This is a genomic window from Lonepinella sp. BR2357 (genome assembly GCF_051851525.1).
GTDB lineage: Bacteria > Pseudomonadota > Gammaproteobacteria > Enterobacterales > Pasteurellaceae > Lonepinella.
The window spans coordinates 1-115,343 of sequence record NZ_JBPDVG010000006.1 but is presented as its reverse complement, the minus strand read 5'-3'; the positions used below and the strand labels follow the sequence as shown (position 1 = coordinate 115,343).

The 115,343-nt window shown below is 39.2% G+C and carries 100 protein-coding genes, 1 pseudogene and 1 riboswitch; of the genes and pseudogenes, 52 read left to right on the top strand and 49 right to left on the bottom strand.

All coding sequences use genetic code 11. The annotated features are described in order from the left end of the window. Positions 1–301: 301 nt before the first annotated feature. Positions 302–2,155 (top strand): hypothetical protein, encoded by a 1,854-nt coding sequence (locus ACTG7L_RS05430; RefSeq protein WP_439327736.1) that lies wholly within the window; start codon positions 302–304, stop codon positions 2,153–2,155. Between the two features lie 39 nt (positions 2,156–2,194). Here the strand turns inward: ACTG7L_RS05430 and ACTG7L_RS05425 are convergent, their stop codons facing one another. After that, the gene (locus ACTG7L_RS05425) at positions 2,195–2,791 is read right to left on the bottom strand and encodes a hypothetical protein (RefSeq protein WP_439327735.1); all 597 of its coding nucleotides are present in this window, start codon (positions 2,789–2,791) and stop codon (positions 2,195–2,197) included. A 203-nt stretch (positions 2,792–2,994) separates the two neighbouring features. After that, positions 2,995–3,690 (bottom strand): hypothetical protein, encoded by a 696-nt coding sequence (locus tag ACTG7L_RS05420; RefSeq protein WP_439327734.1) that lies wholly within the window; start codon positions 3,688–3,690, stop codon positions 2,995–2,997. Between the two features lie 310 nt (positions 3,691–4,000). On the opposite strand from ACTG7L_RS05420, the gene ACTG7L_RS05415 reads away from it, so the two are divergent. The 9 genes from ACTG7L_RS05415 to cspE all read left to right on the top strand — a co-directional run bounded on the left by ACTG7L_RS05415 (position 4,001) and on the right by cspE (position 12,495). Next, complete coding sequence (locus ACTG7L_RS05415; RefSeq protein WP_439327733.1) at positions 4,001–4,978, top strand: polysaccharide pyruvyl transferase family protein; 978 nt, start codon at positions 4,001–4,003, stop codon at positions 4,976–4,978. After that, on the top strand, positions 4,968–6,182 hold the full coding sequence (locus tag ACTG7L_RS05410) for a lipopolysaccharide biosynthesis protein (protein ID WP_439327732.1): 1,215 nt from the start codon (positions 4,968–4,970) through the stop codon (positions 6,180–6,182). The genes ACTG7L_RS05415 and ACTG7L_RS05410 overlap by 11 nt, the downstream gene beginning before the upstream one ends. 1 nt (position 6,183) lies before the next feature. Then, positions 6,184–6,957, top strand: coding sequence for a glycosyltransferase family 25 protein (locus tag ACTG7L_RS05405; protein WP_439327731.1), 774 nt, complete (start codon positions 6,184–6,186; stop codon positions 6,955–6,957). After that, complete coding sequence (locus ACTG7L_RS05400; RefSeq protein ID WP_439327730.1) at positions 6,957–8,165, top strand: hypothetical protein; 1,209 nt, start codon at positions 6,957–6,959, stop codon at positions 8,163–8,165. Before ACTG7L_RS05405 ends, ACTG7L_RS05400 begins: the two co-directional genes overlap by 1 nt. Next, entirely contained in the window at positions 8,158–9,039 is an 882-nt protein-coding gene (locus tag ACTG7L_RS05395; protein WP_439327729.1) for a glycosyltransferase family 2 protein, read from the top strand. The genes ACTG7L_RS05400 and ACTG7L_RS05395 overlap by 8 nt, the downstream gene beginning before the upstream one ends. A 12-nt stretch (positions 9,040–9,051) precedes the next feature. Further along, positions 9,052–9,855, top strand: coding sequence for a glycosyltransferase family 2 protein (locus ACTG7L_RS05390; RefSeq protein ID WP_439327728.1), 804 nt, complete (start codon positions 9,052–9,054; stop codon positions 9,853–9,855). Positions 9,856–9,868: 13 nt separating this feature from the next. Next, positions 9,869–10,963, top strand: coding sequence for a lytic murein transglycosylase (locus ACTG7L_RS05385; RefSeq protein WP_439327727.1), 1,095 nt, complete (start codon positions 9,869–9,871; stop codon positions 10,961–10,963). Positions 10,964–11,007: 44 nt separating this feature from the next. Then, on the top strand, positions 11,008–11,913 hold the full coding sequence (locus tag ACTG7L_RS05380; RefSeq protein ID WP_439327726.1) for a mechanosensitive ion channel family protein: 906 nt from the start codon (positions 11,008–11,010) through the stop codon (positions 11,911–11,913). A gap of 369 nt (positions 11,914–12,282) precedes the next feature. Further along, complete coding sequence (cspE, locus tag ACTG7L_RS05375; RefSeq protein WP_386685963.1) at positions 12,283–12,495, top strand: transcription antiterminator/RNA stability regulator CspE; 213 nt, start codon at positions 12,283–12,285, stop codon at positions 12,493–12,495. 74 nt (positions 12,496–12,569) lie between these two features. Here the strand turns inward: cspE and purU are convergent, their stop codons facing one another. Both purU and ACTG7L_RS05365 read right to left on the bottom strand, forming a co-directional pair. Continuing rightward, entirely contained in the window at positions 12,570–13,409 is an 840-nt protein-coding gene (gene purU / locus ACTG7L_RS05370) for a formyltetrahydrofolate deformylase (RefSeq protein ID WP_439327725.1), read from the bottom strand. 71 nt (positions 13,410–13,480) lie between these two features. Beyond that, a complete protein-coding gene (locus tag ACTG7L_RS05365) occupies positions 13,481–13,879 on the bottom strand; it encodes an H-NS family histone-like protein (protein ID WP_439327724.1) in 399 nt (132 codons plus the stop codon). 159 nt (positions 13,880–14,038) lie between these two features. Next, positions 14,039–14,235: riboswitch (Lysine riboswitch) on the top strand. A 92-nt stretch (positions 14,236–14,327) separates the two neighbouring features. On the opposite strand from ACTG7L_RS05365, the gene ACTG7L_RS05360 reads away from it, so the two are divergent. From ACTG7L_RS05360 to ilvN, 3 genes are all read left to right on the top strand, one after another. Next, positions 14,328–15,866, top strand: a complete 1,539-nt coding sequence (locus ACTG7L_RS05360) for a Na+/H+ antiporter NhaC family protein (protein ID WP_439327723.1) — start codon at positions 14,328–14,330, stop codon at positions 15,864–15,866. Between the two features lie 291 nt (positions 15,867–16,157). Further along, a complete protein-coding gene (locus tag ACTG7L_RS05355) occupies positions 16,158–17,876 on the top strand; it encodes an acetolactate synthase 3 large subunit (RefSeq protein ID WP_439327722.1) in 1,719 nt (572 codons plus the stop codon). A gap of 11 nt (positions 17,877–17,887) precedes the next feature. Beyond that, positions 17,888–18,379: an acetolactate synthase small subunit gene (gene ilvN / locus ACTG7L_RS05350; RefSeq protein WP_439242524.1), complete on the top strand. Its 492-nt coding sequence runs from the start codon at positions 17,888–17,890 to the stop codon at positions 18,377–18,379. Positions 18,380–18,452: 73 nt separating this feature from the next. Here ilvN and dacB read toward each other — a convergent pair whose 3' ends face one another. Beyond that, on the bottom strand, positions 18,453–19,880 hold the full coding sequence (dacB, locus tag ACTG7L_RS05345; protein ID WP_439327721.1) for a serine-type D-Ala-D-Ala carboxypeptidase: 1,428 nt from the start codon (positions 19,878–19,880) through the stop codon (positions 18,453–18,455). A gap of 184 nt (positions 19,881–20,064) precedes the next feature. Between dacB and greA the strand changes: the two genes are divergently transcribed. Then, on the top strand, positions 20,065–20,544 hold the full coding sequence (gene greA / locus ACTG7L_RS05340; RefSeq protein WP_439242529.1) for a transcription elongation factor GreA: 480 nt from the start codon (positions 20,065–20,067) through the stop codon (positions 20,542–20,544). Between the two features lie 143 nt (positions 20,545–20,687). On the opposite strand, the gene yhbY is transcribed toward greA, so the two are convergent. Continuing rightward, positions 20,688–20,990 carry a ribosome assembly RNA-binding protein YhbY gene (yhbY, locus tag ACTG7L_RS05335; RefSeq protein WP_439242531.1) on the bottom strand — a complete coding sequence of 101 codons (303 nt, stop codon included), beginning with the start codon at positions 20,988–20,990 and terminating at the stop codon, positions 20,688–20,690. Between the two features lie 107 nt (positions 20,991–21,097). Between yhbY and rlmE the strand changes: the two genes are divergently transcribed. Next, positions 21,098–21,724: a 23S rRNA (uridine(2552)-2'-O)-methyltransferase RlmE gene (gene rlmE / locus ACTG7L_RS05330; protein ID WP_439242533.1), complete on the top strand. Its 627-nt coding sequence runs from the start codon at positions 21,098–21,100 to the stop codon at positions 21,722–21,724. Positions 21,725–21,815: 91 nt separating this feature from the next. Continuing rightward, on the top strand, positions 21,816–23,744 hold the full coding sequence (gene ftsH / locus ACTG7L_RS05325) for an ATP-dependent zinc metalloprotease FtsH (RefSeq protein WP_439327768.1): 1,929 nt from the start codon (positions 21,816–21,818) through the stop codon (positions 23,742–23,744). A gap of 167 nt (positions 23,745–23,911) precedes the next feature. On the opposite strand, the gene ACTG7L_RS05320 is transcribed toward ftsH, so the two are convergent. From ACTG7L_RS05320 to ACTG7L_RS05295, 6 genes are all read right to left on the bottom strand, one after another. Beyond that, positions 23,912–26,653: an insulinase family protein gene (locus tag ACTG7L_RS05320; protein ID WP_439327720.1), complete on the bottom strand. Its 2,742-nt coding sequence runs from the start codon at positions 26,651–26,653 to the stop codon at positions 23,912–23,914. 164 nt (positions 26,654–26,817) lie between these two features. Further along, on the bottom strand, positions 26,818–27,120 hold the full coding sequence (locus ACTG7L_RS05315; protein ID WP_439327719.1) for a nucleotidyltransferase family protein: 303 nt from the start codon (positions 27,118–27,120) through the stop codon (positions 26,818–26,820). 136 nt (positions 27,121–27,256) lie between these two features. Continuing rightward, positions 27,257–29,776: a TonB-dependent receptor plug domain-containing protein gene (locus ACTG7L_RS05310; RefSeq protein ID WP_439327718.1), complete on the bottom strand. Its 2,520-nt coding sequence runs from the start codon at positions 29,774–29,776 to the stop codon at positions 27,257–27,259. Between the two features lie 21 nt (positions 29,777–29,797). Further along, a complete protein-coding gene (locus tag ACTG7L_RS05305; protein WP_439327717.1) occupies positions 29,798–31,591 on the bottom strand; it encodes a hypothetical protein in 1,794 nt (597 codons plus the stop codon). A gap of 92 nt (positions 31,592–31,683) precedes the next feature. Next, a complete protein-coding gene (locus ACTG7L_RS05300; RefSeq protein ID WP_439327716.1) occupies positions 31,684–33,261 on the bottom strand; it encodes a hypothetical protein in 1,578 nt (525 codons plus the stop codon). 34 nt (positions 33,262–33,295) lie between these two features. Then, a complete protein-coding gene (locus ACTG7L_RS05295; protein ID WP_439327715.1) occupies positions 33,296–34,720 on the bottom strand; it encodes a surface lipoprotein assembly modifier in 1,425 nt (474 codons plus the stop codon). Positions 34,721–34,997: 277 nt separating this feature from the next. On the opposite strand from ACTG7L_RS05295, the gene folP reads away from it, so the two are divergent. Together folP and glmM are read left to right on the top strand one after the other, a co-directional pair. Continuing rightward, positions 34,998–35,825: a dihydropteroate synthase gene (gene folP / locus ACTG7L_RS05290; RefSeq protein WP_439327767.1), complete on the top strand. Its 828-nt coding sequence runs from the start codon at positions 34,998–35,000 to the stop codon at positions 35,823–35,825. A gap of 442 nt (positions 35,826–36,267) precedes the next feature. After that, a complete protein-coding gene (glmM, locus tag ACTG7L_RS05285) occupies positions 36,268–37,602 on the top strand; it encodes a phosphoglucosamine mutase (protein ID WP_439327714.1) in 1,335 nt (444 codons plus the stop codon). Positions 37,603–37,686: 84 nt separating this feature from the next. Here glmM and purR read toward each other — a convergent pair whose 3' ends face one another. The 6 genes from purR to ACTG7L_RS05255 form a co-directional block, all read right to left on the bottom strand. Further along, the gene (gene purR / locus ACTG7L_RS05280; RefSeq protein WP_439327713.1) at positions 37,687–38,697 is read right to left on the bottom strand and encodes an HTH-type transcriptional repressor PurR; all 1,011 of its coding nucleotides are present in this window, start codon (positions 38,695–38,697) and stop codon (positions 37,687–37,689) included. 268 nt (positions 38,698–38,965) lie between these two features. Continuing rightward, positions 38,966–40,687 carry a heme ABC transporter ATP-binding protein/permease CydC gene (gene cydC / locus ACTG7L_RS05275; protein ID WP_439327712.1) on the bottom strand — a complete coding sequence of 574 codons (1,722 nt, stop codon included), beginning with the start codon at positions 40,685–40,687 and terminating at the stop codon, positions 38,966–38,968. Between the two features lie 10 nt (positions 40,688–40,697). After that, positions 40,698–42,467 (bottom strand): heme ABC transporter permease/ATP-binding protein CydD, encoded by a 1,770-nt coding sequence (gene cydD / locus ACTG7L_RS05270; RefSeq protein ID WP_439327711.1) that lies wholly within the window; start codon positions 42,465–42,467, stop codon positions 40,698–40,700. Positions 42,468–42,560: 93 nt separating this feature from the next. Further along, positions 42,561–43,514: a thioredoxin-disulfide reductase gene (trxB, locus tag ACTG7L_RS05265; RefSeq protein ID WP_439327710.1), complete on the bottom strand. Its 954-nt coding sequence runs from the start codon at positions 43,512–43,514 to the stop codon at positions 42,561–42,563. Positions 43,515–43,563: 49 nt separating this feature from the next. Further along, positions 43,564–44,412, bottom strand: a complete 849-nt coding sequence (locus ACTG7L_RS05260) for a co-chaperone YbbN (RefSeq protein ID WP_439327709.1) — start codon at positions 44,410–44,412, stop codon at positions 43,564–43,566. Positions 44,413–44,433: 21 nt separating this feature from the next. After that, on the bottom strand, positions 44,434–45,213 hold the full coding sequence (locus tag ACTG7L_RS05255; RefSeq protein ID WP_439327708.1) for a Zn-ribbon-containing protein: 780 nt from the start codon (positions 45,211–45,213) through the stop codon (positions 44,434–44,436). Between the two features lie 137 nt (positions 45,214–45,350). Here ACTG7L_RS05255 and ACTG7L_RS05250 point away from each other — a divergent pair, with 137 nt between their 5' ends. The 5 genes from ACTG7L_RS05250 to grxB are packed head-to-tail and all read left to right on the top strand — an operon-like array spanning position 45,351 to position 47,670. Next, positions 45,351–45,689, top strand: a complete 339-nt coding sequence (locus ACTG7L_RS05250; RefSeq protein ID WP_439327707.1) for a type II toxin-antitoxin system HicB family antitoxin — start codon at positions 45,351–45,353, stop codon at positions 45,687–45,689. 34 nt (positions 45,690–45,723) lie between these two features. Next, on the top strand, positions 45,724–45,984 hold the full coding sequence (locus ACTG7L_RS05245; protein ID WP_439327706.1) for a BrnA antitoxin family protein: 261 nt from the start codon (positions 45,724–45,726) through the stop codon (positions 45,982–45,984). 2 nt (positions 45,985–45,986) lie between these two features. Next, complete coding sequence (locus ACTG7L_RS05240) at positions 45,987–46,301, top strand: YqcC family protein (RefSeq protein WP_439327705.1); 315 nt, start codon at positions 45,987–45,989, stop codon at positions 46,299–46,301. Next, complete coding sequence (gene truC, locus ACTG7L_RS05235; protein ID WP_439327704.1) at positions 46,295–47,005, top strand: tRNA pseudouridine(65) synthase TruC; 711 nt, start codon at positions 46,295–46,297, stop codon at positions 47,003–47,005. The genes ACTG7L_RS05240 and truC overlap by 7 nt, the downstream gene beginning before the upstream one ends. Positions 47,006–47,019: 14 nt before the next feature. Continuing rightward, on the top strand, positions 47,020–47,670 hold the full coding sequence (grxB, locus tag ACTG7L_RS05230; RefSeq protein WP_439327703.1) for a glutaredoxin 2: 651 nt from the start codon (positions 47,020–47,022) through the stop codon (positions 47,668–47,670). A 68-nt stretch (positions 47,671–47,738) separates the two neighbouring features. Here the strand turns inward: grxB and ACTG7L_RS05225 are convergent, their stop codons facing one another. After that, positions 47,739–48,596, bottom strand: a complete 858-nt coding sequence (locus ACTG7L_RS05225) for a fructosamine kinase family protein (protein ID WP_439327702.1) — start codon at positions 48,594–48,596, stop codon at positions 47,739–47,741. 264 nt (positions 48,597–48,860) lie between these two features. Here ACTG7L_RS05225 and thrS point away from each other — a divergent pair, with 264 nt between their 5' ends. After that, positions 48,861–50,792, top strand: a complete 1,932-nt coding sequence (gene thrS, locus ACTG7L_RS05220) for a threonine--tRNA ligase (RefSeq protein WP_439327701.1) — start codon at positions 48,861–48,863, stop codon at positions 50,790–50,792. A gap of 183 nt (positions 50,793–50,975) precedes the next feature. Here thrS and trpCF read toward each other — a convergent pair whose 3' ends face one another. From trpCF to ACTG7L_RS05165, 11 genes and pseudogenes are all read right to left on the bottom strand, one after another. Next, entirely contained in the window at positions 50,976–52,397 is a 1,422-nt protein-coding gene (gene trpCF / locus ACTG7L_RS05215; RefSeq protein WP_439327700.1) for a bifunctional indole-3-glycerol-phosphate synthase TrpC/phosphoribosylanthranilate isomerase TrpF, read from the bottom strand. A 154-nt stretch (positions 52,398–52,551) separates the two neighbouring features. Further along, positions 52,552–53,553: an anthranilate phosphoribosyltransferase gene (gene trpD, locus ACTG7L_RS05210; RefSeq protein WP_439327699.1), complete on the bottom strand. Its 1,002-nt coding sequence runs from the start codon at positions 53,551–53,553 to the stop codon at positions 52,552–52,554. A gap of 10 nt (positions 53,554–53,563) precedes the next feature. Further along, positions 53,564–53,950: a tautomerase family protein gene (locus ACTG7L_RS05205; protein WP_132302453.1), complete on the bottom strand. Its 387-nt coding sequence runs from the start codon at positions 53,948–53,950 to the stop codon at positions 53,564–53,566. A gap of 9 nt (positions 53,951–53,959) precedes the next feature. Further along, a complete protein-coding gene (locus ACTG7L_RS05200) occupies positions 53,960–54,538 on the bottom strand; it encodes an aminodeoxychorismate/anthranilate synthase component II (RefSeq protein WP_386696798.1) in 579 nt (192 codons plus the stop codon). A gap of 10 nt (positions 54,539–54,548) precedes the next feature. Then, positions 54,549–56,030: pseudogene (trpE, locus tag ACTG7L_RS05195) on the bottom strand (anthranilate synthase component I); the annotation flags it as partial. Between the two features lie 177 nt (positions 56,031–56,207). Further along, on the bottom strand, positions 56,208–56,612 hold the full coding sequence (vapC, locus tag ACTG7L_RS05190; protein ID WP_153985822.1) for a type II toxin-antitoxin system tRNA(fMet)-specific endonuclease VapC: 405 nt from the start codon (positions 56,610–56,612) through the stop codon (positions 56,208–56,210). Between the two features lie 12 nt (positions 56,613–56,624). Further along, positions 56,625–56,858: a type II toxin-antitoxin system VapB family antitoxin gene (gene vapB / locus ACTG7L_RS05185; protein WP_439258757.1), complete on the bottom strand. Its 234-nt coding sequence runs from the start codon at positions 56,856–56,858 to the stop codon at positions 56,625–56,627. 93 nt (positions 56,859–56,951) lie between these two features. Further along, complete coding sequence (locus tag ACTG7L_RS05180; RefSeq protein WP_439327698.1) at positions 56,952–58,568, bottom strand: AAA family ATPase; 1,617 nt, start codon at positions 58,566–58,568, stop codon at positions 56,952–56,954. Positions 58,569–58,631: 63 nt separating this feature from the next. Further along, entirely contained in the window at positions 58,632–61,160 is a 2,529-nt protein-coding gene (locus ACTG7L_RS05175; RefSeq protein WP_439327697.1) for an Hsp70 family protein, read from the bottom strand. 37 nt (positions 61,161–61,197) lie between these two features. Further along, on the bottom strand, positions 61,198–62,160 hold the full coding sequence (locus tag ACTG7L_RS05170; protein ID WP_439327696.1) for a hypothetical protein: 963 nt from the start codon (positions 62,158–62,160) through the stop codon (positions 61,198–61,200). A gap of 23 nt (positions 62,161–62,183) precedes the next feature. Next, positions 62,184–63,659: a hypothetical protein gene (locus ACTG7L_RS05165; RefSeq protein ID WP_439327695.1), complete on the bottom strand. Its 1,476-nt coding sequence runs from the start codon at positions 63,657–63,659 to the stop codon at positions 62,184–62,186. Between the two features lie 243 nt (positions 63,660–63,902). Here ACTG7L_RS05165 and ACTG7L_RS05160 point away from each other — a divergent pair, with 243 nt between their 5' ends. The 10 genes from ACTG7L_RS05160 to tyrA all read left to right on the top strand — a co-directional run bounded on the left by ACTG7L_RS05160 (position 63,903) and on the right by tyrA (position 73,822). Further along, positions 63,903–64,829, top strand: coding sequence for an ABC transporter ATP-binding protein (locus tag ACTG7L_RS05160; protein ID WP_439327694.1), 927 nt, complete (start codon positions 63,903–63,905; stop codon positions 64,827–64,829). 1 nt (position 64,830) lies between these two features. Then, positions 64,831–65,598 (top strand): ABC transporter permease, encoded by a 768-nt coding sequence (locus ACTG7L_RS05155; RefSeq protein ID WP_439327693.1) that lies wholly within the window; start codon positions 64,831–64,833, stop codon positions 65,596–65,598. 66 nt (positions 65,599–65,664) lie between these two features. Then, a complete protein-coding gene (gene sohB / locus ACTG7L_RS05150; RefSeq protein WP_439327692.1) occupies positions 65,665–66,729 on the top strand; it encodes a protease SohB in 1,065 nt (354 codons plus the stop codon). A gap of 203 nt (positions 66,730–66,932) precedes the next feature. After that, positions 66,933–67,778 carry an OmpA family protein gene (locus tag ACTG7L_RS05145; RefSeq protein ID WP_439327691.1) on the top strand — a complete coding sequence of 282 codons (846 nt, stop codon included), beginning with the start codon at positions 66,933–66,935 and terminating at the stop codon, positions 67,776–67,778. 107 nt (positions 67,779–67,885) lie between these two features. Further along, a complete protein-coding gene (modF, locus tag ACTG7L_RS05140; protein ID WP_439327690.1) occupies positions 67,886–69,337 on the top strand; it encodes a molybdate ABC transporter ATP-binding protein ModF in 1,452 nt (483 codons plus the stop codon). A 151-nt stretch (positions 69,338–69,488) separates the two neighbouring features. Continuing rightward, positions 69,489–70,409, top strand: coding sequence for an SPFH domain-containing protein (locus ACTG7L_RS05135; RefSeq protein ID WP_439241692.1), 921 nt, complete (start codon positions 69,489–69,491; stop codon positions 70,407–70,409). Between the two features lie 9 nt (positions 70,410–70,418). Continuing rightward, positions 70,419–70,880 carry an NfeD family protein gene (locus ACTG7L_RS05130; protein WP_439327689.1) on the top strand — a complete coding sequence of 154 codons (462 nt, stop codon included), beginning with the start codon at positions 70,419–70,421 and terminating at the stop codon, positions 70,878–70,880. Next, positions 70,877–71,470: an NAD(P)H-dependent oxidoreductase gene (locus ACTG7L_RS05125; RefSeq protein WP_439241688.1), complete on the top strand. Its 594-nt coding sequence runs from the start codon at positions 70,877–70,879 to the stop codon at positions 71,468–71,470. Before ACTG7L_RS05130 ends, ACTG7L_RS05125 begins: the two co-directional genes overlap by 4 nt. A gap of 136 nt (positions 71,471–71,606) precedes the next feature. Next, positions 71,607–72,665 (top strand): 3-deoxy-7-phosphoheptulonate synthase, encoded by a 1,059-nt coding sequence (locus ACTG7L_RS05120; protein WP_439327688.1) that lies wholly within the window; start codon positions 71,607–71,609, stop codon positions 72,663–72,665. Positions 72,666–72,694: 29 nt separating this feature from the next. Continuing rightward, positions 72,695–73,822 carry a bifunctional chorismate mutase/prephenate dehydrogenase gene (tyrA, locus tag ACTG7L_RS05115; protein WP_439327687.1) on the top strand — a complete coding sequence of 376 codons (1,128 nt, stop codon included), beginning with the start codon at positions 72,695–72,697 and terminating at the stop codon, positions 73,820–73,822. A gap of 121 nt (positions 73,823–73,943) precedes the next feature. Here tyrA and ACTG7L_RS05110 read toward each other — a convergent pair whose 3' ends face one another. From ACTG7L_RS05110 to ribA, 8 genes are all read right to left on the bottom strand, one after another. After that, positions 73,944–76,634 (bottom strand): autotransporter outer membrane beta-barrel domain-containing protein, encoded by a 2,691-nt coding sequence (locus ACTG7L_RS05110; protein WP_439327686.1) that lies wholly within the window; start codon positions 76,632–76,634, stop codon positions 73,944–73,946. A gap of 260 nt (positions 76,635–76,894) precedes the next feature. Next, entirely contained in the window at positions 76,895–77,605 is a 711-nt protein-coding gene (locus ACTG7L_RS05105) for a SanA/YdcF family protein (RefSeq protein ID WP_439327685.1), read from the bottom strand. A gap of 51 nt (positions 77,606–77,656) precedes the next feature. Beyond that, on the bottom strand, positions 77,657–78,955 hold the full coding sequence (locus ACTG7L_RS05100) for an adenylosuccinate synthase (RefSeq protein ID WP_439327684.1): 1,299 nt from the start codon (positions 78,953–78,955) through the stop codon (positions 77,657–77,659). Between the two features lie 105 nt (positions 78,956–79,060). Beyond that, entirely contained in the window at positions 79,061–79,948 is an 888-nt protein-coding gene (hflC, locus tag ACTG7L_RS05095) for a protease modulator HflC (RefSeq protein WP_439241801.1), read from the bottom strand. Beyond that, complete coding sequence (hflK, locus tag ACTG7L_RS05090; protein ID WP_439327683.1) at positions 79,948–81,180, bottom strand: FtsH protease activity modulator HflK; 1,233 nt, start codon at positions 81,178–81,180, stop codon at positions 79,948–79,950. The genes hflC and hflK overlap by 1 nt, the downstream gene beginning before the upstream one ends. Before the next feature lie 34 nt (positions 81,181–81,214). Next, the gene (gene smpB, locus ACTG7L_RS05085) at positions 81,215–81,697 is read right to left on the bottom strand and encodes an SsrA-binding protein SmpB (protein ID WP_439241796.1); all 483 of its coding nucleotides are present in this window, start codon (positions 81,695–81,697) and stop codon (positions 81,215–81,217) included. 142 nt (positions 81,698–81,839) lie between these two features. Continuing rightward, positions 81,840–82,544: a two-component system response regulator ArcA gene (gene arcA / locus ACTG7L_RS05080; protein WP_439257619.1), complete on the bottom strand. Its 705-nt coding sequence runs from the start codon at positions 82,542–82,544 to the stop codon at positions 81,840–81,842. A 137-nt stretch (positions 82,545–82,681) separates the two neighbouring features. Beyond that, positions 82,682–83,350 carry a GTP cyclohydrolase II gene (gene ribA, locus ACTG7L_RS05075; protein WP_439327682.1) on the bottom strand — a complete coding sequence of 223 codons (669 nt, stop codon included), beginning with the start codon at positions 83,348–83,350 and terminating at the stop codon, positions 82,682–82,684. 94 nt (positions 83,351–83,444) lie between these two features. On the opposite strand from ribA, the gene ACTG7L_RS05070 reads away from it, so the two are divergent. Together ACTG7L_RS05070 and nagK are read left to right on the top strand one after the other, a co-directional pair. Then, positions 83,445–84,188, top strand: a complete 744-nt coding sequence (locus ACTG7L_RS05070; RefSeq protein ID WP_439327681.1) for a phosphatase PAP2 family protein — start codon at positions 83,445–83,447, stop codon at positions 84,186–84,188. A 27-nt stretch (positions 84,189–84,215) separates the two neighbouring features. Then, positions 84,216–85,130, top strand: coding sequence for an N-acetylglucosamine kinase (gene nagK / locus ACTG7L_RS05065; protein WP_439327680.1), 915 nt, complete (start codon positions 84,216–84,218; stop codon positions 85,128–85,130). Positions 85,131–85,181: 51 nt separating this feature from the next. Here nagK and ACTG7L_RS05060 read toward each other — a convergent pair whose 3' ends face one another. The 4 genes from ACTG7L_RS05060 to ACTG7L_RS05045 form a co-directional block, all read right to left on the bottom strand. Beyond that, positions 85,182–85,535 (bottom strand): DUF4870 family protein, encoded by a 354-nt coding sequence (locus tag ACTG7L_RS05060; protein ID WP_439241784.1) that lies wholly within the window; start codon positions 85,533–85,535, stop codon positions 85,182–85,184. 283 nt (positions 85,536–85,818) lie between these two features. After that, the gene (locus tag ACTG7L_RS05055) at positions 85,819–86,463 is read right to left on the bottom strand and encodes a hypothetical protein (protein ID WP_439327679.1); all 645 of its coding nucleotides are present in this window, start codon (positions 86,461–86,463) and stop codon (positions 85,819–85,821) included. Positions 86,464–86,573: 110 nt separating this feature from the next. Continuing rightward, complete coding sequence (locus tag ACTG7L_RS05050) at positions 86,574–87,392, bottom strand: D-hexose-6-phosphate mutarotase (protein ID WP_439327678.1); 819 nt, start codon at positions 87,390–87,392, stop codon at positions 86,574–86,576. A gap of 176 nt (positions 87,393–87,568) precedes the next feature. Further along, the gene (locus ACTG7L_RS05045; protein ID WP_439327677.1) at positions 87,569–88,606 is read right to left on the bottom strand and encodes an extracellular solute-binding protein; all 1,038 of its coding nucleotides are present in this window, start codon (positions 88,604–88,606) and stop codon (positions 87,569–87,571) included. A 181-nt stretch (positions 88,607–88,787) separates the two neighbouring features. Between ACTG7L_RS05045 and ACTG7L_RS05040 the strand changes: the two genes are divergently transcribed. The 4 genes from ACTG7L_RS05040 (at position 88,788) to ACTG7L_RS05025 (ending at position 93,949) form a co-directional block, all read left to right on the top strand. Further along, positions 88,788–90,710, top strand: coding sequence for an ATP-dependent DNA helicase (locus tag ACTG7L_RS05040; protein WP_439327676.1), 1,923 nt, complete (start codon positions 88,788–88,790; stop codon positions 90,708–90,710). Between the two features lie 170 nt (positions 90,711–90,880). Then, positions 90,881–92,083: a hypothetical protein gene (locus ACTG7L_RS05035; RefSeq protein WP_439327675.1), complete on the top strand. Its 1,203-nt coding sequence runs from the start codon at positions 90,881–90,883 to the stop codon at positions 92,081–92,083. 37 nt (positions 92,084–92,120) lie between these two features. After that, positions 92,121–93,371, top strand: a complete 1,251-nt coding sequence (locus ACTG7L_RS05030) for a hypothetical protein (RefSeq protein ID WP_439327674.1) — start codon at positions 92,121–92,123, stop codon at positions 93,369–93,371. A gap of 56 nt (positions 93,372–93,427) precedes the next feature. Next, positions 93,428–93,949 (top strand): hypothetical protein, encoded by a 522-nt coding sequence (locus ACTG7L_RS05025; protein WP_439327673.1) that lies wholly within the window; start codon positions 93,428–93,430, stop codon positions 93,947–93,949. 116 nt (positions 93,950–94,065) lie between these two features. On the opposite strand, the gene ACTG7L_RS05020 is transcribed toward ACTG7L_RS05025, so the two are convergent. Then, complete coding sequence (locus ACTG7L_RS05020; RefSeq protein ID WP_439327766.1) at positions 94,066–95,085, bottom strand: branched-chain amino acid aminotransferase; 1,020 nt, start codon at positions 95,083–95,085, stop codon at positions 94,066–94,068. 345 nt (positions 95,086–95,430) lie between these two features. Here ACTG7L_RS05020 and ACTG7L_RS05015 point away from each other — a divergent pair, with 345 nt between their 5' ends. The 4 genes from ACTG7L_RS05015 to truA are packed head-to-tail and all read left to right on the top strand — an operon-like array spanning position 95,431 to position 98,657. After that, the gene (locus tag ACTG7L_RS05015; RefSeq protein WP_439327672.1) at positions 95,431–96,330 is read left to right on the top strand and encodes a transcriptional regulator GcvA; all 900 of its coding nucleotides are present in this window, start codon (positions 95,431–95,433) and stop codon (positions 96,328–96,330) included. Then, positions 96,330–96,737, top strand: coding sequence for a DUF423 domain-containing protein (locus ACTG7L_RS05010; RefSeq protein ID WP_439327671.1), 408 nt, complete (start codon positions 96,330–96,332; stop codon positions 96,735–96,737). Before ACTG7L_RS05015 ends, ACTG7L_RS05010 begins: the two co-directional genes overlap by 1 nt. 9 nt (positions 96,738–96,746) lie before the next feature. Continuing rightward, positions 96,747–97,844: a 23S rRNA (cytidine(2498)-2'-O)-methyltransferase RlmM gene (gene rlmM / locus ACTG7L_RS05005; protein WP_439327670.1), complete on the top strand. Its 1,098-nt coding sequence runs from the start codon at positions 96,747–96,749 to the stop codon at positions 97,842–97,844. Between the two features lie 15 nt (positions 97,845–97,859). Beyond that, positions 97,860–98,657: a tRNA pseudouridine(38-40) synthase TruA gene (gene truA / locus ACTG7L_RS05000; RefSeq protein WP_439327669.1), complete on the top strand. Its 798-nt coding sequence runs from the start codon at positions 97,860–97,862 to the stop codon at positions 98,655–98,657. Between the two features lie 80 nt (positions 98,658–98,737). Here truA and ACTG7L_RS04995 read toward each other — a convergent pair whose 3' ends face one another. Then, positions 98,738–99,403, bottom strand: coding sequence for a hypothetical protein (locus tag ACTG7L_RS04995; protein ID WP_439327668.1), 666 nt, complete (start codon positions 99,401–99,403; stop codon positions 98,738–98,740). 297 nt (positions 99,404–99,700) lie between these two features. Between ACTG7L_RS04995 and accD the strand changes: the two genes are divergently transcribed. Together accD and folC are read left to right on the top strand one after the other, a co-directional pair. Continuing rightward, positions 99,701–100,624 (top strand): acetyl-CoA carboxylase, carboxyltransferase subunit beta, encoded by a 924-nt coding sequence (gene accD, locus ACTG7L_RS04990; RefSeq protein ID WP_439327667.1) that lies wholly within the window; start codon positions 99,701–99,703, stop codon positions 100,622–100,624. Positions 100,625–100,637: 13 nt separating this feature from the next. After that, the gene (folC, locus tag ACTG7L_RS04985) at positions 100,638–101,969 is read left to right on the top strand and encodes a bifunctional tetrahydrofolate synthase/dihydrofolate synthase (protein ID WP_439327666.1); all 1,332 of its coding nucleotides are present in this window, start codon (positions 100,638–100,640) and stop codon (positions 101,967–101,969) included. Between the two features lie 91 nt (positions 101,970–102,060). Here the strand turns inward: folC and trhP are convergent, their stop codons facing one another. Further along, complete coding sequence (gene trhP / locus ACTG7L_RS04980) at positions 102,061–103,443, bottom strand: prephenate-dependent tRNA uridine(34) hydroxylase TrhP (RefSeq protein ID WP_439327665.1); 1,383 nt, start codon at positions 103,441–103,443, stop codon at positions 102,061–102,063. Between the two features lie 119 nt (positions 103,444–103,562). Here trhP and ACTG7L_RS04975 point away from each other — a divergent pair, with 119 nt between their 5' ends. The 3 genes from ACTG7L_RS04975 to ACTG7L_RS04965 all read left to right on the top strand — a co-directional run bounded on the left by ACTG7L_RS04975 (position 103,563) and on the right by ACTG7L_RS04965 (position 106,741). Continuing rightward, positions 103,563–104,105 (top strand): TorD/DmsD family molecular chaperone, encoded by a 543-nt coding sequence (locus ACTG7L_RS04975; RefSeq protein ID WP_439327664.1) that lies wholly within the window; start codon positions 103,563–103,565, stop codon positions 104,103–104,105. A gap of 351 nt (positions 104,106–104,456) precedes the next feature. Then, the gene (thiQ, locus tag ACTG7L_RS04970) at positions 104,457–105,092 is read left to right on the top strand and encodes a thiamine ABC transporter ATP-binding protein (RefSeq protein WP_439327663.1); all 636 of its coding nucleotides are present in this window, start codon (positions 104,457–104,459) and stop codon (positions 105,090–105,092) included. A gap of 389 nt (positions 105,093–105,481) precedes the next feature. Next, positions 105,482–106,741, top strand: coding sequence for a reverse transcriptase family protein (locus ACTG7L_RS04965; protein WP_439327662.1), 1,260 nt, complete (start codon positions 105,482–105,484; stop codon positions 106,739–106,741). Between the two features lie 11 nt (positions 106,742–106,752). Here the strand turns inward: ACTG7L_RS04965 and ACTG7L_RS04960 are convergent, their stop codons facing one another. Genes ACTG7L_RS04960 through ACTG7L_RS04950 form a run of 3 tightly spaced genes read right to left on the bottom strand, consistent with a single transcriptional unit; the run spans position 106,753 to position 111,461 of the window. Beyond that, entirely contained in the window at positions 106,753–108,720 is a 1,968-nt protein-coding gene (locus tag ACTG7L_RS04960; RefSeq protein ID WP_439327661.1) for a DUF7017 domain-containing protein, read from the bottom strand. Beyond that, positions 108,713–109,312 (bottom strand): hypothetical protein, encoded by a 600-nt coding sequence (locus ACTG7L_RS04955; protein WP_439327660.1) that lies wholly within the window; start codon positions 109,310–109,312, stop codon positions 108,713–108,715. The genes ACTG7L_RS04960 and ACTG7L_RS04955 overlap by 8 nt, the downstream gene beginning before the upstream one ends. Before the next feature lie 10 nt (positions 109,313–109,322). Then, positions 109,323–111,461 (bottom strand): AAA family ATPase, encoded by a 2,139-nt coding sequence (locus ACTG7L_RS04950; RefSeq protein ID WP_439327659.1) that lies wholly within the window; start codon positions 111,459–111,461, stop codon positions 109,323–109,325. Between the two features lie 297 nt (positions 111,462–111,758). On the opposite strand from ACTG7L_RS04950, the gene bioB reads away from it, so the two are divergent. Further along, positions 111,759–112,760, top strand: coding sequence for a biotin synthase BioB (bioB, locus tag ACTG7L_RS04945; RefSeq protein WP_439327658.1), 1,002 nt, complete (start codon positions 111,759–111,761; stop codon positions 112,758–112,760). 107 nt (positions 112,761–112,867) lie between these two features. Continuing rightward, on the top strand, positions 112,868–113,203 hold the full coding sequence (locus ACTG7L_RS04940) for a hypothetical protein (RefSeq protein ID WP_439240716.1): 336 nt from the start codon (positions 112,868–112,870) through the stop codon (positions 113,201–113,203). A gap of 56 nt (positions 113,204–113,259) precedes the next feature. On the opposite strand, the gene ACTG7L_RS04935 is transcribed toward ACTG7L_RS04940, so the two are convergent. Continuing rightward, positions 113,260–114,264, bottom strand: coding sequence for an ornithine carbamoyltransferase (locus tag ACTG7L_RS04935; protein WP_439327657.1), 1,005 nt, complete (start codon positions 114,262–114,264; stop codon positions 113,260–113,262). A gap of 238 nt (positions 114,265–114,502) precedes the next feature. On the opposite strand from ACTG7L_RS04935, the gene ACTG7L_RS04930 reads away from it, so the two are divergent. After that, positions 114,503–115,343: hypothetical protein (locus ACTG7L_RS04930; RefSeq protein WP_439327656.1), on the top strand; the 841-nt coding region annotated here is incomplete at its 3' end.

The window sequence follows — 115,343 nt, the reverse complement described above, 5'->3', positions numbered from 1 at the left end:
TTTTGGCGGAATATAGAAGAAAAGTAATTTAAACGCCACAATGGCATATCAAATTTGGAATCAAGATCACAAAAGTGGGGTGAAAGGGGTTCCCGACATGAGGTTTTTACGATAATAAATTTGGGTAGATGTTCCGTTTTTGTCTTTGAACAGTGGAGTGCGGTGGAAAAAATTAAACTTTTCCAATCATTGTATACCCTTTTCCCAATATGTTATAACTTAGTGTTGATGATTTTAGGATTTGTTTACAAAATATCCTAAAATAACAATAATCCAGCAAAACTAAGATAAAAAATAACCTATGAGCCAGAATTTTAATCTTCAGCAATTTATTGCCCAAATCCCTAAATTATCCAATGAAACTGATCTTGAACAGGTGTTTAATGTTATGAATGTGGTGGCCAATATGCCTTTGTCTATTGACCTGAAAAAACATTTATTAAGCCAAATGGAAACCAAGTTAAAAGACAATCCAAATTTTCAAAAAATAGCAGAAACTCACCAACTCCAATTAAAACAACTTCACCAAATATTGGCTGGAAATAATGTGCAAGTTACAGCAGAAAGAAAAGAAGAAAATAAAAAACAAAAGCAAGAAAATCAAGCCAGTCAGCAATTTAATTTGCAACAGTTGAATATGTTGAAAGGATTGGAAATGGTGAAATATGTATTGGATCATATTAAAACACAAGAAGATTTTAATCAACTTTCTGAAAAAAATAAACTGGATTTAGCCATTAACACATTTGGTGAAAATAGTGATAAATTGACTAAAGCAGAAAAAGCAGAAGTCACAGCTTATTATGTGAATGATCAAAAAAATGCTAATATTTTAAATAAGGGTTTACAGTCTAATCCAAAAGCATTACAAAATTTTAGTCATTCAATTTATGATCCTGAATATGTTGAATTAGTCAGAAAAAGACAAAGTTATTTATCTGGCAGAGAAGTTACCACAGAACAAGTGAAAATGACTTTGCAAACCATAGCAAGAAGTGCTGAAAAAGGAATATATGCTTTCTATGATCATCAAACTGGAAATTTAATAATTGAGCCAGACACCTATGAAAATAGAAAAAAATTAGCACAATCTATTGAGGAAGAAAAACAATATTTAACCAAAGCAAAAAATTATTCTTTTCTGGATTTAGTTTCTTTAGATAGGTTACAAGATGAAGTGGCTTATAATGAAATGAAAAGCCAAAATTTATTTAACCAAGAAATAAAAGGAATTACCAATAAATCACTTTATGAAAGTTTTTCTGCTTTTTCTCAAGAATTTGAAAAAGTGGGAAAAATTACAAAAGATTATAATGTAGATATAAGAATATTCACTTGCACAGTGATGAGAATAGAGCATAATACCCCAATGGGTCAACTTCTTCATGCTCAGGTGACCATGTATTTGGCTGGAGAAAATAAAGATATTCTCAATAATCCTATTTTTAGAGAAATTTTTGCAGAGTGTCAGAAAAAACAAGATAAGAATTTAATGCTTAATGCTCTTGAGGGAATGTGGTTTGATAGAGAGGCAGGAAAACAAATCTATAAGATGATGGAAAAAGATTTGGAAAACAATCCTAAAATTCAACCAGATCAAACCATTTTTGATGAAGATTATTATCAAAAAACACTTGAAGAAAGAAATAATTACTATCATGTGACAGTGGCAATTTCCCAGCATATTGATAAAAATATTAAAGGGACTGAAGTTTATGATATGTTTAGGAGAATTAATAATGGAGAGAGTTTAACAGATCAAGATGTGCATATATTAAATTTGCTTATAAAAGAAGAAAAAAATCCATATAGAAAATATGAACCATTAATTACAGGCACTAAAGTCACTGCTACAAACAGTGATATTTTGGAAAACTTTCAGCAAGCAACACATTTCACTCCAGAACAAATACTGGAAAAATATAATAAAGAACAAAATGCTAAAGTCAGTTATCATATAACTGAAGATGTTAATAAAATTTTATTAGTTGCAGATGTTGATAAATCTAAAAAAGTGTCTAATGAAATACAAAAACAGGAAAATATTTCATATTCACAATCTAATATAAAATATGAGAAAGATAATAAAGATGAAGAAGAACAAAATGATCTAAATTATGCAAGTAATACAAATGCTGGAAGTTTTAATGGTTAGATATATGAAAAAGGCAATAATAAATTATTGCCTTTTTAGTTATATCCCATATGGAGTAAGTTTAATATAATTATTCATAATTTCTAAGGTTCTATGTTTTTCTGCTGAACCTGTTTTAAATAAATTTTGATTTTCTTGGCTGACTTTGAATCTATCAAATAAAGAGATTATTTTTTTATCTATGTCAATTAAGTCATTTATTATGCTATTGTTATAGAATTTATTATTTAAAATTTGTTCTAAGTAATCACCCCTAACTTTCAGTAGTTCTTCAAGTTGAGAATAATTTTTTATAGCATGTAAATTATCTTCTAGTGCAAAATTAAAATTTTCAATTTTTTTTGTAAATTCCTTAATTCCAATTAATTTATTATAATCTAATGGCTGAATTAAATCCTTATAAGTATAAGTTTTACTTCTAAAACTGATTTTAATATTCTTCATTTCCTGAGTAACTTTACCATAGGTAAATAACTTAGTGCCATCAGGTGTGCAATAAAAATCAGAATAAGTTTGTTTAAGATAAGCAGTGCTGGCTTGGCAACCATATTTTTCATTATCTGAATTTGTTTTTGCAAAAGTTGATTGTATAAATAATAATGCAATTAATGCTAAACTTAATTTAATGAGTTTCATTTTTTTCTTTTCTCCAAATATTATTTATTGTTATGATTATTTAATATTTATTAAATTTGGATGTTATCGTAGATTAAAATAAATGGAAGATATTTTTTTAATTATTTACAAAAAAATTTGAAAATTAATTTAAAAATACATACCTTGTAAATATAATCAGGGAAAACACCCAAATCATCAACACTAAGTTATAACAATTTGGGCTACGCCGTTTGTGATGCCAGTTTGAGAGTTTGATACTTCTCGTAATTATCTGTAATTTTAGTATTAAATTCTTCTTTATTTGTTTTACGCAGAGCTTCTAGTTCCCTATACCAATTCAACACCCTATTATGAGCATCAATGATTTCCTGTATATTATTTACTCTCATAAGGTTTAAATTGTCTTTTCGAGCATATTCACCAAAAATCGCCCTTGATTTCCAAATTTCATATTTAAACATTTCCAAAAATTGTGCTTCTATTTTGGCTTGAATAATTTCATTTGGGAGTTTTTTGTTACTAACGTCGTTTATATATTTATTTTCAATATCATATATAAAATTATTAGACTGATATGCTTTTATATTCCACCAAAGTTTCCCTGCGGTATATAAAACAAATCCTTTGATGGGTTCACGAGTTTTTTGTAAAAAATCAGTAACGAGATCTTTCGTATAATTTTCATTATTAGCAACAATGGCGGGATCTACATTTAACTTCCTAGCAACATCCTCTAGCAAATCAATAGATGTTCCTAAGAAATCATATAACGTTTGAGTTTTCTTTTTTAATTCACCTAATCGGTCATTTGCTTTTTCAACTAGAGCTTTTCGTGTTTTGTTTTTTTTAATTAGTTTATTAAAACCTAAAGCAACTACTCCAAAAGTAACTGCATACAAAATTGGGCTTAAATCCATATAGATATCCTTTTAAAAGTGAATGGTGTCTTTTATCCTGAAATTCGCTGAATTCGCTCGCATTCTATCATTGTTTTTTTTTTGCACAAGTTGCGATTAAAATGTATGCAAAATGAATTAATGAAGTGATAAGTGGTCGAGGATAAATGCCCTGCACTCACGTGCAGGGTTAAGCATAGTAACGATGCTCCGCATCTTCTCCGATCTAGCCACAGGGAAATTCCCCACATTAAAACGCTGTCAAACAGTGTGAAAAATGCTATGATATGCGTTTGTGAACTGACTTTTCGCTGTGGAATCTGATTGACGAATGAATGAAATCTTACAATCCTTAAAACAAAAATTACAACAAATTAACAGCTTAATCGTAGATAAAAATGACGTGCTGTATTTTGATTATCCGTTACATTTAAATGTCGGGGATTTATTAATCTATGCTGGCACGGAACAATTTTTCAAAGATTATCATATTCATATTCGTTTAAGACGCTCATTGCAGGCTTTCGATATTCATGAAGTCAAAAAATATATTCAACCGAATACCACGATTTTGTGTCATGGCGGTGGAAATTTTGGGGATTTGTATCCGCTCATTCAACAAATGCGAGAAGATATTGTGCGAGAATTTCCGCATAATCGGATCATTTTATTGCCACAAACCGCTCATTTTTCCAATCAAAAAGCCATGTTGGCAGCCGCAGAATTATTTTCCTCCCATTCTGATCTGCATTTATTTGCACGTGATAGTAAAACCTTTCAATTAATGCAAAGCCATTTTTCGAAGAATAGTTATTTGTCGCCTGATATGGCTCATCAGCTTTACGGAAACTTGCCACAAAAAGACCGCAGTTTGCACCAAAGTGCGGTGCAAAAAACACTCTATTTTTTACGCAAAGATATTGAAAAAAGCCATATTGAAACAGAAATTCAAGCTCAATTAACTAACTTAGATAACGTGAAAGACTGGGAAGATATTTTATTACCAAGTGATTTGAAATTTGAATTATGGTGTAGTCGTTTTTCCAAAATCGCCAATAAATTTCATTTAGCGTTTGTGAAAAATAAAATTAACGATCTATGGTATCAACATGCGTTAAACGTGATCGAACGCTGTCAAAGGATTTTTTTAAGCTATGATAATGTGATCACCAGCCGATTACATGGACATATTTTTTCTTGTTTATTGGGTATTCCAAATCAAGTGTGTGATAATTCCTATGGTAAAAATTCAGGTTATTATCAGCAATGGACAAAAGACATAGATTACACAACGCTCTATGAAAAATAATCATTTTATTAAACTCATTGCAGTAACGGTATTCAGTATGGGGTTGACCTTGGTTAGCTCTTTTATCTTAGCTCGCCTATTATCGGTACAAGATCGCGGTTTACATCAGTTGTTTGTGACTTCGGTTTCTTATGTGACTACGTTTGCCACTGGGGGCGTCGGTTTTGCGTTTGCTTTGAGTATGCGGAATAACCAATATACACATTGGAAAGGTTATTTTCTGTTATTTTTAGCCTTAGCTGTATTGGTCGCCAATATCGCCGTATTTTTCTTTAATGTGACGGATTATTACGGCTTATTTATGCTGAATGTGCTATTAACCGCCGTGTTAACCATTACGCTAGAAAAAAGTAAAATTGATCCTAAGATGATCGTTTATCGTCGTTTAACCTTACAACAACCGATTTTATTGGTGTTGGTGTATGGCGTGACTTATCTGTTATTTCAGGAGCAACCACTCCAAATTGCCCTGTATTTATTAACCTTATACAGCACTATTCAGGCTATTTTTTGTCTTATTTATTTATATCAAATTGATAAAGATTTCACCCAACGTAATCGAGTAGTTTCCATTGAACGCAAATTTTTCTTCACCACTTGGTTTAAGCAAAATGTATTACAAACCTTTGGGGCGACCACTGCCAGTTTAGATAAATTTTTGGTGGTGTATTTTCTTGGCCATTATACGTTAGGTCTTTACACGGTGTGTATTGCCTTTGATAGTTTAATGACCAAATTTATTAATATGTTGGCGGATTATTATTATTCGGGCTTATTAAATAAATTAAATCGAATTAAATCCGTGTTAGTCGTGATTGCGTTAATTAGCGTTGGGGCATTAATTTTGGTGCCGTTGTTAGCCAAGCCAGTGATTGCGTTTTTCTTCAGTGCTAAATATATTGAAGTCGCACCGGTGTTAATTTGGTTTATTGTGAATGCGATTATTGCTGGTCTATCTTGGGTGTTATCACAAAATATGTTGCTATTTGGCAAACAGATTTTATTGTTTGTGCGACAATTAATTGCTATTGTGGTGTTTGTGGTTTTATTTTATTTATTACGTGATCTTCAATTATATGGTTTGGCTTATGCCCTTATTGGAGCCAGTTTAACTCGCTTATTGATTTCGTTAATTTATTATTTCAAATACCCGATCACCGATATGTCGGTGACTAGCACAACTGAACAAAAAAGTGCGGTGTAAAATGCGAAAATTTTTAATTTCTTTAGAAAAAGACATACAGCGTAGGGAATTATTTTTCTCTCAACCAGATACAGCAGATTTTAACGTATTTAATGCCATTAATACCATGAATTTGTCACCATCAGAATTAGAAAGCCGTTTTGATTTTAATGGGTTTAAACAAGCCTACGGACGAGCAGTGACTAAAGGTGAAATTGGTTGTACTTTAAGCCATTTAGCGATTTATCAAAAAATTGTAGATGATGAAACTGTTCAAGCAAATGACTATGCTTTAGTCTGTGAAGATGATACGTTGTTGGCAGAAAATTTTCAGCAAAATTTGACCGCACTTTTAACTGAAAATCTTACCGCCGATATTATTTTAGTCGGACAATCAAAAATCCCAACCTTTGATGATATTGAGTTGAAGATTAATTATCCAACCACATTGCGTTTTCTGCAAAAGAAGATAGCGACAACAGGTTATCGTTATGCTTATCCTTATAAAAATTATTTTGCAGGCACGGTGGCTTATTTAATAAAAAAATCGGCTTGTCAAAAGTTCTTAGATTACATTGAACAACAGCAAAAAATCTTTTGGTTGGCAGATGATTTTATTTGGTTTGAGAAACAATTAGGCTTAGATATTATCGTGATTCGTCCGTTAATGGTGATTGAAAACCCCAAATTAGCCAGTAATTTAGCCGATTTACGTGCCGCCTTAAAACATAGTTGGTGGCAAAAATGGCTGAAATTTCCAGCCAAAAAGCTGTTAGCGATTAAGAGAAATTTATAATGTCAGCATTATTTAATTTATTTTATCTTTATGATCCTTGGGCTTTTCATTTTATCCGAATGAGTCTAGTCGCTGGTGTTATTGCAGTGTTATGGTTGGCTTATAAATGGTATAAAAAACAAATTAATCAAGTGATTATTCCAGCAGACAGTTTATTCGTTTGTGCTGCTTTAGTGCTTGTTTCCGTGATCCCGATTTTGATTAATGGTACAGCAGAGTTTGGTGTACTGAGTATGTATATTAAACTGTTGGTGATATTTATATTGGGGATTGCAATTTATAATTTATTTTATCTGCAACAAGAAAAAAGCCTATTTATTCGAGATATTAAAATAGGAATAGTGGCTCAGTCTATTATGGGCGTTTTAGCACTAACGGGTATTCCGTTTTTAGTTAGCATTGCATTAGGTACAAATGCCAGTGCCATTTTACCGCAGTTTACAGGATCGGAGCAGGAATATCGTTTATACAACATAACATCATCCGCCTTTTTCCAATTAAGTGCCTTTTACTTAATGCTTTTGCATTTTTTATTAGCTTATGCCGAGAAGCAAGCTAAATTGCAAGGGATTTATGTGTTTTTAATGTTATGTATCGGATTGATTTCAGGCAGAACATTTTTATTACTTTCTGTTTTTAGCTTAGTCATTTATTTTAAACGAGATTATATTTTGCCGATAATATTGTTCGGCTTATTAATTTTTATTTTAGCCATAAATTATCAATCAAGCCTTTATATTGAACATGCTTTAGAACCCTTGATTAATTTGATTTATGGGACAGATCGTCCAGCGTCTAAATTTATTGGTATTTCTACTGGGTTATCTTCTTCCACGGATACCCTAATGCAAAAACATTTATTTATGCCAAGTTTAAAACAACTGATGATAGGTGACGGCTTATATTATAATCTGAACGGCAAAGGTTATTACGGCGGATCGGACTCTGGTTTTATTCGTCAGGCATTATATGGTGGTATCGGTTATATTGCGGTTTGTTTTGTGGTGACAGCTTATTTTGTGAAACGGATTGCGGATAACTGGTTTAATGGCAGTTGGAAATTTATTTTATCTAGCTTGTTATTGTTGAGTTTATTAAATGTCAAAGCCGATACCTACGCTTACCCTGGGATTATGTTTATCTTTTTAATGTTTATTTCGTTGTTTGGTGGGCAGGGTAAACAAATTGTGAGAAAAAATCATGTTTAGTATTATCATACCTTCCTATAATCGTAATCTGGAAGTTAATCGTTTATTGGTGAGTTTAGAACAACAAACCGCAAAGAATTTTGAGGTCATTGTGGTTGATGATTGTTCGCCAAATCCGTTAAAAATTGACCTCACTTTTAGCTTTGAGGTTAAACTTATTCGTAATGAACAAAATGCTGGACCCGCTCAAAGTCGTAATCATGGTGCCAAAATGGCAACAGGCGAGTGGTTATTATTTTTAGATGATGATGATCGTTTTGATGAGCGAAAATGTCAAATTATTGCCGAAACCATTGAGCAAAATTCAACGCTGAACTTTATTTATCATCCTGCCAAATGTGAAATGGTGAATGAAAAATTTAGTTATGTGACCAAGCCTATTAACGAACAAGAGATTTCATTAGAAAGAATTTTATTGGTCAATAAAATCGGTGGTATGCCAATGATTGCGATTAAAAAAGACTTCTTTTGGCAGTTAGGTGGATTATCCACGGCGTTAAAATCTTTAGAAGATTATGATTTTGTGTTAAAAGCAGTAAGTTGCCCTGATTTTCGCCCAAAATATATTGATGAGCCATTGAGTATCTGTGCTTTTCATACCAAAAGATCGAGTGTATCCACGAATACGGAAAACACCGAAAAAGCCATTGCGATGATCGGTCAACAATATGTCAAAACCGAACAGCAAGCGAAAAATTTTGCGATCAATTCGCTATATATGTTGTCTTATCCACATGCCATGAATTTATCCCGTAAAGCCGGTTATTATTATTTTAAAATCTTTGGTTTAAGCCATAACGTGAAACATTTGATGATTGCGATTATCAGTACAATATCGCCTCAATTAGCGATTAATTTAAAACGCTATATTTAAACGGAATAGCAAATGAAATTTTCAGTATTAATGTCCTTATATATTAAGGAAAAGCCCGAATATTTACGGGCATGTTTACAAAGTTTAGTGACACAAACACGTCCGGCGGATGAAATTCTGTTAGTGTTAGACGGTGCCATTACGCCAGCATTGCAAGCGGTGATTGATGAATTTACCGCCATTTTACCGCTTAAATTGCTCCCCTTAGCCCAAAATGTTGGGTTAGGTAAAGCCTTAAATCAAGGGATTCAAGCGGCCAGTCATGATTGGATTTTCCGCATGGATACGGATGATATTTGTTATCCCGACCGCTTTGAAAAACAAGTAGCTTTTATTGAACAACATCCTGAAGTGGTGATTTTAGGTGGTCAAATTGCTGAATTCGGTGCAAACATTGAAGATATTGTAAGCTATCGAAAAGTGCCGACCACAGCCTCCGATATTGTGACATTTACCCAAAAACGCTGCCCGTTTAACCACATGACCGTGGCTTACCAACGCCAAGCCGTATTAAAAGCAGGCGGCTATCAAGGATTGCAAGAAGATTATTATTTGTGGATCAATCTGGTAGCACAGAATCCTACGCAAGTGGCTAATTTATCTGATATTTTGGTTTATGCGCGTGTCGGCAATGGTATGGTTGGTCGTCGCCGTGGCTTGTCGCAAGCCAAATTTGAATGGCAACTTTACCGATTGAAATCGCAAGTAAAATTACAACATCCCATTACTGGATTTGGCGTATTTTTAACCAGAATGTTACCTCGTTTATTACCCAAAGCATTACTTGAAAAGTTATATCAATTTATTCGTAAATAGGAAAGTAAAATCCATGAAAACCTTATTAAAAATCACCGCACTTTGTGCTTGTTTAGCTGTCGCAAGCTGTTCCTCCAATAAGACGGGCAACATGTCGGTGTCTGCTTTAGGGAGTGACGCCACTTACAGCAAAGCACGTACATTAGATAATTTTAATGATTACGTGCAATTTCTCAAACAAAAAGCAGCAGGACAGGGCGTATCTGCGAAAACCTTAAATGCTCAAAATAACATTTCTTATATTGAAAGTGCGGTGCGTTTAGATCAAAAACAAGCAGGCAATGCGGCACGTCGTAAAAATCAGCCACCCGCTCCACCGAATCCAAATGGTGCGACAAATTATATTAACAAACACCTTACGCAAGCCAAAGTAAATAAAGCCGAAGATAATTATTGGGACGTGCGTACTTCCTTGCAAAAAGCCAGCCAAAAATATGGCGTACAGCAAGAATTTATTTTAGCCTTATGGGGTATGGAAAGCAGTTTTGGTTACTATCAAGGTAATTTTGATGTACTTTCCGTATTAGCGACCTTAGCGTTTGATGGCCGCCGTGAAAAATTATTTAGCCAAGAATTTATCAATGCGATGAAAATGCTCGATCAAGGCTATTTAAATCGGGTGCAAATGCTCGGTTCTTGGGCGGGGGCGATGGGACAGACGCAATTTATGCCGACCTCTTATTTAAACTATGCTGCAGACGGTGATAGCGATGGGCGTAAAGATATTTGGAAAAATGAATATGATGTGTTTGCCTCTATTGCCAACTATTTGCACACCGTAGGGTGGAATGACCGCTTACCTTGGGGCGTGGAAGTACAGCTTACTCAACCGGTTGATTTAGCCTTATCGGGAACAGAAAAAGGTAAAGCACGCTCGCTGAAAGATTGGCAAGCCCGAGGCATTATGTTAAAAAACAGTGCAGAGGCACAAAAACTCAACGCTTTATCTTCTGCGAATTTGTGGTTAGTGCAACCCGATAAACAAGTGGGACGTGCATTTTTAGTATCGAATAATTTCCGCACCATTTTAGATTGGAACCGATCTAATTATTATGCTTTGAGTGTGGGGATGTTTGCGGACAGAATTAAGGCTGCCGTGGGTTTGTAATGTAGGTTTGTCACAATTTATTTTAATCAAAAGAGGAAACAAAAATGGCTGCAGAAAATGCAACGGAAACCGCACAGTTAGATGTGATTGGTGAAACAGGAAAAATTCTGAAAGAAGTGTCGAATATGGATTTAGGCACTTTATTAAACGACTGGATTATTCCTTATGGTACCAAAATTTTATTGGCGATTGTCATCTTTTATGTGGGGAAAATCATCACTCGAGTGGTGAGTAATTTATTAGGACGAGCCGCCTTAGCCTCGACCAAAGATGAAATGTTACAAAGTTTTGTGCGTTCCATCAGTTATTTCTTATTGCTTTTAATCACGGTGATTGCCTCACTTTCCCAGTTAGGTATTAATACTAGCTCGCTAGTGGCATTAATTGGTGCGGCGGGTTTAGCCATTGGTTTATCCTTACAAAATTCCTTGCAGAATTTTGCAGCGGGCGTGATGTTGCTGATCTTCAAACCTTTTAATAAAGGTGATTTTATTGAAACGTCTGGCACCACGGGAACGGTTCATCAAATGGGTTTATTAATGTTGGAGCTTAGAACAGGTGACAATAAAACCGTATTAGTGCCAAATGGCAAAGTGTTTGCCGATAGCATTACTAACTATTCTTTGAATGAGACTCGCCGTGTGGATTTAACCTTTGATATTTCTTATGAGTCGAATATTAAACAAGCGAAAGACATTGTGGCTGCCATTTTTGCGAAAAATGATATGGTGTTAAAAACCCCTGAACCCGTGATTGCTGTGGGTTCCTTAGAGGCGAGTAGTGTACAATTAATAGCACGTGGTTGGGTGAAAAATTCAGATTATTGGAAAGTCTATTGGGCCATGTTAGAGGACGTGAAAGTGGCTTATGACGAGGCGGGCATTTCCATTCCTTATGATCAAATGGATTTGCATATTGTGAATAATAATACCAACGAAACTGAAAAATAAGAGGGAATAAATTAAATTGCCCCAATGAGTGATGTTGTGTAGCTAAGATAACTAAAAAGATGGTAAGTCAAATGGCTTGCCAGCTTTTTTGTGTATGAGCGTGAGGGGGAATGTGTATTTTTTCTAAATTTTTTAATAATTATTTTTATTTTAAAATAATAGGAAATATCACTTGCTTTAATGGGTGATTAATGTTCTAATCAGCGCCTGCTAGACGATAGTTTATAAAATGCGTTATTAGTTCTTCCGTATCACAAGTTTCAAATTTGTTCTTGGATCTTTATTAGTATCAGTTTCTATATTCTTTCTTAGCGTTATTGCTTGCATTTCCAAGCGCAAATTTAAATTTTAAAATATAAGGAAGACAACATGTCTAAATTAAACGGTTCTGTAAAATGGTTCAACTCTGATAAAGGTTTTGGTTTCATCACTCCAGCAAATGGCGGAAAAGATTTATTCGTTCATTTCTCTGGTATCGTGGGTGACAACTACAAAACCTTAAACGAAGGTGATAACGTAGAATATAATGTACAAGATTCTCAACGTGGTCCTGCGGCAATTGATGTTGTTGTGATTAAATAATAAATTATTTATTGCGAATTTTAATCCCCAGATAATTTCTGGGGATTTTTTTATATTGGGTGTTAAATATAGGTTTATAAAATAATGGTTTTATTTTGGAATACAAATAGCCGATCATGAATCGCCAAATCTAATGCACGACTTAATACGGTTTTTTCCACATCTCGTCCCGCTTTCATCATCATTTCTGCGGAATAAGTATGATCCACATTGATGACATTTTGCATAATAATTGGGCCTTCATCTAATTCATTATTAATAAAATGTGCGGTTGCCCCAATAATTTTTACCCCACGTTCATAAGCACGTTTATAGGGATTGGCACCAATAAAGGCAGGTAAAAAAGAATGGTGAATATTGATCACTCGATTTGGATAACGAGCGACAAATTCAGGATTTAATACACGCATATATTTGGCGAGCACAATAAAATCAGGCTGATATTCATCAATTTTGTCGGCCAATAATTTATCATGTTCTACACGTGTTAAATTTTCGTGGCTAATACAATGAAAAGGCACATCAAAGCGTTCAACAAGGGAACGTAAATGTTCATGATTGCCAACGACCGCCGCAATTTCAAGATCTAAGCCGCCATAATAGGTTTTCATTAATATATCACCTAAACAATGGGCCTCTTTGGTGACTAAAATTACAATACGTTTTTTTCGGCTACTATCAATTAAACGGCAGTTTGTCCCTTGTGGTAAACTAAAATTTAAATCCGCTAGCAAGGTTTCTTCATTAAAAATACCTTGTAATTCGGTGCGCATAAAGAAATGTTTGGTTTCAAAATCCACAAATTCGTTATTATGTATAATATTTAATTGGTGCTTATAACAAATATTCGTAATCTTTGCGATAAGTCCTTTATCATCAGGACAGTCGGTTAATAAAATTTTATTTTCAATCATATGCGTTTTCTTTGTATTGGAGATAAATAAAACCCATTAATTAATGGGTTTTATCGGAAAAGTGAGGCGAATTAGATTTTAAAATCGTCTAAGGATTTTCCCGCATCTAAGGCATTTTTAATGGCTTTTGGTGTACGACCTTGACCACTCCAAGTGCGTTGTTCACCATTGTCATCAATATATTGATATTTTGCAGGCAGTGAAGTGCGTTGTTTTTTGACTTTGTTTTCAACATGATTGTCAATTAATTCAGATAAGGAAATCCCTTTTTCTTTCAGTTCAGCTTGATATTTTTTTATCAGCTCTTGACGAGCTTTGATTTCCGCCACTTGCGCCTCGGCGGCTTTGCGTTTTTCATCAATAATCAGTTGTAATTTTTCGAGGATTTGTTCTGCTTTGGCTAAATCAATCGTATTAATTGCAGCACGTAAGCTACGTAAGTTAGTTAATACATTTACGAGGTTACTCATATTATATTCTCCAGTGATAAGTTAATTTAAAATCAGATACGAATAATCATATCCTTATTCTTGTTTTTTGTAAATATTTCGTTTTTTGCTGAGATAATGAAAAAATATTTTTCATACCTATTGGCATTTGTCCATTATTGAGGTAATCTTTGCACATCCTACAAATGTAGAGGTGCGGATATTATAAGTATTTTTTCCGAGTGGATAACGATGAAGAAAAAGGAAAGGAATATTCGCCGAAATCAATTAAAAGTCATTTTAATTGGTTGGTGACGTTATCGAAAGAAACGTTACTGTCATAGTCGAGGGTGTAATTTATTATGCCACTTTATTTACTATGGAGCGCTACTGTTAGGGGTGGTTTTTACTGCCTTTATTTCTAAATTATTTTCATTGGCTGTATGATGAAACTAATGTCAGTGGTTCTCCCTTACTTTAGGTAGAACATATGGATCTTATCGATTTTTCCTCCTCAATTTGGTCGGTTGTACCGCCATTATTAGCGCTCGGGTTGGCGATTATTACCCGTAAAGTCTTGTTGTCATTAAGTATTGGTATTATTGTGGGTGCTTTAATGCTCACCAATGCTCAGGTGGGATCAACACTGAGCTATCTTTTTGAACGTGTCTCTTCATTAATTTATGAAGTGGACGAACAAGGTCAGTTTGCTTTCAATGACAGCAATCTTCATATTATTCTTTTCTTATTATTACTGGGCATTTTAACCGCACTTTTGAGCGTGTCGGGCAGTAATCAAGCCTTTGCAAAATGGGCGCAAAAACGCATTAAAGGGCGTCGTGGTGCGAAATTAATGGCGGCCTGTTTGGTGTTTGTGACCTTTATTGATGATTATTTTCATAGTTTAGCGGTAGGCGCCATTGCACGTCCGGTGACCGATAAATTTCATGTGTCACGTGCAAAATTGGCTTATATTTTAGACTCCACCGCCGCACCAATGTGCGTGATGATGCCCGTTTCCAGTTGGGGTGCCTATATTATGACCCTGATTGCGGGCTTATTAGCAGAACATGCTATTACCGGTTATTCGCCATTTAGTGCCTTTATGACCATGAGTGCGATGAATTTCTATGCGATTTTTTCGATGATTATGGTTTTTGTGGTGGCTTATTTTTCTTTTGATATTGGTCCGATGGCTCGTCATGAACAATTAGCGTTAGAACAAGCGACAGAAGAAAGTGAAGAACAAGAGCAAAGCTCGGGGAAAGTGCGCAATTTGGTGTTGCCAATTATCACCTTGATTGTCGCCACGGTGGCAATGATGATGAAAACCGGTAATGATGTGTTAAGTGCAGATGGTAAACCGTTTAGCGTGTTGGGCGCCTTTGAGAATACCACCGTTGGGATTTCCTTAGTGGTGGGTGGTGTTTGTGCCTTAGTGGTATCGAGCTTATTAATTTTAGCTAACCGCAATGTGAGTTTAAACGAATACGGAAAATCTTGGTGGGTGGGTGTGAAATCCATGTTAGGCGCCATTGCCATTTTATTCTTCGCTTGGACGATTAATAAAATTGTGGGCGATATGCAAACGGGGAAATACTTGTCTACCTTAATTTCTGACAATTTAAATCCGGCCTTTTTACCGGCAATTCTCTTTGTTTTAGGCGCCGCCATGGCCTTTTCAACGGGCACCAGTTGGGGAACCTTTGGGATTATGTTACCGATTGCGGCTGCTATTGCGGTGAATGCCTCACCGGAATTATTGTTACCTTGCTTGTCTGCGGTCATGGCGGGCGCAGTTTGTGGTGACCATTGTTCACCTGTTTCAGATACCACGATTTTATCCTCAACGGGAGCGAAATGTAACCATATTGATCATGTGACCACACAGTTGCCTTATGCGTTATTAGTGGCATTAGCGACCACCATTGGCTATTTAGTGATCGGTTTCACTCAGTCTGGTTGGTTAGGTTTTATTACGACGGGTGCCGTGTTGTTTATGACGATATTGATCAGTAGAAAACGCTAAAATTGTGATCTGATGAAAATTTTTAAATAAAATTTTATTTTGTTTTGTTTTTATAAAATGCGGCTTTATGTCGCATTTTTTACTTTTTGAGTTATTTTTATTTATTAAATATTGTTATTTTAATAAATTTAGAATTTTATTCTGATTAATTTGGATTTTATGGCAAAAAAAAGAATAGACAATTAATCAAAATTTAGTACACTGACTTTACAGTGATACCGAACAAGGTACTTGAAGTGAAAAGTGCGGTTAAAATTCGGCAAGAATAATGAGTAAAAACGGAGTGATTTTATGAAGAAATTATCAGGCGCAGAAATGGTTGTGCAGTCGTTGCGTGATCAGGGAGTAAAATTTTTGTTTGGCTATCCAGGTGGATCGGTGTTGGATATTTATGACGCTATCCATACGTTAGGGGGCATTGAGCATGTGTTGGTTCGTCATGAACAAGCTGCGGTGCATATGGCTGATGGTTATGCGCGTTCTACGGGGGAAGTAGGCTGCGTGTTAGTGACTTCAGGCCCCGGTGCCACCAATGCGATTACGGGAATCGCCACCGCCTATGCGGATTCCGTGCCGTTAGTGGTTTTAACGGGACAAGTACCCTCTAATTTAATCGGCACCGACGCATTCCAAGAGTGTGATACGATAGGAATTACCCGCCCTGTGGTGAAACACAGCTTTATTATTCAACGTCCTGAACAGATTCCTGAAATCATTAAAAAGGCCTTTTATATTGCCTCTACGGGGCGACCAGGGCCTGTAGTGATTGATATTCCTAAAGATATGGTCAATCCGGCCAATAAATATCCTTATGAATATCCAAAAGAGGTGAGCTTACGTTCTTATAACCCAAATTCGCAAGGTCATAAAGGGCAAATTAAAAAAGCCTTGAAAGCCTTATTGGTGGCGAAAAAACCGGTGTTGTATGTAGGCGGCGGGGTGGTGATTAACAACAGCAGTGACAAAGTGCGTCAATTTGCCAAATTATTAAATTTACCGGTGACGTCGTCCTTAATGGGATTAGGAGCGTATCCCTCAACGGATCGCCAATTCTTAGGTATGCTTGGCATGCACGGGACTTATGAGGCCAACTGTGCCATGCACGATTCCGATTTGATTTTAGGGGTTGGGGTGCGCTTTGATGATCGCACCACCAATAATGTAAAAAAATATTGCCCACATGCCAAAATCATTCAAATTGATATTGACCCAACCTCAATTTCAAAAAATATTCCGGCCGCCATTCCGATTGTTGGCAGTGTGGATAATGTGTTTAGCGAATTTTTAGCCTTATTACAAGATGAAAATTTAGCCAAATCTCAATCGGATTTAACGGAATGGTGGCAACAAATCGATCAATGGAAAGCGAAAAAATGCCTTGAATTTGACCGCACTTCAAAAGAAATTAAGCCACAAGCGGTGATTGAAACCATTTATCGCTTAACCAAAGGCGACGCTTATATTGCCTCTGATGTGGGACAACATCAGATGTTCGTGGCGTTACATTATCCCTTTGATGAACCACGCCGTTGGATCAACTCAGGCGGTGCAGGCACCATGGGCTTTGGTTTGCCGGCAGCGATTGGGGTGAAATTCGCCCATCCAGACAGCACCGTGGTGTGTGTAACGGGGGACGGCAGTATTCAAATGAATATTCAAGAACTGTCCACCGTCAAACAATATGACACGCCCGTTGTGATTGTGAGTTTAAATAACCGTTTCTTAGGCATGGTCAAACAATGGCAAGATTTAATTTATTCAGGTCGCCATTCACAAGTGTATATGAATTCGTTGCCTGATTTTACGAAATTAGCCGAGGCCTACGGACATGTAGGGATTCAAATCAATCATGCCGATGAATTAGAAGAAAAGCTCACTCAAGCCTTTGCCATTAAAGACAAATTAGTCTTTGTGGATGTGTTGATCGATGCCACCGAAAATGTGTATCCAATGCAAATACGGGGTGGGGCGATGAATGAAATGTTGTTAGGTGCACCAGAAAAAGAATAAGGAGAAACAAAATGCGTAGAATTTTATCAGTATTATTAGAAAATGAATCTGGTGCCTTATCCCGTGTGGTCGCCTTATTTTCACAACGTGCGTTTAACATTGAAAGTCTAACCGTGGCGCCCACAGATGATCCGACACTTTCACGGATGACCATTGAAGCCTCGGGTGATGAACAAGTATTAGAACAAATTGAAAAGCAATTACATAAACTGGTTGATGTGTTTAAAGTGATCAGTTTAAGCGATTGCGATCATGTGGAACGTGAAGTGATGTTAGTTAAAGTACGTGCGACAGGCACGTCACGTGACGAGATCAAACGCTTAGCGGATATTTTCCGAGGCCAAATCGTGGATGTGACCACCAAATCTTATACTGTTCAGCTATCGGGTACCAAAGATAAATTGGATGCGTTTATTCATGCGTTAAAAGAAGAAACTAACGTGTTAGAGATTGTGCGTTCAGGCTTGATTAGCCTTTCTCGGGGCGAAAAAAATATGCTGTAATCAGCGTTTTATTTCATCTTATGATAAAAAAGGGTTCTCAATATGGAGAACCCTTATTTTTCTTAGCGCAAGGCTATTCCTGATAGATTTTATTATAAATCTGACTTTCAAATTGTACTAATGGCGCACGTTTGGTTTTATTTTCTAACTCACCTGTGGAATAACCATTAATAAACTGCACGAAAGCGATTTTCTCACCACGGGCATTGGTTATAAAACCCGCTAAATTATAAACGCCTTTCAGCGATCCTGTTTTGGCGATCACGTTTTTCACTAAAGGCGGTTGGATTAAACCACCACGCCCACTGATCGTACCGTCCACACCCGCAATCGGAAAGGTTTCTAATAGATGTAATGTACTTTCATTTTTCGCTATATATTCAAGCGCTTGTAACATGGTTTCTGGTGCGATGAGATTATGTCGTGATAACCCCGAGCCGTCAGCCACAATACTATTACCAAATTTGATACCTGCTTGTTTAGCCAAAATATTTTTTAATGCCATGGCGCCTAAATTAAAAGAGGCTGGACGTTGGTAATATCGATAAGCCACGGAACGGAAAAGGGCATCCGCAATTTGGTTATCGGATTTTTTCATCATTTTTTTCAATAAATCCGGCAGTGGTTTAGAGAAATGTTGAGCTAATAATGTACCTTTCTGTGGACGGTGTGGAATTTGCACATGACCGTTAAACTGAATACCTAAACGGCTTAATTGACGTTGTACGATTGCTGCTGCATAAGCATCGGGATCTTGCACGGCGAAACTTAGCCCAAAAGGTTTACTTTGTCTGGCCATACAACCTTTGATTTGATAGCGGTTGTTGTCATGAACCACAGCATCAAGTTGGCAATAATTGGATTCTTCATTACTTACTACTTGCACCTGACCAAAGATCTGAATGGGGAATTGCGAAGGTATGTTAAATTTAACATTTTCACCGACACTTTGATTGGCATCTAAATCTACATAAAAGCAGTTATTGTCAATATTAGCGGCGGCTGGCGGTGCATTAAAACACATGGTTAAATCATTCCAAATCCAACCTGAACCCCGATCATGACTAGCAAAAATTGACGTATCTAAAATGAGATTACCAGTGATTTTTTGAATATTTTGTTTTTTTAGTTGAGCTAATAAGGTATAAAGTTGGCCACTGGTTAAATCGGGATCGCCAGTAAATTTTACCACTAAATCACCGTTTAAGCTGTTATTTTGCACTTTGCCGTTGGTCAACAAACTCGTTTCAAATTGAAATTGATCGCCTAAGGTTAATTTCGCAGCCAGCGCAGTGAATACTTTTTGTGTACTGGCTGGCAGCATAAAGGTACTCGCATTATGTTGTGCCACAATTTGATTAGTTTGCAGATTTTTGGCCACAAAACCTAAACTTGTGCCTTGGGGAAGTTGTTGTGCAATGGTGGGAACATCCACCTGAGCAAAGAGTTGAGAAGAAAAGAGGAGGCTTGTAAATAGCCATTTTTTGCTTAAATTTTTCATTGTTGTGTTTTTGGGGTTGCTATTTTTTGTCAGACGAACAATAATAGCCCCTGAATAAGAGAGAGTAAATATTTTTCTCTATTAACCTGACATTTTTAATAGACTACGACATTGCCATTGCCTAAAAAGCAAATAAAAAACAATGCCGTGGTTTTGTTTTTACCTAAAAAAAGGAAATGGATTGATGTTAAAACAAATTCCAATGACCGTGCGTGGCGCAGCATTATTAAGAGAGGAACTTGATTTCTTAAAAAATACCCGCCGTCCAGAAATTATTAAAGCCATTGCCGAAGCGCGTGAACATGGTGATTTAAAAGAAAACGCAGAATATCATGCGGCCCGTGAGCAACAAGGCTTTTGCGAGGGGCGTATTCAAGAAATTGAGGGTAAACTGGCGAATTGTCAAATTATTGATGTCACCAAAATGCCAAATAATGGTAAGGTAATTTTTGGGGCAACGGTGGTGTTGCTGAATGTCGATACGGAAGAAGAAGTGAGTTATCAAATTGTCGGTGATGATGAGGCGGATATTAAGCAAGGCTTGATCTCGGTAAATTCTCCCATTGCTCGTGGATTGGTTGGCAAAGAGGTTGATGATACCGTGACAATTACCACGCCAGGCGGAAAAGTGGAATTTGATATTGTGGAAGTGGAATATAAATAATACCCTCACTTCCCGAAAATCCTAACGGATTTTCTCCGTCCTTTCCCAAAGGGAGAGGCTGTAAAATTTGCTCCCAATGTGAGGATTATTTTTCTTATCTCGGGAAAATTCCCTCTCCCTATGGGAGAGGGCTAGGGTGAGGGTTATTTCTTCGGCAACTGAATTTTTTTATCTTCGCTTTGACGATATAGCACCACAATGTGGCCAATGGTTTGTACTGCAACGGATTGCGTTTCACGTACAATGGCGTCAATAATCAGTTGTTTAGTGTCACGATCGGCTCCCGCCACTTTGACTTTAATCAGTTCGTGATGATTTAACGCATTGTCAATTTCAGCAAGTACCCCCTCGGTTAATCCGTTACCGCCGAGCATGACGACAGGATTTAAATGATGGGCGAGGCCTTTCAAAAATTGTTTTTGTTTGGTTGATAATGTCATTGACATAAATAATATCCTAATTGTAAAAAAGTGCGGTGAAAAATACCGCAGTTTGGTTGAATTCGGCAATTTTACCCTTATATTAAGGAAACTACCACAAAATTTAAGAAATTATGGGAAGAAAAAGATCGGCAAGTTCAAGCCGTTGGTTAAATGAACATTTTAAAGATCAATTTGTACAGAAAGCGCATAAGCAGAAATTGCGCTCTCGGGCTTACTTTAAACTCGACGAAATTCAGCAAACTGATCGCTTGTTTAAGCAAGGCATGACCGTCGTGGATCTTGGTGCTGCACCGGGGGGTTGGTCGCAATATGTGGTGACTCAAATCGGCGGCAAAGGTCGAGTGATTGCTTGTGATATTTTGGAAATGGATCCGATGGTGGGCGTGGATTTCTTGCAAGGGGATTTTCGTGATGAAAATGTGCTTGCAGCATTATTGGAACGCGTGGGCGAGGCTAAAGTAGATGTGGTCATGTCGGATATGGCCCCCAACTTTAGTGGCATGCCCTCAGTAGATATCCCACGGGCCATGTATTTGGTCGAATTGGCCTTGGATATGTGCAAACAGGTGTTAGCCAACAAAGGGAGTTTTGTGGTGAAAGTGTTCCAAGGCGAGGGATTTGATGACTATTTACGTGAAATTCGCGCATTATTTAGTGTCGTGAAAGTGCGTAAACCGGAAGCCTCAAGAGAACGTTCCCGTGAAGTGTATATTGTGGCGACGGGTTATAAACATTAATTGCATTGATTGTTTTGATTAATGGTCATTTTATAGTAAGCTAACAACAATTTTTTAACTTTAATAACAATGGGGTCAAACCTTGAACGATATGATTAAAAATCTGGTCCTTTGGGTGGTTATTGCCGTCGTGATGATGACAGCATACCAAGGATTTAATTCAACTGATTCGACGAGTCGTATTGATTACACAACATTTATGACAGATGTGGAAAATCAACAAATTTCCCAAACGAAATTTAATGAAGTCGGAGAAATTTTTGTTACTAAACGAGATGGTACCAAATATACCACCGTATTACCAACCCCATTAGAAGATCGTCAAATTCTCAACGACTTGTTAAAACAAAAAGTCAAAGTTGAGGGTGCATTGCCAGAACAACGTAGTTTGTTCTCGCAAATTTTAGTGTCTTGGTTCCCAATGCTATTTTTGGTCGGCGTGTGGGTGTTCTTTATGCGTCAAATGCAAGGCGGTGGCGGTAAGGCCATGAGCTTTGGTAAAAGCCGTGCTAAAATGCTGAATAAAGAGCAAATTAAAACCACCTTTGCGGATGTGGCGGGTTGTGATGAAGCTAAAGAAGAAGTGGGCGAAATCGTGGACTTCTTACGTGATCCAAGTAAATTCCAAAATCTTGGCGGTAAAATTCCGAAAGGCGTATTAATGGTGGGTCCTCCAGGTACTGGTAAAACCTTGATTGCTAAAGCCATTGCGGGTGAGGCAAAAGTGCCATTTTTCACGATTTCGGGATCGGACTTTGTGGAAATGTTTGTGGGCGTGGGCGCCTCTCGTGTTCGTGATATGTTTGAACAAGCGAAGAAAAATGCCCCTTGTTTAATTTTTATTGATGAAATTGATGCGGTTGGCCGTCAACGTGGTGCCGGCTTAGGCGGTGGTCATGATGAACGTGAACAAACGTTAAACCAAATGCTAGTGGAAATGGACGGTTTTGAGGGCAAAGAGGGGATTATCGTGATTGCGGCCACCAACCGCCCTGATGTACTGGATCCCGCCTTGGTTCGTCCCGGTCGTTTTGACCGTCAAGTGGTGGTAGGTTTGCCAGACGTTCGGGGTCGTGAGCAAATTCTTAAAGTACATATGCGTAAAGTACCGATTGAAAAAGATGTTGACGCAATGACCCTCGCTCGTGGCACACCGGGCTATTCAGGCGCCGACTTGGCTAACCTTGTGAACGAGGCCGCATTGTTTGCCGCCCGTAGTAACAAACGTGTGGTGACCATGTTAGATTTTGAAAAAGCCAAAGACAAAATCAATATGGGGCCTGAACGTCGCACCATGATTATGACCGACAAACAAAAAGAAAGCACGGCTTATCATGAGGCAGGGCATGCCATTGTGGGTTATTTGGTGCCAGAACATGATCCTGTGCATAAAGTAACCATTATTCCACGAGGCCGTGCCTTAGGGGTGACGTTCTTCTTACCAGAGGGCGATCAGGTGAGTATTAGCCAAAAACAATTAGAAAGTAAACTTTCTACTTTGTATGCAGGACGTTTAGCGGAAGACTTGATTTATGGCGAAGAAAATATTTCTACGGGCGCCTCTAACGATATTAAAGTGGCCACCAATATTGCGCGTAATATGGTGACCCAATGGGGATTCTCGGATAAACTTGGCCCGATTTTGTATACTGAAGATGATGGTGAAGTTTTCTTAGGACGTTCTATGGCAAAAGCCAAACATATGTCTGATGAAACGGCTCACGTGATTGATGAAGAAGTCCGTGCTATCGTGGCGAGAAACTACGAGCGTGCCAGACAAATTTTGGTCGATAATATGGATATTTTACATGCCATGAAAGATGCCTTAGTAAAATATGAAACCATTGAAGAAGAACAAATTAAACAACTGATGAACCGTGAACCTGTGACGGCACCGAGTGGTTGGGATGACAAGAAACAGGATGAACCGACTCAGCCAGAAGATAAGACTGAGGCGCCTCAATCTAATAATCCAACTTCGACAATAGAAAGTGCGGATAAAAATGGCAAAGATTTTTAAGGTACAACTTTAACTTATCTTCATGTAAAGGACTCGGGTAATCTGTTCCTAAATAATTAGGGCGCACTGAAATAAGCTCGCCCACAATAAAAATCCCAAAAGTGCGGTGTTTTTTTGGGATTTTTATTTTTGTTCCATCCCTGTAAAAAATTGCGCTGTCATTTCTCTTATTTTTCTGTTTTCTGCGTGATAACAAACACTTTGACATTGTTTGGTTGATAAATCTGTTTTGCCATTTCTTGAATGTTATCAAGGGTGATGTTTTCCGCCAATTGGTTCAATTCGGTGAGATATTGGGGCGAATTGAATTGATTGTCGCTTAACATTAAGCGATTTAACCAAATATAGGGGGATTTTTGGCGTTCTTTTTCGGCTTGTATAAATTGTTTTTTCGCCGATTGTACATCGCTTTCGGTAATTTGTTCTGCCAAATGCTGTAATACTTGTTGAGCTTGTTTGATAAGCTCATGGGTTTTGGCGGGATTGGCTGTGAAATGCAGTTCGCTTTCAATGCGTTGTGTTTCTGGGTTGAGCTGGCTTTCAAAGCGTAAGCTATATACGCCGAGATGTTTATCGCGTAAGGATAATTTGAGTTTTTGGCTAGCAATTTGGCGAAGTAAGGATACTAATACGGCATCTTTTCCTTGCCATTTGTGGGGTTGGAATGTCCAAAGTCGTACGTCATTTTTCGGGGCGATATTCATGGCAAAATCACGGCGGTCAACGCCCGTCAATGGCAGGGTTTGCTGGCTTGCAAGGGCTTGTTGGCGTGGAATCGTGCTTAAATATTGTTGAATAACCGTTTTTATTTGGTCGTATTCCATATTATTTAGCACATAATAAGTGGTCGGGGTAGCCCGCATTTGTTGCCATTGTTGTTGTAAATTTTGATAGTTAAGATCCTGCAATTCTGCCAAGGTTGGTAGCACATCCGTGCGTTCGACGCCGTAACGTAATTGCGTAAGTGCTTTAATTTGTTGATTTTCTAAGGTGTCTTTACGGGTTAAATCAAGGTGGCGGATCATTTGTTTTTTGACATCTTTTAAGCCTTGCGTAATCGTGGTTTCCTGTTGATAGGCATAATATAAACGCAACAAATCCGCCAAATGAGTATTTTTAACCACCGCACTAAAAGATAATTTTTGTTCACTTTGTTTGGCTAGTAAGTTGATATTATGCTGTTTTTTCCAATGTTGAATTTCTTCTTCCGTCCAATCTCGAGGGGCATTTTGCATAAGCAATTGGCTGGCAATTTGGCTTTGCCAATAACCTAGCCCTTCCCCCTGAAAACCTGCACTGCTTTGGGTTTGAAAATAAGTGCTGTCATTAGCCAGTTCGCTTTTTAACCAAACCACTTTATCGCCATTGGAGAGCGTAAAGTAGATCACATTCTGTTCGGGATAGGCTTTTTCCGCGATAATCGATCCTGTTTGTGTTATCTCAGGAAAGGTTTTTAAGGGAATAATTTTTTCTTGCACAGGTTCAGAAAAACGCATTTTTTCTGTTTTTTGTTGCAAATTCACCACCATTTCTTGTGTGATCGGTTCAATTTGGGTTAAACGAGGTGCTTGATATTGCACAATGCGATCTGGCTGTTGAAACCAACGCTGAATATGCCGATTCACCTCATCAAGGGTGATTTTTTGCAATAAGGGTTCGGTCAATTCGACGAGTTCCTGTTGGCTATAATAGGGTTTATCGGCGAGCAAGGTTTCTTGCATCACTTGTACCCATTTGGCAAAATCTCGCTCGTTATTGGCTTGGCGAGCTTTATCAATTTGTTGTTGAATCAGGGCTTTTTGTTTGGCTAAATCCTGTTGAGTAAAAGGGTGCTGTTTAAGGCGTTCAATTTCATTAAAAATTTGTTGTAAGCCTTGAGTATGGGATTGTTCATCCACCCCTGCAAAAATGCCCAATGCTACCGTATTTTTACCAATTTCTGATTTCCGCACCACAAGGCTGTTGACCCCTTGTGGAAGTTCGCTTTGTTGGTTGCGTAAACGTTGCGTAAGTAAATTTAAGGCAATGCGATCCAATAAACGTAGGTAACGCCCTTGTTCGCTTTGTTGGCGTAAATACTTTTCATCAAAGCGGACAATATAAGCTACTTGGCTCATGCCACTTTGCGGATCTTGCAATTGAATGGTGCGTAATGTATCGCTTAAGCGAGGTTCATAATAATCCCGTTGCGGCAATGTTTTGGCTGGAATCGGGGCAAAATACTGCTGAATGAAGCGTTCTGTTTGTTCCCCATCAATATCGCCCACAATCAGCAATTGCATATTGTTCGGTACATACCAAGTGCGGTAGAAATTTTGCAGGTTTTCGGCGGGCATGGTTAGAATGCTTTCTTGCGAGCCAATAACAGGGGAGCGAGTATAACGGGAATCGATTCGCACCGTATTGGTGCGTAAACGATTCATGCGCTCTGCCACACCTTGCCCTTGTCGCCATTCTTCGAGGATAATTTTACGTTCATCATCTAAATCTGTTGCAGTGATTTTAGCGTGAAACAGCATTTGAGATAGCACATCAAACAGTTGATTTAAATCGGGTTTGTGTGGGGGAGAGAACATGTAAGTGGTGCTGTCATTATTGGTCACCGCATTATAATGTTGTCCGCGTTGCCATTGTTGAGCATGTAAATAGGGCATAATGCCATGGGGATATTTTTCCGAAGCACGAAAGGTTAAATGTTCCACCATATGCGCAACACCCGTTTGATCATCGGTTTCATCCACTGCTCCTGCATTGACTTTCAGGCGAATTTCTACATGATTTTTTTCGCTATGCAAAGGTAGCAGAGCATAACGAAAACCGTTGTCGAGTTGTCCTTGAATGGGCTGGGGGATTTCAGCTTGAGCGAATAAAGTAAAAAAGAGAAAAAAAAGGGAAAATATAAGTTGCATTTCGGTGGCTCTATGGCGGATTTTATGAATGGAGTTGAGTTTGTAATGCGTTTATTTTGTCAAGAAACACAGGGATAATAACGAGTTGTTCAAAATCACTATCGCCTACAAATTCAATAATATCTTTGCAAGCCATAGCGATAATATTTAAGTAACGTGTCAGTTTAATTAGGGCGTTCATAAATTAATTGATTTTCTGTTGGATAAAAAGTCGTGGAATAGTGCCGAGCATTAATAAGATCAATTTTTAAATTGGGAAATAATTGTTCAATATCATCTTGTAAGCCTCCTAAAACAAATAAATTCATGCCTTTAGGGTAGTGTAGCATAATATCTAAATCACTCTTTTCTGTATCATCACCACGAGCTACCGAACCAAAAATATAAGCCTGCTGAATATCGGGATATTTTTGGAAAATATGTTGTAATTGTGGTCGGCATTGTTGCATTAATTCAGAGGGTTTCATATACCATTTTCTCCATAAACGAACTGCATCGTAGTCTATCAATATCGCGATATAAAGTCAATTTATCTGTTTTTATTTACAGGTTAACCCCCACAGGTTAGTGTGGGGGGGATTTACAAGGTAAACATTGACATTATTACCAATTATAACTTACCCCAAACCAGAAATTACGTCCCATTCGCCAAACGGGTTTCACATTGGAATTGGCACGGGTGCTAACAGGGACTTGTTTGTTAAGTACGTTGTTCACATCCAAGGTTAATTCAAGGTATTGTGTATTTTTGATTGGTTGAGTGTAAGTAAAACGCCAGTCAAGGTTAAAATGCCCTGCAATGGTTTCATCATAATAATTCACCACTTCGCCCACATAATCGCCACAAATACTGCGTAATGTTGCGGTGTTGCTGTTTGCACCGTTACAGTATGAGTTATTATTTTGTGTCGTCATTTGGGTTTTCTTGCCTTGATAGCTCAAGGTGTGATCCCACGCCAAATTAATGCTTGGGAATTTGGTGCTAATTGTCCCAATCACTTTCCAAGGGGCATTAAAGTCCGCTGGTGGCAGTTCGGAGGCATCATATAAGCGGTTGTTATAGATGGCTTTGGTATTCACATCCGAAGCGGTGGCATCATAATGGCGGTTGTTATTTTTGTAACGATAAATCGAACCTGCAACCGACCAGCCCATTTCCATAAAACCTAATTTATAGGCTTCAGGTGAAGAAAAGGTCACCGAGTAGGTATTATTGCTGGATGTACCATCATTGACTAACACATAATAGGCTTTACCATTTACAATGCGTTGTTGCGAGGTTAATTGATCGCGACCGTTACGATGTACCCATTTAAAGGTCAGATTATTGCCCCATAATTTTTGGTTAAAGCCAAGCACCACTTCATCGTTATAAGGGGTTTTTACTTTATTCATCAGGCGTGGCACGTTCACATCGCCTGAACTATAAAGCTGCCACTCGCTCAACGTGCCGTCTGCATTAACACCGTTGTAATTACGGCGATAGGTATCGCGTCCCATAATGCCCTCACGCAGTTTATAGCTTAAATTGGAGCGAGCATAATAGCGGTTTAACCCCGTAAAGACTTGAGTACTTTGATCGTCAAACACATCATAAGAAGCGGATAAACGATGCGCGAGAGAAGTATTGCCGTAGAATCGGTTGTAATCCACACGCAAACCAAGGTTCGCCTCTAAACGTCCCCAATTGATTTGATCTTGAATATACGCACCGTAATCATCATCGCTGGCTTTCACATTGCGTGCATAGAAATATTGGCTATTGCGGGCATATTGTTCGCCGTCAATACAATGTTCCGCGCCGTTACAGACCACGCCCGTGTTGGTAACATAATAATATTGTGTGGTGGGAACATCACGTTTGTATTGGGCTTTAGAGCGTTCTGCCGACCAACCAAAGCTGATTTTATGGCGAGTTGGGCCCCAATCGATTTCATTGACCGTGAAATCTTGTTTCGCGGTAAAACTTTCTTTTTGGGTATAAACGCGACCATAACCGCCGTAGGTTTGTTCGTTCAGATAATCCTCGCTAAATTCTTTGGCATAACGGACATAATCGGCACTGTCGTTTTCTACTTCATCGCCCGTTTTTTTATAGCCAATATGGGTTTTCATTTTGAGATTGGCAAACTCTTTTTCCCATTCAATACTACCTTGCACGCCACCGCCTGTATCGGTATAACGCCCGTTCACCACGTTATCACGTGGTTTTTCAGATTTATGTGGTGAATAAATCAAAGTAGCACGCCATAAATCGCCGTTGTCAGGCAAATACACGCCTCGCAATAAGAACGTTTCATTCACCCGTTTTTGATGACTTGGCACACGGCTACCATCGGCATGCACTAATTCCGTATGATAATAGTCAATATCAGAGGTGGTGCGATCATAAGCAAAGGTGAGAGCAGCCTTGTCGCTTAACGGTGTACTTGCCACAAAACCGTAGCTATGTTTCACATAATGTTCGTGAATATTTAAGTAGCGGTTATTGCTAGTATCGCCCGACGCATAATAATCTGCCCACGCACTCCGCGTAGTACGATAATAGACTCGTCCCTCTGGGCCTTCTAAATTCGGATCTTTTAATTCCGCATTGATCACACCGCCTGTGAAATTGCCGTATTTGGCGGAAATATTGCTGTCAAACACTTCCACAGTTTTGAGCAAAGACGGATCGATCCACAACGATTGCGAGTTACCGTCTGGCAGATCGTAAGGGTTGTTGGTATCAACAGAACGGGCATCTGCCCCTGGGTTTAAGTTATCATTATTGGACATGCCATCAATGATAAAGTTATTTTCCCAGTATTTTTCCCCGTGGAAAGACACTTCATTGGGCTTAATATCGCCTGCATTATCCGCACTGTCCGCTTTATTGGAAAATTGTACGTTCGGATTGGTGCGTAATAATTCCGTAATATGGCTATTACGAATCGGCGTATGTTTAATTTTTTCTGCCGTAATGATCTGTGTGCCCATTTGTTGGCTAAAGGAAGAACCGCTCACCACAATGGTTTCTAAACTTTCCGTATTGGCGGTTTCTGTATTTTCTTCCGCCATCACGGGCAAGGCTAAGCCTGCCCAAATACTGCTAGCAAGAAGAGAATAAGTAAATTTACGCATAATTTCGCTCCTTATTCGTGATTATTTTGCACCTGAGAATGCACCTTGCATATAAAGAGCATTGTCTTTATACCCCTCAAATGTGCCTGATACTTCTTGGGCTTGATCGCCTGCAAATGAGCCTTGGTAAGTGCCTGTGACGATTTCTTTGCCTGATGCAGGTTTTAATGAATCAACTGTCGCAGGCGGTGCATTTGTTCCATCATTCCAGCCTGATGTTAAAATATCCCCAGAGTCTAGCATATAAGCTGTTCCAGAAAAGCCAACGCCACCATTACTTACTGTCACTTCCGTATTATCAAATACAGCAATGGTACGCGTTCTGCCACGAGTGGTCTGTGTTTGGTATACCACGCCTGACACATTATCGTCATTCACATATAACTCAAACGGGCTAGTTTGGACTGCCGCACCTGTTCCACTATGGGATGCGTAACCTTTATAAGTGGCATTGGTTACTGCTGTTTTGTCGGTGGTTTTGTTTTGTGAATCCACTAAGCTCACATAGCTATGTACGGCGTTGGTCTTGGTATAATCGACATCACTGGTATTTTCTTCTCGCAAAACTGCATAGCCTGCGTAAGAACTTGCTCCATTCGGTGTGTAATGTACAACGATTGAGCCTGCTTCTGTTGCTTGAGGCACATTCACAAAACTATTGCTATCGGCATCATAACGGAAAGTATCTCTTGAGCTGTTGGCTTGACTGGATGTTCTCACTTCACCAGAAGAAGTCGTATATTGCTGATAATAGCCACAAGCGTTTGAGGCTTGGTTGGAACAGTTATAGTAATCGTAGTTATTTTGTTTGGCTGAAACACCAAAATTATTATCACGTCCTTTGATTTCCGTTAATAAACGATCACGCATTTCTTCGGTGGCATAGGCATGTACTACGGAGTCGGTTTTCTTGATTACATAGTCTGTGGTACTCGCCGCAAATTTTGCTTGAGCTTCAGCAGCTGCTAAATTAGCCGCTTCTTCTGCTGCTTTAGCTGCAGTTTCTGCGGCTTGAGCGGCTTTGCGTTCTTCCTCGGCAGCTTGTGCGGCTGCTAAGGCTTCAGCCGCAGCTTTTGCAGCCTCTTCGGCTTCCTTGGCAGCTTGGGCTGCGGCTGCGGCTTCTTCTGCTGTTTTGGCAGCTGCTGCTGCGGCTTCCGCTGCTTTTTTCGCTTCTTCTGCTTCTTTTGCTGCTTTCTCTGCATCCGCTAGAGCTTGAGCAGTAGCTGCTTCTTGTTCCGCCGCTTTTTTTGCTGCTTCGGCATCTTCAGCGGCTTTTTGAGCAGCCAGTGCGGCGGCTTCCGCCTCTTCTTTGGCTTTAATCGCCGCCGCTTCGGCTTCCTCTTGGGCAGTGGCTAATGCATTGATTTGGTTATATTGACTGGCAACTGTCTTTAACTCTGCTTGCGTTTTGCTGAGCGCAGCACGAGCCGCGTTTATATCATTCACAATCGTGCTGGAAGCCGCCGTTGACGAAGATAAATAATCGTTGGTATTGCTGTTTAATTGTTTATCTGCATTGGTTAGCGAGGTATTGGCTAAGGCAAGTAAACGTTCCGCTTCACTTAATGCCGCGTTTCTTTCCGCCACGGTGGTGGCAGCTTCCGCACGATTTAAGGCTTCTTGAGCCGCGGTTAGGCTGGCTTGAGCGGTGGCAAGTTCGGTGTTACCCTCGGCAAGATAACCTTGAACACGGTCGAGGTTATTTTCAGGAACAGACACACCTGGGACGTTATTCGAGCCTGATGAGCAAGCGGTTAAGGAAATTGCCCCGAGTGAAACCAAAAGGGTCATGGCAAGATTTGAGAATTTACGCATAAATTAAAAATGTTCCGTTAAGTTAAAATGTGTATAAAGTGCGGTGTAAAATTTATGAGTTTTACACCGCACTTTGGGTTAGATTCGCAAGATTATTCCTGACGTTGTCCAGCGAATGCACCTTGTACAGAAGTACTTTTTTCAGTACTGTCAGTGCTAAATACGCCAACGACTTCTTTGGCATCTGTACCTGCGAATTGACCAGAATAAGTACCTGAAATATTCGTTGCTGTATTTTCTAAACCAAGGTTAGTACCGTTAAATGTGGCATCACCAGAGAAGCCAACAATGCCATTTCCTGAATAAACAGTAGCTTCGTTAAGAGTAACTAAGTTACGTTTGGCTGCATTAGCAACAGTAGTCGATGTATCAATTTTACCTGTTACTACACCATCATTTACGATTAAAGTTAAGCCAGTTTCTGCTTCACGAGCAGAATCAGTAGTTAATGGTTGAACATGAATTGTATAGGCATTTTTGTTGGCGGTCGTGTAATGTGCTACACCACGATAAGTGGCATTTACCACTTGAGCTTTATCAGTCGTTGGGGTTTCTACATAGGTGACATAAGAGTTTACAGGTGTTGCTGTAGGATTATCTAAATTATGTGCTTCACGAATAATCGCAAAACCCGAATAGGCATTTTGTTGACTTCCCATTAGCGTATTGGTATCAGGACCTGTTACCACTGCTAATACTGAACCCGTTCCTGCACCTTTAGTTTCAGATGCTTGAGTAGTTACGCCGGTATTAGAAGTATATGGATATAGTCGTCCACATACCGTTCCACTATCTTGACAAAGTTTTGCTTCAAAGAAAGCTTTGTTTTTATCAGCAGAGTTTGCATATTGATTCGCATAAGCGCCTGTTGTTGAAACGGTTTTCACTTGTTCTGTCACAACATCAGCGACTTTTTGTTCTGCTTTGGCGACTTTAGCATCCGCTTCTGCCGCTTTCGTTTCCGCATCCGCTACTTTGGTTTCAGCTTCTGCTTGAGCTGTTTTGGCATCTTTGGCATCCTGTTCTGCATTCGCTTGAGCGGTTTTGGCATCTTTGGCGTCCTGTTCTGCATTCGCTTGAGCAGTTTTTGCATCAGCGGCTTCTTTTTCCGCAGCCTCTTGAGCTATTTTCGCTTTTTGAGCGGCTTTTTCTGCTTCTGTTTGTGCCGTTTGCGCATTGGTCAAGGCGAGTTTCGTAGACGTTAACTCTGTTTGAGCAGCAAGCAATTCTTTTTCTGCGGAAGCCAGTGCCTTTTGAGCGTTAACCAATTCTTCAGATGAGCTGTTTTGGTTAGCAAGAGCTTCTTCCGCTTTTTTCACATCTTCTAACGCAGCCTTTAAATCCGCATTGGCTTTATCTAAATCGCTTTGAGCAAGGCTAGCGGCTTTGCTGGCGGTATCCTGTGCCACAGCTAAGGCTTCCTCTGCCGTTTTGGCAGCCTTCAAGGCTTCCGTTAATGCAGCTTGAGCTGCGGCTGCATCAGCTTCCGCTTTGGCTTGAGCCACTTTAGCTGCCGCAATTGCGATATTCTCCTCGTCCGCAGTTGGGCTGACATTGGTGGTGGCAGGGGCACCTGAGCTACCGCCACTGCTTGAGCAAGCCCCTAAGCCAACGGCGATACCAAGAGATAACAAAAGTTTTACTGCAAGATTAAATGTGTTTTTACGCATTTAAAAAGTTCCTCATAAAAAGTGAAAATGAAAGTTAAAAGGTTTTTTCCAAGGACAGGGTGATGCCCTTGTCTGTGTAGGAATACAGGCTAGAAAAATTACTGCGTTGTTTTTTCCAGCGATAATTTAATTTCGGGGTAATGCCCCAAATGTGCCAATCGCGTTTCCAAAGTGCGGTGTTAATTTGGTAAATTTCATCTTCTCTGGTACGGTCAAAGTGGAAATTTGCCCCTAAAGAAAGATTGTCTTTGTATTCGCGTTTTGAAGCAGAAAAACTGACTCGGGAGGAAATGCCCCAATGCCATTCTTGTCCCCAACCGAGGCGAGCAGATTTTAAATCATAGCTGTAATGGCGAACTTGGGTGGTCTCGCGAATAAAATCCACGCCCCCATAAAAATATTGGCGAGGCGAACGACGCCATAATAGGGTAAGCGAGGCGATTTTGCTGTTGCCTTCTAAATTGTCATTTTGAGCATAACTGTTTTTACCATATTCCAACGCGGTAGACACTTGCCAATTCGGCGTAAGCCAATGAACTAATTCCCCTCGTCCGCCAATGGCACGTTTATAACGATGCCCGCCGTACCATTGTTGTTCATTAAAGGGCAAGAGCGACCATTGGGTTTTCTCGTTTTTGTAGCGGTAGCCAAGTAGGGTGCGGTTAATGATTTCATCATAATCATGTGCATCCCAATAATTGCGACCATACAGTGCATTTTCGACGTGTAAATAATGTCCGTTGACAATATTAAAATCCCGTTCTAAGCCAACTTGATAACCTATACCATGGGCTTTTTGTGGCAACATAGAATCGCCTTTGACAAAGGCGGTATTTTCTAAATAACGCTCAGAAGACGCATTGTTGACGTTGTCGGTGCGCAAATAGTTGGCTGAAAAACTCCATGACCAACTATCACGTTTATCCAAAGCGTCTTTATAGGCTTGCACCAATCCACGAATATCCGAAGGCAAGGCGGGATCCGCTAAGGCTTTTTCAAATTGATCTTGGGCGGCGCTATCTTGTTGGGTGTTAAACAAGGAAATCGCCAATTGAATCCGCACTGGCGTTAAATCTGAGCGTTCGGCGATAATTTGACGATAGCGATCAATGGCGAGGCGGTGATTGCCGGTGAGTTTAGCAATTTGTGCTTCGGCAAATAGCACCAAAATCGGATCTTGTTGCGGAAAAGTGCGGTAGATTTTGAGCAAGTTTTCAATATGCGCCAATTGCCCTGAATTGATGGCAAGGTTAAGCAATTGTTCGGTGGCAGAAAAATTCTGCGCTAATTGCTGTTCATCATACACATATTGGAACGCAGTGCGAGGAAAATCCGCCAGTTTTTTCGGTTGCTGTTTCGATTCAGCAATTGGAACAATTTTTTCAGGAATAGAGGCATCCGCAGGCAAAATCGGCTCATTAGCAGCTAATGAGGAATAACTTACAGTTATTCCTATCAATGCCTGAAGATAAAAAGAAAACGGTTTTTTTACGCTGAACATGATTTATACAAAATGAAAAAAAAAGTGGGCGGATTTTAACCTATTTTAGGTAGTGTGTAAATAATAATCGTTATTAATTTGATTATTTTTTGTGTTTTCTCGCGTTTATTAAATATGCGATAAAAATAAAGTGGGCAGATCTATTATTGTGTTCCTTTTATATTTTTGCTTTTTCTGTTTATTTCCAGAATATTTCGCTATAATGTTGCATATTTTAATTCATCACATCATCAACATGAAACTGCAAGCCAATAATAAAGTCTTAGATTTATCCCAACCGCAAATTATGGGCATTTTAAATTTCACCCCAGATTCTTTTTCCGATAGCGGTCAATTTTTTCAATTAGACAAAGCCTTATTTCAAGTAGAAAAAATGCTCAACGCGGGGGCAACTATCATTGACATTGGCGGTGAATCCACTCGCCCTCACGCCGAAGAAGTTTCCGAACAAGAAGAGTTGGCACGCGTTGTGCCATTGGTAGAGGCTGTACGAAAACGTTTTGATTGCTGGATTTCGGTCGATACCTCAAAAGCTGTTGTGATGCAAGAAAGTGCCAAGGTGGGGATGGATATGATTAATGATATTCGTGCTTTACAGGAACCGAATGCTTTAGATACGGCGATAACATTGGGTTTGCCCACTTGCCTTATGCACATGCAAGGCCAACCTCGCACCATGCAAGCTAATCCACATTATGAAAATGTGGTGGAAGATGTGCTAAAATTCCTACAAAATCGCACCGCAGTTTTTTTGCAACAAGGTGGAAAGCCAGAAAATGTGATTTGGGATCCCGGCTTTGGATTTGGTAAAACGGTGCAACATAATTTTAAATTATTGCAACAGTTGGCTATTTTTGCCGTACAAGGTTACCCCGTGTTGGCAGGGCTTTCAAGAAAATCTATGTTAGGGGCCGTGTTGGATAAACCCGTAGAAAAAAGATTAATCGGCAGTGTGACAGGGGCGTTATTAGCCGCCCAAAATGGTGCAACGATTTTGCGAGTGCATGATGTAGAAGAAACTGCTGATACATTAAAGATTTGGCGGGCTATGATGAATGGGTAAACCCTCACCCTAGCCCTCTCCCAGAGGGAGAGGGGACTGTTTTTTTGCGGTAATGACGACTGGGGCCCCGTCTTTGCCGCCTGAAAATAATTCAATTTTTAGGAAAATAGCAAATGGGTAAACCCTCACCCTAGCCCTCTCCCTGAGGGAGAGGGGATTGTTTTTTTTGCGGTAATGACGACTGGGGCCCCGTCTTTGCCGCCTGAAAATAGTTAAATTTGTAGGAAAAGTTGTACTGTTTGAGCGTAGCGAGTTTACAACTTTTCCGTTAAGCAAATTTAACTATTTTCAGGAAACAAGGCAAAATCGGGGTCGCCTTTCTTTTGCTTACTTTTCTTTGGCGAAGCAAAGAAAAGTAAGTCGCCAACGGCGAAACCCGATTTCGATTAAAAGAAAAATTTCAATTAAAACAGAAAAATAATTTAAACAAAAAGGAAACAAAATGTCAGAACGTAAATATTTCGGTACCGACGGTGTCCGTGGAAAAGTCGGCACTTTCCCCATCACCCCTGACTTCGCCCTAAAACTCGGTTGGGCCGCAGGAAAAGTACTTGCCACACAAGGCTCCAAAAAAGTCTTAATCGGAAAAGATACCCGAATTTCAGGCTATATGTTGGAATCCGCCTTAGAGGCTGGATTAACCGCAGCAGGTTTATCCGCTGTCTTTGTCGGTCCAATGCCAACGCCTGCTGTCGCTTACTTAACTCGCACTTTCCGTGCAGAGGCGGGCGTGGTAATTTCAGCCTCACATAATCCTTATGATGATAACGGCATTAAATTCTTCTCTGCCCAAGGGACAAAATTACCGGATGACGTAGAAGAATCCATTGAAAGCATGTTAGATCAACCCATGGACTGCGTGGCGTCCGCAGAATTAGGTAAGGCCAGTCGTATTAATGATGCGGCGGGACGTTATATTGAATTTTGTAAAGGCACCTTCCCGACAGAATTGAGTTTAGAGGGGTATAAAATTGTGGTGGATTGTGCCAATGGCGCCACTTATCATATTGCCCCAAGCGTTATGCGAGAGTTGGGAGCGGAGGTCATTGAAATCGGTACCGACCCAGATGGCCTGAATATTAATGAAAAATGTGGAGCCACTGATATTAAAGCCTTGCAAGCAAAAGTATTGGAAGTGGGGGCGGATGTCGGTTTGGCTTATGACGGCGACGGTGACCGCATTATGATGGTGGATCATTTGGGTAACAAAGTAGACGGTGACCAAATTCTCTATATTATTGCCCGTGAGGCTTTGCGTGCTGGCAACCTGAAAGGTGGCGTAGTGGGCACATTAATGAGCAATATGAGCTTAGAAATTGCCTTAAAACAATTAGGCGTGCCGTTCTTACGAGCCAATGTGGGCGACCGTTATGTGTTGGAAAAAATGCAAGAAAATAACTGGAAATTTGGCGGTGAAAATTCAGGGCATATTATTATTGCCGATAAAAATACGACTGGTGACGGTATTATTGCCTCATTGGCTGTATTAACCGCCATGGTACAACATAAATTGAGCCTAAATGAACTGGTCTCCGCTGTGCCATTGTTCCCACAAGTATTAATTAATGTACGTTTTGCAGGCGGTGCAAATCCATTAGAAAGTGACGCAGTCAAAGCGATTGCTGCAGACGTAGAAAAACGTTTAACCGGTAAAGGACGAATTTTATTGCGTAAATCAGGCACAGAGCCATTGATTCGTGTGATGGTAGAATGCCAAGACGGCACACTTGCTCAACAATGTGCGGAAGAAATTGCCAATGCGGTGAAAGCTGCATAATTCAACAGTGCGGTGAAAAAAGTCGGGATTTTCCCGACTTTTGTTTTTGAATGGCAACATAATAGATTATTTTATTCCATACGTTTAAGTCGCTAGGAGATTTTTCACCGATTTCCGCACCACCAATTCAGGATAAATTTCAATCACTTCTTTCTCATGATTCTTATGATGAATTCGTTCAAAGAGTAATTTTAATGCTTGCTCACCCAAACGAGCTTTGGATTGATGAATCGTCGTCAGTGGCGGGGCGTAAAAGCGAGAAGAATGAATATTATCATAACCGATAATCGAAATATCATCTGGCACACGTAAGCCTTTTTCGGTAATCGCAGAAATGGCACCTAAGGCCATGACATCATTACAACAGAACACGGCGGTGGGTAATTCCTGTTGGGCTAAGATTTTATTCATACATTCATAGCCATCTTCAGGTTCAAAAAAGCCCTCTTGAATCCAGTTCGGATGGGTCGTTAATCCCGCCTCATGGATGGCTTTTTCAAAACCTTGAAAACGAGTTTTTGCTGTGGTTTTACTGAGTTCACCAGAAATAATGCCGATTTTTTGATGGCCATTTTCGATTAAATATTGGGTGGCTAAATAACCTCCTTGAAAACTGTTATCCAAAATCATATCGCTGTGACTATGTTGAATACCCCATTCCATTACCACCATGGGTAATCCTTTGAAATTATTGAATAAATCAATACTTTCCTGATGATATTCTGCACACATGATTAACACGCCATCGACTCGTTTTTTGGCGAGCATGTCTAAATGATTTTTGATTTTTTCCGCATCATTTTGTGTATTACATAAAAATAATGAGTAACCTTGACGATAACAATGATTTTCGACAGCATGAATAATTTCCGCAAAATAAGGTGCCTCACTGGTCGTCACGATCATACCAATGGATTTCGTGGTATTGATTTTTAAGCTACGAGCCACGGCACTGGGGGAATAATGCAGTTGCTGAATAGCATCCAATACCGCCTTTTTGGTATCTTCTGCCACATGCCTTGTGTTATTGATGACATGTGAAACGGTCGTGGTGGAAACGCCCGCCATTTTCGCCACGTCTTTAATAGTTGCCATAGTTATCTCCTAATAATTTATCTTATTATAAAGTGAAAACCACAAAAAATGTATGAAAAAATAAATTAAACTGATAGAATGAAAAGCGGATTAGATAATTCATTTTAAATGACAATAACAGGAGAAAAACATGAGTGATTTTGGTTATGCAATGGTGATGGTTGTCCTTTCATTAGGTATTGTGGTGGGATTAAGCGCCGCTATTTTCTAAAATAACAGATGAAAAAATAACTCACGCACTGTTTTCAGTTCATGAGTTATTTTTTTATTAGAGGCGTTGAATTAACGCATGAAAATAACCTTGTTTTTGACTTAATTCCGCATAAGTGCCTTGTTCCACCAATTCTGCATTATCAACTACCACAATATTATCGAACTGCTCAATCGCTGTTAAACGGTGTGTCACCATAATTAAGGTCTTGTGTTGGCAATGTTGCAAAATCAAGGCTAACATTTGACGTTCGGTTTCTCGGTCTAAGCCCTCAGTGGGTTCATCTAACAATAAAATCGGTGCGTCATTGAGTAAAATCCGTGCTAAGCCCAAACGACGTTGTTCTCCGCCAGAAAGCGGACGTCCGCCGTCACCGAGCCATTGATCTAAGCCTTGCTCTGTCAACGTTTGCAAGCCGACTTGATTTAATACGGTCAGCATTTTTTCATCAGAAAGTGGGGTAGCCGTCGCAAATTGCAAATTGTTACGCAAACTGTCACTAAACACATGAACTCGTTGGGTTAAAAAGCCAATGTGTTGGCGTAAAGTGGTTTCAGTATAAGCAGAAATCCGTTTATTAGCGAACAGAATTTCCCCTAATATGGAATCATAATTGCGGACTAACAGTTGTAATAGTGTTGATTTTCCACTGCCAGTTTTGCCTAAAATGGCCACTTTTTGATTCGGTTTAATGTGTAAATTCACTTGTTTTAAGGCAATATCTTGCCGTTCAGGATAGCCAAAACTGACTTGTTTTATATCAAATAAAACGTCACCAAAGTTCACCGCAGTTTCTGTCCCATTAAATTCCACCAGCGGCGGTTGATCAATAATTTCACTGACACGTTCCGCAGAGGCGATCACCTGACCAATATGTAAAAAAGCAGACCCCAAAGGCATAAGAATTTCAAAAGACGCCAAGGCTGACAGCGTAAACAAACCAATAAATGCCAGACGATATTCTTCAATCGCAAATTCAATATTGGCGGAAATCCATAAGGTCAACACCACTAATAAGCCATTGGCAAACATTAAAACAGCGGTGGAAAATCCGGATAAATTACTTTCACGTTGTTGATAATTCTGCCATTGTTGTTCTGTTTGATTTAGTTTTTGTTGCAGATTATCTTGTGCATTAAACAGCAATAATTCTGCTTGAGCTTGGATAAATTCCACAAATTGCATACGATATAGCGAGCGAGATTGTGTCAGTTTTGCACCAAACGTTAAACCTAAAAAATAAAACACCGTTGGAATAATCAGTAATAAAATCAACAGGATTGCACCAATTAATAAGGCGAGTGGAAGATTAAATAAACTCAGTGCCAATGTCATCATGCCAATCACGGTAACGGCACTGATGAAAGGGGCAATTAAGCGTAAATACAGGCTATCAAGCGTATCCACATCTGCCACCAAACGGTTAAGCAAGTCGCTGTTGCGATAACGATTTAATACCGCAGGGGAGAGCGGAATAATCTTGCTGAATACCTGAACACGCAATTTCGCTAAAATACGAAAAGTGGCATCATGCGTGACAATTTTTTCCGCATAACGCATGGCGGTACGACCAATGGCCAATCCACGCACACTTGATGATGGATAAAAATAGTTAAATAATGCCCCTGCTCCGGCAATGGCGGTGGCAGATAAAAACCAGCCAGAGAGTGTCAGCAAGCCAATACTGCTGGCAAGTCCCCCAATCATTAATACCACGCCTAAAAACAGGGGGAATTTTGCTTGTTTAAATAAGGATAAAAAAGGAAGTAATGAACGCATATTTTCTCTCTTATTGTACGTCCTGATGACGTTGTGCCAAAAGTTCAGCAAAATAACCTTGCTGTTGCAACTGCTCAAAATGTCCTTGTTGCACAAGCTGCCCCTGTTGCATCACCAAAATTTGATCACATTGTTTTAAATCTTCAATGCGGTGGGTAATCATCAAGGTGGTCTGGTTTTGGCTAATTTGATATAACGCCGTCAGCACCTGATTTTCAGATTTCGCATCTAAGCTCGCAGTCGGTTCATCTAATAACAACAAATTACCTTGACGCAATAAGGCTCGAGCAATGGCCAAGCGTTGAGCTTGTCCTACGGATACGCCGACGCCACCGTCTTTGATTTCCGCATTCAAGCCAATGTGATCGGTAAATTCTTTGGCATTGGCTTGGCTTAATGCGAGATCAATTTGTTCGTCCGTGGCTTGAATATCACCGAGTAACAGATTTTGTTTAATCGTCCCTTGCAATAACAATGGATTTTGCCCCACCCATGCAATTTGTTTTCGCCATTGGGTAAGATCGGCTTGATTGAGTTCTATGCCATTAATTTTTAGGCTACCTTGATAAGGCAAGAAACCGAGTAATACATTGATTAATGAGGTTTTTCCTGCTCCGCTTTGTCCGACTAAAGCAGTATTAGATTGTTTAGCTAAATGAAAATTAAGCGGTTGAGTGAGTGCTTTGCCCTGCGGTGACAAGACCACCAAATTTTCTGCCACAATTTCCACCGCACTTTGGGCGGGAATTTGTTGATCGTGGTCAGATTGTACCGTTTGATAGTCGGTTTCAATAAATTCTGCAATCGCATCCGCAGCCCCAATAGCGGCAGCTCGGTCGTGATAATACACGCCAAGATCACGTAACGGTTGATAAAATTCAGGGGCGAGAATTAAACAGAAAAAGCCGGCAAATAGGGTAATGCCAGTGTTATCACTAAAACTGCCAAAATCAATTTGGCCAAGATAACTAAAACCAAAATAAACCGCGACAATGGCAATAGACACCGAGGTAAAAAATTCTAACACCGCAGACGATAAAAAGGCCATTTTTAATACGTCCATGGTGCTAATGCGATAATCTTCAGTAGAAGTTTCAATATGTGCCGTTTGTTCTTCGGCACGATTAAACAGACGTAGCGTTTCTAGCCCACGTAAACGGTCGAGGAATTGTCCGCTTAATTTCGCTAAAATAGCCATATTTTGCTGATTCTTATCCGACGCCGCCAAACCGACTAAAATCATAAAAACAGGAATAAGGGGAGCAGTGAATAATAAAATTAAACCAGCCACCCAGTTAAGCGGAAAAACAGCAATTAAAATAATCACCGGAACAATCGCCGACAGCATTTGTTGGGGCAGATAGCGTGAATAAAAATTATGCAGATTCTCCACCTGTTCCAACATTAAACTGGCCCAACTGCCTGCAGGTTTACCTTGAATGGTTGCCGGTCCAACCGCATGAATTTTATCTAAAATTTGTTGGCGGATAATATTGCGTAATTTTTGACCGCAGTTAAAGCCGATTTTTTCACGCAGATATAAAATCAATGCACGTAAAGCAAAACCGATAACTAAGCCGACAAAATAGGGAAGTAATTCACTGCGTGGTGTTTGTTGGATAATAAAATGATGTAAAAGACTTGCTAGCAACCAAGTTTGTCCGACCAAAATTAAAGAAGATAAAGTCGCTAAGCCAACATTTAGGCTTAATAATTTCTTTATCGGTTTCTGCTGTTCTCGCAACCATTTAAACAAATATTTTTGACGTTGTTTTTCCATTTTTTATAAAATTTTAGGGGCGAACCTTAACAAATACAGGTTCGCCCAAAATCACTCCAAAGATAAATATCCGCTAGATCCTAGCCGAAAAAATTAAGCTAACGCATCTAAAAAACGTTCTGCATCTAAGGCAGCCATACAACCTGTACCGGCCGACGTAATGGCTTGACGATAATTATGATCCATTACATCACCGGCCGCAAAAACACCTTCTACGCTTGTTGCGGTAGCATTGCCATCTAAGCCTGATTTCACCACAATATAGCCATTATTGAGTTCCAATTGTCCTTGGAAAATATCGGTATTGGGTGCATGCCCAATCGCCACAAAGACCCCATCAACTTTTAATTCTTCGGTGTTATCCGATTGCGTATCTTTCAAGCGTACGCTGGTTACGCCCATATTATCGCCTAACACTTCGTCTAAAGTGCGGTGCGTTTGGAGAATAATTTTACCTTCTTCTACTTTTTTGTATAAACGGTCGATTAAGATTTTTTCCGCACGGAAACTATCACGGCGGTGAATTAAATGCACTTCACTGGCAATATTGGCTAAATACAAGGCTTCTTCCACCGCCGTATTGCCCCCTCCAATCACGGCAACCGGTTTGTTACGATAGAAAAAACCGTCACAAGTGGCACAAGCGGACACACCACGGCCTTTGAAAGCGTCTTCTGATGGTAAGCCTAAATAACGAGCAGACGCCCCTGTCGCAATAATCAAGGCGTCACAAGAAAAGGTTTGCACATCGCCATACAGTTTAAATGGACGACTAGATAAATCTACTTTACCGATATGATCAAACACAATCTCAGTATCAAATTTTTCCGCATGTTGTAGCATGCGTTGCATTAATTCCGGCCCAGTAGTATCGCCAAAATCCCCCGGCCAGTTTTCAATTTCAGTGGTGGTGGTAAGTTGTCCACCTTGTTGTAAACCGGTCACTAAAACCGGTTTTAAATTTGCCCGAGCCGCATAAATGGCCGCGGTGTAACCGGCAGGTCCGGAGCCTAAAATTAATAATTTGCTGTGTTTAATGTCTGACATAAAAATTCCTTGTTAATCATAACTTTTGTTTATTATAACCAAATTTGTGCTAATACAATAGTGAATAAACCTGTCTGCGATATTTATTCGCCAGCGGATCTGTCCCAAGAGCCGCCACAATTTCCAAAAATTGTTTTTTCACTTCGCCATTTTCCGCATTGAGATCTTGACGTAAAATGCTAAACAGTAATTCTAACGCTTGTTCATCTCGGTTAGCTTGATGAAGTTGTACGGCTAACTTTAATGCAATATCAGGGCGTGGATTATTGGCGTAATCTGCTTGCAATTGCTGGATTTCTGGCGTGTCGGCGGCTTTGATTAATAGCTCAATTTGGGCGACTAACCCATGCCAACGACTATCTCGGTCTTGCAGTGGGATTTTATTTAAAATTTCCTGTGCCGGTTCGGTTTTTTTAATCGCAATATAGGTTTCCGCATAGAGTAGTGCAATATCGCTGTTTTTTTGCTCTGAAGCCAACCATGCATCTTTTAGTAATGGCAAGGCCGCATCATAGTTTTCCGCCTGTAAAAAATCCAAGGCTAAATTGAATTTAATTTCTTCTTCTTTGGGTAAAATCAAGGCTAAATGCTGTTCAAGTTGATCTTCTGGTAACGCCGTTTGAAAAGCATCTACCGCCTGAGCCTCTTTAAATAAATACGTGGTTGGCAAGGCTTGAATACCAAATTGCATCACGATTTGTTGTTGAGTTTCACAGTTGACTTTCGCCAGCAAAAATTGCCCTTGATATTTGTCCGCATAACGTTCCAAAACCGCGGTGAAATTAAGCGAAGTTTCGTGACTTGGGGCATAAAATACCACCACCAAGGGGGTTTGTTGTGAACGTTGCAATGTTTCCGTGAGATTTTGTTCATTAATTTCAATAATATAGTCTTGCATGTAATTTCTCTTCAAAAGGGGTTATAAAAAATGCCACGATAAATTGGACACTAAACGGCAAGCGTCACATTTAAAATAAAATACGTCAGCAACAGGTTTTGCCAACGCCCAATCGCCGCCACAACAAGGGCAATGGCGTTTTCGTTCCGTTTCCAAACTTTCACCGCCGATACGGTACAGATAATAATAGGTTGGCACACCTGATATTTGTTCTACTTCCTGACATAACGCTCGCCCATGTTTACTTAATGTGCTGTTAAAATCCGAAATTTCAGGGAGTGCAGATTTTTCCAACACCGACCCATTCATTTGCAACTGATCGCAAGCCTGCCAATCTTCTAGCCATTTGATTAAATCTAGGCTTAAGTGCGGTTGGTTTTGGGCCAGTTTATACAACGGAATAGGTGCAAGATTATCACCGTTCACCACTGGCGAACTGGAGCGTAAATAAGTGGTGTAAAGCACTTGCCATGTGGGATCACTTTGATTGGTTTGATCGGACATCAAATCATCCGCCACAATCTGAAAACTCTGCAAAAAAACACCGCACTTTTCCAAATTTTCAAGGCAACGATTGACTTCGCTGTTATTATGTTCGGGCAATAGGCTATGTTGTTCAGGGCAAATTACCTTGATGCCAAAGCCTTGTTGATTTTCTTGTTCCGCTTGAAACACAGGAATTTCTCGCCCAAGAATTTGGCCGTTATACCGCCATTCATCAATGAGTTCACCGAGCATAATAAATTGCTGTTGATGTCGTTCGGGCTGTTGGTTTTGTAAAAAGATGTCGATAAGGTACATGTTGGTTTCCTTTAATAATGAGGGTTATCTTACCTGAATAAGGGATTGAGATCAAAATAGTAGATAACATTTAAAATTCATTGCAAAGGTTGGATATGTAACTATAATTAATACCTAATAAAACAGGTAGGTATATTATGACATTGTTAAATTACAAAGGCTATGTCGGCACGATTGAGCCAGACTTAGAAAATAATGTGCTATTTGGTAAATTAGCTTATATTCGGGATTTGGTGACATACGAAGCAGAAACTTTGCCTGACTTAGAAAAAGAGTTCCGTGCATCTGTGGATTTATATTTAAGCGATTGTGCCAGTTTAGGCAAAACACCAGATAAGCCATTTAAAGGTGTGTTTAATGTGCGGATTAGTGAAGAATTACACCGTATGGCAGTAATCGCTGCGGGCGATATGTCGTTAAATGCGTTTGTTGGAACTGCAATTCAAGAAAAAGTTAATAGTGTTACCATGAGTTAGTTTAGTAAACCCAATAAACGGGAGAATGAAAAATATGAACAATACCGTCAATCCTGAGTTAATTACGGACGATAATCCTGAATGGACAGATGAAATGTTTGCGAGTGCTAAACAAGTAAATGAATTGCCGTTATCACTACAAAAAAAATTGATCGGCAGACCACGTTTAGTGAGCCCTAAAAAGTCAATCACGATTCGTCTTGATGAAAATATTCTGCAACATTTCAAGGCGACGGGGAATGGTTGGCAAACACGCATGAATAATGCTTTACAAGAATGGATTGCGAGCCATTAACTATGCACGAACAAACTAAACAACATCTACGAAATCTACAAAAAATCCTGCAAGAACTCGATCTATGGCAAACCGTGCCGCCGTCTGAACAAGCCTTTGCCAGTCAAGAACCTTTTGCCATTGATTATTTGCAAGCTCACGAATGGTTGCAGTGGATTTTTATTCCGAGAATGTGGGCGTTGTTAGACAGTGGGGCTGTGTTGCCGAGCAAAATAGCCATTTCGCCTTATGTGGAAGAGGCTTTAAAAGAACAAGAGCGGTTAGGCGAATTGTTAAGGCCGATCATTGAAATTGAAAAGCTGTTAAGCCAATGCTAGAAATCTTATATCAAGATCAATATCTTGTAGCAGTGAACAAACCTGCGGGAATGTTGGTACATCGCAGTTGGTTAGATAGACACGAAACGCAGTTTGTCATGCAGACGTTGCGAGATCAAATTGGTCAGCATGTTTTCCCAATTCATCGTTTGGATCGTCCTACGTCGGGCGTATTGCTGTTTGCCTTAAATAGCGAAATGGCGAATTTGATGTGTCAGCAGTTTGAAAGCAAAACCGTACAGAAAAGCTATTTAGCGGTGGTGCGTGGTTATTTAACTGGGGAAGAACGCATTGATTATCCATTAAAAATTCAATTAGATAAAATTGCAGATAAATTTGCTCAAGAGAATAAAGAGCCACAATCGGCAATCACCGATTATCAAGGTTTAAAAACGGTAGAAATGCCTTATGCAGTAGGGAAATATCAAACAGCACGTTATTCTTTGGTGCGCTTAACTCCACAAACAGGGCGAAAACATCAGTTACACCGTCATATGAAACATATTTTTCACCCGATTTTGGGCGATACCCAATATGGTGATTTACGTCAAAATCGAGCGTTGGCAGAACAAACAGGCGTAAATCGATTGATGTTACATGCGGAAATATTGCAATTTCGTCACCCTGTCACAAATGAAAAAATTCAGGTGACAGCAGGGTTAGATGAACAATGGATAAGATTATTTGAAATATTTAACTGGTAAATAGAGGAGAAAATATGAAACTTTATGTGTTTGATCACTGCCCTTATTGTGTGCGTGCGAGAATGATTTTCGGTTTGAAAAAGCAAGCGGTTGAATTGGTTTATATTCAAAATGATGATGAAACCACGCCAGTGGGGTTAATTGGCAAAAAAGCTGTGCCGATTTTGCAAAAAGAGGACGGTTCTGCCATGCCAGAAAGTTTAGATATTGTGCGTTATGTAGATGATAATTACGGCGAAAAATTGCTGTTTGATGTGGTTCGCCCTGAATCGGAGGCGGCAATCAAGCAAATTGGCAGTTATTATAATCACTTGCTATTACCTCGTTTTGTACAGTTGGGTTTACCTGAATATGAAACGAAAGGCGCATTAGATTATTTTATCAATAAAAAGACGGCTTTTATTGGTGATTTTGCCGAAAATCTTGCACAATCGGCGCAATATATTGCGAAGTTGCAACAAGATTTACTGGTTCTTGATGCGTTGATTTTGGCGGAAGATAAAGCCAATGGTCAGCAATTATCTATTGAAGATATTATGCTTTTCCCAATGTTGCGGAATTTAACGTGCGTGAAAGGGTTAGTGTTGCCTCAAGGTTTGAAAAATTATGTGCAAACTATGGCGAAATTAACGGGTATTGGACTTTATACGGATAAAGCCATTTAAAAAAACGAAAAAAACACCGCACTTTTTGATTTTTTTCATAAAGTGCGGTGTTTTTTTATCCAATTTTTTTACAAAATTAATTCCAAAAACCGTTTTGTCAATTCCACATAATGTCCTCTAAATCGGTGGCTAAAATTAAGTAAATAATAAAGCTGATAAATCGGTTTGCGTTCAATATAATCTTCCGCCAACGGATAAGTGCGGTGATAATTTTCATAAAATTCATCAGGGAATGGCTCAAACAGTTCAGTAAAGGCTAAATCGCATTCACGGTCGCCCCAATAGCAAGCAGGGTCATAGCTGTAAATTTTTCCGTTAAATGCACCGCAGTTTTCAATCCATAAGTTACCGTGTAACAAAGACGGTATAGGCTTGTGTTTGGCTAGTCGAGCTGCTACTGTGGCAACAATGTCTTCAATATTACCGAAATTGATTCCCTGTTCTTTACAGATTTGTAATTGCCACCCGATACGTTGGTCGGCAAAAAACGTCGCCCAATTAGTTCGCCATTCGTTCGGTTGATAGACCGAACCAAGCCAAGTGTCAAAATCCAAGCCGTAACTTTCTGAACCCTTGATTTTATGCAAATTCGCCAACGCTACGCCAAATTGGGCAAATTGTTCAGGCGTTGGCGTATCTAATTGCAAGGCCTCTAACAATAAAAAGCTATGATTTTGCGAACAACCTACGCCATAAACTTTCGGTAAATCAATGGTGCGAGTTTTGCTTAATAACTCAATTTGATCGGCCTCCGCTCGAAACATAGAACGATAGGTTTTATCGTTAGTTTTGGCAAAAACAGGTTGTATGCCATCATCAATTAACCAAGATTCGTGCATTTCGCCCGTGTGTACTTTGTCTTTTTCTTTGATGGAATAATAGGCACCAAATTGATCCGCCAATACTTGAGAAACTGATTTCCACATACGCTACCCCTTAAATGACCGCTATGATTGATATTATCATAAACTTATTTTTAGCAATAATCTGTGACGAATGTCAAATTTTTGAAAAATTATGCTAAAATGTACCGCACTTTTAGTCAATGACATTGTAGGGGTGGATCGATGTATCCGCCCGTTGATTGACGGAGCGTGATTTTCGGGCGGATACATCGATCCGCCCCTACGATTTATTTAAATTCAACAAGTCGCCTTTCGTATGGGCGACCACTGTAACAAGGATAGAAAATGCCAATTATTACTTTACCCGACGGTTCTCAACGTCAATTTGATCACCCTGTTTCTGTATTAGAAGTTGCACAAAGTATTGGTGCTGGTCTTGCCAAAGCGACCATTGCAGGGCGTGTTAATGGCGAGCGTAAAGACGCTTGCGATGTGATTTCAGAAGATAGCAAATTAGAAATTATTACCACCAAAGACGAAGATGGTTTGGAAATTATCCGCCATTCCACGGCTCACTTATTGGGGCATGCGATTAAACAATTATTCCCTGATGTCAAAATGGCAATTGGCCCGACGATTGAAAACGGCTTTTATTATGACGTGGATTTAGATCGTTCGCTTACCCAAGAAGATATTGATGCTCTCGAAAAACGCATGCTGGAATTAGCCAAAACCAATTATGACGTGGTGAAAAAGCCCGTTTCGTGGCAGGAAGCACGGGATACCTTTGAACGTCGTGGCGAGCCTTATAAAATGGCGATTTTAGATGAAAACATTGAACGCACGGCAACGCCTGCTTTGTATCATCACCAAGAATATATTGATATGTGCCGTGGGCCGCATGTGCCGAATATGCGTTTTTGCCAACATTTTAAATTGATGAAAGTAGCAGGGGCGTATTGGCGTGGCGACAGTAAAAATAAAATGTTGCAACGGATTTACGGCACGGCGTGGGCGGATAAAAAACAATTAACCGAGCATTTAACTCGCCTTGAAGAGGCTGCAAAACGGGATCACCGCCGTATTGGTAAAGCCTTAGATTTATACCATATGCAAGAAGAAGCCCCAGGTTTGGTGTTCTGGCATAATGACGGTTGGACGATTTTCCGTGAATTGGAAACCTTTGTGCGTACCAAATTAAAAGAGTATGATTATCAAGAGGTTAAAGGTCCTTTCATGATGGATCGCGTGCTTTGGGAGCGGACAGGTCACTGGCAAAACTACGGCGATTTAATGTTCACGACACAGTCCGAAAACCGTGAATATGCCATTAAACCCATGAACTGCCCGGGACATGTGCAGATTTTCAACCAAGGCTTGAAATCTTATCGTGATTTACCAATTCGTATGGCAGAATTTGGTTCATGCCACCGTAATGAGCCGTCTGGTTCGTTGCATGGTTTAATGCGTGTGCGTGGTTTCACCCAAGATGATGCCCATATTTTCTGTACGGAAGAGCAAATTGAAAGCGAGGTCACCAGCTGTATTAAAATGGTGTACGATATTTATAGCACATTCGGTTTTACCAATATCGCCGTGAAATTGTCCACCCGTCCAGAAAGCCGTATCGGTTCAGATGAAATGTGGGATCGTGCGGAAGAAGGATTAGCCAACGCCTTACGTCATAACGGCTTGGAATACGAAATTCAAGAAGGTGAGGGTGCATTCTACGGCCCGAAAATTGAATTTGCCTTGCGTGACTGTTTAGGTCGTGAATGGCAATGCGGCACGATTCAATTAGACTTCGCCTTACCAGGTCGCTTAAATGCCTCTTATGTGGCAGAAGACAACGACCGCCGCACGCCTGTAATGATCCACCGTGCGATCTTAGGTTCAATCGAACGCTTTATCGGTATTATCACCGAAGAATATGCCGGTTTCTTCCCTGCATGGTTAGCCCCAGTGCAAGCGGTGGTGATGAATATCACCGATAGCCAAGCGGATTATGTTCAAGCCGTCACCAAAAAATTATCGGATGCAGGTTTGCGTGTAAAATCCGATTTACGCAACGAAAAAGTTGGTTTCAAAATCCGTGAACATACCTTACGCCGTGTGCCTTATATGCTAGTTTGTGGCGATAAAGAAATTGCTGAAAATAAAATTGCCGTACGAACTCGCAAAGGGGCGGATTTAGGCACTTATGACGTGGACGAATTTGTGCAGATTTTGAAAGCACAGGTTCGTGGACGGGAATTGAAGTTGCTGAGTGAGGAGTAGATTTCTAATTGAAAAAACGGTCATAGTTGACCGTTTTTTTTGTTGAATAGATTTCTGTAGGCGTAAACAAATTTTTTACTTTTGTTTATAAATTTGTTACAAAAATATCAAGTTTTAATGTGATAATTAGGCATAATGGACTAGAAATTCACAATCATTTTGTTCATTATGCCCATTTTTAGCTTAATAGCGATGAATCTTAGCAAAAACTGCGGTCAATTTCACCGCACTTTTTATGCCATTGGCACTTTCTACGCCTGAATTTAAGTCTAGCCCTAAACAGCCTTGTTGTAAGGCAAGAGCGATATTTTCTGGACTAATCCCACCTGCCAGCATAATGCGATTTTTCAATTCCGCAGGAATTTTTGACCAGTCAAAGGGTTTGCCTGTACCGCCTTGTTGATTGCCTATTTGACTATCGAGAACATAGCGATTGACCGCTGAAATTTCATCAATTTGCACCGCAGTTTGGTTTTCAATATCCACCGAAACCGCTTGCCAGATTTGAATATTTTCAGGTAATTGTTGACGAAGTGCGGTGATAAATTCAGCATTTTCTGAGCCGTGTAATTGCACCGCAAAAAGTTGCAGTTGGCTGGCAATTTTTACGATAAAATCAATCTCCTGATTTTGGAAAACACCGACAAAACGCAATGGGGCAGTGGTGACTAATTCTTGTGCTTGTCTAAGACTGACTTGGCGTGGTGATTTTTCCGCAAAGATTAAACCGCCGTATAAGGCACCTTGGCTATAAACGGCTTGCACATCTTGCGGACGGGTTAAACCGCAGACTTTATTTTCGCCGAAAATCACCGAACGTACGGCGTTATTTAAATCGTGACTTCCCATTAAACTGCTGCCAATTAAAAAGCCGTGTGACACAGATTTTAGCTGTTGCACTTGAGCGTGCGTGTAAATTCCTGATTCACTGATAATGCGAGCATCGGCTGGAATCTGATGTTGATATTTTTCCACCAAGTATTTTACCCGATTTAAATCCACCGTGAGATCGTGCAAATTACGGTTATTTACCCCGATAATTTTTGCCCCTAAGGCTAAAGCTCGTTCAAATTCCGCTTCGTTACTGGTTTCGGTTAATACTCCCATGCCAAGCTGATGAGCAAGGTGAGATAATTTTTGGTAGGTTTCATCATCTACCACGGAAAGCATCAATAAAATCGCATCCGCTTGATGGAATCGGGCGAGATAAACTTGATATTCATCGACCATAAAATCTTTGCATAACACGGGCTGGCTGACGATATTTCGCACTTGCTGAATATAAGCAAAATCGCCTTGGAAATATTTTTCATCAGTCAGTACAGAAACAGCAGTCGCATAATGTTTATACACATTGGCAATCTCTGCCAAATTAAATTCGGCACGAATTAAGCCTTTAGACGGCGAGGCTTTTTTACATTCTAAAATAAAAGCAGGTTGTTGATGATTGCCTTGTGCTAATGCTTGATAAAAACTGCGGTCAGAATGGGTGATTTTTTGTTGAAATTCACTTAGCGGAAATTCGGTTTTTTTCTGTTTTACCCAGTCCAATTTATCGAGTACGATTTTTTGGAGAATGGTGGGGGCGTTTTTGTTGATTTTCATTTTGTTTACTCGTGGTTTTACCCTCACCCTAGCCCTCTCCCAAGGGGAGAGGGGATGTTCAGAGGGATAATTCAAAATTTAATTTATTTCATTTCAATACCCTATATTATTCCCTCTCCCTCTGGGAGAGGGCTAGGGTGAGGGTAAAATAATCTTAATATTTCGTCAATGTCAATAATGTTTCATAAGGTTTACCGCTAGTTATCACGCCAAGCACCTGTTCCGCATTGGCTTTTAAATCTTGATGACCAAACACTTTCATTAACATGGCTACGTTCATTGCCACGGCTTGAACGTGTTCGGCTTTGCCTTTGCCTTGTAAAAGTGCGGTGAGAAATTGTGCATTTTCTGCGGGTTCTCCCCCACGTAGGCTTTCTAGTGGTTGTGGTTCAAAACCGAAATCATAAGGGGTTACGCTGTAATAAGTAATCTCGCCGTGACGTATTTCTGCCACATCGGTTTTGCCGTGAATCGCCACTTCATCTAAACCAGAACCATGTACCACAATGGTATTTTTACCGCCTAAACGGACTACCGTTTCCGCATAGGGTTTAATTAAATCTGGCGAATACACCCCTAATAATTGATGCGTTGGGCGAGCAGGGTTACATAATGGACCAAGAATGTTAAACAATGTGCGAGTTTTCAAGGCTTGGCGAACTGGAGCGGCATATTTAAAACCTTGATGATATTGTTGCGCCCATAAAAAGCAGATATTGGTTTCATCTAACGCCTTGCGTGCGGTTTCAGCAGGCATTCCAATATTTACCCCTAACGCACTCAGTACATCACTCGCCCCAGTTTTGCTCGATACACTACGATTGCCGTGTTTGGCAACTTTAAAACCAAGACTGGCAGCCACAATGGCAGAGGCAGTGGAAATATTAATGGTGTTGGCACCATCTCCACCTGTTCCGACAATATCGGCAAAATCATAATGTGGGGTAGGGAAATGTTGAGCATTTGCCACCACAGCATTGACTGCACCACTGATTTCTTCTGGTGTTTCACCACGTAATTTTAAGGCAATTAATGCCCCTGCTAATTGTTCATTGGCTAATTCGCCGTGCATAACAGCGTTAAATAGTTGTTCTGCTTGTTTTTGGCTTAATGTTTGTTCTTCAAAGAGTTGGGATAATAGTTGTTCAGTTTGCATAATACTTTCCTTAACGATAAATACTATAAGCTAAGTCGTTGGCTTCATCGCCTGTCATACCACGGAAACCCCAACAATGTGGCGGTTGTTCTTTAATGGTGATTTCCACATCAATGGCATTAATATCCGCCCGTTGTTCCAATTCACAGAACAGCATTTTTATTAGCCGTTTTTTGGTATCTTCAGAACGCCCTTGCATCAGGTTAATTTCAACCACAATAAAATCGTCTGTTCGCCCCTCAGGACAGAAAAAATCTTCTCGTTCTAAGCCGATAAAACGTAAAGTATGTTTACGTGGGGGAATATCCAGTTGCATATTTAAGCAATCGTAAATTGCCTGCATAATCTGCTGTTTTCGTGGTGCAAGCGTGTGTTTTAAACCATAAACAATAATCATAATTTCCTCTTATCGGTTAACTAACCAATGAATTGAATTTTCTAATAATTTTCCACCTTGAACAGTTAAAATACTTTCAGGGTGAAATTGAAAGGCACAAATTGGCAAGGTGCGGTGACGAATTGCCATAATAATATGGTTATATTCTGCATTGACGATTAATTCATCGGGTAATTCGGTTCCCATGAGGGAATGATAGCGAGCCACGGGCATCGGATTAGGTAAATCCTTAAACATGGCTTGTTCATCATGGTTGATTTTTGACACTTTGCCATGTAACACTTCACCTGCATGAACCACCTTGCCACCGAAAGATTCAATTAAGGCTTGATGTCCTAAACAAATCCCAATAATCGGCACTTGATTTTTGACTTTCTCAATTAAGGCAAGCATATTACCTGCCTCAGCAGGGGTGCCAGGTCCAGGAGAGAGTGCCAAAATACTATCAGGTTCAAGGCAGATTTTGGTTAAAAAATCCAGCTCGCAGTCATTGCGATAGATTTTTACGTTATGCCCCAGCGTGCGGAATTGATCCACCAGATTGTAAGTAAAGGAATCAAAATTGTCTAAAAATACGATAGTTGCCATAATTTGTTCCTTATGCGAGTTGGTTAGTTTGAATAATGGTATTTAACACCGCACGAGCTTTATGACGAGTTTCGTCCGCTTCCATTTGTGGATCGGAATCCAACACTTCGCCACAGCCTGCTTGCACGTGTGCTATGCCATTTTGTACAAAGGCGGAACGAATCACAATGCAAGTGTCGAAATTACCGTCTGAACCTAAATAGCCCACTGCACCGCCGTAGCTATGGCGTTTTTCTTGCTCAAATTGATAAATCAACTGCATGGCTTTAATTTTCGGCGCACCTGTCAGCGTTCCCATATTCATACAGGCTTGATAAGCATGTAAGGCATCTAATTCAGGGCGAAGTTTACCCACTACACGAGAAACCAAGTGCATAATATGTGAATAGCGATCGACCTGCATTAAATCACACACTTGACGTGTACCACTTTCGCAGACTCGAGCAATATCGTTGCGAGCTAAATCTACCAACATCAAATGTTCGGCTAATTCTTTATGATCTAATCGCATTTCTAATTCTAAACGAGCATCAAGTTCAGGATCGATCTGACCATTGGCATCAAATCCCCGTGGGCGAGATCCTGCAATCGGGTAAATTTCCAACTGGCGATTTTCCGCTGAATATTTTAATGCACTTTCAGGTGATGCACCGAATAGGGTAAATTCATCATCTTGCATAAAGAACATATAGGGACTTGGATTGTTCAATTTTAACTGACGATAGGTTGCAAGCGTATTGGGACAAGGTAACGAAAAACGGCGAGATGGCACGATTTGGAATACATCACCGTCATAAATATGACGTTTAAGTGCGGTGATAATTTGTTTAAATTTGTCATCATCGTGATTAATTTGTACCTGCGTATCCGCTTTTTGAATGGCGGGTAACGGTTTCAAATTCTGTAAATCTTGCGAAATTTTCACCGCACTTTGTTGCAAATCCGCTAATGCTTTGGAATTAAAACAGAAAGTTTGCAATGTCGCCTGTTGGGTTGGGTGATCAAAACGCAGTAAATTTTCTGCTAGATAAAAGACATAATCGGGGCAGGTTAAACCATCATCTTGTAACTGAATACCGTCCATTGGAATAAAATTTGCCACTAAATCATAGGCAAATAATCCGCCTAAAAAAATGGGTGTTTGACTATGAGAATAAAGCGTAGCAATTTGACGAAGTCCGTCAAACACGGTGGCAGATTGTAATTTGCTGTCTTCATCAAGATTTTGATCGAGTGCTGCAAATTCTGCTTGTAGGGTAGTTTGATTAAGTTTTGTGAGTGTAGCTAAACCCTGTAACTTTTGTTCAAGGTGAATTAAAACGGTATTTCCGTTAGCTGTTAAGGCTTGAAATGTGACGTATTGCCCTTGGCAGGTAATTTTGACTGCGGCGTTGATTAATAATAAACTTTTTAAACTATTTTTGCTTGAAATCTCCGCACTTTCTAATAATAGGCTGTTAGATTTTTCTGGGCAGAGCGTATTAAAAACAGGCACGAGATCGTTATAATAGGCGACCTGTTGATGGAGAACTTGAATATAAGGTTGAAACATAAGCTATCCTTATGGTTTATGAAAATGAATTTTGTACTATTAAACTAGTACAAAAGAATTTTGTCAAGGGATTTTTGTGTTATTTCACGAGAGTGTTGAAATAGGCTTGTTATGCTTTTATTCTTTAATCCAATTTTGGGTGATTAATCCTGAAACTCGCTCAAATTCTCGCAGATTATTACTTACCAAAATCAATCCTTCACTACGAGCGTGAGCGGCAATATGCAGATCATTTTCACCGATAAGATTACCTTGTTTGCTTAATTCGGCTTTAATATTGCCATAATGGGCGGCATTTTTGGGCGTGTAATCTACGACTTTTAGGCGAGAAAGAAAGTCATCAATCACACTCAAATTACGCTCAGGATAAGCACTTTTTTCTGCACCATAATACAACTCGCCAACGGTAATGCTACTCACACACATTCGTCCAATGTTGAGATTAAACATATTCAACACTTCAAGTGGACGGCGTTTGATGACATAAATCACCATATTGGTATCTAGCATATATTTCAGCATTGTTTTTCCCAATTAAAAATTCTCACGCTCAGGTTGCACACCCTGATCACGCTCATTCATAAAATCATCACTGACTCTATTAGGTGACAGGAAAAAGCTCTCCCACATTTGATCTAATGGGGTCAAAATACGTTCTTGCCCAACCACTCGCACGGCGACTTTTTTTACACTTTCATCAAATCGCACTTCCGCAGGCAAACGCACAGCTTGCGTGCGATTAGTAATAAAAACAGAGGCTTCAACCATTTTATGCTCCTTTTGTTTTTGTATTTAGCAAGAGTATATACTTGATGGCAGGGTGTGTAAACCAAAATATCAACAATCCCTAAATTATTGGATTTAGAACCCAAATATTTTAGTCTCTTTATTTTGTGTTGATTTTGAGTTGAATTTTGCTTCAATATCTTGATATTTTTCAATTTCTGCCTGAGACAATGACGGCTGTACCGCTTCAATGGTGTTTAATAACAATTTCAAGTTGAGCATCGTGTCGGTTTTTAACGCCTGTCTAGCGGCTTCATCACAAATAAATTTAATATCGCTAGCCGTGTAATTGTCGGTTTTTTCTGCCAATAAGGCATAATCAATTTGTTTTTCAAGCGGTCGATTTTTTAAATAAATTTCAAAAAGATTAATTCTTGCTTCCCTATCTGGCAACGGTAAGAAAATATGTTTATCTAATCGCCCTGTTCGCAAAATCGCAGTATCAATGGCATCAGGGCGGTTGGTCGCACCAATAATAAAAATGTTGCGTTCACCGCAATTGTTCATCTGAGCTAAAAATTCATTGACGACCGCCGTATTCATATGGCTGATATTGTCCGAATCTCGGCTTGGTACAATGGCATCCAATTCATCAATAAACAAAATACTCGGGGCATTTTCTTCCGCTTCTTTAAATAAGGCTTTGACATTTTCTTGCGAAGCGTTCACCCATTTACTTTGAATATCCGAAGGCTTTAATTGATAGAATTTAAAACCGATTTCTTCTGCCATTTTTTCCGCAAAGAACGTTTTACCACAACCTGGTGGGCCATAAAGCAAAATACCGTTGGGAATAGATAAGCCATATTTTTCGTATTTTTCTTTATTATTTAACGCATCGATTACATCTAATTTGATCATTTCTTTTAATTTTGCCATACCTGCAATGGCTTCAAAACCGTATTTTTTATTTGGATTATTCGCTTTATTATTTGAAGTAATACTTGGCGTAAATTTAGGCTCATTTTTATAATCTTCATAATCAAAAAGATCGGCATTTAAAGCGAGAATAATTTCATCAATATTTTTAAATGGAGCAAGTTTGGATACGCCTAATAATCGTTCTAACACAATGATGAGTTTTCGATTAATAAAAGAGTTTCCCTGCAATTCACTGTATGTTGTGTAGTATTCTGCCGTCAGCATAAAATAGAAAAGTTTGCCTAATGAAATTGAAAGTGCGGTGAAATTATCGCTATTTTCTGTCAATATAAAATTTAATCGAATGAGTTTGGCGATTTCCGTGGTTTTGGTTTGCTGCACGAGAATATTTTCTGCATGTAGTTCATCAGGTAAAATAGATAATTGCTGTTTTGCCAGATATTTCAATCCATTTAAAATACCTAACATCAGATTAATCGCTCGCACCGATCCCAATGTTTTTTCTCGAGTGATTTTACTTTTTAAAGATTCACCCGCATAAAAATCCGTTAATAAAAAGGGATAAGCCTGATTTTCGTGGTAAATTTCACCCGATTGCGTGATTTTCTCTACATTGGGATGTTGAAGTAAAAACAGGCTTGGCGAAACATATTTCATCGCTTTTTCGTGGTTGAAAATCCGCAAAATTTGCGTTTTATGTTCGTTGGTTTGCACTCGGTAAGTTTGATAGTCTTCATGCAAAGATAGCGGAAACTTCACGAGATATTGTTGATTAATGAGATCGTTTTGTTTAAAAAAGTAGGTAGTCATCATCTTTATTTAAAATAAAAAAGGGTCTATAAACCTAAACGTCTATAGACCTTGTTATGTGAATTATCCAATTAAAATAGAACTATTATTTTGTGGACTATTTTCAATTTCATCTCTTGGCATTAAATTAATTAACTCAGCCACAGTTTGATGAAGTTGATTGATATCGTCATTATTATGAATTTGACGTAAACCAATATCCACCAAACGTCTTGCTTGCGTACGGTTGAACCAGTGAATTTCATCAAATGAATTATCTGCGTAACAAATAAATCCAACAATATATTCAACGAGATTAATTTGCATATCAAGGGATCGCATCGCTTCTAATAATTTATCCGCCAATTTGATATCTTGCGAACGATTAACGTCTTGAATTTGTTCTTCAAATTGTCGAAGCGATTGCTGAATACTAGCATCATTTACTTTCTGAGCCGAATGTTTAATTTTTTCAAATAGCTCATCAAGCTCTTGTTTTTTCATTTCCCAATCCGATTGATCTAAATGGGTATCCAATTCTTTTAACACTTTGCGTAAATCAGATAGCACTTTTTGTTTATTATCAATATCATTTGGGTTATTTTCCAAATCGTTTTCCACTTGATTGAGTTGATCATTCAAGCGATCAATGCGTGGGGAATGATTATTCATTCTCAAATTGAACAAATCACTTTTGGCTTCTTCAATTTTTTCTTCCAGCCATTCATTTTCAATAGATTGTTTACGTTCTGGAATATTAATTTCCGCTGTGTGATCTAAATAAGGAAAATAGGCTTGCACCACAATTTTTTGCGATCTATCCAAGCTAATGGTCAAATCTACATCAGAGTTTTCTGGCAAAAGTGCGGGTAAATCTAAGCCAGAAATGACCACATCATAAACGTGTTCATTATATTCCGCACGAGTTCGGTCAGCACTGTGTTCACCTTGATAAAGTGGAATGGTAATAAAATCTTGTTCCATACCGGGGCGAATGGCTTGTTGGGTTTTTAAGCCATTTCTCGTCCCCGTTACTGGCAAGGATTTATTACGTTCTAAGCCTTGAATTTGGGTAAATACACGTTTGCCAGTTATCCGATCTTGCACTTCAATCCCAAAGTTATAAGGCAACACTTGCATGCTATTAATGCCCGCCATGCCTTGAATAATATTAAAGTTTTTCGGCTCGCTGGCTAAAATATTGCCTTTGTTATCGTACAGAATCACTTCAAAGCCATTATTTTTTCCTGCGACTAACTGGGTTTCAATCACTTCGCCAGTGCGATGTAATTTCACTTTGCCACTTGACCAAGCATTGTCTTGACGAGTAATTTCAGCAAACACTTCATCAGGAATATCGCCATCGGTTTTGTCTTCCAAAATGCGAACGGTAACATATTCTTCCAATTCCACACTGGAGGTTTCGTGGCTGATGTCTAACTGAATTTTGAGACGATCTCGAGATTGTTCTTTGACGTTTTCTGAAATGTCCACCGTGGACGCATATAAGGCTGCTCCTTTAGACACCACGGTCATTGGGTCAACGCTGGTGTCTGGTTTGCAAATTTGTTTTTCTAACATGCTACGCAAAATCGGTGAAAAGGTTGGGCCACCCACTAAAATTAAGGTGGCTAAATCCGCCCCTGTCATGGAATTGCGTTTTAACAAGGTTTTGCAAATATCAATGGCTTTTTGGAAAATTGGGGCGAAGACCTTTTCAAGATCAGATTGCGTGACGGTAATATCTAATTCAAATTCTTCGCCATTATCATCTTCACCCGGAATATCGCCTAAATCGGACAAAATATTATGGGTCGCATTAAAAGATAGGGCAATTTTGGTTTCTTCCGCATAAAACTTCATGGCATTACGCAAAATTTGTTTTTTTTCGTCATCTGCCAAAATGGAATCAATGTCATAATGCTGTTGCAAATAAGGCAAAATAATCTCATCCACAATGGCGAAATCCAGGTTTTTACCGCCGAGATAATTATCCCCTTCGGTATCCGTCACTTTCATAATGCCATCTTCCACTTTTAATAAAGCCGCATCAAATGTGCCACCACCAAAGTCAAACACCAACCAAAAGCCATCTTTGTTATTATTTTCTAAACCATAGGCGGTCGCCGCTGCCACCGGTTCTTGCAATACTTCAATATGTTCAATGCCAGCTAATTTTGCTGCACGGCGAGTGGCATCAATTTGGTTATTTTTAAATGCAGCAGGAATAGTGATCACGGCGGCGTTAATATTTTCATCTTTAATAAAGGATTTTAACGCTTTCAATACTTCGGCAGATAATTCTTCCGAGCTGAACTCTTTGCCAAAGGCGGGACTATAATAGGTTTTATCCGTTCCCATAGTGCGTTTAAATTCAATAAACGCATTGGTTTCTTCGTCCCAATTTTTCATCGCACTGAGTTTGGTGCGTTTCAAACTATTAAATGCCGAATCGCCCGCTTCAATGGTCTTCTTTTTATTCACAAAGATACAGCTTGGCATGGTATCTTTTAAGCGGTCAGTTTTTTTAATGACAATTTCGCCATTTTCCATACGAGAAATCGCAGAGTTAGTCGTACCTAAGTCAATACCATAATCAATTTTAGTTCTCATGTTGTTATCCTTATTAATTTAAATTATTTGTTTATTTTTATTCGCCTACACTCACTTCAATTTGAGCCGATTGAATCATAATGCCATTGAAATTCACTTGCGGTTTAATAATACGAGTAATGATTTGTTTGCCGGTTTCAATGTCATCACTAGGAATAAATTCCGCAATGACTTTCATACCGTTGTTATATTCTTGCCCAAGCATATCCACTAATTCATAGCCGTTAGCTAAGAAATTGGCTTGAATACGTTTAATGGATGCGGTAAGTTGTTTTAATCCTTTGGTTCCCTGATCCATTTGGCTAATATTTTTCTGAATCCGCACAATTTCATCGGCAACTTTTAAGGCTAAAGAATGATCGGGTTCAGCGGCTTTAGTTTCAGGTTGATATTGCGAAACAGTGAATTTATTTTCGAGCAATTCAATTAATTTCGTATCTAATTGAATGGTTTCTTGTTCTAATTTTTTTCTTGTGTTTTCAATTAAGCTCACTGCATCTTGTTTATTGCGTTTAATACGAGCAATAAAATAGCCGGCTAATAAAATCAATAAAATGCCTGTTGTGCCAAAACCAATCAGGGTATAAAGCTGATTTTGGTTTAAATCTTGTTTTAAATCAGTGCCAAGTGTCGCCAAAGATTGATTGGAACTCGCCAACTGGGTTTCAATTTGTGCCACATCGGTTTGCACTTTTTGTTGGCTTTGTTGATGGGCTTGATATTGTTTTGCAGTATCTTGCTGGATAAGATTTAATTTATCTTGCAGTTGCAATAAGGCTTTTTCGGTACGTTCTTGTTTTGAGCGTAATTCCGTGTCGACTTTTTTCTGTTGATTTAATTTTACTGTAATATAAGTAATTTCTTTTTGCTGTTTATTTACTCTTGTTTGCAATTGTGTATTTTTTTGTGATAGCTCGTTTAATTTAAGGCTGTAGTTATCAGTATTCACATCAGCTAAAGCAATGCAAGGAATAGTGAATAATAGTAATAGTTTTTTCATGTTTTCTCCACATAATTTATTATTTAATGGCTAAATAAGTTAATAAGAATTATAGCTCCAATAATTATTTTCACTATCAAGCATATCGCATCCATTTCAATATCACCTGAATCACTTGATGAATTAGAATATGAAACACTATTTCTTCCAGCATTCATTTTCTTCAATTCTTCATAGTTCTTACGGAAATGTGCTCTTAACTCATAATCCATATAATCAGTTTGTGTATTTAAAGCATTAAAGATTTGAGTTGCTTGTCTAACATTTGAATTTGAACGATTGACAAGAACGATTGTTTTTCCCATTGCGACAGATGCAACAATATTAACCATAAGAGCATGTGTTTCAGTGCCTTTTAACTCTCTTAATAAAGGTAAAGTGTCATCTAAGTATTTATCTACATCAATAATATTGATATAAGGTTTATTTTTCAGTTGTTCAGTTTTTTCAATAATTCGTGGAACCGTATTATTTACTTTCTTATTTTGATGATAATTTTTTACACTCTCTTCAAACTGACTAATTTCATTATCTAAGCGTTGAATGGTTTGCGGATTTTTGGCAAAATCTCGTGCTAGGCTAAATAACTCTAAACATTCTTCATAAACATAAAGTTCAGGTTCATCTTGTTCATTAAAATAGGATACTGCACAGGATCGAATTTCATCAGCGAAATTATCCGATAACATATTAAAAGCAACATCTTTCTTGCCAAAAATACGAGCTAAATTTGCAACATCATTTCTCAATTCTATTAACGTATAAGCAAAATTATTCGCTTCACTCGGATTGTTTTTTCTTTTTTGTTCACAAATTTCAATTGCATGCTCAATTTTATGCACTTTATCTGCGGTCAATAGGTTTTTTACTTTTCTCTGAATCTCTTCAGGTGATTTTTTGAAAAAAGAAATAATTCGATAGGGTTCATGATTTTTTTGAAATTCACTGATTAATTTATCGGTAAATCGCTCAATGAGCTTTTGTTTTTGCGGTAAAACGGTTTTATCGGCAATGGCTAAAATAAAGTCATCAAAATAGCTAGAATTGAGTAACTCATATTTTAATCGCACGGCGGAAGCCACTTCTATGCCTTGTAATAATAGAACCGTTGAAGCATTGTTATAACGTGAAAAATTGTTTTGATTGATTTGCGTATGGTTGCACAAATTTTCTAAAGTACCCAAGGCATCTTGAATGAGTTCAGAATCTTGCGATTTTAATTTTTCGATGATCACATTATCAAAGGCATTAAGATTGACCAACCAAAACAACGCTTGAAACACTTTGTCTTCTGCCAATTCAATTTGTGAAAAGGCATGATCAATGCTTTCGGTGGTGCGAGAAATGGTTGGCAAAGGTGGAAAATCCAACTCAAAATCGGGAATTTTGCCCGTGCGAGCAAAGGCTTTGATTTTGTTCTTTTGTTTGAGTAATTCTTTTTCCGACACATTGGCCACCACGCCAATGATGCGATAGGGGTTTTGAGAAATTGACAGCATAAATAACAACCTTAGAAATTTATAGCAATATAGATAAATCCTGTTAATTGGATAGCTATTTTGAATGGATTACATACTAACATTGTTTTTTTTTGCACAACATGCAATAATCTTTTTCGCTTGAATCGAAAGTGATGAAAAAAGATTTCATTGCTTGAATAAGAAAAAAGTGCGGTGTTTTTTGCTTGAGTTTGGAAAAAACGGTATGATAGCTAGCTTATGTTAGAACAAGGGACGATGCGGATGTTTGCATTAGAAATAAAAGGCTTAACGAAGTCGTATAAAAATGGCGTGAAAGCGTTACAGGGGATTGACTTAACCGTAGAACGTGGTGATTTTTATGCGTTGCTTGGACATAATGGGGCTGGGAAATCGACGACTATCGGCATTATCAGCTCGTTGGTGAATAAAACCAGTGGCACGGTAAAAGTGTTTGGCTATGATTTAGATCAACAGCTGAATCAAGTGAAACAATGTATTGGGTTAGTGCCACAAGAATTTAATTTTAACCAGTTTGAGAACGTGATTGATATTTTAATTAATCAAGCGGGTTATTATGGCATTGTGCGAGCGGAGGCTTTGCAACGTGCTGAAACTTGGTTAAAGCGATTAGATTTATGGGATAAACGTCATCAGCAAGCGAGAAGATTATCAGGGGGGATGAAACGCCGTTTGATGATTGCTCGGGCTTTAATGCACCAACCTAAATTATTGATTTTAGATGAACCCACCGCAGGCGTGGATATTGAATTACGCCGTAGCCTGTGGACGTTTTTGGCGGAAATTAATCAGCAAGGCACCACCATTATTTTAACCACGCATTATTTAGAAGAAGCGGAAATGTTATGTCGCCATATTGGGATTATTCAGCAAGGGCGATTAGTGCAAAATATGGCAATGAAAGATTTGCTGGCGAAACTGGAAACCGAAACCTTTATTCTGGATTTGGATAAAAATGCGACGTTGTCACAAATTAAAGATTACAAAATAACCGCCTTAGAACAATGTTCTATTGAAGTCGAAGTTCACCGAGAACAGGGGCTAAATTCCCTGTTTATTCAACTGGCTGATCAACAAGTACAGGTACTCAGTATGCGAAATAAAGCCAACCGCTTGGAAGAATTATTTGTCCGAATGGCGTTAAATAAACCCGTGACAGAGGAGAAATAACATGCAATTAATGTGGGTCGCATTTTATACCATTCTACGCAAAGAAATTCGCCGTTTTATGCGAATTTGGGTGCAAACATTGGTGCCGCCGGTGATCACCATGACTTTATATTTTGTGATTTTTGGGCAGTTAATCGGTAGTCGAATTGGTGATATGGCAGGCTTTAGTTATATGCAATTTATTGTGCCTGGTTTGATTATGATGTCATCATTAACCAATTCTTTTGGTAATGTGGCATCTTCTTTTTATAGCACGAAATTTGCACATAACGTGGAAGAACTGCTGATTTCGCCAGTATCTCCCCATATTATTATTTTCGGCTATATGGCAGGTGGTATGGTGCGTGGGTTATTGGTCGGGATATTAGTCACCATGGTGTCATTATTTTTTGTATCTTTTGATATTCATTCTTGGGGTGTGATTGCCTTAACCTTGTTATTTACCACAGCGACTTTTTCTTTAGGGGGCTTGATAAATGCGGTTTTTGCCCAATCTTTTGATGATATCAGTATTATTCCGACCTTTGTGTTAACACCGTTAACCTATTTAGGTGGGGTATTTTATTCGATTTCCCTGTTACCGCCTTTTTGGCAAGGGGTATCGAAACTCAATCCGATTATGTATATGATTAATGGTTTTCGTTATGGTTTTTTAGGCATAAGTGATGTGCCTTTGGTTTATACATTTACGGTATTGATATTGTTTATTTCCGTGTTATACGGAATGGCTTATTATTTGATTAGCCGTGGTATTGGGTTGCGTAGTTAGGATTGAGTTTAGCTTCCCGAAAGTGCGGTGTATTTTAATGGATTTTTTATAGGAGAAACAACATAGATGTGGTCTGAAGTTGCAATTGGTTATGGGATTTTTATTTTAGAAATTTTAACCATTTTATTAGTGATTGCTGGGATCGTCGCCGTGATTATGGCGTTAAAAGAGAAATCTGCTCATTCCCATGGGGAATTAGAGATTACCGATTTATCGGAACAATATGAGGATAACAGCAAAAAATTGCGTGATTTTCATTTAACGGAAGATGAATTAAAAGAGCAAGAAAAAGCCGAGAAAAAGGCGGAAAAAGCTAAAGCGAAAGCCTTGAAAGCCAAACGTAAAAAAGGTGAAGTTGTCGAACAAGATGCGAAACCGACTTTGTATGTGTTGAAGTTTAAAGGCGATATTCAGGCATCTGAAACCACGGCATTACGTGAAGAAATTAGTGCCATTTTGCAAGTAGCCGATCCTGCAAAAGATGAAGTGTTATTACGTTTAGAAAGCCCAGGTGGCGTAGTGCATGGCTACGGTTTAGCGGCTTCACAGCTTGCTCGTTTAAAACAAAAAGGGATTAAACTCACGGTGGTGGTGGATAAAGTGGCAGCCAGTGGGGGGTATATGATGGCTTGTGTGGCAGATCGTATTATTTCTGCTCCCTTTGCGATTATTGGTTCTGTTGGGGTGGTAGCACAGATTCCGAATATTCATCGTTTATTGAAGAAACACGATGTCGATGTCGATGTGATGACGGCTGGTGAATATAAACGCACGGTGACTATTTTGGGTGAAAACACTGAAAAGGGCAAACAAAAATTCCAACAAGAATTGGAAGAAACCCATGAATTATTTAAACAATTTGTGGCACAACATCGACCGCAGTTAGATGTGGCGAAAATTGCCACGGGTGAACATTGGTTTGGTCAACAAGCTTTGGATTTACATTTGATCGATGAAATTGCTACCAGCGATGATGTGATTTTGCAAGCGATGGGTGAAAAATCTGTACTCGGCGTGCAATATAAACAGAAGAAATCTTTGTTACAAAAATTAGGTAAGCAAACGGAAGAAAGCACGCACAACTTTTTATTGGGTTGGTTAACACGTAATGAGAAGACATTTTTGTCATAAAATTTACTTTTCTTTACAAAAAGGCCAGTACAGAAAGTGAAATTTGGTTTACTTTCTGTCTATTTAATATTATCATGCTCCAGAATTATAGTTGAGCTCATGTATGGCTAATGTTGTTACTTTGTTTTCGGCATTTGAAATCATGTGGTTTTGACTATAACTATTCAATTAGGATTATAGAAACATTTATTAAGGTAAAACGAATGAAATTATCACATTTTTTATTATCAGCCGTTGCTGCAACCACATTAGCTGCTTGTGGAAACTCAAGCAATATCACTGATGAAGGTCAACCAGCTGGTGATACAGCAGAACAAGCCGTAGCAAATCTTGTATGGCCTGAAATTGACCAATCAAGATTTAACCACGACGGTTCTCAATTTGGTTCATGGCCAAACTGGGACAACGTTCGTATGGTTGAACGTGGCATGAATAAAGACCAATTATACAACTTGTTAGGTCGTCCACATTTTGCTGAAGGTTTATACGGTGTTCGTGAATGGGATTACGCATTTAACTATCGTGAAAACGGTGAACACAAAATTTGTCAATACAAAATCTTATTTGACAAAAACATGAATGCACAAAGTTTCTTCTGGTATCCAAATGGCTGTAATGGTAATTCATCATTCAACTTAAGCGGTGACTTCCTATTCGATTTCGATAAAGATGTATTAACTGTGAAAGGTAAAGAAGTCGTTGATAACGTAGCTGCACAATTAAATGCCTCCGGTGCAAAAGAGGTTTCTGTTGAGGGTTATACAGACCGTTTAGGTTCTGAATCTTATAACTTGAATTTATCTCAACGTCGTGCAGAGCGTGTTAAAGCTCGTTTAATTGAAAAAGGTGTTCATGCACAGTTTATCGCAGTCGGCTATGGTAAAAAATCCCAAGTTGTGGCTTGTGAAAATGAAAAAGGCCAAGCATTGCGTGATTGCTTACGTCCTAACCGTCGTGTAGAAATTAAAGCATCAGGTACTGTGTTAAAACAATCTGAATCCAGTAAAGTTGCCGGTCCTAAAGGCCCAACACCTTACTATCAAAAATAATTTTAGATTTTGATTGATTGCAAGGCTAAACTGAGGTTTAGCCTTTTCTTTTGCTTGTTTGTCAGATATATTATGGCTAAGGATTGTTACTCGCAAAAGGAAACGGAATGAAGCAAGTCAAGATTATTCAAGCTGAATTTTTATTACAACAAAAAAATCGTTTAAAAATACCGCACTTTCAAATTCGACAAGGGGATTTCTGGGTAGTTGTGGGGAGTAATGGCAGTGGTAAAACGGCATTTTCTCTGGCTATTGAGGGAAAAATACCGGTTTATAGTGGAGAATATGAAAATAGTTTTCAGCATATTCAGCAATTTTCTTTTGAAAAACAGCAAAAAATCTTAGAACAAACCTTTCGTGAACGCAATAATGACAGCGTCAGTCCGGATGATTTTGGTAAAACGGCCCGTGAAACCATTCTTAATGGGTCGAGAAATGAGGCATTATGTGATCAATATGCCGAATTATTGGGGATAACCTCATTATTAGATCGTCCTTTTATGCACCTTTCCACCGGCGAAAGCCGCAAAATCTTATTGGCACAAACCTTAGTGCAACAGCCAGATTTATTGATTTTAGATGAACCTTTTGAGGGATTAGATCAAAAATCCGTGCAAGATTGGCAACAATTACTGGAAAGATTAGCCCAACAAACCAGTTTGTTACTGATCGTCAATCGTTTTAATGATATTCCTACTGCCGCTAAACAGATTGCCTTATTGGATCATTGTGAAGTGATTTTACAGGGAAATCGGGCCGAAATAGAACAGCAGAGTATTTTCCAACAGCTACAATATGCCGAAAATGCGATGGATGTGCCACTCCCTGAATGTACCGAACCCACGCAAAAACTTGCTCCAAATACACCGCACTTTGAATTAGAAAAGGTGACTATTCAATATGCAGATAAAGTCATTTTAGATCAATTAACGTGGCGAGTATTACCCCAACAACATTGGTGGATCAAAGGGCCGAACGGTGCAGGAAAATCCACCTTGTTGTCTATTCTGACGGGCGACCATCCGCAATCTTACAGCAACATTGTTCGCCTCTTTGGACGTCAACGAGGTTCGGGAGAAACTATTTGGGAAATTAAATCTAAAATGGGTTATATTAGCAGTCAACTGCACATGGATTATCGGGTAAATTGCTCGGTATTAGATGTGATTATTTCTGGTTTTTTTGACAGCATTGGTGTGTATCAACGTGTTCCCGACGCATTACGCGTGAAAGCCATGCAGTGGTTGGAACGCATTAATTTAGCCCCATTGGCGAAAAAGCCATTTCGTTCGCTGTCTTGGGGACAACAACGCTTGTTGTTAATTACCCGTGCCATGGTGAAATATCCGCCAGTTTTAATTTTGGATGAACCTTTGCAAGGTCTGGATGGCTTAAATCGTCGCTTGGTGAAATCCTTTATTGATCAGCTCGTGAAACACAGTGGCACACAGTTATTATTTGTATCCCACCAAGATCAAGACGCCCCACAATGTATTACCCATATTTTTGAATTTGTGCCAAAAGAAAATGGCTATCAATATGTACAAACTGCGGTGTAAAATGGTATTTTATTACAGCCTCTCCCTTTGGGAGAGGACGGAGAAAATCCTTAGGATTTTCGGGAGGTGAGGGTAGAATGGCATTGTTTTACCCTCACCCTAGCCCTCTCCTAGAGGGAGAGGGGATATTTAGTTTATAAAGGAGAACAAGATGGATTTTTATGATGGTTTACCTGTCGCAACGATAGTCTTTATTGCTTTAGTTGCGTTTATTTTATATTCAACTTTAAAAACCGTACCCCAAGGTTATCACTGGACCATTGAGCGTTTTGGGCGTTATACCCGAACCCTTTCACCGGGTTTGAACTTTGTGATTCCTTTTGTGGATCGGGTTGGGCGTAAAATTAATATGATGGAACAGGTGCTAGACATTCCATCACAAGAAGTGATTTCCAAAGATAATGCTAATGTGTCCATTGATGCGGTGTGCTTTGTACAAGTGATTGATGCCCGTAGTGCGGCGTATGAAGTGAATCATTTAGAACAGGCGATAGTCAATTTAGTGATGACTAATATTCGTACCGTGTTAGGGAGTATGGAACTGGATGAAATGTTGTCGCAACGTGATAGTATTAACGGTCGTTTATTGGCGATTGTGGATGAGGCGACTAATCCTTGGGGCGTGAAAGTCACTCGGATTGAAATTCGAGATGTGCGTCCGCCACGTGAATTAAGCGAGGCCATGAATGCGCAAATGAAAGCGGAACGGAATAAACGGGCGGAAGTGTTAGAAGCGGAAGGGGTTCGTCAAGCGCAGATTTTACGTGCTGAAGGGGAAAAACAATCTCGTATTTTACGTGCGGAAGGGGAAAAACAAGAGGCGATTTTACAAGCGGAGGCTCGAGAACGTGCGGCGGAGGCCGAGGCCAAAGCGACCCAAATGGTCTCCGAGGCGATTACCAACGGCGATACCAAAGCGATTAATTATTTTATTGCGCAAAAATACACCGAGGCCTTAAAACATATTGGCGGTTCAAACAACAGCAAAGTGGTATTAATGCCGTTAGAGGCGGGCAATTTGATAGGTTCAGTAGCCGGCATTGCGGAATTGTTAAAGGGCGATAAAAAATAAGGATAATTCATGGAATGGTTTGAAACGTGGACAGTATGGCATTGGTTAATTCTGGGTTTTGCCTTGTTAATTGCAGAGTTGGCATTACCTGGTATTTTCCTCCTTTGGTGGGGACTGGCCGCTATTGCTGTGGCGGGCTTAATGAAATGTTTCCCTGATTTTTCACTGGCCAGTTTAGGCATTATTTACGCCATTTTGGCCACGTTATTAAGTTTAGGTTGGTGGAAATATCAACATAAAAAAGATCTGTCTGATGAAAAACGCAGTCACTTAAATCAACGAGATCATGCCATGCTTGGCAGCGTTGGATTTGTTCAAGAAATCCATGATAATGGCATTGGTCGAGGCCATTTTGGTGATACCACTTGGCGGATTCAATCGGCACAGCATGACAAACTATGCGTCGGCGATAGCATTCAAGTGCTGAGTGTACAAGGCATCACATTAATCGTTCAAAAGGTGAATCAATGAAACAACATGTCATTATTTTTGCTCACCCTAATAACAACAGTTTCACCAAAGCCCTTGTGGATGAAGTAGTGAAAAGCAGTGAGCAATTTGGCGCAAATACGGTGGTGAGAAACCTTTACGCCATGAATTTTAACCCTGTCTTATCGCAAGAAGAAATGCAAGGCGCATGGCAAGGCATTATTCCTGAAGAAGTGCTGTATGAGCAGAAATTAATTCAACAAGCGGATTTGATCACCTTGGTTTATCCCGTATGGTGGATGGGTTTTCCCGCCATGTTAAAAGGCTATTTAGATCGGGTGTTTACCCATGGATTTGCTTATCAAAGTAGTGAACAAGGTTCGGTTGGTTTGTTGCAAGGTAAAAAAATGCAACAGTTTATTAATATCGGCAATAACGTAGAGGCTTATCAAGCCAAAGGCTTTGCACAAGCATTGGATGTGTGTTTGGTCAATGGTTTGTTTAATTATTGTGGGATTACCGATATTGATCATCAATTATTTGGTGATTTATATGTGATTAGCGATCAAGAACGTAAGGATATGTTGACACAAGTGGGGGAGAAAACGTTACAGAATTTGACCGCACTTTAAGCTGAATAAAACTCAAAATAGGGCGTATCTAAAATACGCCTTATTTTTTTATAAAAATGGGTTGCTATTTTTTAATTTATCATGTAATTTTATTTTTACATTAACTGTAATTATAAATTTACAAAAGGAAATAAAAATGAACAAAGATAGTATTCATAATGTCCATATCGTCGATGAAAAAGTGTTAATTACCCCACGTGAATTAAAGCAAAAATTGCCTTTATCTCCTCATTTACGTCATCAAATTGAGCAACACCGCCAAGATATTTCCAATATTATTCATAAAAAAGATCCCCGTTTATTGGTGGTGATTGGTCCTTGTTCTATTCATGATCCCGTGGCCGCATTGGATTATGCGAAACGCTTAAAAGCATTGGCTGATGACGTGCAAGATCAATTGTATATTGTCATGCGAGTCTATTTTGAGAAACCTCGTACCACCGTGGGTTGGAAAGGGTTGATTAACGATCCTAAAATTGATGGTACCTTTGATGTGGAAAATGGCTTGCATATCGCTCGTCAATTATTACTGGACTTAGCAGAAATGGGCTTACCCCTCGCCACAGAGGCATTGGATCCGATTACCCCACAATACTTGGCGGATTTATTCAGTTGGTCAGCCATTGGAGCCAGAACCACTGAGTCTCAAACGCACCGTGAATTAGCCTCGGGCTTGTCCATGCCCGTTGGCTTTAAAAATGGTACGGACGGCAGTTTAGCAACAGCCATTAATGCCATGAAAGCGGCCGCAATGCAACATAGTTTTATTGGGATTAACCAAAAAGGACAGGTGAATTTATTGCATACAGAGGGCAATCCTGATGGACATGTGATTTTACGTGGTGGCAAAGCCCCGAATTACCAAACCGAATTTGTTCAACAATGTGAACAGGCATTAGAAAAAGCGGGCTTAGCAACGGCGATTATGATCGATTGCAGCCATGCCAATTCCAATAAAGATTATCGTTTACAACCCGCTGTGGCAGAAAATGCGTTACAACAGTTGATTAATGGCAATCGTTCGATTATTGGTTTGATGTTGGAAAGCAACATTCATGCGGGCAATCAATCCGCAGAACAGCCCGTCAGTGAAATGCAATACGGCGTGTCAATTACGGATGCGTGTATTGATTGGGACACCACCGAACGCTTATTACATAACATTGCAGATGGCTTAAAAAATCAAGTAAAATAGACCGCACTTGAATCTTGACGGAAGATAAAATGGACGTATTAAAAGAGATTAGAACTGAAATTGATAGCGTAGATGGCGAACTGATTAAGCTGTTTGCTAAACGTTTGGCGTTGGTGAAAAAAGTCGGTGAAGTGAAACATCAACATGGTTTGCCCATTTATGTGCCTGAACGGGAGGCAGATATGTTAGCCGCTCGCCGTCAAGAGGCGGAAAAAATCGGGGTACCAGCGGATTTAATTGAAGATGTGTTACGCCGTTTTATGCGGGAGTCTTACACCAGTGAAAATCATTTTGGTTTTAAAACCGTTAACCCTGACATTAAAAAAATTGTGGTGGTCGGGGGGAATGGTAAACTCGGTGGATTATTTGTGCGTTTCTTAGGTTTATCTGGTTATACCGTGGAGATATTGGGGCGCCAAGATTGGCAACGAGCGGATCAAATTTTGGCCAATACTGATGTGGTCATTGTCTGTGTACCGATTGCCAATACCTTAGACACCATTGAACGCTTGCAACCTTATTTAACCGAAAATATGCTACTCACCGATTTAACCTCGGTTAAACGTCAGCCATTACAAAAAATGTTGGAAGTCCATCATGGGGCAGTTGTGGGGTTACATCCTATGTTCGGCCCTGATGTTGCCAGTATGGCAAAACAGGTCATTGTGCGTTGTGATGGGCGTTATCCAGAACGTTATCAATGGTTGCTTGAGCAAATGGCGATTTGGGGGGCGAAAATTTATCAGGTCGAGGCGGCGGAACACGATCACAGCATGACCTATATCCAAGCCTTACGCCATTTTTCCACTTTTGCCAACGGCTTACATTTATCCAAACAACCGGTGAAATTAGCCAATTTATTAGCCTTGTCTTCACCCATTTATCGCTTAGAATTAGCCATGATCGGGCGTTTATTTGCTCAAGATGGTGGATTATATGCAGATATTATTATGGATAAACCCGAAAATTTAGCTGTGATTGAAAGCCTCAAAGACAGCTATGTGGAAAGCCTGAAATTCTTTGAAACTGGCGACAAACAGGGTTTTATTGATACCTTTAATAAGGTCAGTCAGTGGTTTGGTGAATATTCTGATCTCTTTATGAAAGAAAGTCGTCAGTTATTACAACAGGCAAATGATAGTCGGCGGCACGATTGATAGGCTAAATACCGCCATTAACCGTATTTTTTAAACGTTGTTTTAAACGTTGCCTCGAGATAACAAAAAGCACAGATCATTTTGATCTGTGCTTTTATTATTTATTAACGAGATATTCCGTTTACCACTGATAACGATACACGGCTTGAGCTGCGATATCTTGATCTACTCGGCTACCGTTGGCGACGCTCACTTCAGCGCCCAAACGGTGGTTGCCAAAGGTGAGATTGAAACCTGCCGCCGTTTCTACACGAGTGTGAGCAGAGGCCACATTCAAGGCAACGTTGTTTACGTAAACATCATCATTGTCAGTACGTGTGCTTAACACATTGACTTCCATGTAAGGTTGTAAGCGACTGACAGGGCTGATAACAAGATCTTTTGCCACACGAACACCCGCTTTTGAAGTCAAGGCTGAAATATCAGGTTGTGCTTCGTTAGATTGTGTTTTTGTCCACATTAATTGTACATGTGGTGTGACAGTCCAATCATCAAATTTAAAGGCTTTGCCTAATTCGGTTGACAAGGTATAACCGTTGATATGATGTGAATCCAAATAGTCAGATTCTACTTTGATACGTTCATATTTCACGATATTGTCAGAATACCAGCCGTTTTCGTTTTGGTAAGTCGCATATAAACCAACATTGTTACTGTGCAAGCTAGCGCTGCCATATTGACCATTGTAATCAATGCTTGAGTAGGCTGTTCCTACGAATCCACCCACACGGATATCATCGTTTACGGCGAAATCGGCACCGAGTTGTACGCTGTTGTAATCTTGGTCAAAGCCATTGGTTCTATAGCGATCGGAAACGGCGGTGTTAGCAAAATTAAAACGAGTATAATGGTATTTTACCCACACATTGTCGTTTTTACCTGCTTTTAATTCGCCCAAACGGTGATGAATATCGTGCAAACTTTGTTCTAGGTGGAGTAATTCAGCTTGGCGGATAGAGACTAACGCATTACTATAACCATTTAATCCTTGCAAGGTTGAACTCGCAGTGTTGCCGCTTGAACCTGTATTTGAGTTAGCAGTCTCTGTATCCGTTGAACCTGCGTTTGGCGCAGCAGGTGCAGTAGGATTATCTGTCGCATTATTGCCAACAGTGCCAGCCGTCTCTGTATCCGTTGAACCTGCATTTGGCGCAGTCGGATTCTCTGTTGCGTCACTGTCATCTGTGGAAGCGGTATCAGTGTTTTCTTGTGGTTTTTCAGGCTCTACAGGCACTAATTCACCCTCTTTATTTCTTAACACCCAGTCATTGCCGTCAAACTCTAAGCGATAGCGATATTTTCCTGAATCCACATAATCCTTTTCTGCTAACGTAAATTTTGCTGAATGACTATTTTCATTTCCTTTTACCACGGTTACCTGACCATTGGGTTCATCGGCGACGTCACCTACACCGTTAATGACTAATTTATAGTCCCCAGTCGCTTCATTTTTTAGCACAATCACATCAGAGAGTTCTTGAGTAAAGTCAGTATTCAAGCTAAAAATCGCATCACCTGTTAAGTTTTGATGAACCACTAACTGTCCAAAGCCTTTCCAGCCAAGCTCATTATCCGCACTGTAGTCAATGCCATCAAAAGCAATGGTAGAGTTGCTAACATCTAAGGTTTTTAAGCTGGAATAGCGATAAGAACTTGGCATCGTCCATGTACTGTCTTTTAAAGAAAGATTATAGTGACTGGTCTTCTCTCCAGTTGTATTACTGACAGCATCATGCGTAATTAAACCGTATACCTCACTGCCATTACTGATATTAATGTCAATATTACTGCCGTTTTCTCGGTAATTACGGTCATACACTAAATCAGATTCAATGTCTCTATCGAGGATAATTTTACTGTGGTTTATATTAATGGTGTCGTGGTTATTATAAGTTTGTGCAAGAGAATCCCAATAAATCGCAGATGTTTTTGCAGTAATGGTACTATCGTTAATATTCAGGGTAATCACATTACTCGGATGAATTTTCTCATTTGTCACAGGTATATAATACCCGCCAACATATATTGCATTACCCTTTGGTGCATCGATCTTGGTATTTTGTAATGTTAATGATTGAGCACGCTGTGTACCTACCACACTAACCGCCGTACCGCCAAATTGTGCGTTCGGGGACAATGTTAAGGTGGAGTCTTTAATGACTGCATCTGCACTGAGTACACTATGATCTGGTTGCCATATTATACCATTGGTTTCAAAATTTTGGGTCATATTTTCGGCAGTAAACCCTCCATGAGCAACATAAATACTGCCATTGACGGTACTGTTTTTCACGGCTGTATTCACAAGCATTGCACAAACATGGCCATTAATGGTGGTATTATCGGCGGTCTCAATTTGTTGATATTTAATATCGCCCTCTTTAATAGCTGAGAACCACCCTGAGGTATAATCCGGTAGATTCCCAATCAAAAGATTTTCACTGGCTGGATTGGCTAAGATCCCTTTGCTGGCATCATTTGAATCGCTAGTTACGTACTTATTCAAAGCAGGATGGGGGACGGCAGAATCTTTCGTATAAAAATACGTCCCAAAACATCCAGAGGGTCTTGGCGTATTGGAGCGGCGTGCTTCTGGATTGGTGGCAGCATCAGGGCTGATATGAATTGATGGGTTACTTGCATCGGCAATAAGGGTAGGCATTGTCGTTACCGATTCCGCTTGAGCAAAGTTTGCAACGAAAAATAAAGAAAGAAAAATTGGACTTAATTTAAATGCTAAATTAGCTTTTGATTGATTGATTGATTGATTGATTGATTGATTGATTGATTGATTGATTGATTGATGCGACATACTGTATCCTATATTTTTTTAAATAAACAGGTTGATCATTCTAAATAATATTCATATTAGAAACAATGTACTTTACATTTTCTTTACATTGAATAATGCGGCTAACAAGACAGAATGATGCGATAAAAAACCTTGTGCTAGCTTATGCGAACAGGGTTTGCTGATGTTTTGGTAAATTGTTTAAAATCTGGTCTAACCTGTTGAGAGGGGATAAAGCACAAAAACTGAACGGCAGCTAATATTCCCCATTTTTCCCCACATTATTCTTCTGTTGCCAACCGATTTAAGGGTACCGGTAGCGGTTCTGGTTCCCCCAAAAAGTGCGGTTTTTTTTCGGTGAGTAATTCCCATACCATCAGGAAACGGGCGAAAATTTCACGAAAGCGGGTGAGGGTGTAGATATCGGGATTGTCTGCGGCAAAACAGATGGCATTGATATGGTGATATTGGGCAATAAATAAGGCCCGTTCGCAATGGAATGCTTGTGAGATGATAATCATGGGTTCCGCATGAAAGACTTCTTTAGCCCGAATAATGCTGTCGAGGGTGCGAAAGCCGGCATAATCGGGGTATAAATATTGCGGGGCAATGCCCATTTTAATCAGATCCCGTCGCATGGTGCGAGGTTCGTTATATTGCAAAGTACGGTTATCGCCACTCAATAATACATAGTCAATCTTCTGCGCATCAAATAAGGCTTTAGTGCTTTCTAGACGATGATTATAGAATTGATTGGGGACGTTTTTGGTGACGTATTTGGCCGTACCTAATACCACTGCATAAGGACGATACGGTGTGTTTTCCACTTTCTGGTAAATATCATCACGGACTTTATAACCGACATATTGATCGATAAGGATAAGTGTTAGAACCGCAATAAAGAGCAAGCTTATAACGGTATAAAAGAGCCACTTTAGGGTTATCTTGCTAAGAAGATAACTGCGGGTCTGTTGCGAACGTTCTGTTTGCATTGCTTATCCTAAGTCGTCCCCCATTGCGGAGAATGGGGGAGTGGGTGGTGATTAAACAGCAAAAGGATCTTGCAAAATCATGGTTTGAACACGATCAGGGCCGGTGGACAGAATTGCCACAGGTACGCCAGTGACTTGTTCAATGCGTTTGACATAATCACGGGTAGCTTGCGGTAATTGATTAACATCCGTGACGCCGAAAGTATTTTCTTTCCAACCTGGCATGCTTTCATAAATTGGCTCAACACCCTCCCAGTCTTTGGCAGAAAGGGGAGCGAAGTCCACCACGTCGCCGTTTGGTAATTTGTAACCAACGCAGATTTTAACTTCATCAAAGCCATCCAATACGTCCAATTTGGTCATGCAGAACCCTGAAATGCTGTTAATTTGAATGGCACGACGCATGGCGACGGCATCAAACCAACCACAACGGCGTGGGCGACCGGTGACTGCCCCAAATTCGTTGCCTTTGCGTGCAATTTCAGCACCGACATCATCAAATAATTCGGTGGCAAATGGGCCACCACCCACACGGGTACAGTAGGCTTTGATAATGCCTAAAATATAATCTAAATTACGAGGGCCAAAGCCGGCACCGGTTGCTACACCACCTGCTGTGGTATTTGAACTGGTGACGAACGGATAGGTGCCGTGGTCAATATCTAACATGGTGCCTTGTGCGCCCTCAAATAAAATGTTGTCGCCATTTTTGCGAGCGGTATCTAATAGGGTGCTGATGTCTGCCACCATGCCAATTAATACGTCGGCAACGGCCATCACGTCATCTAAGGTTTTTTGATAATCGACGGGTTCCGCTTTGTAGTAATGGACCAGTTGGAAATTATAGTAATCTAAAATAGTTTTCAGTTTTTCCGCAAATTTTTCACGGTTAAACAAATCGCTGACACGTAAACCACGGCGCGCCACTTTATCTTCATAAGCGGGGCCGATACCACGGCCAGTGGTGCCAATTTTATTATTGCCTAAGGCAGCCTCACGAGCGTGATCCATTGCCACGTGATAAGGCAAGATTAATGGACAGGCTTCAGAAATCAATAAACGTTCACGCACTTTAATACCACGGCTTTCTAATTCGCCCATTTCTTGCATTAAAGCAGAGGGAGAAAGCACCACGCCGTTACCGATTAAGCAAGTGACACCCTCACGTAAAATACCGCTTGGAATTAAACGCAATACGGTTTTCTCGCCATTGATAATTAAGGTATGACCCGCATTATGGCCGCCTTGATAGCGCACCACATATTTTACTCGGTCGGTTAATAAATCAACGATTTTGCCTTTTCCTTCGTCACCCCATTGGGCGCCGAGGACAACCACACTTTTTCCCATAATCATTTCCTGTTAGTGTTTAAAAAAATCAACCTAGATACTTTACTATTTTTTAGTTTAAAGCTCAATAAAAAAGCCTAATCCAGTGATTAGACTTTTTTAAAATTATTTCTTCGGTGCCTGCATATAGCGGAAAAATTCGCTATTTGGTTTCAAGATCATCATGTTATCCGAACCCGCAAAGCTGTTTTCATAGGCTTTTAGACTGCGTAAGAAACTGTAAAATTCGGTTTCATGCGCAAAAGCATCAGAATATAATTTGGCTGCGGTAGCCTCGCCCTCACCTCGTAAGGTTTGTGCGGTTTTATTCGCATTGGCCGTAATTAACGTGACTTTACGATCTACATCTGCTTGAATAAAGGCGGCTTTTTCTTTCCCTTGTGAGCGGTGTTCACGGGCAACGGCGTCACGTTCGGCACGCATACGTTGATAGATAGAGGAGGACACTTCATCCGGCAAATTAATTTGCTTAATTCGCACATCAATGACTTCAATCCCTAATTCTGCCGTGCTGTCTTGGCCTGTACTGAGGGATTTTTTCGCATCTGCCATTAATTCGCCACGGGTGCCAGACACAATGTCTTTAATGGTGCGGGAACCAATTTCAGAACGCAAACGGTCGTTGACTTTACGGCGTAATAAATTCGAGGCTTGGGTGTAATCACCGCCGCCCGTGGTGGTGAAGAAACGGCCAAAATCGCTGATTCGCCATTTGACATAGGAATCCACTAAAAGGTCTTTTTTCTCCACGGTGACAAAACGATCCGCTTGGCCGTCTAAGGTTTTAATTCGAGCGTCAAGCAATTTCATGCTATCTAATACCGGCACTTTGAAGTGTAAACCTGGTGAATAGACTTTGACTTTGTTATCGACGTCACGTTGCACTTTGCCAAAACGTAACATAATGCCACGGCTGCCTTCTTGTACCACCACAAGGCTAGAATAAAGCACCAAAGCTAATACGATCACAATGGAAGTTAAATATTTACGCATTAGTTAAATCTCCCTTGGCGATTATTGTTGGTTGAGCTTGGCACGTTATAAACTGGCTGAGAATTCACCGCACTATTATTACTGCTATTACTTGAGCTTGGAATGGTTTTCTCAAAACGTTGTACATCCGTTTCTGGCACGCTCGCTGGTTTCTGGCGTAATAACTGATCCATAGGTAACACGGTTAAATTATTGCCGGCATCCATCATCACTTTTGGCGTTTTGGCCATCAGATTTTCCATGGTTTGAATATATAAGCGTTCTTTTAATACATCAGGCGCTGCCTTAAATTCTGGCAACAAACGTTGAAAACGTTCCACTTCCCCTTTGGCATCTAACACAATTTGTTCTTTATACGCCGTGGCCTCTTCTAAAATACGTTGCGCATTGCCTCGAGCGATTGGCTCACGTTCACGGGCATAAGCCTCTGCCTCACGAATATAACGTTGTTCATCTTCTTGAGCTTTAATGGCATCATCAAAGGCGTCTTTCACATCTTCCGGTGGGCGAGCAGACTGGAAGTTTACATCAATCACTTCTAAGCCCATATCATAAGGCTTAATGATCTCATTAAGGGCTTTCCACGTATCTTCTCTCACCACGGAACGGCCAGTGGTTAAAATATTATCCATGGTCATGTGACCGACCACATAACGCAACGCACTGTCGGTGGCTTGACCTAAGCTATCTTCCGCATTGGTCACGCTGAATAAGAATTTGGCGGGATCTTGCACACGATATTGCACGGTTAATTCAACTTTTACCATGTTTTCATCTTGCGTGAGCATGGAGCCTTGGGTTTTCAGCTCTTTGACTTGTTCAACATTCACCGGCAACACTTGATCCACAAAGGTCGGTTTCCAGTTTAAACCCGGTTGCACAATCGCATGCAGTTGACCAAAACGTGTTACTACGCCACGTTCAGCCTCTTTCACCGTATATAAACCGCTTAATCCCCACACCACGGCGCCAACCAGAACGGCAAGGGGCAATAATTTACCGACGTTAATTTCGGGTAATTTATTATTGGATGAATTATTTGAACCATTACCTTTATTTTTGCCGGATAATTTTTTCAGCAAATTGGTAAAGGCCTCCTCTAAATCGGGCGGCGATTGCTCGTTATCTTGCGATTTTTTCGGTTCATCTGTGGGTTGATTAGTTGGCTTTTGCGCCGAGGAATTGCCTGAATTCGTTCCCGGTGCTGCCCAAGGATCTTGATCCTGTGCCATTCATATTCTCCAAGTAGTTAATAAAAATGAGTGATTAGCCACGCTGGGCATGTTTCATAATACGATCTTTTTGAACTTTCCATTCACGATCTTTAATATCGTCACGTTTGTCGTGTAATTTTTTGCCTTTGGCCAAGCCAATTTTAATTTTCGCCCACGCATTTTTCCAATACAGTGACAAGGCCACAATGGTGAATCCATCACGATTTGCTTTGCCAAATAGGCTATCTAATTCTCGTTTGCTTAACAATAGTTTACGGGTTCGAGTAGGGTCGCACACAATATGCGTAGAGGCCACGCTTAAGGGTTGAATGGTGGCCCCAAATAAATAGGCCTCTCCATTGTTAAAAATCACATAGCTGTCACTAATATTGGCTTTGCCCGCACGCATGGATTTCACTTCCCAACCTTGCAGGGAAAGACCCGCCTCAATTTCTTCTTCAATAAAATATTCGTGTCTAGCCCGTTTATTTAACGCAATAGTATTGGAACCGACTTTATTTTTTTTCTTGGTCATAGTATTTCGTTGATTTCAAAAGATAAGACAATTCTACCTAATATCGGGGCAATGTACAAATAAACAAGGGGAATTATCAAGAAAAAGTGCGGTAAAAATTCGGCTAAATTTTTCACCGCACTTAAATGTCGCTTGAAAGGGGTTATTCTAAGTGACCACAAAAACGATAACCCTCACCATGAATGGTGGAGATGATTTCGGGTGTCCCCGCATGATCTTCAAAATGTTTACGAATGCGACGAATGGTGACATCCACGGTACGATCATTTTCTTTCAATTCACGGCCGGTCATTTTTTTCAATAATTCTTCACGGGTTTGAATTTTGCCGGGGTTTTGGCAGAAATGCACCATGGCACGAAATTCGCTGCGTGGTAATTTCAGAATGTCGCCCTCTGGGTTAATTAACGCATGTTGATTGACATCTAACGTCCAACCATTGAAACGGTAGGTATCGACTTTCGGATCGTCTTTTTCCTCGCCCATGGTACGTTGTAACAAATTACGGGCCCGAATGGCTAATTCTCTTGGGTTAAACGGTTTGGTGATGTAATCATCTGCGCCGATTTCTAGGCCGAGAATTTTATCCACTTCGTTATTACGACCGGTTAAAAACATCAGTGCCGTTTTGGTGTGTTCACGCAATTCACGGGCTAACATCAAGCCGTTTTTACCCGGTAGATTAATATCCATCACGATTAAATGGATTTCTTTGTTGGCGAGAATTTGTTGCATTTGATTACCGTCGCAAGCCTCAAAGGTATGATAACCTTCCGCTTGGAAAATACTTTTTAAGGTATTGCGCGTAATTGTTTCATCTTCAACGATAAGAATTTGTGGCGTAGCCATAGTTATGTGTCCTTCAAAAAACAAACATCACAAGCATGTGAAATAATAATCCGCTATTTTATAATTGTAACAATCTTGCAACAATAAAAATTTGCAATTAGTCACAAATTTTGTGATCTATGTCATAAAATTGGGGCTTATTTGGATGGAATTTCCGACAAACAATGGGGACAATTTAAAAAATGTTTTTCGCTATTTTCCGCCTCGCCTTGATGATGCACAATATAATGCCCCATTTTTTTCGCTTTGGTGTCTAAATAAGCGGTGTTGTAACGATTTTCCCCCACGTTTAATGGCACTCGTTCAACCACATTAATGCCCGCTTTTTTCATGGTCTCAATTTTCGCCGGATTGTTGGTTAATAAGCGTACTTGATTAACGCCTAATAACGCAAAAATATCCGCACAAACCGCAAAATTACGTTCGTCTGCGGCAAACCCCAAGGCTAAATTGGCCTCAATGGTATCCATGCCTTGATCTTGCAAGGCATAGGCCCGAATTTTGTTAATTAACCCAATGCCACGGCCTTCTTCTCGGTGATAAATCAACACGCCACGGCCCTCTTCGCTGATTTGACGCAAGGCGCTAGCGAGTTGAAAACCGCAATCGCATTTTAAACTATACAGCGTATCGCCGGTTAAACATTCGGAATGAATACGAGCCAACACCGGTTGACCATCTCGAATATCGCCCATCACCAAGGCCACATGTTCTTTTTTGTTCTCAGGGAATTCGAATCCGACAATCTTAAAAATACCGAATTCGGTCGGTAAATTGGCTTCAGTCACAAGCTGAATTTTCGCCATAAAATAAATCCTTATTTTGCTTTTAGTTTTCTAGTGATAGAATAGATTTCTCAATTACATTTCATTACATACTTTATTACATAGGACAGCCGCTATGCTAAAACGCCTTTCATTATATACTTTTTTACTTTGCCTTGTGCCATTTTTTGTGTGGATTTTTTCATGGCAATGGCAAGGTGATGGTGATTTAACCGCATTTGATCATATTTTATATGGGTTAACCGAAACGGGCAGTGTGCCTTATGCGGTGATAAGTTGTGCGGTGTTGGCCTTATGTTTTTTGCCACTTTTTTCCAGCAAATCAAAATGGATAAGTGCGGTGATCATTATGGCCATTTCGATGGTGATCACGCAAGGCATTAAAACCGCTGCCAAAACGGTGTTTGCGGAACCTCGTCCTTATGTCAGTGCCTTGGCAGAACAAAGCGGTGTGTCAACGGACTATTTTTACGATCAACCCCGTGAACAACGTGCGGTGATTGTCAGACAATTTTATGCCAATAAAACTGAAACACCCGCTTGGCTAGTTCATCACCGAGAAAGAGAAACAGGTTATTCTTTCCCATCAGGCCATACGATTTTTGCCGCCAGTTGGCTATTATTAGCGGTGGGCTTTACCCAACTTATGGGGCGCTGTCGTTTTGCCTCTAAAGTGTTAGTGGTCGGCGTATTGTTGTGGTCGGTATTGATGTTGGTGAGCCGTTTACGTTTAGGCATGCACCATCCGATTGATTTATTGATTAGCACCTTGATCGCTTGGATTGTCCATGCCGTCATGTTCTTTTATCTTGAAAAGAAACAGATTTTTCAGCAAAATAGATTATTATTTGTCAAATAGTGCGGTGAAAAAAAACAGGAGTTTTTTATGTTATATGGATTAGATATTGGCGGCACCAAAATTGAATTGGCGGCCTTTAATGCACAGTTAGAAAAACAATACAGCGAACGCATTGAAACCCCGAAAGACAGCTATCAACAATGGTTGCAAGCGATTGTGGATTTAGTGAATCGGGCGGATCAAAAATTCGGCGAAAAAGGCACGGTAGGTTTGGGCTTACCGGGTTTTGTTAACCGTGAAACAGGGTTAGCGGAAATTACCAATATTCGAGTGGCCGACAACAAGCCGATTTTGCAAGATTTGTCGGCATTATTAGGGCGAGAAGTGCGTGCGGAAAATGATGCCAACTGCTTTGCCTTATCGGAGGCGTGGGACAGCGAAAATCAGCACTATCCTTTTGTGTTAGGTTTAATTTTAGGCACGGGTTTTGGTGGCGGATTGGTGTTTAACGGCAAAGTACATTCCGGCAAAGTGGGCATGGCGGGCGAATTAGGCCATTTGCAATTAAACTATCACGCCTTAAAATTACTCGGTTGGGACAAAGCGCCGATTTATCGTTGTGGTTGTGGCAATCAAGCCTGTTTAGACACTTATTTATCGGGTCGTGGTTTTGAATTGTTATATCATGATTTAAAAGGTGAACAGTTATCAGCCAAAGACATTATTGAGCGCTTTTATGCCAAGGATAAAACTGCGGTGGAATTTGTGGATCTTTTTGTGGAACTCGCAGCGATTTCGATTGGCAATATTATCACCGCATTCGATCCGCACTTAATCGTTCTTGGTGGCGGGTTGTCTAATTTTGATTATCTGTATGAGGCCTTACCAAACGCCTTACCCGCCCATTTAATGCGAAGTGCTAAAGTGCCTGTGATTAAAAAAGCCAAATATGGCGATTCAGGTGGCGTGCGTGGGGCAGCAGCGTTGTTTTTGGATAAATAAGAGAATGAATAAACCCTGTTTAAAACAGGGTTTATTTTGTTATGCTGATAATTATTTAAACCAGCCTGTCGGTGTCACTGTCGCATTTTCTTTTAAACGCAATGCGCCGACGACAATGCGGAAAATATACCAAATAGATGCCGCACAAATAATCAATGCACCAATGCCGATAATCGAAAGAATGCCACCCACTACGAAACCCAATAGGGTTCCCCAGAACGTGCGGATTAAGAAACGATAATGATCTTGGTAAGCCCCAAACACTTCATTTTTCTTAATATAAGCCAGAATGACGCCCGCAATAGCGGGTAATCCGCCAAACAGAATGCCCGCCCCAAATAAGGCATAAGCAATCCATAGTGTAGAGCGTTGGTCATTCGTATTTGGAATAATGTTTTGATTCATAAAAACTCCCATAATAATAAAGAAAACTGAACAATACCGAAAGCTCAACTAGCAATAAACAATCAGCAACCAACAAAAGGGTATGACAATATACATTACGCAACCTAGATGACATCACAACCAACAAAGAAACAAGGCAATTCATCTTAGGCGGGTCGATACCCATCATTTTATCTGTTACTCTAATGTTCAATTAGAGTAGCTCGGTATTGTTCAGGTGCGTTTTCAAACAGATGCCCGAGGGCGCCTCTTTGCGGTCGCAACCACACCGTTTTATATTTTATTAGGCCAGATTTAAGGCTTCCGCCATGGCGTCATCTAATTCAATCTGAATGGAGGTTGCACCGTTCAGATCCCGAATTTCATCATTCAAACGAATACGTTGATTCTTTAATTGTGCCATTTTTTGTTGACGCAAAGCGGTTTGTTCCGCATTTTCTGTTTTAATTAATAGCGGAAAATCACGCTCAATGGCATTATAACGGGCGGATTCCGTTTCTAATTTGGCATAAATCGTTAAACGATCTTGCATTTCGTTGACAAAATCAGTGGCGTTGTCATCGGCCACATTACCATTTTGTTGAATATCATTTAGAAAACTTAATTGCGTATCAAGCAGACGAATATCGGTTAACCGATCGGAAATCCCCGTTTTTTGATTGGCCTGCGCAATGGTTTTACGTAACTGTGCCAATATTTCGCTAAATTTTATATAGTCGTTTTCATATTGTAAAAATTGCTGACTATTGTCCTCAATTTTTTGTAATACCGACTGACGCTTGCTTTCACTTTCCCAATAAAGCATATCGTTTTTATCAAGGTGATAACTGTATTTTTGCAAAGCCAGTTGTGCCGTTTCTTTCATTAATGTGCTAATGCGTTGTGCGATAACATGCGCTCTTGACAGTGAAAATTGATAGGTTTTCATCTTTTCTCCTTATGAAATTTTGAAACTGTTAATCATAAAATGGTGATGAATTGGGAAATTTCAAGAGGGAAGTCAGGTAGCGAAAGTGATCGCTACCCTGAGCGTTAAGGTTAAACTGCGGTGGATTTTACCTGAATTTTTACCCCCACACTTTCCTGCTGTAAAGCCTGTTTAATCCGTGCGGTTTCCACACAAACCATGGTTTGATAACCCGTTTCTGACATACTGCTCGTCGGTTTATGCCATGGATTCCATACCACAATGTCGGAGGCATTTTGATGTTCAACCGTAATCGTACGTTGATGGGCCTGATCTTCAATAATCGTTGCGCCATTTTTTGCGGAATAAATACAATCCACATTTTCCCTGATGGTACGTGGTGATGGCACAGTTTCTTGTTGTTTTGTCAATGAGTTAAAGGTTGTGGTTGGTAAATTGTGTAATTGTACCTGTTGAATATCGCCCACATTAAAATAACTATGTAACGCTAATTGCGCGTTCTCTTGCGAATAATTGGTAAAAATGAGTTCGCATTGTTCAGAAAATAACATTTGAATTGTGGCAATCAGCGTTTTATCTTCTGCGAACAAAGAGAATGTCAAACTTACTTGATTCGGGCTGATTTCATGCGTTGTTAAATCCCACAAATGGGTGCGAGCAAATCCATGCGCAGGTGTGCCGTTATTACCAAACCACGGAAAGCAAATTGGCACACCGCCACGAATGGCGGAGCCTTGTTTAAATGGCTCAATTTCGCTTAACCAAAAGACATCTTGTTTAGTATGTGCAGGTTGCCAACTGAATAAATGGGCGCCTTGCAAAGCAATTTTGGCGCTGCCAACATTGTGGTTTACTTCCAATACGGGAATGTCATTATAGTGATAAAGGCTGAGTTCATTGCTGATAGATTGGACGAAAGTGCGGTGCATAATGTTTCCTTTTTTTGATGGATGTAAATAAATATTGTATTGATCTTGTAGGGGCGTATTGCATACGCCCAAGACAGATCGAGCAAAAGGGCGTATGCAATACGCCTCTACAATTACATCACAAATATAATCAATACAAAAACTGAATATTTGACAATATTATCCCTGATTTTGGCTTATTTTGCACTTTCTTCTTTTTTAATGCCCGCCTCTTTAATCAACGCTTTGGCCTCATCTAATTCGGCTTTACTGTTTAGCGTGACTTTCGGTGGATTGAGGCTATCCAATGGCACTAAGTAGCCCACAGGTGAAACCGCTTTTGCATTGGTTGGCCATTCTGTAGAGGTCGACACATAGACTTCCTGTCCCTCTTTGCTGGTTAAGAAATCTAAGAATTGTTGGGCCTCTTTGGCTTGTTTTGTGGCTTTTAACACCGCTGCGCCTGAAAATACCAAGGTAGAATCCGCATCCGCATTACGCATATAATGGATTTTCGCTTGCACATTTTCTTGCCCTTTTTCTTTGTATAAACGCTCTAAATAATATTGATTAATGATCGCCACGCCTAACTCGCCCGCGTCCACTTTTTTCAAGGCATCTAAATGCCCGTTAATGGATTGGCCGTTGGCTTTAAGGGATTTCAAAAAGGCTTTGGTGGCATCGACACCGTGCAATTTTTTGTATACGGCCACTTGCTCAACTAATGCACCAGAGGCAGGGTGATAAGAGAAATTGCCTTTCCATTTTGGATCATTGACCATTTCTGTCCAAGACGTTGGCAAGTCTTTTTCCGCAATTTTAGTTGGATTGTAAGCTAACACACGACCACGCACGCCAATCGTCACAAAATCTTTGTTCGGGGCCGGTGGCACATTGTCGCTTTTCACATTGTTTAATGCGGTTTCACTCACAGGCGCAAGCAAGCCTGCATCACTTAAGGTCAAAAATAAATTAGCCCCCTCGGCAATAAAAATATCGGCAGAGGATTTATCGCCTTCTTCTTTTAATTGGTTAACGAAGTCCGAGCCTTTGCCCGCTTTTAGCTCAACTTTAATACCGGTTTTTTCACTAAATAATTGCGCCGCTTTTTCAACCCCTGTATTTTTCGGTTGACCGTTATACACCAAAAGATCGGCCATGGCGACATTGGATAACATCAAGCCAGCCGCGGCAAAACCCGTTAAAATCGCATTTTTTTTCAGTAATTTTTTCATTGTAATACCTTCCTCATGAATGTGAAATTTTATTTACCACGTTATTTGACCACAAAGCAGTCCGCTTTAGATTAAACTAAATAAGAATTATTTTCAACAATTTTACAGGTAAGAATAAATTTGCCTTTTTCTTTGCTCAAAATGATACAATACCGCCAAAGGAATAACGAACTAAATAAACATGCAGCCATCCGACATTATCCAAATTTTCTCTGAAACTGGCGCCTTAAGCCAACAGATTAGCGGTTTTCGTCCTCGTCAAGAACAGTTGGATATGGCAACTGCGGTGGAAAAAACGATCAAAAATCGCACCGCACTTGTGGTCGAGGCGGGAACAGGCACAGGCAAAACCTTTGCTTATCTTGCCCCTGCATTGTTGGCGAAAAAGAAAACCATTATTTCCACAGGGTCAAAAAATTTACAAGATCAACTGTTTAAACGAGATTTACCCGCCATTAAACAAGCCTTAAATTACACAGGCAAAATCGCCTTACTGAAAGGACGTGCCAATTATCTTTGTTTGGAACGGATGGAACAGGTGAAATACATGGGCTTGGTGGGGGATAAATCCATTTTGGTGGATTTAAGCAAGGTGCAAAAATGGCAAATTGCCACCCAAACAGGGGATTTGTCGGAATGTAGCACGTTAGCAGAAGACAGCCCGATTTTACCGCAATTAGTCAGCACCACAGATAGCTGTTTAGGCACCGATTGCCCGCATTACGGCGATTGTTATGTAGCATTGGCACGCAAAAAAGCCTTGGCGGCGGATTTAGTGGTGGTTAATCATCATTTATTTTGTGCCGATATGGCGGTGAAAGAAAGCGGTTTTGCGGAACTGATCCCCGATGCCGAAGTGATTATTTTTGATGAGGCCCATCAACTGCCGGACATTGCCAGTCAATATTTCGGACAATCGCTGACGTCTCGCCAACTGTTTGATATTTGTAAAGATTTGCAAATTGTCTATCGTACCGAAGTGAAAGATATGCAGCAGTTGGGCGTGGCGAGCGATCATCTGCAAAAAATGGTGCAAGATTTTCGCCTGTTGCTTGGTGAGGGCAATCAGCGGGGGAATTGGCGAGATTTATTGCGACAAACTGCGGTGCAAAAAGGCTTAGAAATTTTACAAGAAAAATTGGGTTTTACCGCCGAAGTGGTGAAACTCGCCTTAGGGCGTTCACAAACCTTAGACAGCATTTTTGATCGTATTAACGCCGTAAAAACACAGCTCACCCGCCTGTCTGATACCAGTATTACCGGCTATTGCTATTGGTATGAAACCTTTAACCGTCAATTTGGCTTACATATCACGCCGTTGACCGTCGCTGATAAATTTGGCGAGCAACTGGCCAATCAAAAAGCCGCATGGATTTTCACCTCCGCTACCCTTGAAGTGGGCGGCAGTTTCAACCATTTTTGCCAACGTTTAGGCATTCAACAGGCCGAGCAAAAAGTGCTACAAAGCCCCTTTAATTACCCCGAACAAGCCATGTTATGCGTGCCACGCTATTTGCCAAGTAGCAACCAAAAACACACCCTACAACAGCTCGCAGAAATGTTATTACCGGTGATTGAAGCGAACAACGGGCGTTGTTTTGTGCTTTGCACCTCTTATTTTATGATGAAAGGCTTAGCGGAATATTTTCGAGAAAACAGCACACTGTCGATTTTATTACAAGGCGAAATGGCCAAAGCCAAATTGCTTGATCATTTTATTCACGAACCGCACAGCGTACTGGTCGCCACCTCCAGTTTTTGGGAGGGTGTGGACGTGCGAGGGGACGCCTTATCATTAGTCATTATTGATAAATTGCCGTTCACCTCACCTGATGAACCCTTGCTCAAAGCCCGTATTGAAGATTGTAAGTTACAGGGTGGCGAACCCTTTAATGATTTACAAATCCCAGAAGCTGTAATTGCCTTAAAACAAGGGGTTGGGCGGTTAATTCGAGATGTCACCGACCGTGGCGTGGTGATTATTTGTGACAGCCGTTTAGTCAATCGTCCTTATGGCAAAACCTTTTTGAAAAGTTTGCCGAATGCGAAACGGACGAGGGATTTAGATAAAGTCGTTCATTTTTTGCAAGGGTTACAACAGTAGCCCGATCTTTTTCCTCGATCTTTCCCCCGCGCCCGATCCCATTTATTCCAATAATCTCACAAAATACTGTTTTTTTTTACATATAATATGGCATAATTTTCCCAAGTGATATGGGGATTTTTGATCCTTTTTCACGACCTCTCTTTTTTATCTAACAACAGGATGTCCCTATGAAAATGAAAAAAAACTTTTTTATCAGCCTTGGTGCAGCCATTGTGCTGGCTGGTGTGAGTAGCATGACTTATGCTATTGAAAATATTGAGCTGAATTATCCAAAAGATTTACAGACAAAGGATTATTACAGCAAAAATCCAGACAAAGCCAAAGAGGTATTGGCTCAGTGTGAACCCATTGCTCAACGCGAGTACAAGTCAATAGAAAAGCAAGCGGATCAAATTGAAGATAAATTTAAAGACAAAGACTTTAGTTTCGGGGATTTGAATTATTTTGAAATGCTGAATGCCTATCAAGTCTTTGCTGAAAATTGTGCCAATGCAGGTTTGAGTTTACTGACGCTTGAATTGCCAATGCCAACGACTTTTGATGAAAAAACCTCGGACTATGATGTTTTTAAACAATTTTATGGCGAAAAATTAGAGTTGAAAGTTCCTTTCGTTCGTCTCATTCATAATTCTTCTCTCTTTTTTTACCAAGAGCTTTATAGCGACAAATTGGATCGTTTCTATCAGAAATATCGTATAGCTCAGAACGAATTTGAGCGAGCCAACCTAAGAAAACAAGTGTCTGCCAAGGTTGAACAAGAAATAGCCCCTTTTAAAGATTTAAATTGGCAACAGGGCATTGCTAAATTGATTAGCGTTCTAATGAAACCTAATGACAGATCTTTTTCGCTAGATTATTGGGTAGAAACAGAGGAGTCAGAGTTAAATACCTTGGACTACGTTATAAATCATACCGATTTTAGTGGCTCAACCCGTATAGATGACAGAATCCGCAATAATGTTAGGCATCATCTTTATAATAAATTCTATTTCACTGGGCTAAAAGAATTATTGGCGAAACCATATCTTGAGTTAATTAAAGATACTTCCTATTGCCAAACTGACAGACGACCATCTTCGGCTTGTTCTGTGTATAACAAAGCCGTGGAAAAACAGCAAAATCAACTCATTGAGAATTATATGAAAGATTTTGATAGCTTGAAAAAAGACTACAATCAATGCGTTGCTCAATTTGAAGCCCATTATCAATCTCTGAATGTGGACAAAAAAGCCGAAACCATTCCAAGGGAGGCTTACGACAGTATTGTCAATAAAGAAAAAGAAATTTTTCAATCGTATCCTTGTAATTTAGCTCAACAGGCATTGCAAAATCTCAACTTGAGCTTTAGCCATATTGATAAATTAGATTAACTTTTAGCACAACTTTTAGAATAACAGGATGTAAATTATGTTAAATAAACGACAAAAACCATTGATTGTATCAATGCTGACAGCCCTTGGCTTATCTGCTTGTGGTGGTGATGAAACGAATATCCATTTTGGACTGCCACAATTTGTTGAAACCCCAGACTATTATTTGCAACATTTTGATGAACGCAGTGCGACACTCAAATTTTGTACATATACACTCACTGAAATGCCTGAATCTATCTATAAGTATAGCCTGTTCTTTCCTCAAGGAACTTCAGAAGAAACAGCGAAAGAAATATTTACTCAACAATTTAAATCACAACTGGGAAAAGTGGATCAAAATTGTGCGAATGCCGTGAGTGCGGAAATGAGTTTTGAACAAGATCCTGTGAAATATGTGGAACAGGAGATTAAATCAGGTATGAAAACAGATGAACTATGTGGTTATTATGATTCGTCTCGTTCTATTTTAGAGGCGTTATTTAATCGGCGTGAAAAAATAGTCATAGAAAATAGCAAAATGCTTAACGCATTTTCCCAATCTCAATTAGATCCAACACAACTTTATCAACAATGTGTTGCCAAGATTGAAGAAGTCAAAAAAGGGGGGCAAATTGAAAATGAATATGGCTATATAGAAGTGAACAAAAGATCAGTGGTAACCAAGTTATTAAATCAAGAACGGCAGAAATATGCCGATTTGCCTTGGCAACAAGCGGTGCGGAATTTAATCACTGATTTTCATAAAAATTACGAAAGTTTTGATTTTAGTATTAGCCCATTAGAAAGCACCGTGGAAGAAAAAGTTTTGAGTGGGATTCGTGAAGATGAAACCACAACAGATTCCGAACAAAAATTGTGGGAAAGATATATTGATGATATTCAAGACGCATTATATCGGGATTACGCTTTCAAAGGCATTGAAGAAATGCGCCAAAAATCCTTTAAAGAATTGGCATTGGACAATAGCTATTGCAAAACGGACAGACGTAAATATTCGGTGTGTAGTTTGTATTGGGTAGTGCGAAATGAAAAACAAGAGCAAGCCGTACAAGACTATACCGCGAATTTTGACAGCCTGAAAAAAGACTATAACGAGCAATGTGTGGCGAAAATGACCGCCTTTTTAAGCGAAAAAGGCATTAATAAAGATGATATGTCAAGAGAACAATATAACGCTGTGAAAGACAAAGAAAAACAAATCTTTGATAACTTCCCTTGTTCTACTGCTGAAAAAGCCTTGCAAACATTGCAATTAAATTACAGCCATTATGAGCCGTTAAATTAACGCCAACAGGGGCGGAATATCCGCCCCATTTTTAACCTTGTTTTTGAGAATTGATTATGGAAAAGTTTAAAAAATTTATTGAAGCATTTATGCAATCTGACACCTTTAAGAAGTTATTGGAAAAAATAAAAGGCATATTTTCACCGTTCGTGCAAAAAATTCAACAAAGCGAAAAAATGAACAATTTGTTAAGCAAAATGTTATCTTGGGTCAGTCAGCATAAATTGGTAAGTTCGGTGGTGGCTTGTGTGGTGGTTGCCCCGACGTTTATTGGTGGAACGATGGATATGCCGAAAGCGTGTAATAAAATGGTTATTGAACTCGATCCGTTAATGGATCACGGAGGAAGACATATGTCTGCTCATCGAACATGGCATAGCTCATTGTTGCAATTAATCGAGGAGGAAGATCCTGCTCATTCACTAGCGAAACATGGCGAACATTCAATTTATCATAGGATCTATGATTACAGTGTTTTAAATAAACTTTTCCAATCCAAATACGAAAAATTAGCCAAAGTATCACGATCATCTGCAGATAATTTTGTGGAAAGTGTTAGAGATGATTGTAAACGGTGATTTATCAAGACGATAAAAGCACGTTACGGGGAAATTTTTTAAAATACTTACCTTATTAAGATGAGTAGTAAGGTAAGTATTTCATTTATACTAAGTTATAATAGATTAAAAGAGGATTACTCCACTTTCACAACCCACCCGTTTGGTGCGGGTTTATCACCAAATTGAATTCCCACTAATTCTTCATACAGTGCACGTGTTTTTGGTCCAACTTCGGTTTCAGAATAGAAAACGTGGAAATCATCACCGTTTAGAATACCACCAATTGGGGTAATCACCGCAGCTGTGCCACAGGCGCCAGCCTCAGCAAATTGATCCAGTTCGTTAATGTAAATATCGCCCTCAATCGCCTCCATACCAAAGCGTTCTTTGGCTAAATAGAGTAGGGAGTATTTGGTGATACTAGGCAAAATGGATGGTGAAATTGGGGTGATAAATTTATTATCTTTGGTAATCCCAAAGAAATTGGCCGATCCCACTTCTTCAATTTTGGTGTGTGTAGTTGGGTCTAAATAGATACAGTCGGCATAACCCAAGGCTTTCGCTTTTTTACCTGGATAAAGGCTCGCTGCATAATTGCCACCGACTTTAGCGGCTCCTGTTCCTTGTGGGGCCGCACGGTCATAATCTGATACCATAAAATTGGTCGGTTTTAATCCGCCCTTAAAATAAGCCCCCACAGGACAAACAAAGATCGAGAAAATATATTCTGGCGCAGGGCTAACGCCGACATTATCACCGACACCGATTAAAAATGGACGCAAATATAATGTGGCACCTGAACCGTAAGGGCCAACCCATTCTTCATTGGCTTTCACGACCTGTTTACATGCGTCAACAAACATGTCAACAGGTACTTCTGGCATTAACAAACGTTGACAGCTACGTTGCATACGTTTAGCATTTTCATCTGGGCGGAATAGATTAATTGAACCGTCTTTACAGCGATAGGCTTTTAAGCCCTCAAAACATTGTTGTCCGTAGTGCAAGGCAGTGGAACCTTCGCTAATATGTAGCACATTATCTGTCACTAATTCGCCTTTTTGCCATTCGCCATTTTTCCAATAGGCAATGTAACGATAGTCTGTTTTGATATAACTAAATCCGAGATTATTCCAGTCAAGATCTTTCATAATTTATCCTTAATTGAATTTGAAAAAGAGAGTTTTCTAAATCTACATCATAATACGAGGATTGAAAACTATTATTTGAGATTTTCGGCGGGCTAGTGGTAAAATTGTACGATAAAAAAACACCGCACTTGCAAAGTACGGTGTCATCACCCCAAATTTAGGGCAAAATATACAGGAAGTTATGTTCGGTTTCCCGAACAATATGCAAACACAACATAATTAATGAAAGAATTACTCATCATTAAGTATGAGTGTAGTATAATGTCACTGGCTCGACCAGACAACCAAGAAAAATTTATGTGTCGAATAAAAAAAACTAATCCTACAACATAACATTAGGAAAATATTATGGGGAAACGTTTACCGCCCTTAAATTCGTTGAAAGCCTTTGAAAGTTCTGCCAAGCATTTGAGTTTTACCAAAGCGGCAGAAGAACTTTTTGTTACCCAAGCAGCGGTGAGTCATCAAATTAAATTATTGGAAGATTTTTTGGGACTGGAGCTTTTTGTGCGTAAAAATCGGTTATTAGAATTAACGGAAAAGGGAAAATGGTATTATGGTGAAATTTCACCAATCTTACAAAAACTGGCCAGTGTAACAGAAAAAATTTGCTCACAAAATAAATCGACCTTGACAATTAGTGTGCCACAAACCTTTGCTATTCAATGGCTTGTACCTAGATTAATCCATTTTAATCAACGCTATCCAGATATTGACGTACGGATTCGTGCGGCTGAACAAGATGAGGGCATTTTAAATAAAGATATTGATGTAGCCATTTATTATGGTTACGGAAATTGGGAAAATTTACAGGTGGCATTATTGGCGAAAGCCGATTTAGTGATGTTGGCCTCGCCTAAATTGTTGCAAGATAAGCCGATTCATTCTGCCGTCGATTTACAGCAACATAAACTGATTCACATTCATCACCATGAAAACTGGCAAATGATGGCCCATGCTTTGGGCGTGGAATTGCCAAATGTGCAAGATGGTGTGGTGTTTAGCCATACCTTAATGGCGTTGCAAACGGCTTTATATGGTCAGGGCTTGATTTTAGCCAATCAGATGTTGGCACAACAGGAAATTAATCAGGGTAATTTGCAAATTGTGTTGCCAATGAAATTACCTGATCCCAAATCTTTTTATGTGGTGAATAATCAGGTTAGAAATAATGAAAAAACCATCCAAGCCTTTCGAGATTGGATCATACAAGAAATTAATCAACCCGATATTGATAAGGAAAAATAATGGGAAATCGTTTTTTATCTTTAGCCGCTTTCAGCGGATTACTTTGTGTTGCTCTCGGGGCTTTTGTTTCGCATGCCTTACAAGCCAATTTTTCTGAACAACAAATAAGTTGGTTTGATACAGCGTGGAAATACCATGTTTTTCATACGCTTGTTTTGTTGGCGTTAGGCTTTTTTATTTCTGCGACAACGTCACAAAATACGCCTAAATGCCGCCAAACTGCGGTGAATATTATGGGATTTTCATGGGTAGCCGGCATACTGTTATTTAGCGGTTCCCTTTATACCATGGCTATTTGTAACACAAGAGAGATCGTTATGCTTGTTCCTGTTGGCGGTGTCGCCTTTTTGCTCGGTTGGATCACTTTATTCGTGGTATCCGTTCGTTCAAATTTAGCCAAAAAATAGGGGAATATTTTGAATAAACTCGCCCTATATTGCCGAATTGGCTTTGAAAAAGAAGTCGCCGCTGAAATTACCGATAAAGCTACTGCCCTTGGCGTGTTCGGTTTTGCTCGAGTACAGGAAAACAGCGGTTATGTGATTTTTGAATGTTATCAAGCAGGCGAAGCGGATCGCCTTGCGCGAGAAATCCCCTTTAATCAACTGATTTTCGCCCGTCAAATGTTGGTGGTATCGGATTTATTGAGCGATCTCGATCTTGCCGATCGCATTAGCCCGATTGTGGAAAAATTCGTTGCATTTTCACCGCAGTTTAATCTAAAACAAAGTACCGAGATTTGGGTCGAAACCGCCGATACCAATGAGGCCAAAGAACTATCAGGCTTTTGTAAAAAATTCACCGTACCACTCCGCCAAGCCTTGAAAAAACAGGGCGGATTAGGCTTTAAAGAAATTAAAAAAAGCGGCGTAACTTTGCATTGTTTATTTGTCGCCAATAATGCTTGTTATGTGGGCTATTCCTATAACAACAATCATTCCGCCCATTTTATGGGGATTCCACGGCTAAAATTCCCTGCAGACGCCCCAAGTCGTTCTACCCTAAAATTAGAGGATGCGATTTTAACGTTTATCCCTAAAGAAGATGAACCGAAACGCCTAAATGACAACATGATTGGCGTGGATCTCGGGGCTTGCCCCGGTGGTTGGACATACCAATTAGTGCGTCGTGGCTTGTTTGTGTATGCCGTAGATCACGGCAAAATGGCAGCCAGTTTGCATGACACAGGACGAATTGAACATTGCCCCGAAGATGGCTTTAAATTTCAACCGCCGAAACGCAAAAAAATTGATTGGTTGGTGTGTGATATGGTGGAAAAACCGAGTCGCATTGCGGACTTAATCGCCAAATGGTTGCTGAACAGTTGGTGTCGGGAAACCATTTTTAACTTGAAATTACCCATGAAAAAACGTTATCAAGAAGTGCAACAATGTCTGCAACAGTTGGCAGATAAACTGGATAGCCACGGTATCAAATTTCGCCTGCAAGCCAAACATTTATATCACGACCGAGAAGAAATCACCGTGCATATTCAAGTGAAAAGTGCGGTGTAAAAAGGAGACGTTTTGATGAAAATCGCCTTAGGTATTGAATACAACGGCAAAAATTATTTCGGTTGGCAACGACAACAAGGCGTGGCGAGCGTGCAAGCCGAATTAGAAAAAGCCTTGTCTTTTGTCGCCAACGTTCCTATTGATATATTTTGTGCAGGTCGCACTGATAGCGGCGTGCATGGCACAGGGCAAGTGGTGCATTTTGAAACTGATGTGATTCGCCCTGAAAAAGCGTGGAGCTTTGGCACCAATGCCAATTTGCCTGATGATATTGCGGTGAAATGGGCGAAAATCGTGCCTGATGATTTTCATGCTCGTTTTTCGGCAACAGCACGGCGTTATCGTTACATTTTATACAGTAATAAATTACGCCCCGCCATTTTGCCTTATGGCGTAACCCATACCCATTTAGACTTAGATACGGAAAAAATGCAACGAGCAGGGCAGGCATTACTCGGCGAAAATGATTTTACCAGTTTCCGTGCTGCTCAATGCCAATCTAAAACGCCGTGGCGAAATGTGCATCATTTGAAAGTCGACCGTTTAGGTGATTATATTGTGGTGGATATTCAAGCCAATGCTTTTGTCCATCATATGGTGCGTAATATTGTGGGCAGCTTAATGGAAGTGGGCTGTGGACGACAACCGATAGAATGGATCGCCGACATCTTAGCCAAAAAAGACCGCAGTTTAGCCGCACCGACTGCCAAACCTGATGGCTTGTATTTGGTGAATGTGCAATATCCTGAGCGGTTTGATTTGCCGAAAACGCCGTTGGGACCTTTATTTTTACCTGATGAGAGCTTGAAATAAAAAATGATGAAAATGGTATTGTTCCCTTTTCATCATTTAATGTTTCTTTAGGATACTAAGCCTAAGCGATGGTTGGGCGATTATTGGATCGCATCTTCTGTTTTCCAGCCATCACTGGTTAAAATAAGTTTGATGGTATGTTGTATCGGATCGGTTGTCGGCTTGTCTTGAATTTCCTGTACCCAATCGGGTAAGTTTTCAAGCTGAATGGTGAATTTCACTTTTGAAAAAGTGAAACCATTTTTATCTTCCTTCGGTGGGGTAAAGAGATCAACACTTTTTACCACAAATTTTCCGCCACAAAAGTATGCAGCCTTTCCACCAAATTGTCCGTCTGCGACTTTAAAATAGTTCTTTCCTTTTTCAGTAACTTTATAAATGACTACATCTGTTTTTTTTGGAACGCCTTTCCTTTTTATGGCATCCCAGAACTCAACATTAACGCTGTCATTTTTTTTCTCCACTAAGCCATATTTTAGAAAAACGCCAGTGTCTAGTTTTTCTTCCGTATATTTTGCGTGTTCGGGACGAACAACCAGAACATCTAATGCGTTGTTATAAGGAGAACCTTCTTCAAAACTTGATATTTTCTCTCCAGCTCCCCAGCCCGTGCAATATTGTAACTTGTCGAATTTTTCTTGAAGGCCTTTGGTAAAGTTTTCTTTGGTTGCAGCGGTTGAATCGCCAAATCCTGTTAAAAACACACTGGCAACCAGTACCGATGCGGCGGTCATCATTTTTTTCATAGTCTTATCCTTAAAGTGTAATTATGTTCGTTTTGAACGGAATATATTCTATCATTGTTTTTTTTTTGCACAATTTGCTACAATCAAAAAACACTAGTTAAAATTAGATTTTTATGATTTTATCCATAAGGAAAAATTTTAGTTATAGGAAAAAATCGTACAATAATAATTTTGTTCTGCTGACGGCAAGTGATATACAGATCAGATTTGCCGATTTATTACAGAAAAACCTACAAAAAAAGCAAATTTTGTGGTTAAATAGCAAAAATTTCCGTTTAACAAAACTAAGGTTAAATAATGAGCTGGATTGATAAAATTTTTAGTAAATCACCATCATCTTCATCTTCATCAAGCAAAAAAGCGAATGTGCCAGAGGGCGTATGGACAAAATGTACCTCGTGCGAACAGGTGCTGTATCGTGATGAGTTAAAACGTCATTTAGAGGTGTGTCCAAAATGTGGTCATCACATGCGAATTGATGCCCGTGAACGGTTGGCTGCCTTATTGGATAAAGACAGCATTGTGGAAATTGCAGCAGAACTTGAACCGCAAGATATTCTAAAATTCAAAGACTTGAAAAAATATAAAGACCGTATTACTGTCGCACAAAAAGAAACCGGCGAAAAAGATGCCTTAATTACGGTTTCAGGCACCCTTTACGGTATGCCGATTGTGGCTGCAGCCTCTAATTTTAGCTTTATGGGCGGTTCAATGGGATCGGTGGTCGGCGCAAAATTCGTGAAAGCAGCGGAACAAGCCCTTGAGAAAAATTGTCCGTTTGTCTGTTTCTCTGCCAGTGGTGGAGCTCGTATGCAAGAGGCCTTGTTATCCCTAATGCAAATGGCAAAAACCAGTGCAGTATTGGCCAAAATGAAAGAAAAAGGTGTGCCGTTTATTTCGGTATTGACTGACCCAACGTTAGGTGGTGTATCAGCCAGTTTCGCCATGTTAGGTGATTTAAATATTGCCGAACCAAAAGCCTTAATCGGCTTTGCAGGTCCTCGAGTCATTGAGCAAACCGTGCGTGAAAAATTGCCAGAGGGATTCCAACGTGCGGAATTTTTATTAGAGCATGGTGCCATTGATATGATCGTCAAACGTTCAGAAATGCGTGAAAAATTGGCGAATATTTTAAGTCAATTAATGGGCTTGCCGTCACCGTTTATTGAGCCTGAATTACTTGAACATAACGAAGAAACAGTTGAAACAGATATCAAATAGGACCATTTGATTTATGTCAGATAATTTAAAAGCCACGTCGCCAACGCTACAATCTAGCCTTGACGAGTGGCTTTATTATTTAGAAAACAGCCATTTTAAAGCCATTGATCTTGGCTTGGAACGCGTAAAATCCGTGGCGGAAAAATTGAATTTATTACGCCCAGCGCCTTATGTGATCACGGTTGGTGGCACCAATGGAAAAGGCACAACTTGCCGTTTATTGGAAACCATTTTGCTGCATGCGGGCTATAACGTTGGCGTGTATTCTTCGCCACATTTAATTCGTTATAATGAACGGGTACGCATTAATAATCAAGACGTGGCGGATCAAGAGCATATTCACTCCTTTGATTTTATTAATCAAAATAAAACCCAATCGCTGACCTATTTTGAATTTAGCACCCTGTCGGCCTTGCATTTATTTAAGCAAGCTAATCTTGATGTAGTCATTTTAGAAGTAGGTTTAGGTGGTCGATTAGATGCCACCAATATTGTGGACGCCGATATGGCGGTGATTACCAGTATCGATATTGATCACGTGGATTTTTTAGGCGATACCAGAGAAAAGATTGCCTTTGAAAAGGCGGGCATTTTTCGAGCTAATCAACCCGTGATTATTGGCGAACCTCATATTCCTGATACGATGACCGATCATGCAAAATCACTGCATTGTTCGCTTTCTTGTCGTGATCAAGATTGGCGATTTGAGCAAACAGGGCAGAGTTGGATGTGGTTCACTTCTACATTGCGCTTAGAAAATTTACCACTATGCCAAATTCCCTTGCCTAATGCAGCGACAGCTTTAGCGGCAGTGCAAGCCTTTCCGTTTACGATTTCTGAAAATATTATTCGTCAATCTTTAGCGGAAGTAGAATTAGTTGGGCGTTTTCAAACCATTCAACCTAAAAATTTAACCGCCGTGGCACAATTTTGTCAGAAAGAGATTGCTGATTTACCACAGATTATCATTGATGTGGGACACAATCCTCATGCCGCACGTTATTTAGCCGAAAAATTAGTCCAACTTAAACAAAAAATCAGCGGAAAAATCACCGCAGTTTGCGGGATCTTACAGGATAAAGATGCGGAAAATGTGCTTTCTCCGTTGCTCTCTGTTATTGATAATTGGCATTGTGTGACGTTATCAGGTTACCGTGGGCAAGCGGGTGAACAGTTAGCCGAAAAATTGCTAGCCGTGGCAAAAAAACAAGAAATTTCAGTGTGGGTTCAAACTGAAAGTTCAGTTGCCTTCGGGGTAAAAAGTGCAGTGCAAAAATCAGCTAAAAATGATGTGGTTTTAGTGTTTGGCTCTTTCCATACTGTTGGAGAATTTTTGCAGATTTAAATACGAACATAATACAACAATTTTATTCTCCATAAAAAAGCACCCAAAGGGGTGCTTTTTGTATATATTTTGTGTCATGAGAAATTATTAGTTATGAGTGCGGATTTCTCGTATTCGTCCCATTTAAATTCCGCATCAACAACCCATAATCTAATTCAATATCCGCTGGCACATCTAAAAACACAAAATGTCCATCGCCAAGACCGGCTTCAACATTTTCGTTTTTGTGGTTTAACATACGTTCGATTTTGAACACAACATTGCCTTTCGGGGTCATCATTTCTACGGAATCGCCGACTAAGAATTTATTTTTCACCGCCACTTCCGCCATACCTTGATCATTACGTTTACCCGTAAATTCGCCGACAAATTGTTGACGTTCGGAAATGGAGTAGCCGTAGTCGTAATTTTGATATTCATCGTGGGTGTGCCGGCGTAAGAAACCCTCGGTATAACCACGGTGTGCTAGGCTTTCTAAGGTATCCATCAGGCTTTCGTCAAATGGCTTGCCTGCAGCTGCATCGTCAATGGCTTTGCGATACACTTGAGCGGTTCTGGCACAGTAATAGAACGATTTTGTCCGTCCTTCGATTTTCAGGGAATGAATGCCTAATTTTGTTAATTGTTCAACATGTTGCACGGCACGCAAATCTTTTGAATTCATAAAATAGGTGCCGTGTTCGTCTTCAAAAGCGGTCATTTGTTCATCAGGGCGGTGCGGTTCGGTGTATAAAAATACCTTGTCGGTATGGCTGCCCTCGCCTAAGGTAGGGGCAACATTTTTTACCTCAATTTCAGGTTCAAACTTTTGTACTGCCTCTTTTTCTACGATATTGCCGACCTCGTCAATGGTGCCTTCTTCCATTTTATATTCCCAACGGCAAGCGTTGGTGCAGGTGCCTTGATTCGGGTCGCGTTTGTTAATATAACCTGATAGCAAACAACGCCCCGAATATGCCATACATAACGCCCCGTGTACGAAAATTTCCAGTTCCATATCAGGCACTTGCTGGCGAATTTCGGCGATTTCATCAAGGGAAAGTTCACGGGATAAAATCACACGGGTTAAGCCCATTTGCTTCCAAAATTTCACCGTTGCCCAGTTCACCGCATTGGCTTGCACGGAAAGATGAATATCCATGTCAGGAAAATTCTCACGCACCATCATAATTAAACCGGGATCGGACATAATTAACGCATCAGGTTGCATATCCACGACCACTTTTAAATCTTTAATAAAGGTTTTTAATTTGGAATTATGTGGGGCGATATTCACCACCACATAGAATTTTTTACCGAGAGAATGGGCTTCATCAATGGCAATTTTTAAATTGGCGTGGTTAAATTCGTTATTCCGCACACGCAAGCTATAACGGGGTTGTCCTGCATAAACGGCATCTGCTCCGTAAGCAAAAGCATAACGCATATTTTTTAGCGTGCCAGCAGGGGAAAGTAATTCTGGTTTGAAAGTCATAATAAAATTTTCTCTGAGTACAAGTCAGTCATTCACATTGTGTGAACGGTTAAAAGGGCAGTATTTTAACAAAAAATATGCTAAAGTGCGGTATAAATTTACGGAGTTTTGAAAAAATTATGGAAAATCTGAATAACTTTTCACTGATCAGCCGTTTATTCGGCAATTTATTTTATCGCTGTCCGACAGATCCGATTTTAGCTGGCGTATTTAGTTGGTTGCAACAGGGCGGATTAAGCCAAGTTTGGGCATTGGAAACCGATAAATCCACCCAATCCGCCATTGAAAGCCTGCAAATTCCTTTGGATTTAACGTTGTTAGAGCAAGAATATCAAAAACTCTTTGCCAAAGTTGAACTTGCCATTTCGGCGTATGGCGTGGATGTGGCAGAATTTGTGGCATTTCGGCAAGCCCGAGCTATGCCTGAAGTGGAAAGTGCGGATCATTTTGGGTTACTTTTTTTAACCGCTTCTTGGATTGAAGATAATCTCGATTCAGTGGATGCTCAACGGGAATTATTTGAACGCTTTTTATTACCTTGTGCCAGCCAATTTTTAAACAATGTGGAAACGCAGGCAAGTTTGCCGTTTTATAAAGCATTGGCATTGTTATCCCGAGAAATTTTAGCTGCAATGGCGGATGAATTAGAAGAAACCACTTGAAATGTGAAAGGAAAGTCTTATAATACAAAAGGTCGTAGACGGGTAGCCGTCCCGTCTACTTCCTAGCCGTTAGGCTAATTTAGTTAGAATTGCAATTAGTATATCCAATGTGGCTAACATTTTTAAGCTAATTGTCCCAACTAGCAAGATTGCTAGTAGGATCAGAGTAATAATTTCTGATACTTTCACATAAATCACCTCCTTAGTGCTATATGACTAAGGCGACTAGGCGAAGTGCTATTGAGAGTGGCACTTCACCGGCCTCATAGCACGAAAGAGATTATACACAAACCCCTGTCTATTTGTCTAGGGGTTTGTTATTTTTACCGATATGAAAAAGAGTAAGGCGGTATGATCAAACTCAACAAGCTAAAATTCCAATACAAAACCATGGCAATGCAATTTGATTTACATATTGCTAAAGGCGAAAAAGTGGCGATTGTCGGTGCAAGTGGTGCAGGCAAAAGTACGCTGTTGAATTTAATTGCTGGGTTTGAAATGGCAAATTCAGGTGATATTTATTTAAACGGCGAAAAACATAATACCACTGAACCCTATCAACGTCCTGTTTCCATGCTATTTCAAGAAAATAATGTATTTCCCCATTTAACGGTTTTTCAAAATATTGCATTTGGGCTAAAAGCTAATTTAAAGTTGGATAATCAACAAGTCCAACTTGTCGAACAGGCAGCAAGTGCGGTAGGATTAAGTGAATTTTTGCAACGAAAACCCACCGCACTTTCAGGTGGACAAAAGCAAAGAGTGGCGTTAGCCCGTTGTTTATTGCGAGATAAACCGATATTATTATTGGACGAACCGTTTTCTGCGCTTGATCCGCAATTACGTCAAGAAATGTTGGATCTGTTGCTGAAATTAAGTGATGAAAAAAATATTACCTTATTGATGGTGACACACCAACCTAATGAACTGATTGGTAAAATTGACCGTGTGATTAGAATTGAAAATGGTATAATTGTTCCTGAATGAAAGTGCGGTGAAAAACACAAAGTTTTATGTAAGTAAATTGTTGAATATTTATTGGCTTTATATATAATGATCTTGCTGTGAGATCTTAATATCGCTTTAATTGGGAACACTAAAAATTATGTGGAATAACTGGCGTACGAAGTTAATTCCAAAAGGTTTGTCCATTGTCAATAGTTAATCCTTAAGCTGTGTGGGCAAATTACCGAGTGTTCGAGAATAGACTTATTCTCAAATTTGTGTCGTTATTTTACACAATTTTATACGGTAGGGAGTAAATAGGTAAGATTATTAGCTGGCGAAAACTTGACGAAGTAGGCTAATGAAATAATTCACAGTATATTTACAAAATGGTATTTCCATTCCCTATCGAATAAAATGAACTGAAATTTATGTTTATACAAAAAGCACATTCCATTCAACAAAGTCGTTTATATGCTATCAAAAGTTTACGCCAGCTTAGTCATGTTTTGGGCGTGGATTTCGTTGATTTAAAAAAATTAATTAATGAAAAACAAAATCACTTTTGTGGATCTATATGCGGAAACATTTTTTATTCAACTGAAAGATGGTTTTATAAAAAACTCTTTACATTATTAAATAGAATTGAAAAACCTGAGTATTTACATTCTTCAACTAAGAGAAGATCATACCTAACCAATGTTCAAATTCATATTAATCAGCCACAAGTATTAAGATTAGATATTCAACGATTTTATGAGAATATAGATCGTAGAAAGATCTTTAAATTTTTCAGAAATGATCTTCATTGTTCCCATCAGGTTGCAGATTATTTAGCTGATGTTTGTACCTTTAATGATGTATTACCATTTGGCTGCTCAAGTAGTATGTTGTTGGCTTTTTGGGCAAATCAAGAGATGTTTGAACAATTACATATCTTGGCTAAAGAAGCTGGTTTAAGAATGACGGTATATGTGGATGATATTACTTTCTCAGGAAAAAATATCACCAATAAATTCAAGTATGATGCCATAGGATTGTTACTCCGATCAGGTTACGCTGTGAATAAGTCCAAAGTTAAGTTATATCGAGGATTATCAACGCCAAAATATATTGCAGGTCTAGTTGTTCATCAGGACAAAGTCGATTTACCCAATGGGAAATATAAGGTATTACATGATAAATTAACAGAATGGCATGATTTACGCTTGAATAGCCAAAATTGTTCTAATATTTCGAGATGTTATCATTCTTTGATGGGATATTTAAGTTATGTTGCTCAATTTTCTGAGAAATATAATCAAATTAAAAAACAAGTTAAATCAGAGTTTCTGACTTATCAAGAAAATGAGTTAGTTTGTCGTATTGAAAATACTTATGAGACATTATCAGAATATCTTTTACGTACACCAGCAGAAGATAATAAGCTAATTCACAAGAATTGGGAAAGTCTCTGTGAAGATTTTCATCAAACTGAGCTTTACGAGTGTTTTGCTCAAGATCAAATGACAGTTCGTCGATTTTATTATAAAGATAAAAACAAGCGGATTGATGTATTAAAAGTTCAATTAAAAGATCTGAGCCAGCAATTACTTAAATTAAATCCTAGACGAGCTATTTGGTTAAAAGAAAAAAGAATTGCCTTTAATCAAAAGGTATTTGAACCATTTTCATTAGATGATGTGCCATAACGTCAAAATGTTTAACCTACCATGTTAATTTTGACCGCTCGCCATCCCCAGCTATTTTTCTTTTTATTAAATGCTTTAATCGCAAGACCTGAAACTTGGTTTCCGCTCTCTATTTGAAATTTTCTCACCATTTGTGGATTAATAAAAACATCAGTCGATTGTCCAAATCCTAATCCATTTGATACTTCAATTTCTTCATTAAATAATTGAATTAAATTTTTTGGTAATGTTTCTGTCTTTAGTATTTTATGTGCTTTATAACGAATTTGTCCATCTTTTGTTTTATGTTGAGAAAGTTCTACTTCAACAGCATCAGCCAATTCTAATTTTAGTGATTTTTTAGCTAATTCATTATTTGTAACAGAAAAATTTAATGTTTCATCAATAAGAAAGTGGGTGATGTTTTTTTCTATATTAATATTATCTACGATAGCCAGATAAATAGGGAAAATCGCAATATTATCTGTTCTTTCTTGCATAAGATAAATTTGGAATTTTCCCTTGTCATTCCATTCACCTTTTATTTTTATTGCTTGATATTTATTTGAATTTGCAATAGCTACTTTCTTTTCAGGTACGGAAATTTCGGTAGGAATTTTTTTATCATTTAGATAGATTCGTCTAAATATTTGTTCGTCGTATTCATATTTTTCTCCTAGTTCAGCACTAATCCAAAGCAGATGTTGATAGTTTATCTCTTCAGCCAATTGGGCATGTTGTTGGTAAAAAGTTTTGTTAGACTTGATGGTTTCTGCGGATGAATACCAAGTACTATGAAGCATGGAAAGCAATTCATCACTGACTTTTTGTTCATGGTTTTTCTTATATTGCACAATCTCATCTAATTCGCATTTGGCTTGAGAAAACATTTGTTGTTCAACAAAATATTTTGTTAATTTAAGTTTTATTTTATTCGAAAAACCAATATCTTTTTGTAATGTTATGGCTTTACAATAACAATTTACAGCCATTGGTTTATTTTGTTGGTTGGCATAAATATCACCAATAGCATCCCATAACCAATATTCTTTAGGTTTTATTTTAATCAATTCTAAACATAAACCAAGAGCTTTATCATATTGATTAATAAAAAGATAAGTTTTTATGAGATCCCATTTTAACCAAATAATATCCCCCCTGATTTTTTTGTAATTAGATTGAATATAAGGAAATAATACATTTAGGCTTTTAAAATTTTGTTGCTCCAAAGCACTTTTTAAACAAGCACGGAATACCGACAGTGCTAATGGTTGAATTTCTTTTTGTTCATGTTCGGCTGTTTCAAATGTTCTAGGTTTAAAATCTTCATTTTTTAAATTTTCCAAATTCCACATTTCAGCAAAGACAGCAAAATTAAATTTACCTTTATTGCTTTCATGTTCATAAACTCTTAAGGCAATATTCAAAAAACATTGATGAAGCATTCCATTGAGCGGTAAGGAGAGTTTAAAGTAGTCAAAGAAATAACGTTTAAGTTTATCAATAGGTAATATTTTTTGTTGTAAATTGGATTTTGATACATGATACAACTCCCAAGCAAAGCTGGTTTGTAGTGCAATATCATTGGGTTGTTGTTTTATTATTTTGTAATATTCATTAAGTGCAGCAAGATGGTCACCTTGTTTACTTAATTCCTTGGCATAAACAATATTCTTTGAAAGTGGATTGGCAAGTTTTAGTACATAATCACGATTATCTGCCAAAATTTTGTTGGATTCATTGGTAGAATCAAAAATTTCTTCATTGAGTTGATTTAATTGTTCTATATAGATTTTAATTGCATCTAAATTTCCTGATTTATGTTCTCGTTTAATCAAATCGATTAAACACCAAGCAAAAGCACGTTCCAGCCATCCATCATAATAATTATTTAGCTGGTTTTGTTGCATAAAGTCCATTGCCATTTGATAGGCATGATCAAGATCGATTTTTCTTTCCGTAAATACTTGTTTGGATGGCGAAACTTGTTGGTTATTCATTACCTAATCCTTGTTTAATGATATTCTCGACTTGCGTGGCAAAGGTCATTGAACTCGATTTTGTTGTTATTTTATGGAAGTTGGTAATTTCATGTTTAGCATTAAAATAGATATCAAAAACGGCTATTTCTTCTTGTTTTTGAATGGTATAACGTAAATTATATTCATAGCGTTGTACAGCTTGAATATGCATTTCCGCATTGTTCAGGATTTCTTGAATGAGTTGGTGAAATTCAGTAAGAAATTCTTCATTCTCATGATTAAATTCAATCTTAGTTTGTGTTGTTTCAATCGAATTTGCATCATTCAGCACTAAGGTTTGATTTATCAATAAGCTCAATTTTTCAGCGATGAACTTTGTATTTTCCGTGCTATTAATGGCGATAATTTTGCTAATTTTATTGTTTGAATTATAGTAAATTTTAAATTTAGCTATTTCAGCTTGATATTGAAATGTATAAATATCATGGTATTGATTAGGTTTTATTTCAATGAGCTCTATATTATCATCAAAAAGTTCGGTGATTTTTTGAAGAAGTTTTTGAGAAATAGCGGAAAGCATATCTATATTAATAGCGTTTATGATTGTCATTATTTTCTCCTTATTTGAATTTTATATTTGACCAAGGCTTAAATTGTGGTGGATCAATTAAATAGAGTTTATCAGCAGACCGAGTAATAGCCGTATAAAGCCATCTAAAATAAGATTCATTTTTCATATTTTTTTGTTGGCAGCTGACAAAAACATTTTCCCATTCACTGCCTTGAGCTTTGTGGCAAGTGATCGCATAACCAAATTTGACTTGTAAAGCGTTAAAATAAGGATCAGCCAATAATGCAGCTTTAAATTCTTTCGGATTTTTTTGAAAGCTTAATTCTTTTTCTCGCATGCGAATACAAAAATCAATATATAAGGCTTTATTTTCATCTGAAGTTAAAATAGGATTATCAGAATAGAGTAGGTTTTCTATGATTTTCGTTTTTACTAGAATTTGTTCATTACGTTCATTTTGAAATTCGATAGTAATTTCTCTAAAATGAAGATCAACATGAATAGTTTCAGTCTGATGTTTTTCTTTATTATGTCTTCTAAGCGGAATGGTTCGGCATTCAATATCAGGTGAAACCGAATGTACCAATCCAGTTTCTCCATTATAAAGCGTCATTTCTGCAGTTTGAGCCGTTTTTACCACCATGATTTTATCGTTTTTTACAATTGTTTTTTGTTCAGGAAATAAATATTGACGAATAGCTTGGTTATAATCATTTACCATGGCATTGGAAAACGCAATCATAATGGTGTTATCACAGACCTGATGCTGACAGACGTTGAGATAATCGTTAATACAATCTTTCTGACTTGTTTTAAATATATCAGGATCACTGATTTCAAGACTAAGTTGATTAAATTCTTTTTTGTTAATCGCTTTGCGTAAGCTAATAGAATTAGTGATGATATTGCTTTCTCCACGTTGGCGAACAATATCTGTTAATTCATATTGTTGACAAGGTAGATTGTAGGCAGTCGTTAAATATTCTGAACTCAAAGCGGGGGAATAAGTCATTTGAATTGGCGGCAATTGTGCATTATCTCCAATAAAAATGATTTTTTTATCGTGATGATTTTGATCGATATTGATAAATTTCATTAAATCTTTAAGCAAATAGCCTGAACCAAATCGAATAAATTCACCATCAGAATAATGGTCTGAAATCATTGAACTTTCATCAAAAATATACACCCGATTTGATCCATGTTCATTTGCTTTTAATTTGGCATAAAAGCGATAAGTATCTGGTTGATTTTCATCTTTATACTCAACCAGATCATTAATATCATAAATGAGCGAATGAATGGTACCGGAATCTTTTTTCGTTTTATTCTTTAATACCTTAGCCGCTTTTCCTGTTGGGGCTGCCAATGTATAGGTTCGTCCAATAATATCTAAATAATCAGAAAATCCTTTCATAATAAAGGTTTTCCCTGTTCCTGCGTAGCCCTTAAGTAAAAAAACATGTTGGTTAGGATGAATTAAAAAGTCATCTAATTGATGAATTAATTCTTTTTGACCAGCAGTGAGTTCATATTCATTATAAATATCGATTAATTTAATTTGTGCAAGGGTTTGTTCATTTTCAAGATCAAATATCTTGGTTGTTGCTTCATATTTTTCTTTCGCCTGTTCTCGAGCTATACTTATTTCAATTTTCATATCCTTAAGCTGAGTTTTTAATTGGCTAATTTCTTGTTGGGCAGCTTGCTCTTTCTGTTGTATTTCCTGAAGAGATTTTTTGAGTTCTAGGTGATCGGGGTCAATACTATTTTTTGGAGGATCCCGATACATTGGGTAATCCTGATTAGCATGATAGGTGGTATAAAGCCAACGAGATAATAAATAGGCTTCCTTTAAATATCCGAGCAATTCCAATTGAGTACAATCAAGTTTATTCGAATGAGCTGCTTTATTTCCCTTGGTGCGTAAAAGATGAAGTTTGGTTTGAATATTTTGGGGAACGGCTTGTTTAAAAGTGAAATTATTCATTTTATCCATAAGAGTTTCTTGTGGATCATAGTCAATATGTAATTCATTGAATAAAATATAGACAAACTTCTCAGAAAAACAGCGTAATTTCACGAGAGCAGATTGGTGATCATTATAGATATATTTTTCTGCATCATCTGCCAAAGAGGCAAGATCGGGATGGCGTTCGCTAAGTAAGATAAAGTTTTCAGATTTCATCGCTTCGCTTCTCTTCTCTTCTCTTCTCTTCTCTTCTCTTACAATCACTGAGTAAAATAGCAGAGTTAAGTACTATTTTGACTTGTTGGGTTTGGTAATAAAAATAATAATGTAGAAATATTTTGTATATATCCCAGAATTTTTTTGAGTTTAACATTGTTCTTTTTTTTGCACAATATGAATCTGTAAATTGTTTGGTTTGAAAATGTTTGCAAAGCAGAAAAGCGGATAGGTAGTTGTTTATTTTGAGATAAACCGATATGATAGCAATGTTTTTACATATGATTGGATGGAGCTATGACAAACCAACCCTTACAAATTTACTCTATCACGCCACACAAAACCGCGGAATATTGGTCGGTGTGCAAAGTGGAAGCCTTGTTTGAAACGCCTTTTTTAGAGCTAGTTTTTAAAGCGGCTCAAATTCACCGTGAAAACTTTAATCCGCAAGCGATTCAACTTTCTACCCTCATGTCTATTAAGACAGGTGGTTGTCCAGAAGATTGTCATTATTGTCCACAATCCGCTCGCTATCAAACGGGTGTGCAAAAACAAGATTTATTAGATATTGCCGATATTTTAGAAAAAGCCAAAATCGCTAAATCACGTGGGGCGAGCCGTTTTTGCATGGGGGCAGCGTGGCGTGGACCAAAGCCAAAAGATGTGGCAAAAATTACTGAAATTGTTAAAGCCGTGAAATCCTTAGGGCTGGAAACCTGTGGTACTTTTGGTATGTTAGAAGACGGCATGGCGGAAGACTTAAAACAAGCTGGCTTGGATTACTACAATCATAATCTTGACACTGCCCCTGAGCATTATTCCGAGATTATTGGCACACGCCGTTTTGATGACCGCATGAGTACGCTTGGCAAAGTACGTAAAGCAGGCTTGAAAGTGTGTTGCGGCGGTATTGTGGGGATGAACGAAACTCGCAAAGAGCGTGCAGGCTTGATCGCAAGTTTGGCTAATTTAGATCCGCAACCTGAATCCGTGCCGATTAATCAGTTGGTAAAAGTGGAAGGTACGCCGTTAGAAGATGCAGAAGAGCTAGATTGGACCGAATTTGTCCGCACGATTGCAGTGGCTCGCATTACCATGCCACAAAGCTATGTGCGATTGTCCGCTGGTCGTCAGGGAATGAGCGAAGAAATGCAAGCCATGTGCTTTATGGCAGGGGCAAATTCTATTTTCTATGGCGATAAATTATTGGTCACTGAAAATCCTGAAGAAGACGGTGACCAAGTATTGATGGCGAAACTCGATTTAGAACCAGAAACAGCGGAAAATCGATTGAGATAGGTGAAACTTCTGTTACAATACGCCAGAACAATAGGGCTAATGTTAAACGAATTTCTCATTATGCAATTATTCTTCTTTACTTTTATTTTTACTCATAGGAGAACACAATGAGTTGTAAAATTCATCAAAACCACGAACATGTCCACGGTGAAAACTGCGGTCATACTGCAATTAAACATGGCGATCATGTTGATTATTTACATGACGGTCATTTACACCACGCCCATGGCGAACATTATGACGAGCATTCATTGGATGTAAATGCACAAAATCCAGATGAATGTAATCATCAACACCAATGTGGTGAGCATGTTCATGGTGAAGGTTGTGGACATGAAGCCGTGCCACATGGCGATCACGTGGATTACATTGTTGACGGACGTTTACATCATCAACATGGTGATCACTGTGACGATCATGGCCCAGTTGAAATCGTGAAATAAATACCCTATTTGAAAAAAGCTCAAGGCATTAACCTTGAGCTTTTTTGTCTTCTTTATTAACCCAAACTGGCGACCATCACGGCTTTAATTGTGTGCATGCGATTTTCCGCTTGATCAAACACAATACTTGCTGGGGATTCAAACACATCTTCGGTGACTTCAATGCCATTGGCAAAATCAGGATATTGAGTAGCGATTTCTTTGCCGATTTTAGTTTCGCAATTATGGAATGCTGGCAGGCAGTGCATAAATTTCACTTTTGGATTGCCAGTACGTTGCATTAATTGGCGATTGACTTGATAATCTTTTAATAAATTAATCCGCTCGCCCCAACTTTCCACAGGTTCGCCCATAGACACCCAAATATCGGTGTGAATAAAATCCACGCCTTTCAGGGCTAAATCAATATCTTCCGTTACGGTAATTCTCGCTCCAGATTGTTGTGCAAATTGTTGACACATTTCAACCAAGCTGTCTTCAGGCAACAAGGCTTTTGGTGCACAAATGCGTACATCCATGCCTAATTTTGCCCCGATTAGCAACAGGGAATTGCCCATATTATTGCGAGCATCGCCAATATACACATAACTAATTTCATTCAGCGGTTTTGAGCTATGTTCAATCATGGTTAGGGCATCCGCCAACATTTGGGTCGGGTGAAATTGATCAGTTAAACCATTGAAAACTGGCACGCCAGCATATTCTGCTAATTCATTCACAATAGCTTGGCTAAAACCACGATACTCAATGGCATCATACATTCGCCCTAAAACACGGGCCGTGTCTTTCATGCTTTCTTTATGCCCGATTTGTGAAGAAACAGGATCAATGTAGGTGACATTCGCCCCTTGATCGTGAGCGGCGACTTCAAAGGCACAGCGAGTGCGAGTGGAGGTTTTTTCGAAAATCAAGGCAATATTTTTGCCTTTAAGGCGAGGTTGCTCTGTGCCTGTGTATTTGGCAGTTTTGAGATCTTGAGCGAGTTTAAGTAAAAATTTGATTTCGTCAGTTGTGTGATTGACAAGGCTTAATAGGTGACGGTTTTTAAGGTTGAAAGCCATGGAAATTTCCTCTTATTGTGATTTGGATTCATTCTACCTTAAAAACGAAAATTAACAACGCCAGAATTAGGCTTTTGTGATCCAAACAAACTAAGATCCTTTTTGTCCGAAAAAATGCGAAGTGCGGTGTAAAATAGTGTTTTTTTTTACAGTATATAAATTATAATCTCTGGCGTGATTTTGGGAACTTGATCCTTTTTCACATCCTTTCTTTTTATTTTTACAACAGGATCATGATATGAAAATGAAAAAACAGTTTTTTCTCAGTTTAGGGGCTGCACTGGTGTTGGTTGGGTGTGGTGATGATAAATCGGCACTGCAGGATGTGGATTTCCCAACGGAACTGCAAAGCCAAGCGTTTTATAGTCAACATTTAGATCAAGCCAAAGCCACTAATCAACAATGTAAGCAAGTTTTAAAAACGAATGAGAAACTTGTAGGTCAACTTTTTAAACAACAACGACACGAAAGGGAAGTGGAGGAGAATCCTAAATTAATCATTGATACCATTGCATTAAGTCATAAATATTATAATTTTTTGGAAAATTGTGCCAATGCTATGGCGGCATGGCTACTTGCCGAGCCTGTTTTCCCGAAAACAGCAGAAAGCAATACTTATCAACAATTTAACACTTGGTGGAATGACAATTATGAGAAAGATAATTTTCTCTCAGAGTATTCAAACGGTATTTTATTGGCTTCGACTGAATATCAAGTAGTGCGAATGAACACTATTTTGAAGGTTCGGAAAGAAGAGATTAAATTCCAATTTGATAAGGAGATGGAACGATTGAAACAGGAATATATCAATCAACAGTTGGATCATTTTCTTCAACCTGTGGAACAAGAATGGGCAAATATTAATTGGCAACAGGGAATCAATAAACTAATAAACATTAATTCAGATTTGGGATGGCTTGGATGGAATAAGCGAAACGAATTTGAGGATCAGCCAACATTAAAGGATCTGCTGTCAGCTTATTTAGCAAAAAAAGATGATTGGATGTATTTTGATCAAAGGAAAGAAAGTGATTATGACAAAAAACACAATAAAGAAAAACGTGATTGGCTATTCCTCC

Excerpts from the sequence above, each read along its gene's own strand:
- ACTG7L_RS05430 (WP_439327736.1), top strand. The coding sequence starts at position 302 with ATGAGCCAGAATTTTAATCTTCAGCAATTTATTGCCCAAATCCCTAAA.
- ACTG7L_RS05425 (WP_439327735.1), bottom strand. The coding sequence starts at position 2,791 with ATGAAACTCATTAAATTAAGTTTAGCATTAATTGCATTATTATTTATA.
- ACTG7L_RS05420 (WP_439327734.1), bottom strand. The coding sequence starts at position 3,690 with ATGGATTTAAGCCCAATTTTGTATGCAGTTACTTTTGGAGTAGTTGCT.
- ACTG7L_RS05415 (WP_439327733.1), top strand. The coding sequence starts at position 4,001 with ATGAATGAAATCTTACAATCCTTAAAACAAAAATTACAACAAATTAAC.
- ACTG7L_RS05410 (WP_439327732.1), top strand. The coding sequence starts at position 4,968 with ATGAAAAATAATCATTTTATTAAACTCATTGCAGTAACGGTATTCAGT.
- ACTG7L_RS05405 (WP_439327731.1), top strand. The coding sequence starts at position 6,184 with ATGCGAAAATTTTTAATTTCTTTAGAAAAAGACATACAGCGTAGGGAA.
- ACTG7L_RS05400 (WP_439327730.1), top strand. The coding sequence starts at position 6,957 with ATGTCAGCATTATTTAATTTATTTTATCTTTATGATCCTTGGGCTTTT.
- ACTG7L_RS05395 (WP_439327729.1), top strand. The coding sequence starts at position 8,158 with ATGTTTAGTATTATCATACCTTCCTATAATCGTAATCTGGAAGTTAAT.
- ACTG7L_RS05390 (WP_439327728.1), top strand. The coding sequence starts at position 9,052 with ATGAAATTTTCAGTATTAATGTCCTTATATATTAAGGAAAAGCCCGAA.
- ACTG7L_RS05385 (WP_439327727.1), top strand. The coding sequence starts at position 9,869 with ATGAAAACCTTATTAAAAATCACCGCACTTTGTGCTTGTTTAGCTGTC.
- ACTG7L_RS05380 (WP_439327726.1), top strand. The coding sequence starts at position 11,008 with ATGGCTGCAGAAAATGCAACGGAAACCGCACAGTTAGATGTGATTGGT.
- cspE (WP_386685963.1), top strand. The coding sequence starts at position 12,283 with ATGTCTAAATTAAACGGTTCTGTAAAATGGTTCAACTCTGATAAAGGT.
- purU (WP_439327725.1), bottom strand. The coding sequence starts at position 13,409 with ATGATTGAAAATAAAATTTTATTAACCGACTGTCCTGATGATAAAGGA.
- ACTG7L_RS05365 (WP_439327724.1), bottom strand. The coding sequence starts at position 13,879 with ATGAGTAACCTCGTAAATGTATTAACTAACTTACGTAGCTTACGTGCT.
- ACTG7L_RS05360 (WP_439327723.1), top strand. The coding sequence starts at position 14,328 with ATGGATCTTATCGATTTTTCCTCCTCAATTTGGTCGGTTGTACCGCCA.
- ACTG7L_RS05355 (WP_439327722.1), top strand. The coding sequence starts at position 16,158 with ATGAAGAAATTATCAGGCGCAGAAATGGTTGTGCAGTCGTTGCGTGAT.
- ilvN (WP_439242524.1), top strand. The coding sequence starts at position 17,888 with ATGCGTAGAATTTTATCAGTATTATTAGAAAATGAATCTGGTGCCTTA.
- dacB (WP_439327721.1), bottom strand. The coding sequence starts at position 19,880 with ATGAAAAATTTAAGCAAAAAATGGCTATTTACAAGCCTCCTCTTTTCT.
- greA (WP_439242529.1), top strand. The coding sequence starts at position 20,065 with ATGTTAAAACAAATTCCAATGACCGTGCGTGGCGCAGCATTATTAAGA.
- yhbY (WP_439242531.1), bottom strand. The coding sequence starts at position 20,990 with ATGTCAATGACATTATCAACCAAACAAAAACAATTTTTGAAAGGCCTC.
- rlmE (WP_439242533.1), top strand. The coding sequence starts at position 21,098 with ATGGGAAGAAAAAGATCGGCAAGTTCAAGCCGTTGGTTAAATGAACAT.
- ftsH (WP_439327768.1), top strand. The coding sequence starts at position 21,816 with ATGATTAAAAATCTGGTCCTTTGGGTGGTTATTGCCGTCGTGATGATG.
- ACTG7L_RS05320 (WP_439327720.1), bottom strand. The coding sequence starts at position 26,653 with ATGCAACTTATATTTTCCCTTTTTTTTCTCTTTTTTACTTTATTCGCT.
- ACTG7L_RS05315 (WP_439327719.1), bottom strand. The coding sequence starts at position 27,120 with ATGAAACCCTCTGAATTAATGCAACAATGCCGACCACAATTACAACAT.
- ACTG7L_RS05310 (WP_439327718.1), bottom strand. The coding sequence starts at position 29,776 with ATGCGTAAATTTACTTATTCTCTTCTTGCTAGCAGTATTTGGGCAGGC.
- ACTG7L_RS05305 (WP_439327717.1), bottom strand. The coding sequence starts at position 31,591 with ATGCGTAAATTCTCAAATCTTGCCATGACCCTTTTGGTTTCACTCGGG.
- ACTG7L_RS05300 (WP_439327716.1), bottom strand. The coding sequence starts at position 33,261 with ATGCGTAAAAACACATTTAATCTTGCAGTAAAACTTTTGTTATCTCTT.
- folP (WP_439327767.1), top strand. The coding sequence starts at position 34,998 with ATGAAACTGCAAGCCAATAATAAAGTCTTAGATTTATCCCAACCGCAA.
- glmM (WP_439327714.1), top strand. The coding sequence starts at position 36,268 with ATGTCAGAACGTAAATATTTCGGTACCGACGGTGTCCGTGGAAAAGTC.
- purR (WP_439327713.1), bottom strand. The coding sequence starts at position 38,697 with ATGGCAACTATTAAAGACGTGGCGAAAATGGCGGGCGTTTCCACCACG.
- cydC (WP_439327712.1), bottom strand. The coding sequence starts at position 40,687 with ATGCGTTCATTACTTCCTTTTTTATCCTTATTTAAACAAGCAAAATTC.
- cydD (WP_439327711.1), bottom strand. The coding sequence starts at position 42,467 with ATGGAAAAACAACGTCAAAAATATTTGTTTAAATGGTTGCGAGAACAG.
- trxB (WP_439327710.1), bottom strand. The coding sequence starts at position 43,514 with ATGTCAGACATTAAACACAGCAAATTATTAATTTTAGGCTCCGGACCT.
- ACTG7L_RS05260 (WP_439327709.1), bottom strand. The coding sequence starts at position 44,412 with ATGCAAGACTATATTATTGAAATTAATGAACAAAATCTCACGGAAACA.
- ACTG7L_RS05255 (WP_439327708.1), bottom strand. The coding sequence starts at position 45,213 with ATGTACCTTATCGACATCTTTTTACAAAACCAACAGCCCGAACGACAT.
- ACTG7L_RS05250 (WP_439327707.1), top strand. The coding sequence starts at position 45,351 with ATGACATTGTTAAATTACAAAGGCTATGTCGGCACGATTGAGCCAGAC.
- ACTG7L_RS05245 (WP_439327706.1), top strand. The coding sequence starts at position 45,724 with ATGAACAATACCGTCAATCCTGAGTTAATTACGGACGATAATCCTGAA.
- ACTG7L_RS05240 (WP_439327705.1), top strand. The coding sequence starts at position 45,987 with ATGCACGAACAAACTAAACAACATCTACGAAATCTACAAAAAATCCTG.
- truC (WP_439327704.1), top strand. The coding sequence starts at position 46,295 with ATGCTAGAAATCTTATATCAAGATCAATATCTTGTAGCAGTGAACAAA.
- grxB (WP_439327703.1), top strand. The coding sequence starts at position 47,020 with ATGAAACTTTATGTGTTTGATCACTGCCCTTATTGTGTGCGTGCGAGA.
- ACTG7L_RS05225 (WP_439327702.1), bottom strand. The coding sequence starts at position 48,596 with ATGTGGAAATCAGTTTCTCAAGTATTGGCGGATCAATTTGGTGCCTAT.
- thrS (WP_439327701.1), top strand. The coding sequence starts at position 48,861 with ATGCCAATTATTACTTTACCCGACGGTTCTCAACGTCAATTTGATCAC.
- trpCF (WP_439327700.1), bottom strand. The coding sequence starts at position 52,397 with ATGAAAATCAACAAAAACGCCCCCACCATTCTCCAAAAAATCGTACTC.
- trpD (WP_439327699.1), bottom strand. The coding sequence starts at position 53,553 with ATGCAAACTGAACAACTATTATCCCAACTCTTTGAAGAACAAACATTA.
- ACTG7L_RS05205 (WP_132302453.1), bottom strand. The coding sequence starts at position 53,950 with ATGATTATTGTTTATGGTTTAAAACACACGCTTGCACCACGAAAACAG.
- ACTG7L_RS05200 (WP_386696798.1), bottom strand. The coding sequence starts at position 54,538 with ATGGCAACTATCGTATTTTTAGACAATTTTGATTCCTTTACTTACAAT.
- vapC (WP_153985822.1), bottom strand. The coding sequence starts at position 56,612 with ATGCTGAAATATATGCTAGATACCAATATGGTGATTTATGTCATCAAA.
- vapB (WP_439258757.1), bottom strand. The coding sequence starts at position 56,858 with ATGGTTGAAGCCTCTGTTTTTATTACTAATCGCACGCAAGCTGTGCGT.
- ACTG7L_RS05180 (WP_439327698.1), bottom strand. The coding sequence starts at position 58,568 with ATGACTACCTACTTTTTTAAACAAAACGATCTCATTAATCAACAATAT.
- ACTG7L_RS05175 (WP_439327697.1), bottom strand. The coding sequence starts at position 61,160 with ATGAGAACTAAAATTGATTATGGTATTGACTTAGGTACGACTAACTCT.
- ACTG7L_RS05170 (WP_439327696.1), bottom strand. The coding sequence starts at position 62,160 with ATGAAAAAACTATTACTATTATTCACTATTCCTTGCATTGCTTTAGCT.
- ACTG7L_RS05165 (WP_439327695.1), bottom strand. The coding sequence starts at position 63,659 with ATGCTGTCAATTTCTCAAAACCCCTATCGCATCATTGGCGTGGTGGCC.
- ACTG7L_RS05160 (WP_439327694.1), top strand. The coding sequence starts at position 63,903 with ATGTTTGCATTAGAAATAAAAGGCTTAACGAAGTCGTATAAAAATGGC.
- ACTG7L_RS05155 (WP_439327693.1), top strand. The coding sequence starts at position 64,831 with ATGCAATTAATGTGGGTCGCATTTTATACCATTCTACGCAAAGAAATT.
- sohB (WP_439327692.1), top strand. The coding sequence starts at position 65,665 with ATGTGGTCTGAAGTTGCAATTGGTTATGGGATTTTTATTTTAGAAATT.
- ACTG7L_RS05145 (WP_439327691.1), top strand. The coding sequence starts at position 66,933 with ATGAAATTATCACATTTTTTATTATCAGCCGTTGCTGCAACCACATTA.
- modF (WP_439327690.1), top strand. The coding sequence starts at position 67,886 with ATGAAGCAAGTCAAGATTATTCAAGCTGAATTTTTATTACAACAAAAA.
- ACTG7L_RS05135 (WP_439241692.1), top strand. The coding sequence starts at position 69,489 with ATGGATTTTTATGATGGTTTACCTGTCGCAACGATAGTCTTTATTGCT.
- ACTG7L_RS05130 (WP_439327689.1), top strand. The coding sequence starts at position 70,419 with ATGGAATGGTTTGAAACGTGGACAGTATGGCATTGGTTAATTCTGGGT.
- ACTG7L_RS05125 (WP_439241688.1), top strand. The coding sequence starts at position 70,877 with ATGAAACAACATGTCATTATTTTTGCTCACCCTAATAACAACAGTTTC.
- ACTG7L_RS05120 (WP_439327688.1), top strand. The coding sequence starts at position 71,607 with ATGAACAAAGATAGTATTCATAATGTCCATATCGTCGATGAAAAAGTG.
- tyrA (WP_439327687.1), top strand. The coding sequence starts at position 72,695 with ATGGACGTATTAAAAGAGATTAGAACTGAAATTGATAGCGTAGATGGC.
- ACTG7L_RS05110 (WP_439327686.1), bottom strand. The coding sequence starts at position 76,634 with ATGTCGCATCAATCAATCAATCAATCAATCAATCAATCAATCAATCAA.
- ACTG7L_RS05105 (WP_439327685.1), bottom strand. The coding sequence starts at position 77,605 with ATGCAAACAGAACGTTCGCAACAGACCCGCAGTTATCTTCTTAGCAAG.
- ACTG7L_RS05100 (WP_439327684.1), bottom strand. The coding sequence starts at position 78,955 with ATGGGAAAAAGTGTGGTTGTCCTCGGCGCCCAATGGGGTGACGAAGGA.
- hflC (WP_439241801.1), bottom strand. The coding sequence starts at position 79,948 with ATGCGTAAATATTTAACTTCCATTGTGATCGTATTAGCTTTGGTGCTT.
- hflK (WP_439327683.1), bottom strand. The coding sequence starts at position 81,180 with ATGGCACAGGATCAAGATCCTTGGGCAGCACCGGGAACGAATTCAGGC.
- smpB (WP_439241796.1), bottom strand. The coding sequence starts at position 81,697 with ATGACCAAGAAAAAAAATAAAGTCGGTTCCAATACTATTGCGTTAAAT.
- arcA (WP_439257619.1), bottom strand. The coding sequence starts at position 82,544 with ATGGCTACGCCACAAATTCTTATCGTTGAAGATGAAACAATTACGCGC.
- ribA (WP_439327682.1), bottom strand. The coding sequence starts at position 83,350 with ATGGCGAAAATTCAGCTTGTGACTGAAGCCAATTTACCGACCGAATTC.
- ACTG7L_RS05070 (WP_439327681.1), top strand. The coding sequence starts at position 83,445 with ATGCTAAAACGCCTTTCATTATATACTTTTTTACTTTGCCTTGTGCCA.
- nagK (WP_439327680.1), top strand. The coding sequence starts at position 84,216 with ATGTTATATGGATTAGATATTGGCGGCACCAAAATTGAATTGGCGGCC.
- ACTG7L_RS05060 (WP_439241784.1), bottom strand. The coding sequence starts at position 85,535 with ATGAATCAAAACATTATTCCAAATACGAATGACCAACGCTCTACACTA.
- ACTG7L_RS05055 (WP_439327679.1), bottom strand. The coding sequence starts at position 86,463 with ATGAAAACCTATCAATTTTCACTGTCAAGAGCGCATGTTATCGCACAA.
- ACTG7L_RS05050 (WP_439327678.1), bottom strand. The coding sequence starts at position 87,392 with ATGCACCGCACTTTCGTCCAATCTATCAGCAATGAACTCAGCCTTTAT.
- ACTG7L_RS05045 (WP_439327677.1), bottom strand. The coding sequence starts at position 88,606 with ATGAAAAAATTACTGAAAAAAAATGCGATTTTAACGGGTTTTGCCGCG.
- ACTG7L_RS05040 (WP_439327676.1), top strand. The coding sequence starts at position 88,788 with ATGCAGCCATCCGACATTATCCAAATTTTCTCTGAAACTGGCGCCTTA.
- ACTG7L_RS05035 (WP_439327675.1), top strand. The coding sequence starts at position 90,881 with ATGAAAATGAAAAAAAACTTTTTTATCAGCCTTGGTGCAGCCATTGTG.
- ACTG7L_RS05030 (WP_439327674.1), top strand. The coding sequence starts at position 92,121 with ATGTTAAATAAACGACAAAAACCATTGATTGTATCAATGCTGACAGCC.
- ACTG7L_RS05025 (WP_439327673.1), top strand. The coding sequence starts at position 93,428 with ATGGAAAAGTTTAAAAAATTTATTGAAGCATTTATGCAATCTGACACC.
- ACTG7L_RS05015 (WP_439327672.1), top strand. The coding sequence starts at position 95,431 with ATGGGGAAACGTTTACCGCCCTTAAATTCGTTGAAAGCCTTTGAAAGT.
- ACTG7L_RS05010 (WP_439327671.1), top strand. The coding sequence starts at position 96,330 with ATGGGAAATCGTTTTTTATCTTTAGCCGCTTTCAGCGGATTACTTTGT.
- truA (WP_439327669.1), top strand. The coding sequence starts at position 97,860 with ATGAAAATCGCCTTAGGTATTGAATACAACGGCAAAAATTATTTCGGT.
- ACTG7L_RS04995 (WP_439327668.1), bottom strand. The coding sequence starts at position 99,403 with ATGAAAAAAATGATGACCGCCGCATCGGTACTGGTTGCCAGTGTGTTT.
- accD (WP_439327667.1), top strand. The coding sequence starts at position 99,701 with ATGAGCTGGATTGATAAAATTTTTAGTAAATCACCATCATCTTCATCT.
- folC (WP_439327666.1), top strand. The coding sequence starts at position 100,638 with ATGTCAGATAATTTAAAAGCCACGTCGCCAACGCTACAATCTAGCCTT.
- trhP (WP_439327665.1), bottom strand. The coding sequence starts at position 103,443 with ATGACTTTCAAACCAGAATTACTTTCCCCTGCTGGCACGCTAAAAAAT.
- ACTG7L_RS04975 (WP_439327664.1), top strand. The coding sequence starts at position 103,563 with ATGGAAAATCTGAATAACTTTTCACTGATCAGCCGTTTATTCGGCAAT.
- thiQ (WP_439327663.1), top strand. The coding sequence starts at position 104,457 with ATGATCAAACTCAACAAGCTAAAATTCCAATACAAAACCATGGCAATG.
- ACTG7L_RS04965 (WP_439327662.1), top strand. The coding sequence starts at position 105,482 with ATGTTTATACAAAAAGCACATTCCATTCAACAAAGTCGTTTATATGCT.
- ACTG7L_RS04960 (WP_439327661.1), bottom strand. The coding sequence starts at position 108,720 with ATGAATAACCAACAAGTTTCGCCATCCAAACAAGTATTTACGGAAAGA.
- ACTG7L_RS04955 (WP_439327660.1), bottom strand. The coding sequence starts at position 109,312 with ATGACAATCATAAACGCTATTAATATAGATATGCTTTCCGCTATTTCT.
- ACTG7L_RS04950 (WP_439327659.1), bottom strand. The coding sequence starts at position 111,461 with ATGAAATCTGAAAACTTTATCTTACTTAGCGAACGCCATCCCGATCTT.
- bioB (WP_439327658.1), top strand. The coding sequence starts at position 111,759 with ATGACAAACCAACCCTTACAAATTTACTCTATCACGCCACACAAAACC.
- ACTG7L_RS04940 (WP_439240716.1), top strand. The coding sequence starts at position 112,868 with ATGAGTTGTAAAATTCATCAAAACCACGAACATGTCCACGGTGAAAAC.
- ACTG7L_RS04935 (WP_439327657.1), bottom strand. The coding sequence starts at position 114,264 with ATGGCTTTCAACCTTAAAAACCGTCACCTATTAAGCCTTGTCAATCAC.